General features: G+C 60.3%; 99 protein-coding genes, 1 rRNA gene and 1 pseudogene (1 of these 101 running past the window's edge). 63 read left to right on the forward strand and 38 right to left on the reverse strand.

Annotated elements, in window-relative coordinates:
• The 3 genes from AC1RL4_RS21760 to aptA form a co-directional block, all read right to left on the reverse strand.
• A 16S ribosomal RNA gene (locus AC1RL4_RS21760) occupies positions 1-1031 on the reverse strand; the annotation flags it as partial.
• A 636-nt stretch (positions 1032-1667) separates the two neighbouring features.
• A complete protein-coding gene (locus AC1RL4_RS21765; protein WP_230175466.1) occupies positions 1668-3161 on the reverse strand; it encodes a CoA-acylating methylmalonate-semialdehyde dehydrogenase in 1494 nt (497 codons plus the stop codon).
• 63 nt (positions 3162-3224) lie between these two features.
• On the reverse strand, positions 3225-4574 hold the full coding sequence (gene aptA, locus AC1RL4_RS21770) for an omega-aminotransferase AptA (protein ID WP_018928366.1): 1350 nt from the start codon (positions 4572-4574) through the stop codon (positions 3225-3227).
• Positions 4575-4699: 125 nt separating this feature from the next.
• On the opposite strand from aptA, the gene AC1RL4_RS21775 reads away from it, so the two are divergent.
• The 3 genes from AC1RL4_RS21775 (at position 4700) to AC1RL4_RS21785 (ending at position 6971) form a co-directional block, all read left to right on the forward strand.
• A complete protein-coding gene (locus AC1RL4_RS21775) occupies positions 4700-5620 on the forward strand; it encodes a LysR family transcriptional regulator (protein WP_007940170.1) in 921 nt (306 codons plus the stop codon).
• A gap of 111 nt (positions 5621-5731) precedes the next feature.
• A complete protein-coding gene (locus AC1RL4_RS21780) occupies positions 5732-6382 on the forward strand; it encodes a TetR/AcrR family transcriptional regulator (protein WP_230175465.1) in 651 nt (216 codons plus the stop codon).
• A 7-nt stretch (positions 6383-6389) separates the two neighbouring features.
• Positions 6390-6971 carry an IMPACT family protein gene (locus AC1RL4_RS21785; protein ID WP_230175464.1) on the forward strand — a complete coding sequence of 194 codons (582 nt, stop codon included), beginning with the start codon at positions 6390-6392 and terminating at the stop codon, positions 6969-6971.
• Between the two features lie 372 nt (positions 6972-7343).
• Here AC1RL4_RS21785 and AC1RL4_RS21790 read toward each other — a convergent pair whose 3' ends face one another.
• A complete protein-coding gene (locus tag AC1RL4_RS21790; RefSeq protein WP_156523279.1) occupies positions 7344-7520 on the reverse strand; it encodes a hypothetical protein in 177 nt (58 codons plus the stop codon).
• Between the two features lie 30 nt (positions 7521-7550).
• On the opposite strand from AC1RL4_RS21790, the gene AC1RL4_RS21795 reads away from it, so the two are divergent.
• The 3 genes from AC1RL4_RS21795 to AC1RL4_RS21805 are packed head-to-tail and all read left to right on the forward strand — an operon-like array spanning position 7551 to position 11160.
• The gene (locus tag AC1RL4_RS21795; protein WP_230175463.1) at positions 7551-9116 is read left to right on the forward strand and encodes an ABC transporter ATP-binding protein; all 1566 of its coding nucleotides are present in this window, start codon (positions 7551-7553) and stop codon (positions 9114-9116) included.
• 11 nt (positions 9117-9127) lie between these two features.
• On the forward strand, positions 9128-10234 hold the full coding sequence (locus tag AC1RL4_RS21800; protein WP_429570989.1) for an ABC transporter permease: 1107 nt from the start codon (positions 9128-9130) through the stop codon (positions 10232-10234).
• Positions 10234-11160, forward strand: a complete 927-nt coding sequence (locus AC1RL4_RS21805; protein ID WP_018928371.1) for an ABC transporter permease — start codon at positions 10234-10236, stop codon at positions 11158-11160. The genes AC1RL4_RS21800 and AC1RL4_RS21805 overlap by 1 nt, the downstream gene beginning before the upstream one ends.
• Here the strand turns inward: AC1RL4_RS21805 and AC1RL4_RS21810 are convergent.
• A complete protein-coding gene (locus AC1RL4_RS21810) occupies positions 11157-11570 on the reverse strand; it encodes a hypothetical protein (protein WP_230175461.1) in 414 nt (137 codons plus the stop codon). The genes AC1RL4_RS21805 and AC1RL4_RS21810 overlap by 4 nt on opposite strands.
• A 92-nt stretch (positions 11571-11662) precedes the next feature.
• On the opposite strand from AC1RL4_RS21810, the gene AC1RL4_RS21815 reads away from it, so the two are divergent.
• The 5 genes from AC1RL4_RS21815 to AC1RL4_RS21835 all read left to right on the forward strand — a co-directional run bounded on the left by AC1RL4_RS21815 (position 11663) and on the right by AC1RL4_RS21835 (position 17347).
• On the forward strand, positions 11663-12349 hold the full coding sequence (locus AC1RL4_RS21815; RefSeq protein WP_018928373.1) for an SDR family oxidoreductase: 687 nt from the start codon (positions 11663-11665) through the stop codon (positions 12347-12349).
• A gap of 199 nt (positions 12350-12548) precedes the next feature.
• On the forward strand, positions 12549-13907 hold the full coding sequence (locus AC1RL4_RS21820; RefSeq protein WP_230175460.1) for an 8-oxoguanine deaminase: 1359 nt from the start codon (positions 12549-12551) through the stop codon (positions 13905-13907).
• Positions 13908-14184: 277 nt separating this feature from the next.
• Positions 14185-15267: a BMP family ABC transporter substrate-binding protein gene (locus tag AC1RL4_RS21825; RefSeq protein WP_028940367.1), complete on the forward strand. Its 1083-nt coding sequence runs from the start codon at positions 14185-14187 to the stop codon at positions 15265-15267.
• 79 nt (positions 15268-15346) lie between these two features.
• Positions 15347-16312: a 2-oxoglutarate and iron-dependent oxygenase domain-containing protein gene (locus AC1RL4_RS21830; protein WP_230175459.1), complete on the forward strand. Its 966-nt coding sequence runs from the start codon at positions 15347-15349 to the stop codon at positions 16310-16312.
• An 81-nt stretch (positions 16313-16393) separates the two neighbouring features.
• On the forward strand, positions 16394-17347 hold the full coding sequence (locus AC1RL4_RS21835; RefSeq protein WP_018928377.1) for an adenosine deaminase: 954 nt from the start codon (positions 16394-16396) through the stop codon (positions 17345-17347).
• 55 nt (positions 17348-17402) lie between these two features.
• Here the strand turns inward: AC1RL4_RS21835 and AC1RL4_RS21840 are convergent, their stop codons facing one another.
• The 3 genes from AC1RL4_RS21840 to vimR form a co-directional block, all read right to left on the reverse strand.
• Entirely contained in the window at positions 17403-18785 is a 1383-nt protein-coding gene (locus tag AC1RL4_RS21840; RefSeq protein ID WP_028940369.1) for an MFS transporter, read from the reverse strand.
• Between the two features lie 136 nt (positions 18786-18921).
• Positions 18922-19656, reverse strand: coding sequence for an ArsR/SmtB family transcription factor (locus AC1RL4_RS21845; protein ID WP_028940370.1), 735 nt, complete (start codon positions 19654-19656; stop codon positions 18922-18924).
• 316 nt (positions 19657-19972) lie between these two features.
• On the reverse strand, positions 19973-20902 hold the full coding sequence (gene vimR / locus AC1RL4_RS21850; RefSeq protein ID WP_019582304.1) for a transcription regulator VimR: 930 nt from the start codon (positions 20900-20902) through the stop codon (positions 19973-19975).
• A 119-nt stretch (positions 20903-21021) separates the two neighbouring features.
• On the opposite strand from vimR, the gene AC1RL4_RS21855 reads away from it, so the two are divergent.
• Both AC1RL4_RS21855 and AC1RL4_RS21860 read left to right on the forward strand, forming a co-directional pair.
• On the forward strand, positions 21022-22035 hold the full coding sequence (locus tag AC1RL4_RS21855; protein ID WP_019582303.1) for a zinc-binding alcohol dehydrogenase family protein: 1014 nt from the start codon (positions 21022-21024) through the stop codon (positions 22033-22035).
• Between the two features lie 163 nt (positions 22036-22198).
• On the forward strand, positions 22199-22369 hold the full coding sequence (locus AC1RL4_RS21860; protein ID WP_018928382.1) for a hypothetical protein: 171 nt from the start codon (positions 22199-22201) through the stop codon (positions 22367-22369).
• 8 nt (positions 22370-22377) lie between these two features.
• Here AC1RL4_RS21860 and AC1RL4_RS21865 read toward each other — a convergent pair whose 3' ends face one another.
• A complete protein-coding gene (locus tag AC1RL4_RS21865) occupies positions 22378-23574 on the reverse strand; it encodes a multidrug effflux MFS transporter (protein WP_019582302.1) in 1197 nt (398 codons plus the stop codon).
• Between the two features lie 125 nt (positions 23575-23699).
• Positions 23700-23897, reverse strand: a complete 198-nt coding sequence (locus tag AC1RL4_RS21870) for a heavy-metal-associated domain-containing protein (RefSeq protein ID WP_019651866.1) — start codon at positions 23895-23897, stop codon at positions 23700-23702.
• 161 nt (positions 23898-24058) lie between these two features.
• On the opposite strand from AC1RL4_RS21870, the gene AC1RL4_RS21875 reads away from it, so the two are divergent.
• From AC1RL4_RS21875 to cueR, 3 genes are all read left to right on the forward strand, one after another.
• Positions 24059-24442 (forward strand): hypothetical protein, encoded by a 384-nt coding sequence (locus AC1RL4_RS21875; protein ID WP_019582301.1) that lies wholly within the window; start codon positions 24059-24061, stop codon positions 24440-24442.
• Between the two features lie 94 nt (positions 24443-24536).
• Positions 24537-26930 carry a heavy metal translocating P-type ATPase gene (locus AC1RL4_RS21880; RefSeq protein ID WP_028940373.1) on the forward strand — a complete coding sequence of 798 codons (2394 nt, stop codon included), beginning with the start codon at positions 24537-24539 and terminating at the stop codon, positions 26928-26930.
• Positions 26927-27340 (forward strand): Cu(I)-responsive transcriptional regulator, encoded by a 414-nt coding sequence (gene cueR, locus AC1RL4_RS21885; protein ID WP_007940146.1) that lies wholly within the window; start codon positions 26927-26929, stop codon positions 27338-27340. The genes AC1RL4_RS21880 and cueR overlap by 4 nt, the downstream gene beginning before the upstream one ends.
• Here the strand turns inward: cueR and AC1RL4_RS21890 are convergent.
• Both AC1RL4_RS21890 and AC1RL4_RS21895 read right to left on the reverse strand, forming a co-directional pair.
• A complete protein-coding gene (locus tag AC1RL4_RS21890; RefSeq protein ID WP_489078606.1) occupies positions 27294-28511 on the reverse strand; it encodes an MFS transporter in 1218 nt (405 codons plus the stop codon). The genes cueR and AC1RL4_RS21890 overlap by 47 nt on opposite strands.
• A 72-nt stretch (positions 28512-28583) precedes the next feature.
• Positions 28584-29477, reverse strand: coding sequence for a PA4780 family RIO1-like protein kinase (locus tag AC1RL4_RS21895; protein ID WP_018928388.1), 894 nt, complete (start codon positions 29475-29477; stop codon positions 28584-28586).
• A 600-nt stretch (positions 29478-30077) separates the two neighbouring features.
• Between AC1RL4_RS21895 and AC1RL4_RS21900 the strand changes: the two are divergent.
• Both AC1RL4_RS21900 and AC1RL4_RS21905 read left to right on the forward strand, forming a co-directional pair.
• Positions 30078-31010 (forward strand): annotated as a pseudogene (locus AC1RL4_RS21900) (cache domain-containing protein); the annotation flags it as partial.
• A 129-nt stretch (positions 31011-31139) separates the two neighbouring features.
• The gene (locus AC1RL4_RS21905) at positions 31140-31868 is read left to right on the forward strand and encodes a methyl-accepting chemotaxis protein (protein ID WP_370694720.1); all 729 of its coding nucleotides are present in this window, start codon (positions 31140-31142) and stop codon (positions 31866-31868) included.
• Between the two features lie 63 nt (positions 31869-31931).
• On the opposite strand, the gene AC1RL4_RS21910 is transcribed toward AC1RL4_RS21905, so the two are convergent.
• Complete coding sequence (locus AC1RL4_RS21910; RefSeq protein WP_018928390.1) at positions 31932-32723, reverse strand: AraC family transcriptional regulator; 792 nt, start codon at positions 32721-32723, stop codon at positions 31932-31934.
• Positions 32724-32807: 84 nt separating this feature from the next.
• Here AC1RL4_RS21910 and AC1RL4_RS21915 point away from each other — a divergent pair, with 84 nt between their 5' ends.
• Positions 32808-33836: a bile acid:sodium symporter family protein gene (locus tag AC1RL4_RS21915; RefSeq protein ID WP_096481222.1), complete on the forward strand. Its 1029-nt coding sequence runs from the start codon at positions 32808-32810 to the stop codon at positions 33834-33836.
• On the opposite strand, the gene AC1RL4_RS21920 is transcribed toward AC1RL4_RS21915, so the two are convergent.
• Positions 33837-35114 (reverse strand): acetyl-CoA C-acetyltransferase, encoded by a 1278-nt coding sequence (locus AC1RL4_RS21920; protein WP_230175457.1) that lies wholly within the window; start codon positions 35112-35114, stop codon positions 33837-33839.
• A 192-nt stretch (positions 35115-35306) separates the two neighbouring features.
• Between AC1RL4_RS21920 and AC1RL4_RS21925 the strand changes: the two genes are divergently transcribed.
• Positions 35307-36659, forward strand: a complete 1353-nt coding sequence (locus AC1RL4_RS21925; RefSeq protein WP_230175455.1) for a 3-oxoacyl-ACP reductase — start codon at positions 35307-35309, stop codon at positions 36657-36659.
• A 2-nt stretch (positions 36660-36661) separates the two neighbouring features.
• The gene (locus AC1RL4_RS21930) at positions 36662-37516 is read left to right on the forward strand and encodes a MaoC family dehydratase (RefSeq protein WP_230175453.1); all 855 of its coding nucleotides are present in this window, start codon (positions 36662-36664) and stop codon (positions 37514-37516) included.
• Positions 37517-37557: 41 nt separating this feature from the next.
• Here the strand turns inward: AC1RL4_RS21930 and AC1RL4_RS21935 are convergent, their stop codons facing one another.
• Positions 37558-37968, reverse strand: coding sequence for a response regulator (locus AC1RL4_RS21935; RefSeq protein WP_019582293.1), 411 nt, complete (start codon positions 37966-37968; stop codon positions 37558-37560).
• Positions 37969-38053: 85 nt separating this feature from the next.
• On the reverse strand, positions 38054-38251 hold the full coding sequence (locus AC1RL4_RS21940; protein ID WP_230175451.1) for a Flp family type IVb pilin: 198 nt from the start codon (positions 38249-38251) through the stop codon (positions 38054-38056).
• Between the two features lie 326 nt (positions 38252-38577).
• Between AC1RL4_RS21940 and cpaB the strand changes: the two genes are divergently transcribed.
• The 5 genes from cpaB to AC1RL4_RS21965 all read left to right on the forward strand — a co-directional run bounded on the left by cpaB (position 38578) and on the right by AC1RL4_RS21965 (position 43861).
• Positions 38578-39510: a Flp pilus assembly protein CpaB gene (gene cpaB / locus AC1RL4_RS21945; RefSeq protein WP_019582291.1), complete on the forward strand. Its 933-nt coding sequence runs from the start codon at positions 38578-38580 to the stop codon at positions 39508-39510.
• 86 nt (positions 39511-39596) lie between these two features.
• The gene (locus AC1RL4_RS21950; RefSeq protein WP_230175441.1) at positions 39597-40802 is read left to right on the forward strand and encodes a CpaE/TadZ family protein; all 1206 of its coding nucleotides are present in this window, start codon (positions 39597-39599) and stop codon (positions 40800-40802) included.
• On the forward strand, positions 40799-42079 hold the full coding sequence (locus AC1RL4_RS21955; protein WP_204123873.1) for a TadA family conjugal transfer-associated ATPase: 1281 nt from the start codon (positions 40799-40801) through the stop codon (positions 42077-42079). The genes AC1RL4_RS21950 and AC1RL4_RS21955 overlap by 4 nt, the downstream gene beginning before the upstream one ends.
• Positions 42080-42089: 10 nt before the next feature.
• Entirely contained in the window at positions 42090-42974 is an 885-nt protein-coding gene (locus tag AC1RL4_RS21960) for a type II secretion system F family protein (protein ID WP_230175439.1), read from the forward strand.
• A complete protein-coding gene (locus tag AC1RL4_RS21965; RefSeq protein WP_204123875.1) occupies positions 42971-43861 on the forward strand; it encodes a type II secretion system F family protein in 891 nt (296 codons plus the stop codon). Before AC1RL4_RS21960 ends, AC1RL4_RS21965 begins: the two co-directional genes overlap by 4 nt.
• Before the next feature lie 160 nt (positions 43862-44021).
• On the opposite strand, the gene AC1RL4_RS21970 is transcribed toward AC1RL4_RS21965, so the two are convergent.
• The 3 genes from AC1RL4_RS21970 to AC1RL4_RS21980 form a co-directional block, all read right to left on the reverse strand.
• Positions 44022-44396, reverse strand: a complete 375-nt coding sequence (locus AC1RL4_RS21970; RefSeq protein WP_019582286.1) for a DUF6124 family protein — start codon at positions 44394-44396, stop codon at positions 44022-44024.
• Positions 44397-45245: 849 nt separating this feature from the next.
• A complete protein-coding gene (locus AC1RL4_RS21975) occupies positions 45246-46037 on the reverse strand; it encodes a response regulator transcription factor (RefSeq protein WP_275406296.1) in 792 nt (263 codons plus the stop codon).
• Positions 46038-46158: 121 nt separating this feature from the next.
• Entirely contained in the window at positions 46159-46629 is a 471-nt protein-coding gene (locus AC1RL4_RS21980) for a prepilin peptidase (RefSeq protein WP_028940117.1), read from the reverse strand.
• Positions 46630-46704: 75 nt separating this feature from the next.
• Between AC1RL4_RS21980 and AC1RL4_RS21985 the strand changes: the two genes are divergently transcribed.
• Positions 46705-47145: a TadE/TadG family type IV pilus assembly protein gene (locus tag AC1RL4_RS21985; protein ID WP_096481240.1), complete on the forward strand. Its 441-nt coding sequence runs from the start codon at positions 46705-46707 to the stop codon at positions 47143-47145.
• Entirely contained in the window at positions 47142-49910 is a 2769-nt protein-coding gene (locus tag AC1RL4_RS21990; protein WP_230175437.1) for a PAS domain-containing sensor histidine kinase, read from the forward strand. Before AC1RL4_RS21985 ends, AC1RL4_RS21990 begins: the two co-directional genes overlap by 4 nt.
• Here AC1RL4_RS21990 and AC1RL4_RS21995 read toward each other — a convergent pair.
• The 5 genes from AC1RL4_RS21995 to AC1RL4_RS22015 form a co-directional block, all read right to left on the reverse strand.
• Positions 49880-51862 (reverse strand): pilus assembly protein TadG-related protein, encoded by a 1983-nt coding sequence (locus AC1RL4_RS21995; protein ID WP_230175434.1) that lies wholly within the window; start codon positions 51860-51862, stop codon positions 49880-49882. The genes AC1RL4_RS21990 and AC1RL4_RS21995 overlap by 31 nt on opposite strands.
• A gap of 317 nt (positions 51863-52179) precedes the next feature.
• A complete protein-coding gene (locus tag AC1RL4_RS22000) occupies positions 52180-52737 on the reverse strand; it encodes a DUF4136 domain-containing protein (protein WP_111455263.1) in 558 nt (185 codons plus the stop codon).
• Positions 52738-52790: 53 nt separating this feature from the next.
• Positions 52791-53420, reverse strand: coding sequence for a DUF4136 domain-containing protein (locus tag AC1RL4_RS22005; protein ID WP_028940121.1), 630 nt, complete (start codon positions 53418-53420; stop codon positions 52791-52793).
• Between the two features lie 12 nt (positions 53421-53432).
• The gene (locus tag AC1RL4_RS22010) at positions 53433-54182 is read right to left on the reverse strand and encodes a methyltransferase domain-containing protein (protein ID WP_019582282.1); all 750 of its coding nucleotides are present in this window, start codon (positions 54180-54182) and stop codon (positions 53433-53435) included.
• Positions 54182-54484, reverse strand: coding sequence for a MazG-like family protein (locus AC1RL4_RS22015; protein WP_007937232.1), 303 nt, complete (start codon positions 54482-54484; stop codon positions 54182-54184). Before AC1RL4_RS22015 ends, AC1RL4_RS22010 begins: the two co-directional genes overlap by 1 nt.
• 191 nt (positions 54485-54675) lie before the next feature.
• On the opposite strand from AC1RL4_RS22015, the gene AC1RL4_RS22020 reads away from it, so the two are divergent.
• Positions 54676-54969 (forward strand): hypothetical protein, encoded by a 294-nt coding sequence (locus tag AC1RL4_RS22020; protein WP_019582281.1) that lies wholly within the window; start codon positions 54676-54678, stop codon positions 54967-54969.
• An 85-nt stretch (positions 54970-55054) separates the two neighbouring features.
• Positions 55055-56395: an MATE family efflux transporter gene (locus AC1RL4_RS22025; RefSeq protein ID WP_019582280.1), complete on the forward strand. Its 1341-nt coding sequence runs from the start codon at positions 55055-55057 to the stop codon at positions 56393-56395.
• Positions 56396-56418: 23 nt separating this feature from the next.
• On the opposite strand, the gene AC1RL4_RS22030 is transcribed toward AC1RL4_RS22025, so the two are convergent.
• From AC1RL4_RS22030 to AC1RL4_RS22055, 6 genes are all read right to left on the reverse strand, one after another.
• Positions 56419-57216, reverse strand: coding sequence for a DUF4123 domain-containing protein (locus tag AC1RL4_RS22030; protein ID WP_204123881.1), 798 nt, complete (start codon positions 57214-57216; stop codon positions 56419-56421).
• A complete protein-coding gene (locus tag AC1RL4_RS22035; RefSeq protein WP_230175432.1) occupies positions 57213-58535 on the reverse strand; it encodes a contractile injection system protein, VgrG/Pvc8 family in 1323 nt (440 codons plus the stop codon). The genes AC1RL4_RS22030 and AC1RL4_RS22035 overlap by 4 nt, the downstream gene beginning before the upstream one ends.
• A gap of 233 nt (positions 58536-58768) precedes the next feature.
• On the reverse strand, positions 58769-60682 hold the full coding sequence (speA, locus tag AC1RL4_RS22040; RefSeq protein ID WP_018928415.1) for an arginine decarboxylase: 1914 nt from the start codon (positions 60680-60682) through the stop codon (positions 58769-58771).
• Positions 60683-60902: 220 nt separating this feature from the next.
• Positions 60903-61274 carry a translation initiation factor Sui1 gene (locus AC1RL4_RS22045; RefSeq protein WP_007914613.1) on the reverse strand — a complete coding sequence of 124 codons (372 nt, stop codon included), beginning with the start codon at positions 61272-61274 and terminating at the stop codon, positions 60903-60905.
• A gap of 175 nt (positions 61275-61449) precedes the next feature.
• Positions 61450-62007, reverse strand: a complete 558-nt coding sequence (locus AC1RL4_RS22050; protein WP_019582277.1) for an NUDIX hydrolase — start codon at positions 62005-62007, stop codon at positions 61450-61452.
• A 3-nt stretch (positions 62008-62010) separates the two neighbouring features.
• Positions 62011-63078, reverse strand: coding sequence for a DUF2333 family protein (locus tag AC1RL4_RS22055; protein WP_019582276.1), 1068 nt, complete (start codon positions 63076-63078; stop codon positions 62011-62013).
• 290 nt (positions 63079-63368) lie between these two features.
• On the opposite strand from AC1RL4_RS22055, the gene gcbA reads away from it, so the two are divergent.
• The 14 genes from gcbA (at position 63369) to AC1RL4_RS22125 (ending at position 82149) form a co-directional block, all read left to right on the forward strand.
• The gene (gene gcbA, locus AC1RL4_RS22060) at positions 63369-65039 is read left to right on the forward strand and encodes a diguanylate cyclase GcbA (RefSeq protein WP_493120158.1); all 1671 of its coding nucleotides are present in this window, start codon (positions 63369-63371) and stop codon (positions 65037-65039) included.
• 51 nt (positions 65040-65090) lie between these two features.
• Positions 65091-67037: a methyl-accepting chemotaxis protein gene (locus AC1RL4_RS22065; RefSeq protein WP_230175428.1), complete on the forward strand. Its 1947-nt coding sequence runs from the start codon at positions 65091-65093 to the stop codon at positions 67035-67037.
• Positions 67038-67316: 279 nt separating this feature from the next.
• Positions 67317-67685: a hypothetical protein gene (locus AC1RL4_RS22070; RefSeq protein WP_230175426.1), complete on the forward strand. Its 369-nt coding sequence runs from the start codon at positions 67317-67319 to the stop codon at positions 67683-67685.
• A 200-nt stretch (positions 67686-67885) separates the two neighbouring features.
• Positions 67886-69628 (forward strand): protein-disulfide reductase DsbD, encoded by a 1743-nt coding sequence (locus tag AC1RL4_RS22075; RefSeq protein ID WP_096481252.1) that lies wholly within the window; start codon positions 67886-67888, stop codon positions 69626-69628.
• 132 nt (positions 69629-69760) lie between these two features.
• A complete protein-coding gene (gene aroQ / locus AC1RL4_RS22080) occupies positions 69761-70213 on the forward strand; it encodes a type II 3-dehydroquinate dehydratase (RefSeq protein WP_007937215.1) in 453 nt (150 codons plus the stop codon).
• A gap of 48 nt (positions 70214-70261) precedes the next feature.
• Positions 70262-70726 (forward strand): acetyl-CoA carboxylase biotin carboxyl carrier protein, encoded by a 465-nt coding sequence (gene accB / locus AC1RL4_RS22085; protein WP_019582271.1) that lies wholly within the window; start codon positions 70262-70264, stop codon positions 70724-70726.
• Between the two features lie 17 nt (positions 70727-70743).
• Positions 70744-72102, forward strand: coding sequence for an acetyl-CoA carboxylase biotin carboxylase subunit (gene accC / locus AC1RL4_RS22090; protein WP_230175424.1), 1359 nt, complete (start codon positions 70744-70746; stop codon positions 72100-72102).
• 335 nt (positions 72103-72437) lie between these two features.
• A complete protein-coding gene (prmA, locus tag AC1RL4_RS22095; RefSeq protein ID WP_019582270.1) occupies positions 72438-73316 on the forward strand; it encodes a 50S ribosomal protein L11 methyltransferase in 879 nt (292 codons plus the stop codon).
• A gap of 30 nt (positions 73317-73346) precedes the next feature.
• Positions 73347-74585, forward strand: coding sequence for a DUF3426 domain-containing protein (locus AC1RL4_RS22100; protein ID WP_019582269.1), 1239 nt, complete (start codon positions 73347-73349; stop codon positions 74583-74585).
• 185 nt (positions 74586-74770) lie between these two features.
• On the forward strand, positions 74771-75781 hold the full coding sequence (dusB, locus tag AC1RL4_RS22105; RefSeq protein WP_018928425.1) for a tRNA dihydrouridine synthase DusB: 1011 nt from the start codon (positions 74771-74773) through the stop codon (positions 75779-75781).
• The gene (gene fis, locus AC1RL4_RS22110) at positions 75778-76098 is read left to right on the forward strand and encodes a DNA-binding transcriptional regulator Fis (protein ID WP_007907419.1); all 321 of its coding nucleotides are present in this window, start codon (positions 75778-75780) and stop codon (positions 76096-76098) included. Before dusB ends, fis begins: the two co-directional genes overlap by 4 nt.
• 81 nt (positions 76099-76179) lie before the next feature.
• A complete protein-coding gene (gene purH / locus AC1RL4_RS22115) occupies positions 76180-77787 on the forward strand; it encodes a bifunctional phosphoribosylaminoimidazolecarboxamide formyltransferase/IMP cyclohydrolase (RefSeq protein WP_028940128.1) in 1608 nt (535 codons plus the stop codon).
• A 189-nt stretch (positions 77788-77976) separates the two neighbouring features.
• Positions 77977-79272, forward strand: a complete 1296-nt coding sequence (gene purD, locus AC1RL4_RS22120) for a phosphoribosylamine--glycine ligase (RefSeq protein WP_019582268.1) — start codon at positions 77977-77979, stop codon at positions 79270-79272.
• 99 nt (positions 79273-79371) lie between these two features.
• Positions 79372-82149: a hybrid sensor histidine kinase/response regulator gene (locus AC1RL4_RS22125; protein WP_019582267.1), complete on the forward strand. Its 2778-nt coding sequence runs from the start codon at positions 79372-79374 to the stop codon at positions 82147-82149.
• A 24-nt stretch (positions 82150-82173) separates the two neighbouring features.
• Here the strand turns inward: AC1RL4_RS22125 and AC1RL4_RS22130 are convergent, their stop codons facing one another.
• The 3 genes from AC1RL4_RS22130 to AC1RL4_RS22140 form a co-directional block, all read right to left on the reverse strand.
• Positions 82174-82869: a hypothetical protein gene (locus tag AC1RL4_RS22130; protein ID WP_026331932.1), complete on the reverse strand. Its 696-nt coding sequence runs from the start codon at positions 82867-82869 to the stop codon at positions 82174-82176.
• A 55-nt stretch (positions 82870-82924) separates the two neighbouring features.
• Positions 82925-83731 (reverse strand): hypothetical protein, encoded by an 807-nt coding sequence (locus AC1RL4_RS22135; RefSeq protein ID WP_019582265.1) that lies wholly within the window; start codon positions 83729-83731, stop codon positions 82925-82927.
• 154 nt (positions 83732-83885) lie between these two features.
• Positions 83886-84557, reverse strand: a complete 672-nt coding sequence (locus AC1RL4_RS22140; RefSeq protein ID WP_019582264.1) for a hypothetical protein — start codon at positions 84555-84557, stop codon at positions 83886-83888.
• 206 nt (positions 84558-84763) lie between these two features.
• On the opposite strand from AC1RL4_RS22140, the gene AC1RL4_RS22145 reads away from it, so the two are divergent.
• Complete coding sequence (locus AC1RL4_RS22145; RefSeq protein ID WP_019582263.1) at positions 84764-85360, forward strand: MarC family protein; 597 nt, start codon at positions 84764-84766, stop codon at positions 85358-85360.
• Between the two features lie 14 nt (positions 85361-85374).
• Here the strand turns inward: AC1RL4_RS22145 and AC1RL4_RS22150 are convergent, their stop codons facing one another.
• The 5 genes from AC1RL4_RS22150 to cobG form a co-directional block, all read right to left on the reverse strand.
• Entirely contained in the window at positions 85375-92298 is a 6924-nt protein-coding gene (locus AC1RL4_RS22150) for a TcdA/TcdB pore-forming domain-containing protein (RefSeq protein WP_230175467.1), read from the reverse strand.
• Between the two features lie 494 nt (positions 92299-92792).
• Positions 92793-94493 (reverse strand): precorrin-3B C(17)-methyltransferase, encoded by a 1701-nt coding sequence (gene cobJ / locus AC1RL4_RS22155; RefSeq protein WP_230175422.1) that lies wholly within the window; start codon positions 94491-94493, stop codon positions 92793-92795.
• Complete coding sequence (locus AC1RL4_RS22160) at positions 94493-95224, reverse strand: precorrin-2 C(20)-methyltransferase (RefSeq protein ID WP_018928431.1); 732 nt, start codon at positions 95222-95224, stop codon at positions 94493-94495. Before AC1RL4_RS22160 ends, cobJ begins: the two co-directional genes overlap by 1 nt.
• A complete protein-coding gene (locus AC1RL4_RS22165) occupies positions 95224-95850 on the reverse strand; it encodes a precorrin-8X methylmutase (RefSeq protein WP_007937188.1) in 627 nt (208 codons plus the stop codon). Before AC1RL4_RS22165 ends, AC1RL4_RS22160 begins: the two co-directional genes overlap by 1 nt.
• Positions 95843-97144, reverse strand: a complete 1302-nt coding sequence (gene cobG, locus AC1RL4_RS22170) for a precorrin-3B synthase (protein WP_290371303.1) — start codon at positions 97142-97144, stop codon at positions 95843-95845. Before cobG ends, AC1RL4_RS22165 begins: the two co-directional genes overlap by 8 nt.
• 143 nt (positions 97145-97287) lie before the next feature.
• On the opposite strand from cobG, the gene AC1RL4_RS22175 reads away from it, so the two are divergent.
• The 18 genes from AC1RL4_RS22175 to urtE form a co-directional block, all read left to right on the forward strand.
• Entirely contained in the window at positions 97288-98499 is a 1212-nt protein-coding gene (locus tag AC1RL4_RS22175; RefSeq protein ID WP_028940134.1) for a bifunctional cobalt-precorrin-7 (C(5))-methyltransferase/cobalt-precorrin-6B (C(15))-methyltransferase, read from the forward strand.
• The gene (locus AC1RL4_RS22180) at positions 98492-99589 is read left to right on the forward strand and encodes a cobalt-precorrin-5B (C(1))-methyltransferase (RefSeq protein ID WP_096481264.1); all 1098 of its coding nucleotides are present in this window, start codon (positions 98492-98494) and stop codon (positions 99587-99589) included. Before AC1RL4_RS22175 ends, AC1RL4_RS22180 begins: the two co-directional genes overlap by 8 nt.
• The gene (locus AC1RL4_RS22185) at positions 99586-100308 is read left to right on the forward strand and encodes a cobalt-precorrin-6A reductase (protein ID WP_096481266.1); all 723 of its coding nucleotides are present in this window, start codon (positions 99586-99588) and stop codon (positions 100306-100308) included. Before AC1RL4_RS22180 ends, AC1RL4_RS22185 begins: the two co-directional genes overlap by 4 nt.
• Positions 100309-100561: 253 nt before the next feature.
• The gene (locus tag AC1RL4_RS22190) at positions 100562-100873 is read left to right on the forward strand and encodes a hypothetical protein (RefSeq protein ID WP_096481268.1); all 312 of its coding nucleotides are present in this window, start codon (positions 100562-100564) and stop codon (positions 100871-100873) included.
• Positions 100874-100922: 49 nt separating this feature from the next.
• Entirely contained in the window at positions 100923-101321 is a 399-nt protein-coding gene (locus tag AC1RL4_RS22195) for a DUF2946 domain-containing protein (protein ID WP_096481270.1), read from the forward strand.
• A 48-nt stretch (positions 101322-101369) separates the two neighbouring features.
• A complete protein-coding gene (locus AC1RL4_RS22200) occupies positions 101370-101849 on the forward strand; it encodes a copper chaperone PCu(A)C (RefSeq protein ID WP_019582255.1) in 480 nt (159 codons plus the stop codon).
• Between the two features lie 21 nt (positions 101850-101870).
• On the forward strand, positions 101871-102338 hold the full coding sequence (locus tag AC1RL4_RS22205) for a DUF2946 domain-containing protein (protein ID WP_433784989.1): 468 nt from the start codon (positions 101871-101873) through the stop codon (positions 102336-102338).
• Between the two features lie 84 nt (positions 102339-102422).
• Entirely contained in the window at positions 102423-104540 is a 2118-nt protein-coding gene (locus AC1RL4_RS22210; protein ID WP_096481276.1) for a TonB-dependent copper receptor, read from the forward strand.
• A 153-nt stretch (positions 104541-104693) separates the two neighbouring features.
• On the forward strand, positions 104694-106073 hold the full coding sequence (locus AC1RL4_RS22215) for a PepSY-associated TM helix domain-containing protein (RefSeq protein WP_230174520.1): 1380 nt from the start codon (positions 104694-104696) through the stop codon (positions 106071-106073).
• A 231-nt stretch (positions 106074-106304) separates the two neighbouring features.
• Positions 106305-107093 (forward strand): ABC transporter ATP-binding protein, encoded by a 789-nt coding sequence (locus tag AC1RL4_RS22220; RefSeq protein WP_019582251.1) that lies wholly within the window; start codon positions 106305-106307, stop codon positions 107091-107093.
• Positions 107090-108037 (forward strand): ABC transporter substrate-binding protein, encoded by a 948-nt coding sequence (locus AC1RL4_RS22225; protein WP_028940143.1) that lies wholly within the window; start codon positions 107090-107092, stop codon positions 108035-108037. The genes AC1RL4_RS22220 and AC1RL4_RS22225 overlap by 4 nt, the downstream gene beginning before the upstream one ends.
• Entirely contained in the window at positions 108034-109044 is a 1011-nt protein-coding gene (locus tag AC1RL4_RS22230; protein WP_028940144.1) for a FecCD family ABC transporter permease, read from the forward strand. Before AC1RL4_RS22225 ends, AC1RL4_RS22230 begins: the two co-directional genes overlap by 4 nt.
• A 404-nt stretch (positions 109045-109448) precedes the next feature.
• Positions 109449-109811: a DUF6124 family protein gene (locus tag AC1RL4_RS22235; protein ID WP_096481278.1), complete on the forward strand. Its 363-nt coding sequence runs from the start codon at positions 109449-109451 to the stop codon at positions 109809-109811.
• Positions 109812-110219: 408 nt separating this feature from the next.
• On the forward strand, positions 110220-111485 hold the full coding sequence (gene urtA, locus AC1RL4_RS22240; protein ID WP_007937152.1) for an urea ABC transporter substrate-binding protein: 1266 nt from the start codon (positions 110220-110222) through the stop codon (positions 111483-111485).
• Positions 111486-111675: 190 nt separating this feature from the next.
• On the forward strand, positions 111676-113178 hold the full coding sequence (gene urtB / locus AC1RL4_RS22245; RefSeq protein ID WP_230174522.1) for an urea ABC transporter permease subunit UrtB: 1503 nt from the start codon (positions 111676-111678) through the stop codon (positions 113176-113178).
• Positions 113178-114257, forward strand: coding sequence for an urea ABC transporter permease subunit UrtC (gene urtC / locus AC1RL4_RS22250; RefSeq protein ID WP_019582245.1), 1080 nt, complete (start codon positions 113178-113180; stop codon positions 114255-114257). Before urtB ends, urtC begins: the two co-directional genes overlap by 1 nt.
• A complete protein-coding gene (gene urtD / locus AC1RL4_RS22255) occupies positions 114254-115123 on the forward strand; it encodes an urea ABC transporter ATP-binding protein UrtD (protein WP_028940146.1) in 870 nt (289 codons plus the stop codon). Before urtC ends, urtD begins: the two co-directional genes overlap by 4 nt.
• A gap of 57 nt (positions 115124-115180) precedes the next feature.
• Positions 115181-115343 carry the beginning of an urea ABC transporter ATP-binding subunit UrtE gene (gene urtE, locus AC1RL4_RS22260; protein WP_019582243.1) on the forward strand. Its footprint extends 536 nt past the window's final position, so 163 of the gene's 699 nt are visible here — the first part of the coding sequence; it begins with the start codon at positions 115181-115183; its stop codon lies off the right edge, out of view.

Here is a 115343-nt window from a genome sequence, read left to right on the forward strand (position 1 = left end):
TCCCGAAGGCACCAATCCATCTCTGGAAAGTTCATTGGATGTCAAGGCCTGGTAAGGTTCTTCGCGTTGCTTCGAATTAAACCACATGCTCCACCGCTTGTGCGGGCCCCCGTCAATTCATTTGAGTTTTAACCTTGCGGCCGTACTCCCCAGGCGGTCAACTTAATGCGTTAGCTGCGCCACTAAGAGCTCAAGGCTCCCAACGGCTAGTTGACATCGTTTACGGCGTGGACTACCAGGGTATCTAATCCTGTTTGCTCCCCACGCTTTCGCACCTCAGTGTCAGTATCAGTCCAGGTGGTCGCCTTCGCCACTGGTGTTCCTTCCTATATCTACGCATTTCACCGCTACACAGGAAATTCCACCACCCTCTACCATACTCTAGCTCGACAGTTTTGAATGCAGTTCCCAGGTTGAGCCCGGGGATTTCACATCCAACTTAACGAACCACCTACGCGCGCTTTACGCCCAGTAATTCCGATTAACGCTTGCACCCTCTGTATTACCGCGGCTGCTGGCACAGAGTTAGCCGGTGCTTATTCTGTCGGTAACGTCAAAACAATTACGTATTAGGTAACTGCCCTTCCTCCCAACTTAAAGTGCTTTACAATCCGAAGACCTTCTTCACACACGCGGCATGGCTGGATCAGGCTTTCGCCCATTGTCCAATATTCCCCACTGCTGCCTCCCGTAGGAGTCTGGACCGTGTCTCAGTTCCAGTGTGACTGATCATCCTCTCAGACCAGTTACGGATCGTCGCCTTGGTGAGCCATTACCTCACCAACTAGCTAATCCGACCTAGGCTCATCTGATAGCGCAAGGCCCGAAGGTCCCCTGCTTTCTCCCGTAGGACGTATGCGGTATTAGCGTTCGTTTCCGAACGTTATCCCCCACTACCAGGCAGATTCCTAGGCATTACTCACCCGTCCGCCGCTCGCCACCAGGTACAAGTACCCGTGCTGCCGCTCGACTTGCATGTGTTAGGCCTGCCGCCAGCGTTCAATCTGAGCCATGATCAAACTCTTCAGTTCAAACATCTTTGGGTTTTTAAGAAACCCTAAACTTGGCTCAGCAATCGTTGGTTACATCTTTGATTTCTCGCGGAGTAACTTGTGATGCTGATAATCTTGTTGACTATCAGTCTGACTCCACAAGCACCCACACGAATTGCTTGATTCAGTTGTTAAAGAGCGGTTGGTTAAGATCTTTCGTCTCAACCGAGGCGCGCATTCTACAGCAGCCTCTGTTGCTGTCAAGCGGTTATTTTCAGAAGTTTTCAAAGTTTCCCGTAAGAAACATCAGCAACTTCAACCACTTGCGCTTCCGATCTCTCGTTAGCGGGAGGCGAATTCTACAGCGTTAGTCGCTGCTGTCAACACCTCTTTTTCTCCGCTTTCGACCGAGAAGATCGAACCGTCAATAAGGCGACAATACCCTGCCCTACCAACTCCTTCTGGCCTCGATGAACTGAAGCGTAACCGCTGTCGAAAACTGCGTAACTCGTTGTTTACCAAGGAGTTTTCCGTTTCGACTGCGCCGGAAGTGGGGCGAATTATAGACGTCCAGGATCTGCCGTCAACCTCTAATTTCACATTTCTGTCATATCGGTCAAAACAGCCCGAAAACACAAAGGCCGACCTCAAGAGGTCGGCCTTCTGCCCTTCTACTTACAAGCTAGGGAATGCGAATTGCGAAGCTTCATGGCTTGCCCGTTGCGGCCAGCGCTGGGTAATAGCCTTGCGACGGGTATAGAACCGCACGCCATCCGGACCATAAGCATGCAGATCGCCGAACAGCGAACGCTTCCAGCCGCCAAAGCTGTGATACGCCACTGGCACCGGCAACGGTACGTTGACGCCGACCATACCCACTTCGATCTCATCGCAGAACAACCGCGCCGCTTCCCCATCACGGGTAAAGATGCAGGTGCCATTGCCATACTCGTGATCATTGATCAGTTGCATCGCCTCTTCCAGGCTGTTGACCCGGACGACGCACAGCACCGGCCCGAAGATCTCTTCTTTATAGATGCGCATCTCTGGCGTGACGTTATCGAACAGGCAGCCACCCAGGAAGAAGCCGTCCTCATGACCGGCCACGCTCAGACCACGACCGTCCACCACCAGCTTCGCACCGGCGGCTACGCCGTCTTCAACATAACCGCTGACCTTGTCCCGCGCCTGACCGGTGACCAGAGGCCCCATGTCCAGGCCACAAGTTGTACCAGCGCCGATTTTCAGTGCCTTGATCTGCGGTGTCAGTTTGGCCACCAACGCATCCGCCACCTGGTCACCGACACACACGGCCACCGAAATCGCCATGCAGCGCTCACCGCACGAACCGTAAGCGGCGCCCATCAACGCGCTGACCGCGTTATCCAGATCTGCATCCGGCATCAATACAGCATGGTTCTTCGCCCCGCCCAGCGCCTGGACGCGTTTGCCGCGCTTGGTGCCTTCGGCGTAGATGTATTCGGCAATCGGCGTCGAACCGACGAAGCTCAACGCTTTGACTTCCGGTGCTTCAATCAGCGCGTCCACTGCGGCCTTGTCGCCATGCACCACACTCAGCACGCCTTTCGGCAGGCCGGCTTCCAGTAACAATTGGGCGATCAGCAGCGTGGAGCTTGGATCGCGCTCGGACGGCTTGAGGATAAAGCAGTTGCCACAGACGATCGCCAACGGATACATCCACAGCGGCACCATGGCCGGGAAGTTGAACGGGGTAATGCCGGCCACCACGCCCAATGGCTGGAAATCCGACCAGGCATCGATGTTCGGCCCGACATTACGGCTGTACTCACCCTTGAGGATTTCTGGTGCCGCGCACGCGAACTCGACGTTCTCGATCCCGCGCTTCAATTCACCGGCAGCATCTTCCAGGGTCTTGCCGTGTTCTTCGCTGATCAGTTGTGCGATGCGGGATTCGTTCTGTTCCAGCAGTTGCTTGAAACGGAACATCACCTGAGCGCGCTTGGCCGCTGGCGTATTGCGCCAAGCCGGGAACGCAGCCTTGGCAGAGTCGATGGCTTTCTGAATGGTTTCGCAGCTGGCCAACGACAGCTTGTGGATAACCTGGCCGGTGGACGGGTTGAACACATCGGCCGTGCGACCGTCTTCGGTCACCAGTTCGCCATTGATTAAATGCGGGATGAGGCTCATGCGGGGCTCCTGAAATTGTCCACAGGCGTCCTTTGAAAGGACGCCTTTATATAGAAGAGGGAATCAGTCGATCTTGTTCAGCACTTCGCCGACCGCATCGAACAGACGATCAAGGTCCTGTGGCTTGCTGTTGAAGGTTGGGCCGAACTGCAGGGTGTCGCCGCCGAAGCGCACGTAGAACCCGGCTTTCCACAGCGCCATGCCAGCTTCGAACGGACGCACGATGGCATCGCCGTCGCGAGGTGCAATCTGGATCGCACCGGCCAACCCGTAGTTGCGAATGTCGATGACGTTTTTGCTGCCCTTCACACCGTGCAGTGCGTTTTCGAAATGCGGTGCGACTTCGGCCACGCTCTGCACCAGGTTTTCCTTTTGCAGCAGGTCGAGTGCCGCCAGGCCTGCGGCGCAAGCCACCGGGTGGGCGGAATAGGTGTAGCCGTGCGGGAATTCCACCGCGTACTCAGGCGTCGCCTGGTTCATGAAGGTCTGGTAGATCTCGGAGCTGGCAATCACCGCGCCCATCGGGATCGCGCCGTTGGTAACTTGTTTGGCAATGCACATCAGGTCCGGAGTGACACCAAAGCTGTCGGCACCGAACATCGAACCGGTACGACCGAAACCGGTGATCACTTCGTCGAACACCAGCAGGATGTTGTGCTGATCGCAGATCTCGCGCAGACGTTTGAGGTAACCCTGCGGCGGAACCAGCACGCCAGCGGAGCCGGCCAATGGCTCGACGAATACCGCTGCGATGTTCGAGGCATCGTGCAGTTCGATCAACTTGAGCAATTCATCCGCCAGCGCGATACCACCCTGCTCCGGCATGCCACGAGTGAAAGCATTGCTCGCCAACAAGGTGTGCGGCAGATGATCGACATCCATCATCGCCTGACCGAACAGTTTGCGGTTGCCGTTCACGCCGCCGAGGCTGGTGCCGGCGATGTTCACGCCGTGATAACCACGAGCGCGGCCGATCATCTTGGTCTTGGTCGCCTGGCCTTTCAGGCGCCAGTAGGCACGCACCATTTTCACCGCGGTATCTGCACATTCGGAACCCGAATCGGTGAAGAACACGTGATTCAGATTGCCCGGGGTCAGGTCGGTGATTTTCTCCGCCAGTTGGAACGACAGCGGGTGACCGTACTGGAAGCCCGGCGAGTAATCGAGAGTGCCCAATTGCTTGGCCACCGCCTCCTGGATTTCCTTGCGGGTGTGCCCGGCGCCGCAGGTCCACAGACCCGAGAGCGAATCGTAGACCTTGCGGCCCTTGTCGTCTGTCAGCCAACTGCCCTCGGCCGCCACGATCAGGCGCGGGTCACGCTGGAAATTGCGGTTCGCGGTGTAGGGCATCCAGTGAGCGTCAAGCTTGAGCTGGCTGGCCAGGGAAGTCGGGGCGTTTTCAGGCACGTTCATGGGCAAAACCTCGCAGAGCAAATAAGCGGCGTGGAGATCAAAAGCGTTCTTGCAGCTAAATTGCCACGGGGATAAAGTCGGTGAAATCCAACTTTTCTAACCTTCAGTCAGGCCCGGACTAAACTATGAGTACCCGTCGCCCCGATCCGCTGGCGCAAGTCAGTGACTTTGATATCCGCCTGCTGCGGATTTTTCGCAGCGTGGTGGAGTGTGGCGGCTTCTCCGCGGCGGAATCGGTGCTGGGTATCGGTCGCTCGGCCATCAGCCAGCAAATGAGCGATCTGGAGCAACGCCTGGGGCTGCGCCTGTGCCAGCGAGGTCGCGCGGGGTTTTCCCTGACCGAAGAAGGCCGTGAGGTCTACCAATCTGCGTTGCAGCTATTAAGTGCGCTGGAAAGTTTCCGCACCGAGGTCAACGGCCTGCACCAACACTTGCGCGGCGAATTAACCATCGGCCTGACCGACAACCTGGTCACCCTGCCCCACATGCGCATCACCCACGCCTTGGCCCAACTGAAGGAACGCGGCCCCGACGTGCAGATCCAGATCCGCATGATCGCGCCCAATGAAGTCGAACAAGGCGTGCTCGACGGTCGCTTGCATGTCGGCGTGGTGCCGCAAGCCAGCGCGTTGTCGGGGCTGGAGTATCAGCCGCTCTACAGCGAACGCTCGCTGCTGTATTGCGCGGTCGGCCATCCGCTGTTCTATGTCGACGACAAACAACTGGACGATGAGCGCCTCAACAGCCAGGACGCCATCGCCCCGACCTTCCGCTTGCCCGCCGAGATTCAGGCTCATTACCAGGCGCTCAATTGCACCGCCAGTGCGTCGGATCGCGAGGGCATGGCCTTTCTGATCCTGACCGGGCGCTACATTGGTTACCTGCCGGATCACTACGCCAGCCTCTGGGTACAGCAAGGCCGTTTGCGTGCACTGAAACCCAAGGCACGTTTTTATGACCTGAGCCTGGCATCGGTTACACGCAAGGGCCGTCGACCGCATCTGGTTCTGGAGAGCTTTCTGGAGAGTCTGGCGGCGACTCGCTGAAAACTTGTGGGAGCGGTGCCCAAGGTTTTATCGCCAATAGGACTTGTCTGAGGTCCGCCGGTGCGCTATCAACGCATTTGGTTGCACCCATCTACCTGTTCGGAAGTGCCTATGACCTTTGAAGTCCCAGCCCACGGCGGCAAACCCGCCGGCCGCATTCGTCAGAAAAACGAAGAGACCATCATCAAAGCCGCCGAAGACGAGTTCGCCCGTCACGGGTTCAAAGGCACCAGCATGAACACCATCGCGCAGAAAGCCAGGTTGCCCAAAGCGAATCTGCATTACTACTTCACCAACAAACTCGGTTTGTACGTGGCGGTGCTGAGTAACATCCTTGAGTTGTGGGACAGCACCTTCAATACCCTGACCGTCGAGGACGATCCGGCTGAAGCGTTGACGCGATACATTCGCGCAAAGATGGAATTCTCCCGGCGCCAGCCGCAGGCTTCGCGGGTCTTCGCCATGGAGGTCATCAGCGGCGGTGAATGCCTGACCGAGCATTTCAACCAAGACTACCGCACCTGGTTTCAAGGTCGGGCCGCGGTGTTTCAGGCGTGGATCGATGCCGGCAAAATGGACCCGATCGACCCGGTGCACCTGATTTTCCTGCTGTGGGGCAGCACCCAGCATTACGCCGACTTTGCCACGCAGATCTGCCGTGTCACCGGGCGCACCAAGTTGACCAAGCAAGACATGGAAGACGCCGGCAGCAACCTGATTCGCATCATTCTCAAAGGCTGCGGCCTGACGCCGGCTATTTAAGACACCCATGCCTTTTACCCTCAGCGGTTTTTGCGAATACCGCGAAGAGATTCGCAAAAGCCGCTTCATCGCCCTCTCCGCGCCGATCACCAGCGCAGCCGATGCCCAGGCGTTCATCGAGCAACACAGTGATTTGAACGCCTCGCACAATTGCTGGGCATGGAAGCTCGGCGATCAATACCGCAGCACTGACGATGGCGAGCCCGGTGGCACCGCTGGCCGGCCGATCCTTGCGGCGATTGAAGCGCAGGATTGCGATCAGGTCGCGGTCGTAGTGATCCGCTGGTATGGCGGCATCCAGTTGGGCACCGGCGGCCTCGCCCGAGCGTATGGCGGCAGTGCCAACAAATGCCTGCAAGGGGCGCCGAAAGTCGAGTTGATCAGTCGGGTGCCGGTCCGTTGTGCCTGTGCATTTGGCGAGTTGGCGCTAGTGAAACTTCGGGTGGCGGAGCTGGGTGGTTTGGTGGTGGAGGAAACCTTCACGGCCAATGGTGTGGAACTGCAATTGGCGATTGGCGACGGGCAGATAAGTACGCTGCAAACGCAGTTGGCGGATTTGAGTCGCGGGCGCATTTTGTTGCAGCGTTGAAAATCAGAAGATCGCAACCTTCAGCAGCGCCTACGCGCCTGTGTGCATTGCGATCTTTTGGGGCACCCCGATTTTCTTTGCTCTCGACACTTGCCCACATCTGCTGTGCACCCGGCTGTGGATAACCTGAGCACATTCTGCTGTAACCCTTCTGTCATGCGGCTTTGCGGGCTTTGCTCATTTTTCGTCCAACTCGCCATCCGCGACGTTTATTCCACGTAAAAACAATCAGTTAGAGTGGTTTATCGCCATTAGAAGAAAGCCCCTCGGTGCTTATGCCCACACGGTCGGCTTGCGCACAGATACTGTGGAACAAGCTGTGGATAACCCGTTCATGGCTGGCGCAGCCCCATGCCTGACAATGCCTGCAGCTTATTGCTCGTTTTTTGACCAATTGATCACGCGCAAAACCGGAGCCTGATCAAAAGGCTTGCCCTCAAGTGGTGCCTCTCCAGGAATTGGAATAGGTCGAGGCAGCGTCCGCAACGCCTGTGCCAGCAGGCTTTTGTCGATTTCCTGACTCAATGGCCAGGAAATTGCTTTATCCACAGGCATATTCTTTTGCGACCCGAGCCTGTCATGTCCAACCCTGCACCTCCCCCCGATCAAACACCCCGCCTGCAATTGCGCAGAATCAGCAAACGTTACCCCGGTTGCCTGGCCAACGATGCCATCGACTTGAGCATTGCGCCCGGTGAAATCCACGCCCTGCTCGGCGAAAACGGTGCGGGCAAAAGTACCCTGATGAAGATCATCTACGGCGTCACACACGCCGACTCAGGGGAGATGATCTGGCAGGGCCAGCGCGTGACCATGCGCAATCCGGCCCAGGCCCGCAGCCTCGGGATCGGCATGGTGTTCCAGCATTTCTCGCTGTTCGAAACCCTGAGCGTGGCGCAGAACATCGCCTTGGCGATGGGCGCTGCGGCCGGTACGCCGAAGCAGCTTGAACCGAAAATCCGCGAGGTGTCCCAACGCTATGGCATGGCGCTGGAACCGGAGCGACTGGTCCACAGCCTGTCCATCGGCGAGCGTCAGCGGGTGGAAATCATTCGCTGCCTGATGCAGGACATCCGCCTGCTGATTCTCGATGAACCGACGTCGGTACTGACCCCGCAAGAGGCCGACGAATTGTTCATCACGTTGCGCCGACTGGCCGCCGAGGGCTGCAGCATTCTGTTCATCAGCCACAAGCTCGGCGAAGTGCGTGCGTTGTGCCACAGCGCCACGGTGTTGCGCGGCGGACGAGTGGCCGGGCATTGCGTGCCGGCCGAGTGTTCGGACCAGCAACTGGCGCAGTTGATGGTCGGTGAAGCCGCTGAGCTGATTACGGACTATCCGAAGGTCAGGGGGGCTGATGCGTTTCTGAACGTGACCGGATTGTCCTGGCACAACCCGGACCCGTTCGGCTGCTCGCTCAAGGGCATTGATCTCGAGGTGCGCAGCGGCGAAATCGTCGGTGTCGCCGGGGTGGCCGGCAATGGCCAGGATGAGTTGCTGGCCTTGCTTAGCGGTGAAGAACGGCTGCCGGGAAATGACGGGGCGAAAATCAGTTTCGGCGGGCAACCGGTGGCGCACCTGCGGCCGGATGCACGACGCAAACTCGGCCTGGCCTTCGTCCCCGCCGAGCGTCTGGGGCATGGCGCGGTACCGGAACTGAGCCTGGCGGATAACGCCCTGCTCACCGCATTTCAACAAGGGCTGGTCAGCAATGGATTGATCCAGCGCAGCAAAGTCGAGGCACTGGCCGAAGACATCATCCGCCGCTTCGGGGTCAAGACACCCGATGCCCAGGCAGCGGCTCGCAGCCTGTCTGGTGGCAACTTGCAGAAATTCATCCTCGGCCGGGAAATCCTTCAGCAACCCAGGTTGTTGGTGGCCGCGCACCCGACCTGGGGCGTGGACGTCGGCGCCGCCGCAACCATTCACCGAGCACTGATTGCCTTGCGCGACGCTGGCGCGGCGATCCTGGTGATCTCCGAAGACCTCGACGAACTGTTCCAGATCAGCGATCGCCTCGGCGCCCTGTGTGGCGGTCGACTGTCGACACTGCAGCCCACCGTCGACACCCGCCTGATCGATGTCGGTGGCTGGATGGCCGGCCAGTTCGACACCCCTCAATCACCTGCACCCGTAACGCTTTAACGGAGTTTCACATGCTGCTTTCTCTCGAACCCCGTGGCCAGCAATCGCGCCTGATGTTGTGGTGCTCGCCGTTGCTGGCGGCTGTGTTGACCCTGGGCTGTGGCTCATTGTTGTTTATTGCGCTGGGCCACGACCCATTGCTGACCTTGCACACCCTGTTGATTGCACCGATCAGCGACCTGTATGGCGTCTCCGAACTGTTGGTCAAAGCGTTGCCGATCCTGCTCTGTGCATTGGGCCTGGCGGTGGCGTATCAGGCACGGATCTGGAACATCGGCGCCGAAGGTCAGTTGCTGCTCGGCGCCTTGGCCGGCAGTGCATTGGCGGTGAACATCATCGACCTGCAAAGCCGTTGGGCGCTGGTGTTGATCCTGCTCACCGGCACCCTGGCCGGTGCCGCATGGGCCGGGCTGACGGCATGGTTGCGCACACGCTTCAACGCCAATGAAATCCTCACCAGCATCATGCTCAATTACATCGCTTTGAACCTGCTGCTGTTCTGCGTCCACGGGCCGCTGAAGGACCCGGCCGGGTTCAACTTTCCGGAGTCGGCGATGTTTGGCGATGCCAGTCGTTTGCCGTTGTTGATGGAGGACGGTCGGGTCCATGCGGGCGTGTATTTCGCCTTGCTCGCGCTGGTTGCGGTGTGGGTGTTGTTGCAGAAGAGCTTTGTCGGTTTCCAGATCAAAGTGCTCGGGCTGGACAAGCGCGCGGCGGGTTTTGTCGGCTTTCGCGAGAAGCGGCTGATCTGGCTGGCGCTGTTGATCAGCGGTGGCCTGGCGGGGCTGGCCGGGGTTTGCGAAGTCACCGGGCCCATCGGCCAACTGGTGCCGCAGGTTTCGCCGGGTTATGGCTATACGGCGATCACCGTGGCGTTTCTCGGACGGCTGAATCCCATCGGCATTCTGTTTTCCAGCCTGTTGATGGCGCTGCTGTACATCGGTGGCGAAAACGCGCAGATGAGCATGAACCTGCCGCAAGCCATCACTCAATTGTTTCAGGGGATGATGCTGTTTTTCCTGCTGGCCAGTGACGTGCTGATTCTCTACCGACCACGTTTGAACCTGCGCTGGGTACGGCGCACCTCGACCACCGCCGTACAAGCTGGAGCCTTGTGATGGATATCGATCTGCTGAGCAATATTTTCTATGCCATGGTTCGCTGTGGCACACCGCTGTTGTTGGTGGCGTTGGGCGAGTTGATCTGCGAGAAGAGCGGCGTCCTCAATCTTGGGCAGGAAGGCATGATGCTGTTTGGGGCGGTGATCGGTTTTATCGTCGCCCTGAACAGCGGCAATCTCTGGCTCGGCGTGTTGCTGGCGATGTTCGCCGGGATGTTGCTGTCGTCGCTGTTCGCCCTGGTAGCGCTGGTGTTCAACGCCAACCAGGTGGCGACAGGGTTGGCATTGACGATCTTCGGCGTGGGCCTGTCGACCTTCGTTGGCGCTGCGTGGGTCGGCAAACCGTTGGCGGGTTTCGAGCCGCTGGCGATTCCTTATCTGAGTGAAATTCCGCTGATCGGGCGGATGCTGTTTGCCCAGGACCTGCTGGTGTATCTGTCGTTTGCCCTGTTTGCGCTGGTGGCCTGGGTGATTGTGAGAAGTCGCGTCGGGTTGATTATTCAGGCGGTCGGCGAAAGCCCGGACGCCGCCAGTGCAATGGGCTTGCCGGTGTTGCGCGTGCGTACGCTGGCGGTGCTGTTTGGCGGGGCGATGGCGGGGTTGGCTGGGGCATATTTGTCCCTGGCCTATACGCCGATGTGGGCGGAGAACATGAGCGCCGGTCGCGGCTGGATTGCCCTGGCGCTGGTGGTGTTTGCCAGTTGGCGAGTGTGGCGGTTGCTGCTTGGAGCTTATCTGTTCGGTCTCGCCAGCATCCTGCATTTGGTGGCGCAGGGCTTGGGGCTGGCGATTGCGTCGAGTCTGCTGGCAATGCTGCCGTATGTCGCGACCATAGTGGTGTTAGTGCTGCTGTCCCGGGATGCCGTGCGCACACGATTGTATGCGCCGGTGTCGTTAGGGCAGCCGTGGCGGGCGGGGCATTAAATGGTGGCCCGTGAAGGCGTCCGAACCGGCAACACCTGAGCCACACCCCACATCAGTTCAAAGAACAGGAAAATCACCAATAGCGAACTCGCCCCATGGGCCAGCGCATAAGCCTGCCAGGCCGAAAACAGAAACCTCCCCACCGCGTCATATCGCCCAAACATCTGCTGCGGATCGCGAATCCGCAGCACGGCCCATACGCACACAATCGAGCCCAACAGATTCGCCATCAACATGTGCACCGGCTCGAACGGCGGTAGCTCGCCGGGCAGATTGAAAGTCTGACTCAGGTTTAACAGCACGCCATGCAACGCCGCAAAACTCCACGGCGTGGCAAATGCCGCCGTGACGATCAGGTCGTACCACGCGCTGCCACGCACCAGTTGACGATATTGCGTTGAAGTCCACATTGGCATTGCTCCATACATTCAGGGAGCAACAAGGCTAAAGCCTGGAGTATGCTCCAAGGTCAAGCCCTCTCGAGACATCAAGGAAGCCATTCATGTCCACGGCAAAAACCGCACTCATCATCGGCGCCTCCCGGGGATTGGGCCTCGGTCTGGTGAAAACCCTGCTGGCCGGCGGCTGGCAAGTCACCGCCACCGTGCGCAACCCGCAGGGTGCCGAAGCCTTGCAGGCGTTGGGCAAGGTACGGATCGAAAAACTCGACATGGACGACCAGCAAGCGGTCATCGCCCTCAGCCAACAGCTCAAGGGCGAGGTGTTCGACCTGTTGTTCGTGAATGCCGGGGTCAAGGGGCCGGAAGTCCAGACGCCGGGTGGCGCGACCCTGGCCGAGGTCGGTCAATTGTTCTTCACCAACGCCGTGGCGCCGATCAACCTGGCCCAGCGCTTCGTCGCGCAGATTCGTGAAGGCAGTGGCGTGCTGGCGTTCATGAGTTCGGTGCTGGGCAGCGTGACCATGCCCGACGCGCCGGAGCTGGCGCTGTACAAGGCCAGCAAAGCGGCGCTGAACTCGATGACCAACAGCTTCGTCACGCAACTGGGCGAACAGAAACTCACCGTGCTGTCGCTGCATCCGGGCTGGGTGAAGACCGACATGGGTGGCGAAGGTGCCGACATCGATGTGGAAACCAGCACCCGCGGGTTGATCGATCAGGTGAATGCGTATGCCGGCAAGGGCGGGCATCATTTTGTGAACTACCGGGGTGAAACCATTCCCTGGTAATCGGGTGTTGGATTTGACGCCTTCGCGGGCAAGCCTCGCTCCTACAGGTCCGACGCATGACTCCGTAGGAGCGAGGCTTGCCCGCGAAGCTTTTTTGATTGAAACTCCGCACCTCGCCCCCCGCGGCGACCCTGGATCAGCAGACAGGGCAACACTGAGCTGGCAACCCTGAACCCCACTTTCAGAGGAGCCGGCCACTATGCCTGCGACCCGTACCTGGTTAAAAAAACCCCTCGCCATTTTCACGGCCAACGCGCTCGATGCCCGTGGCGGTCTGGTGCTGCAAGACGGTTTGATCGTCGAAGTGCTCGGCGTCGGCCAGCAGCCGTCAGCCCCCTGTGGACAAGTCTTCGATGCCCGCGAACACGTGATCCTGCCGGGGCTGATCAACACCCATCACCACTTCTATCAAACCCTGACCCGCGCCTGGGCGCCGGTGGTCAATCAGCCGTTGTTCCCGTGGCTGAAAACCCTCTATCCGGTCTGGGCTCGACTCACGCCGGAAAAACTCGCCCTCGCTACGAAAGTCGCGTTGGCCGAGTTGCTGTTGTCCGGCTGCACCACTGCGGCCGATCACCATTACCTGTTTCCTGAAGGCCTGGAAAATGCGATCGACGTGCAGGTCGAGAGCGTTCGCGAACTGGGCATGCGCGCCATGCTCACTCGCGGTTCGATGAGCCTCGGTGAAAAAGACGGGGGGCTGCCGCCGCAGCAAACTGTCCAGGAAGGCGAAGTGATTCTCGCCGACAGCCAGCGCTTGATTGCCGAGTACCACGAACGTGGTGACGGCGCGCAAATCCAGATCGCTTTGGCGCCCTGCTCGCCATTTTCAGTAACCCCGGAAATCATGTCCGCCAGCGCCGAACTGGCGAACACCCTCGACGTGCGCCTGCACACTCACCTGGCCGAAACCCTCGATGAAGAAGACTTCTGCCTGCAACGCTTCGGCCTGCGCACCGTGGATTATCTGGACAGCGTCGGCTGGCTCGGCCCACGCACCTGGCTGGCCCACGGCATTCATTTCAACCCCGACGAAATCGCCCGCCTCGGCGCGGCCGGCACCGGTATTTGCCATTGCCCGAGTTCGAACATGCGCCTGGCTTCAGGGATTTGCCCAACCATCGAGTTGACCGACGCTGGCGCGTTGCTGGGCCTGGGCGTGGACGGTTCGGCGTCCAACGACGCCTCGAACATGATGCTCGAAACCCGACAGGCGCTGTACATCCAGCGTCTGCGTTATGGCGCGCAGAAGATCACCCCGGAACGCGTATTGGGCTGGGCCACCAAGGGTTCGGCGCAGTTGCTCGGGCGCAGCGACATCGGCGAACTGGCGGTGGGCAAGCAAGCGGATCTGGCGCTGTTCAAACTGGATGAACTGCGCTTCTCCGGCAGCCATGATCCGGTGTCGGCGCTGCTGCTGTGCGGCGCGGACCGGGCGGACCGGGTGATGATCGGCGGCAAGTGGCGGGTGATCGATGGGCAAGTCGAGGGGCTGGATCTGAAAGGGTTGATCGCCGATCACAGCCAGGCGGCTCGGCAGTTGATCGCCGGCGTCTAAGTCGACGCAGACCTATTGCGGGAGACACTCGCACCAGCGGATGGCGTGAATTCGCGAAGGTGCACCGGGATGGTTCTGTGGTGGTCGTTAGGGCCCCTTCGCGGGCAAGCCTCGCTCCTACAGGAATTGTGCCTATCGCGGGATTGGGTGCAACGCAAAACCTGTAGGAGCGAGGCTTGCCTGCGAATGCCGTTATGCGGCCCCGGATTTTGTTGTCCTGTTGGTCAGCAATTTGCATTGACCCGATACACCTCACAACAAAATGGAGTTCCAGTTCATGCACAAACGTCCGTTGAAGCAGCTGCTTTGCGCTGTCGCCGCAGCCATCGGTCTGAGCGCCAGTCTGACCGCCAGTGCTGCCGCCCCGCTGAAAGTCGGCTTCGTCTATATCGGCCCGATCGGTGATCACGGCTGGACGTATCAGCATGAACAGGGGCGCAAGGCGCTGGCGGAGAAGTTCGGTGACCAGATCACCACCAACTACGTGGAGAACGTCGCCGAAGGCGCCGATGCCGAGCGGGTGATCCGCAACATGGCCAAGGACCAGTACGACCTGATCTTCACCACGTCTTTCGGCTACATGAACCCGACCCTGAAAGTTGCCAAGCAATTTCCCAAGGTGACCTTCGAACACGCCACCGGCTACAAGCAGGACAAGAACCTCGGCACTTACCTGGCACGCACTTACGAGGGCCGCTACGTCGGCGGTTTCCTCGCGGCAAAAATGACAAAGACCAAGAAAATCGGCTACGTCGCTTCCTTCCCGATCCCGGAAGTGATCCGCGACATCAACGCCATCCAGCTGGCCCTGAACAAGTACAACCCGGGCACCGAGATCAAAGTGGTGTGGGTCAATTCCTGGTTCGATCCGGGCAAGGAAGCCGACGCCGCCAATGCGCTGATCGATCAGGGCGTGGACGTGGTGTTCCAGCACACCGACAGCCCGGCGCCGATCCAGGCCGCCGAACGGCGTGGCGTGTATGCCGTCGGCTATGCATCGGACATGGCGCACTTCGGGCCGAAAGCGGTGTTGACGTCTATCGTCAACGACTGGGGCCCGCACTACATTCAGGCGACCCAAAGTGTGCTCGACCATGCATGGAAATCCCAGGATTACTGGGGCGGTTTGCAGGAAGGCACGGTTGAGCTGCCAATCAGCGACCTGGTGCCGGCCGCGGTGAAAACCGAAGCCGAGCGGATCATTGCCGACATCAAGAGCGGTGCGCTGCATCCATTCACCGGGCCGATCAAGGATCAGGCTGGCGTGGAGAAAATCCCGGCGGGCGTGAGCGCGACCAATGCGCAACTGGCGTCGATGAACTACTACGTGGAAGGCATGAAGGCCGAGATGCCGAAGTAATTCCGGTCAGGAACACAAAACCCTGTGGGAGCGGGCTCGCTCCCACATAACAGCTCATCTGCTGGATGCAGGACTTCGCATGAACCAACTCCCGATCATCGACATCGCCCCGCTCTACAGCGATGACGCTCAAGCCTGGCAATCGGTCGCCACAGGCATCGACCGCGCCTGCCGCGAATGGGGCTTTTTCTATATCAAGGGCCACCCGATCGCCCCGTCGCGCATCGAGGCGGTGCTCGAACATGCCCAACGCTTCTTCGCCCTGCCCGCCGCCGAAAAACTCAAGATCGACATCACCCGGACCCGCCACCACCGCGGCTATGGCGCCATCGCCACCGAACAACTCGACCCGAGCAAACCCAGCGATCTGAAAGAAACCTTCGACATGGGCCTGCACCTGCCCGCCGATCATCCCGAGGTGCTGGTGGACAAACCCTTGCGCGGACCCAACCGTCATCCGTCGATGCCCGGTTGGGAATCGCTGATGGAGCAGCACTACGTCGACATGCAAGCACTCGCGCAAACCCTGCTGCGAGCCATGACCCTGGCATTGGGCATCGAGCGTGACTTCTTCGATAGCCGTTTCAAAGAACCGGTCAGCGTGCTGCGGATGATCCATTACCCGCCGCGCCACACTGCCAGCTCCATCGATCAGCAAGGTGCCGGCGCTCACACCGATTACGGTTGCATCACCCTGCTCTATCAGGATGCCGCTGGCGGACTGCAAGTGCGCAACGTGCGGGGCGAATGGATCGATGCGCCACCGATGGAAGGCACGTTCGTGGTCAACCTCGGCGACATGATGGCGCGCTGGAGCAACGACCGTTACCTGTCGACGCCACATCGGGTGATCAGCCCGCTGGGAGTGGATCGGTACTCGATGCCGTTCTTTGCCGAGCCACATCCCGACACCCCCATCGAGTGCCTGCCCGGTTGCCAGGACGAACAGCATCCGGCGAAGTATCCGGCCACCACTTGCGCCGAATTCTTGCTCTCGCGCTTTGCCGACACCTACGCTTATCGACGGGAACAGGAAGCCGTGTAATGAACCGGCTGGTCAGGTTTTACTCATTGTTTCGGCGGGCATCTGTAGAATGCCCTCATTGCACTTGATGAGATTTCAAAAATGTACGACTGGCTGAACGCTCTGCCCAAGGCAGAATTGCACTTGCATCTGGAAGGTTCGCTGGAGCCTGAGCTGCTGTTCGCCCTGGCCGAACGCAACAAGATCGCCCTGCCGTGGAACGACGTCGACACCCTGCGCAAGGCCTACGCCTTCAACAACCTGCAAGAGTTTCTCGACCTGTATTACCAGGGCGCCGATGTGCTGCGCACCTCCCAGGATTTCTACGACCTGACCTGGGCCTACCTGTTGCGCTGCAAGGAACAGAACGTGATTCACACCGAACCGTTCTTCGACCCGCAAACCCACACCGACCGTGGCATCCCGTTCGAAGTGGTGCTCAACGGCATCGCCGCCGCATTGAAAGATGGCGAGCAGCAACTGGGGATCACCAGCGGTTTGATCCTCAGCTTCCTGCGCCACTTGAGCGAAGACGAAGCGCAGAAAACCCTCGACCAAGCGCTGCCGTTCCGTGATGCGTTCGTAGCCGTGGGCCTGGACAGTTCGGAGATGGGCCACCCGCCGAGCAAGTTCCAGCGCGTATTTGACCGTGCCCGCCACGAAGGCTTCCTGACCGTGGCCCACGCCGGTGAAGAAGGCCCGCCCGAGTACATCTGGGAAGCCCTCGACCTGCTGAAAATCCAGCGCATCGACCACGGCGTGCGCGCCATCGAAGACGAGCGCTTGATGCAGCGGATCATCGACGAGCAGATCCCGCTGACGGTGTGCCCGTTGTCGAACACCAAGCTTTGCGTGTTCGATCACATGTCCCAGCACAACATCCTCGACATGCTCGAACGCGGCGTGAAGGTCACGGTGAACTCCGATGACCCGGCGTACTTCGGTGGCTATGTCACCGAGAACTTCCACGCGCTGTACACCGATCTGGGCATGACCCAGGATCAGGCCAAGCGTCTGGCGCAGAACAGCCTGGATGCGCGGTTGGTGAAACCTTAAAGGTCAGCCGATAAACCTGTGGGAGCGGGCCAGCCCGCTCCCACAGGTTCGGTGATTAATTGATGATCACCGGCTCGCTCAATTCTTCCAATGTCTTGCCCCGGGTTTCCATCCCGAAGATCCACACCACTGCCGCCGCAATCGCAAAGCACATCGCCCCCAGCGCAAACACCCCGCCCTGCCCCGTCATCGGGAACACCAGCCCGGTCACCATTGGCCCGAGCAGCGAACCCACGCGGCCGATGGCCGAAGCGAACCCCGAGCCCGTGGCCCGTGCCGACGTCGGGTACAACTCAGGGGTGTAGGTGTAGAGCACCGCCCACATGCCGAACAGGAAGAACTGCATCAGCAGTCCCGAGGTGATCAACAGGCTGACGTTGCCGCCGAACACCGCGCTCTGACCATAAAGAAACGCCATCACGCCGCCGCCGAGCAAGGTCACGACGCACACCGGTTTGCGCCCCCAACGCTCCACCAGCCAGGCGGCCATGAGGAACCCGGGAATCCCGCCGAGGGAAATCAGCACCGTGTAATACACCGACTGGGTCACAGCGAAACCCGACTGTTGCAGCAGCGCACTGAGCCAGGACGTCAGGCCATAGAAACCCAGCAAGGCGAAGAACCACACGCTCCAGATCATCATCGTGCGCCGGCGATACTGCACCGACCAGATTTCCCGCAGCGCGGAGAAGAAGTTGCCCGGTTGACTCGCCACCCGTGGCAGGCGAATCGGCTCAGGCAGATCCGAACGGCCCAATGAAGCCCGAACCCGTTCTTCGATGCGGTGTAAAACCGTGTCCGCTGCATCATGATGCCCGGCCTGTTCCAGCCATCGCGGTGACTCGGGTATGAAAAAACGAATCGCCAGGACGAACACCGCCGGCACCGCCAACACCAGAAAGATGTCGCGCCAGCCAATCACCGGCAACAGGAAGTACGACAGCACCCCGGCCGCGACGAAACCGAGCGGCCAAAAGCCGTCCATCAATGCGATGTAACGCCCACGCCGCTTGGCCGGAATCAGCTCCGACAGCATCGACTGCGCAATTGGAAACTCCATGCCCATGCCGATCCCCAAGAGGATTCGGAACAACGTCAGCATTTCGACGTTCTGCGCCGTCGAACACAGGTAGCTGGCAATGCCCCACAACACAATGCTCCACTGGAACACCGGTTTGCGCCCGAAGCGGTCGGCCAGCATGCCGGACAGCGAGGCGCCCACCACCATGCCGAAGAAACTCGAACTGGCCAGCAACCCGGCCTGCGCCGTACTCAGGCCGAACTCGGTTTTGATCGAGCCGAGCAGGAAGGTCATCATCGCCAGGTCCATGGAGTCGAAGAAAAACGCCAAGGCAATGATGATGAAAATGATGCGGTGATAACCACTGATGGGTAGCCGTTCCAGTCGTTCCGCCGCGCTGAAGCTTCGTGTTTCCATGCCACATTCCCCCAATCCGAAAGTCCCCGGATCGAGTGTGCGCGATAGCGACTGGGGGTTATTGCTGGATACGACCTGCCCACAGCTCTGAACGACGCCTGAAGCCAAGAATCCCGGACATCGCCCCCCAATGGCTCTAAAGCGCCATTTCCAGCTCGGTTTCCTTGGCGAAACGATGGATTTCACGTTGCCCCGTGGCCGTGATCTGCAAGGCTCGAGAATCACTGGGCAGGCTCAACCAGCCGGACTGCATGAACAGTTGCAACAAGGCCGCCCCCAAGGAACCACCCATGTGCGGGCGTCTTTCGCTCCAGTCCGGGCATGCGCAGGCGACTCTGCCGTTGCGATGGGCCAGCGCCTGGATGAACACACCGCGTGCTGCCAATTGCGTGGAACCCTTGTGAGTGATCATGACCCGCTGATCGAGTTGCTCGATCCAGCCGGCATCCAGCAGACGCTGGTAAAGATCGGCGGCCAGGGTGCCGCCCAGATGGTCGTCACAAAGCCTGGCCCGTAGCAGTGACGAAGGCGCCGCCTGAGGTTTGGCGATAGGACTCGTGCGTTTGAACACCTCTGGAATATCCCGAGGCGCACTGGCCAGGGTAGCGCTGGCCAAGGCTTCTATCGCGGCGCCGACTTCGGGCGCGGCAAGCCGGAAAAACCGTTTGCGCCCACGGGTTTCGACTTTCAACAGACCGCCGGTGGACAAGCGCCCCAGATGCGCACTGGCCGAAGACGGCGACAGGCCCGCCAGCAACGCCAGCTCCTCAGTGTGCCGTGCCGTGCCGTCCATCAAGGCCCACATCATTGCGCTGCGCTTTGGGTCAGCCAGCAACGTGGCAATCTGGCTGATGCAAGGTGCATGTTCCATGTATTCACTCCCTGTTGAATCGTTTCGTCTACTGCTCAGAGACATCTTGACCAGTAATGTGTCTTCGGCCAAGACGCGAAAACCGCCATAAGCCGGGCAAAGCCACCCACTCACCCAGGCCATTGCTTCGCGGGTGCAGCGAAGGTCCGGTGACGACCGTAGGGTCTGACCGACTCGAACGTGGACTCGCCATTGCGAGATCGACGGCGCGTACATGAGGCGGGCGCTAGTATAAGCGGGTTAACCGCCGGTTCCTGCCCTCGGGAATCCATTGGTGGTGATAGTTCCTGACAGAAATTTCGCTATTTGCCTGCGACTAATGATCGACACCCGATATCGTCGGAAATTGACTGCTTATCCGAGCGCATCGGCTGGCAAGCATTTCCCGCAAAAGGTTCACCGGCTTACTCAATTGTGCGCGATGGGCGCACAGTAAATTCAGCGGTGCGCGCTCACACAGCAATTCAGGCATCAGCACTTTCAAGCGACCGGCGAGCACATCGGTGGCGACATCGAGCCAGGACTTATACGCAATCCCCGCTCCCGCCACGGCCCACAGCCGCACCACATCGGCATCGTCACTGAAGCGATCGCCGCTGACGGTCAGGCTCACCTCGCGTTTGCCGTCATGAAAACTCCAGTGATCGTGGACCCGGCTACCGAGCATAAACAGCAGGCAATTGTGCTGCGCCAATTGCTCCAGCTGCCGTGGTTCGCCATGTCGGGCCAGATAACTCGGCGCAGCACACAGCACGCGACGGTTCTGCGGCGCGATGGGCAACGCCACCAGGCTCGAGTCTTCCGGCTCGCCGTAACGCAGGGCGATGTCCACCGGTTGGCGGAACAGGTCGGCGATGCGGTCGCCCAGCAGCAACCGTACAGTGAGTTTCGGATGCTCGCGCTGAAACTCGTCGAGCCATGGCAACAGCAGGTTGCGCCCGAAATCCGAAGGCGCCGACAGCTGCAAAATCCCACTGACCTGATCCTGCCCACTGGCCAGCAAACGGCGGCCCTCATCGAGATTGCTCAAGGCGGCCCGGGCGTACTCCAGAAAGCCCTCGCCTTCGGCCGTCAGGCGCAGGCTACGGGTAGAACGGGTGAGCAAGCGTGCGCCAAGTTGTTGTTCGATGCGCTTCAACGCCGCGCTGGCCACCGCCGCCGACATATCCATCACCCGTGCCGCCGCCGACAGACTGCCCAGGTCCGCCGCCCGAACGAACAACTGCAAGTCATCGAAACGCAACATCTTCAGCCCCAATTATCAAAAAAATATTGAAAGAGACTGCTCTTTTAGCGGGTTTTATCTTGCAGAGAAATAACCAATCATCTGTGCCATCGAAATCCTCTCTCTCCCAGGACCCCACTATGAAAGCCATTGCCTACTACGCCTCCCTGCCGATCAGCGACGAAAAATCCCTGCAAGATATCGAACTGCCAGAACCGGTCGCCGGCCCGCGCGACCTGTTGGTGGAGGTCAAAGCCATTTCGGTCAACCCGGTGGACACCAAGATTCGCCAGAACGTACAGCCTGAAGGTGGCGCGGCCAAAGTGCTGGGCTGGGACGTGGCGGGTGTGGTCAAGGCTGTTGGCAGCGAAGTGACCTTGTTCAAGGCCGGCGACAAGGTGTTCTACGCCGGCTCCATCGTCCGTGCCGGCGGCAACAGCGAGCTTCATGTGGTGGATGAGCGCATCGTCGGCCATATGCCGAAGACCCTTGGTTTCGCCGAAGCCGCCGCCCTGCCGCTGACCGCCATCACCGCGTGGGAACTGTTGTTCGAACGCCTGCAAATACGCGAAGGCAAAACCGATGAGGGTCAGAGCCTGCTGATCGTCGGTGCCGCCGGGGGCGTTGGTTCAATCCTCACGCAATTGGCCAGCCAGCTCACCGGGTTGAAAGTCATCGGCACCGCGTCCCGTGCCCAAACCCAGAGTTGGGTGCGTGACCTGGGTGCCAATCAGGTGATAGATCACAGTCAGCCGCTGAGTGAAGCACTCAAACGTGCCGGGTTCGAGCATGTGACCCACGTTGCCAGCCTGACCCAGACTGACCAACACCTGGATCAATTGGTGGAGGCATTGGCACCACAAGGCAAACTGGCGCTGATTGATGATCCGAAGGCACTGGACGTGACCAAGCTCAAACGCAAGAGCCTGTCGCTGCACTGGGAGTTCATGTACACCCGCTCGCTGTTCGAAACCGCCGACATGATCGAGCAACACAAACTGCTCAACCGCGTCGCCGGGCTGATCGATGCCGGCACACTGAAAACCACGGTCGGTGAGCACTTCGGAACCATCAACGCCGCCAACCTGCGTCGCGCCCATGAACGGCTGGAAAGCGGCAAGTCCAAGGGCAAGATTGTGCTTGAAGGGTTCTGACCCGAAGATCAAAAGATCGCTGCGCCAGCGATCTTTTGCCGTCAGTCAGAGAGTTGATCGTTGTCACAATTGCGATCGTATTCAGGTCTACAATCGAAAACTCTGCGAACAATCTTTTACGTGATGTCTTTTGCGAGACGTCTTTCACAAGAGGAACTCAGCAATGAAGATCCTGATAAAAGAATTGGCAACATCCCGCTGGCAGGTTCGCCTGGATCAACACGCTGTGACGTTCCGTAGTGAAGCCGAAGCCCTGGCCTTCACTAAAACGCTTGAAGCGCGCTTGCTCGCGCCCCATCAGATTCCCGGCCGTCAGCAGCGCACTGCTGGCTGAGTCCGTCCTCAGGCCTGGGCTTGTTCCAACGCCCGGGCATTCTGCAAACGCCGGGTGAGCATCGCCACGCTCACCACCACAATTGCGCACAGGCTGATGACCATGGCCATCGGCATGGCACTGCCATCGTGCAAAACACCCACCAGCGCCGCGGCCCCGGCGGCGACGCTGAATTGCAGGCAACCGAGCATCGCCGAGGCACTGCCCGCCCGTGCACCCTGGCCGCTCATCGCGCAGGCCGAGGCGTTGGGCACGATACAACCCAGGCTGGCGATGCAGACAAAAAGCGGAATCAGCAACGGCCACAAGTGCGCAGGGTGCAGCGAGCTGACCGCCAACAGGGCCAGGCCACCCGCCAGGTAGAGCCAGACAGTGCGCGCCAGCAAGAAGGCTGGACCGCGTCTCGCCAGCAACCGGGCATTGACCTGGGCCACCAGGATGAACCCCGCCGCGTTGATCCCGAACAGCCAGCCGAAATGCTCGGCCGGCACACCATAGAGTTTGATGAAGACGAACGGCGAGCCCGCGATGTAGGCAAACATCCCGGCGATGGCGACACCACCGGTCAGGGCATGACCGAGGAATATCGGGTCCGCCAGCAACCGACCGTACTGGCGTAGCGCGCCCGACAACGGTTGGCGCGGCACATGGGCCGGTAGACTTTCCGGTAGCCCGAGGGCTACCGCCAACCCGGCCAGCGCACTGAAACCGGTCAGCACGAGAAAGATCGACTGCCAACCCGTCGTGTTGACCAACAACCCGCCCAGCATCGGCGCAAGAATCGGCGCCAGGCCCATCACCAGCATCAACTGCGAAAAGACCTTCGCCGACCCCACCGCATCGCATTTATCGCTGACCACTGCCCGGGCGATCACCATGCCCGCGCAACCACCCAGCGCCTGGACAAAGCGGGCGCCGATCAGCCACTCAAGACTCGGCGCGTAAGCACAGGCCAATGAGGCCACGGTGAATAAACCGACACCGGTCAGCAAGGGAAGCCGTCGCCCAAAGCGATCCGCCACCGGGCCGTACGCCAGTTGGCCGATGGACAGCCCTAGGAAATAGGCTGCCAGGGTCAGTTGAACGTGTTTTTCGTCGGTGCCGAAAGCGAGCGCCATCGCCGGGAAGGCCGGCAGGTAGAAATCGATCGCCAGCGGGCCGAAAGCGCTCAAGGCGCCGAGAATCAGGATTGTGCGCAGGTTCATCAGGCGTCCAGGTTGGGGCAGACAGGTTAGCCATGGATCGGCAGGCTGACAGTCTAGCCGGGCGTGGACGCCTTGAACATTCCGTTAGGTCGCTAACTATTAAAAATAGCTCTATTAAAAATAGCTCAGACCAGTTTTACCCCGTAACCCTCTTCAGTGATGGCGGCGATTACCTGATCGACTGTTAGCGCACTTTCTACGCCGACTTCTTTTGCCGCCAGATCGATGCGCACGCTGGCTGCCGGATCCTTGGCTTGCAGCGCCTCAGTAATAGCCTTGACGCAGTGACCGCAGGACATGCCTTCAACATTGAACACTTGCATGGGACGTCTCCTTTAATGAAGCCCTTACATGAGGGTTGCGCGCAGTCTCGAGCTTGCCACCATGGCAAGGTCAAGTTCTGAAACAAGCTGCCGGGCTGGCAATCGGCGTCGCGCTCGGCCAAGCTGCGCCCATCAATGACTCGACATCAGGAGATTCAGCCATGCGCTGGTCAGCTCTCAGCCTGTTTGGCTTCCTCAGCCTCTTTGCCGCGACACCTTCGGTTCAAGCCGCCGGGGAGGACTACGGTGTGCTGATCATTTCCCGCGAGCGCCTGGAAGTGTCGACTTCCTGCGAGATCGGCGTGTACATCCAGGATCAGTTGGCCGGGCGGCTGTTCCAGGAACAGAGCACCTCGTTCAACCTGCCGCCGGGCAATGTGTCCCTGCGCCTCAAACTGCTGCCGGGCCAAGCGCCGGGCTGCAACCCGGGCATGCTCGCGCCGGGGTCGCAGGACATCAAACTCAAGGCTGGGGATGTGTTGAAGTTCCGGATTGCGATGACGCAGGAAGGGATGTACCTCAAGCCTGCGACTTTGGAATACTGAGTCGGCTGCGATCTTTTGATCTGAGACATGGCACTTGACCTTGCCAGCATGGCAAGGTTGATCCTGTAGGCAATTTCTACAGGGAGCGTGACCGATGTCCGAATCCACCACTTTCGATCTGCCGATTGCCGGCATGACCTGCGCCAGTTGCGCCGGGCGTGTCGAGCGTGCCTTGAGCAAAGTCATCGGCGCCACGGCCGTCAGCGTCAACCTGGCCACCGAACAGGCCCGGGTGCAAGCGCCCAGTGACAGCCTGCCAGCCTTGATGGACGCCGTGCAGCGGGCTGGTTACAGCGTGCCGCAGCAGACCCTCGAATTGAGCATCGACGGCATGACCTGTGCGTCTTGCGTCGGCCGCGTCGAACGGGCGCTGGCCAAGGTGCCGGGGGTGAAAAGTGTCAGCGTCAACCTGGCCAACGAACGGGCGCACCTTGAGCTGCTCGGCCAGGTCGATCCGCAAACCTTGATCGGCGCCGTGACCAAGGCCGGTTATTCCGCCCGCGTCTGGGAAGTCGAACACCCGCAAACCGATAATCAACAACAACGCCTGCAGCGCGAACGCTGGGCCTTGCTGGCGGCCATCGCCCTCGCCTTGCCGCTGGTGCTGCCGATGCTGCTGCAACCTTTCGGTGTGCACTGGATGCTCCCGGCGTGGGTGCAGTTCGCGCTGGCAACGCCGGTGCAATTCGTCTTCGGCGCCCGCTTCTATGTCGCTGCGTGGAAAGCCGTGCGCGCCGGTGCCGGCAACATGGATTTGCTGGTGGCTCTGGGCACCAGCGCTGGCTACGGCTTGAGCGTTTACGAGTGGACCACCGCTGCCGGTCGCATGCCGCACCTGTATTTCGAAGCCTCGGCGGTAGTGATTGCCTTGGTGTTGCTGGGCAAATACCTGGAAAGCCGCGCCAAGCGCCAGACCGCCAGCGCCATCCGCGCCCTCGAAGCCTTGCGTCCAGAGCGAGCCATCCAAGTGATCGACGGCCGCGAGCAGGAGGTTGCGATCAGTGCCTTGCGCCTCAACGATCTGGTCATGGTCAAACCCGGCGAGCGCTTCCCAGTGGATGGCGAAGTGGTGGAAGGCCAGAGCCACGCCGATGAAGCGTTGATCAGCGGCGAAAGCCTGCCGGTGCCAAAACAACCGGGCGACAAGGTCACCGGCGGTGCGATCAACGGTGAAGGTCGGCTGCTGGTGCGGACCTTGGCGCTCGGCGCAGAAACCGTGCTGGCGCGGATCATCCGCCTGGTCGAAGACGCGCAGGCGGCGAAAGCGCCGATCCAGAAACTGGTGGATAAAGTCAGCCAGGTGTTCGTGCCCGTGGTGCTGCTGATTGCACTGGCGACCCTGGTTGGTTGGTGGCTGTATGGCGCTCCGCTGGAAACCGCATTGATCAACGCCGTCGCGGTGTTGGTGATCGCCTGTCCTTGTGCGCTCGGGTTGGCCACACCGACCGCAATCATGGCAGGCACCGGCGTGGCGGCGCACCACGGAATTCTGATCAAGGATGCCGAAGCCCTGGAGCGCGCCCACGAAGTCAGCGCCGTGGTGTTCGACAAGACCGGCACACTGACCTCGGGCACGCCGCGCATCGCGCATTTGAGTGCCATCGAGGGTGACGAAGCCGCCTTGCTGCAAATGGCCGGCGCGCTGCAACGCGGCAGTGAGCACCCGCTGGCCAAGGCGGTGCTGGATGCCTGCGCCGAACGCGGCTTGACCGTGGCCGATGTCAGCGACAGTCAATCGCTGACCGGGCGCGGCATTGCCGGCAGCCTCGATGGTCGGCGATTGGCCCTGGGCAACCGGCGCTTGCTGGAAGAAAGTGGCTTGAATGCCGGGCCATTGGCCGACTCCGCAAGCGCTTGGGAAACCGAAGGCCGGACGCTGTCCTGGTTGATCGAGCAAAGCCCCGAACCTCGGGTGCTGGGCCTGTTCGCCTTCGGTGACACGCTCAAGCCCGGCGCCCTGCAAGCGGTGCAACGCCTAAGCGCCCGCAATATCAGCAGCCACCTGCTGACCGGCGATAACCGCGGCAGCGCCAAAGTCGTCGCCCAAGCGCTGGGCATCAAGGATGTTCACGCCGAAGTACTCCCGGCGGACAAAGCCGCCACCGTCGCCGCCCTGAAAAAAACCGGCGTGGTGGCGATGGTCGGCGACGGCATCAACGACGCCCCGGCCCTGGCTGCTGCTGACATCGGCATTGCCATGGGCGGCGGCACGGATGTCGCCATGCACGCTGCCGGCATCACTCTGATGCGCGGTGACCCACGGCTGGTGCCGGCGGCGCTGGAGATCAGTCGCAAGACCTACGCGAAAATTCGCCAGAACCTGTTCTGGGCCTTCGTCTATAACCTGATCGGCCTGCCACTGGCGGCATTCGGCTTCCTCAACCCGGTGCTGGCCGGCGCGGCCATGGCGCTGTCGAGCGTCAGTGTGGTCAGCAATGCGTTACTGTTGAAAACCTGGAAACCCAAAGACCCGGAGGACGATCGATGAACATTGGCCAAGCGGCCCGCCAGAGCGGTCTGAGCGCGAAGATGATCCGTTATTACGAATCCATCGGCCTGCTCAAGGCGGCCCATCGCACCGACAGTGGCTACCGCGTCTATGGCGACGACGACCTGCACACCCTGGCGTTCATCAAGCGCTCTCGGGACTTGGGTTTTTCACTGGAAGAAGTCGGCAAACTACTGACCCTCTGGCAGGATCGCCAGCGCGCCAGTGCCGATGTGAAGGCCTTGGCCCGTCAGCACATCGACGAGCTGAACCAGAAGATTCGCGAACTTGGTCAGTTGCGCGACACCCTGCAAGACCTCGTAGAACATTGCCACGGCGACCACCGCCCGGACTGCCCGATTCTCAAGGAGCTGGCCTCGGGTTGTTGCGTCGAACCCGCTCACTCTTGAGCGCCAACCCCTTCACCACCAGCAACAGGGTGAGGGGAATGCCGTGGAACAACAGCACCACCGCGCCGGGTGTCCACCAGGAATAGAACGGCGCGGCGATCAACATGCCGACACCGAACCCGGTCATTTGCAGCAGCGTCAGAAAACTGAAAATCGGCAGGCGCAGGCTGTCCGGTTCACGTTGCAGGCGCGACATCAGGCCGACCTCCGAAAAACCGTCGCCTATCCCGGCGGGCAACGAAAACAGCAGCAAACCGTACAGGGTCTGCTGCTGAAACGTCAGGATGAAGCCGCAGGACATCAGCAACACGCCAAAGAAAAATCGCCGCTCAAGGTGCGCGTTGTCCGTGCCTTTCAGGCGACTGGCGATTCGCGCACCGATGAACTTGCCGCAGGCCCACACCGCCAGCATCAGGCCCAGGGTGGTGCTGGCCGACTCGGGTGTGAGCAGTTTTGAAATGATCGGAAGACCGACGTTGTGCGCGGCGCTGCCCAAGGTGTCGGCCATGGCGACGGCCAGCATCGCCGCCAGTACCGGCGCCGTGCGCAAACCCTGGCGCAAGGCCTGCCATTCGCCCTGTTTGTGAAGAGGTTCATCACAGCTGGGGGCCGGTCCGCAAAACCGCAGTGGCACAATCAACAGCGCCGCCAGCAGGTACGTGACCACGTTCAACGCAAATACCGTTTCAAAGCCAAATCCCGCCACCAACAACCCAGCCACCAGACTCCCGCTGACCATCGCCGCAGAGGACGCCGAAGTTATCCAGGCGTTGGTCTTGAGTAATTGCGCCTCTTCGATCAGGTGCGGCAATTGGCTGTTGAGGCCGATGGCGAACATCGAATTACCAAACCCCAGGCCAAACGCGATCAGCGGCAATAGCAACGCTTGTTGGCTGACCGGCAGCACCAGCAGCAGCCCCAGCAAACCGGCACGCAGCAGATCGAAGGCAATCAGCGGCAGGCGCCCGGCCCAGCGGCGATAGAACCGGGTACCGATCAGGCTGGCCAGGATCCCCCCGGCGACACGGCTGGCGAGGAAGATGCCGACGCTCATGGCCCTATTGCTGAGCAGGTAGACGTAGGTAGCCAGGGCGACCATGTTGAGGAAAGCGCCGAAGTCCGAAATCAGCCGGGCGGCGACGATCAACTGAGCATTGCGGATGGAGTTCACATTCAGTCCTTGAGTGTGCGGGGTATTGCTGGTGTAAAAAACCCGGCCAAAGCCGGGTTTTGGGTCAACCGATCACTGCATCCACGGCGGAGGCGGTTCTTCGGCTTTGCTTGGTGGCGCATCGTCCGCCGCCCGAATCGCTTGGCGACGCTCTTCGTCGAGACGGGCCGCCTCGATCTCGCGCATGATCCCGCCGACGTCCGCCAGTTCTTCCGGCTCGTCGAACTCGCCGGTCAACACGCTGGCCGGGTGCAAGGTGCCGGCTTCGTACAACGCCCACATTTCCTTGGCATACTTGGTGCGTTTCAACTCCGGTGCAAAACGACCGAAGTACGACGCCATGTTGCCCACGTCCCGCTCCAGCATGCTGAACGCGTGGTTGTTGCCCGCCGCATCCACTGCTTGCGGCAGGTCGATGATGACCGGGCCGGTCGGCGTCAGCAGCACGTTGAACTCGGACAGGTCACCGTGCACCAGACCGGTACACAACATCAGCACGATTTGCGAAATCAGGTAAGCGTGATACTCGCGTGCCTGGTCCGGCTCCAGCACCACATCGTTCAGGCGAGGCGCGGCATCGCCGTACTCGTCAGCCACCAGTTCCATCAGCAGCACGCCTTCGAGGAAGTCATACGGCTTGGGCACCCGCACCCCGGCACTGGCCAGGCGGAACAGCGCCGCCACTTCGGCGTTCTGCCAGGCGTCTTCGGTTTCCTTGCGGCCAAACTTGGAGCCCTTGGCCATTGCGCGAGCCTGCCGGCTGTTGCGCACCTTGCGACCTTCCTGATACTCGGCCGCCTGACGAAAACTGCGTTTGTTCGCCTCCTTGTAGACCTTGGCACAACGCAGCTCGTTGCCGCAGCGCACCACATAAACAGCTGCTTCTTTACCACTCATGAGTGGGCGCAGCACCTCGTCGACCAGACCGTCCTCGATCAGGGGTTCAATGCGTTTTGGAGTCTTCATCAGCTTTTATTGTGGGTCCTTTATTACCAAACACGCGAAAGTCATTCGTTATACGGCAATCCTCTCATTCGGGGGAGGGGTTGCGGACCTATGAACGTTCCCATGAACATCAAGATGCACACAATGTGCCGGATTAATCAGGCAAAACTCATCGACCGCCCGGGATCATAGCTGAGCGAGAACCACTTGTTGACGACGGAGTGCCAAGGTATTTGCGACAGAATCTAACCTCGATCCCTGGCGTTCGCAGGATTTTTCTCAAAAGACCTCAATTTCCCCGCGCTTCAGCCGAAGTCATTAGAGAGAAAAGGAATTGTCTGACAATCGCCTCAACAACAATCAAGAAGGCGCGCTCAAGGATCGGGACATATCAAACGTTTTCGGCTGCCAATAATCCGCGAGTCATCAGCACTGCGTGGGCCTACAAGAAAAACTGGAGCGCGGATGAACATCAAACAGAAGTTGACCTGGGCGTTTGCAATCATCGCCTGCTTGCCCGTGGTGCTGGTCGCCACCCTCGTCGTGCTGAACTTGCGCAGCGACGCCAAGGACAATTTTGTCGACGGCAGTGGCCGCGAGATTCGTCAGGTCAGCAATGCCATGCAACTGTTCTTTGATGACATCAGCCAGAACGTTGAGTACCTGGCGACCCAACCGCTGATCAAGAACTCCGACGACAGCCTCAAAACCTACATGAGCGCCAACGCCGAGAGCATTCCCCAAGGCGAAATGGACAAGAAGGTCTTCGCCCTCCTCCAGGATCTGGGCAACAGCCATCCGGCCTACGCCTATGCGATTCTCGGGACGGCGGCGGGCGGTTACGTGTCCTGGCCGGACGATGCGAAGCTGAGCAATTACGACCCGCGCCAGCGCCCTTGGTACAAGGCGGCCCAGGCCAAGCCGGGCAAGCCGCTTCGCACCGAGGCCTATTACTGGGCTCAGGATGACGCGACCTACGTCAGCACCGTGCGCACCATCGATAACAAACTGGGCAGCAATGGCGGCGTGGTCAGCATCGACGTGACGCTCAAGCAGCTCACTGAAATCGTCAAACAGATCAAACTCGGTGAAACCGGCTACCTGATGCTGGTGGAAAACACCGGCACCATACTGGTCGATCCCAAGCAGCCGGAACACAACTTCAAAGCCCTGAGCAGCCTCGGCGACGGCTACGCGCAACTCGGCAAGGCTGGCAAAGGGCTGGTTGAGGTTGAGCTCAATGGCGAGCGCTACATGGCCAACGTCTGGCCGTCGGAGCAACTGGGCTGGACCTTTATCGGCCTGATCAAGCAGACCGACGTGATGAGCTCGGCCACTCAACTGACCTGGCTGATCGCGATCATCGCAGCAGTACTGGCGGTGTTCTTCGCCATCGTCGGCGCCAGTTTCGCCAGCCTGATCGTGCGGCCGATCCGCAGCGTGGCCAGCGGTCTGGAAGGCATCGCCCAGGGCGAAGGCGACCTGACCAAGAACCTGCACATCCGTGGCAGCGATGAAACCGCGCAACTGGCCAACTGGTTCAACCAGTTTCTGGCGGCGATCCGCAACCTGATTCAAAGCATCGGCGGCGCCGCGACCAAGATCCTCGCCACCTCCAAGAGTTCGACCCAAGTGTCCAGCGACATGGCCGAAGCCGCCGGGCGTCAGCGTGAAGCGGTGGACATGGTGTCCACGGCGTTCCACGAAATGGTCGCCACCGCCAACGAAGTCGCGCGCTCTTGCAGCCAGGCCGCCGAGTCGGCCGACAGCGGTCAGCGCCAGGCCCGTGAAGGCCAGCAGCAGATCGATGCCGCGGTGAGCAGTGTCGATCGCTTGAGCCAGGAAATCGAACAGTCGGCGCAATCGATGCAACAGCTTGAGCGCGACAGCAACGACATTCAGTCGATCCTCGGGACCATCCGTTCCATCGCCGAACAGACCAACCTGCTGGCCCTGAACGCTGCCATCGAAGCAGCCCGGGCCGGTGAACAGGGTCGTGGCTTTGCGGTGGTGGCGGATGAAGTTCGCGCCCTGGCCAAACGAACTGCCGATTCCACGGCGGAAATCGACGGCCTGCTGGGCAACCTGGCCAAGCGCACCAGTCAGGTGACACAGCAGATGCATGCGAGCCTGGAGGTGTCTCAGCAATCGGTGACCCGCATCGGTGAAGCGCGCAGCAGCTTCGGGCAGATCCGTGAGTCGGTGGATGTGATTCGCGACATGAATACTCAAATCGCTACGGCGGCTGAGGAACAGCATCAGGTGGCCGAGGACATCAATCGGCATATCAGCCAGATTCATGGCGATGCGCAGTTGGTGGCGGAATTGGCAAACTCGGCGCGGCTGGATTCTCAGAGCCTGGCAGGGTTGTCGAATGAGCTGGACGGGTTGGTTCGCCGCTTCAGGACTTGAAGTCACTGATCCAACTGGTCGAAACCGATACCTGTGGCGAGGGAGCTTGCTCCCTCGCCACAATTACTGTTTGAACAACTCACCAGGGGTAAACCCGAACAACCCCTTGAACGCCGCAATAAACGCCGACGTCGAGTCATACCCGCAAGACAGCGCGGCATTGGTCACGCTGTCCCCCTCCTCCAGCAAACTCAACGACGACAGCAGCCGCATGCGCTGCCGCCAACTGCGGAAGCTCAACCCGGTCTCGCGCTGAAACAGCCGCATCAGGGTTTTCTCCGACATGCCCAAACGCTCGGCCCATTCCTGCAAGGTCACCGTGCACTCAGGACTTTCGATCAGTTCGTTGCACAAACCCAGCAGTCGCTCATGCCGGGGCAGCGGCAAGGAAAACCCCACCTCCGGCAGACTCGCCAACTGATCGAGCAGCACGCCCACCAATCGCGCCTCCTGACTGTCGCCCTGTGGATACTCCACCGGCAACTGGCAAAAGCGCTTGATCAGCTCCCGGGCCAATGGCGTAACTTCCAGCACCCGGCAACGCCCGTCCGCCCATTGGCAGTCCTCGCGGCGCACGTACAGGCTGCGCATTTCGGCACGCATCGAGGTCACGACCTGATGCTCGAGATCCGCCGGAATCCAGATGCCCCACTGCGGCGGCGCAAAGAAACTGCCTTCGGCGGTGTGCACGCCGAGAACGCCGCTGATGGCGTAGGAAAACTGCACCCAATCATGACGATGAGGCGGCGTCCACGAACCGGCGTTCAGGCTTTCCGCCCGCGCATACAACGGACGCGGCAACACCGTCAGCGCCGGGATGGTCCGCTCGAGGGTAAGTTGTCCGTTAGTCGGCATTGATTGGCCTTATGTCGCAAGACGGCTGATAGGGCCGACGTTAGGCTAAGTCATCAATTCTTACAAATGGATTCGGTGCCGGTTATGCATGCCTTCAAACACCTCAAACGCGTGGTCACCGACTGGTTCTTGTGCGGCATGCTGATCGCCACGCTGCTGGCGTATTTCTTCCCGACCTTCGGCGCCACCGGCGGCGGGATGCATGCCGAGTGGGTGATCAACATCGGCGTGTTCCTGGTGTTCTTCCTGCACGGGGTCAACCTCTCCAGCGAGCAGATCCGCCACGGGCTGAAAAACTGGAAGCTGCACGTGATGGTCCAAGCCTTCACCTTTGCGGTGTTTCCGTTGATCTGGCTGCTGAGCGACACACTGCTGGGCTCACACATTCCATCGTTGCTGATGCTCGGTTTCCTCTACCTCTGCGCCCTGCCCTCGACCATCTCTTCGTCCGTGGCCCTGACCGGCAGCGCGGGCGGCAACGTACCGGCGGCGATTCTCAACGCGAGCCTGTCCAGTGTGCTGGGGATTTTCCTGACACCGTTGCTGGTGAGTTTCGTGGTCGGCAGCGGCGCTGGCGGCATCGACCTGGGTTCAACCCTGCTCGATCTGTGCGCGATGCTGTTGTTGCCGCTGGTGCTTGGGCAATTATTGCGGCCGTTGCTGGGAAAAATTTTCGCCCGGTACAAGCGCTACACCAACATCGCCGACAAACTGGTGATCCTGCTGCTGGTGTACTCGGCGTTCTGCAACTCGATGGTCTCGGGGATGTGGCAGCAACAGGGCAACAGCGTGATTCTCATGGCGTTGATCGGCAGTGCGATTCTGCTGGCGATCATTCTGTGGATGACCACCCGCACCGCCCACGCGCTGAAGTTCAGCCCCGCCGATGAGATCGCCGCGGTGTTCTGCGCCAGCAAAAAATCCCTGGCGGCCGGAGCGCCGATGGCGGCGCTGATCTTCGGCACCAACCCCGGCCTTGGGTTGATCCTGCTGCCAATCATGATCTACCACCCGTTGCAGCTGATCGTGTGCTCGGTGATGGCAGAGGGTTACGCCAACCGCAACCGGCAACTGGCCGCGCAGCAAAACGCGGCAGTGCTTAGCCCTCAATAATCAGCGCTCGATAATCGCCGTCACGCCCTGACCGCCGGCGGCGCAGATCGAGATCAACCCTCGGCCCTTGCCCGCCGCGTCCAGCAGCTTCGCCAGGTTGGCGACGATGCGCGCACCGGTGGCGGCAAACGGATGCCCGACGGCCAGTGAACTGCCTTTGACGTTGAGGCGACTGCGGTCGATGGAACCCAGCGGCGCGTCGAGGCCGAGACGGGTTTTGCAGTACTCCGGATCTTCCCATGCCTTCAACGTGCACAGCACCTGCGCGGCAAACGCTTCGTGGATTTCGTAGTAATCGAAATCCTGCAAGGTCAGGCCGTTGCGCGCCAGCAATCGCGGCACCGCATACACCGGCGCCATCAGCAGCCCTTCGGCACCGTTGACGAAATCCACCGCCGCCGCCTCGCCATCGCGCCAATAGGCAAGCACCGGCAAACCGCGCTCCTTCGCCCATTCCTCACTGCCCAGCAGCACCACCGACGCGCCATCGGTGAGTGGCGTGGAGTTGCCCGCGGTCAGGGTGCCCTTGGCACTTTTCTCGAAGGCCGGTTTCAGTGAGGCGAGTTTTTCCAGGGTCAGCTCCGGGCGCAGGTTGTTGTCCCGGGTCAGGCCGAGGAACGGCGTCATCAGATCGTTGTGCCAGCCTTCGGCGTAGGACGCCGCCAGTTTCTGATGGCTTTCGAGGGTCAGCCGATCCTGCTCGTCACGCGGGATGCCCCAGGTCTGGGCCATCAATTCACAGTGTTCGCCCATCGACCGGCCGGTGCGCGGCTCGCCGATACTTGGAAAGTCCGGGATCAGGTGTCGGGGACGCAATTGCAGGAAGGTCTTCAGTTTGTCAGCGGTGCTTTTGGCACGGTTGGCTTGCAAGAGAATCTTGCGCAAGTCTTCGTTGACGCCGATCGGTACGTCCGAGGCCGTGTCGACACCGCCGGCAATGCCGCATTCAATCTGCCCCAGGGCGATTTTGTTCGCCACCAACAACGTCGCCTCCAGCCCCGTACCGCAGGCCTGCTGGATGTCGTAGGCCGGCGTCGTCGGCGACAACCGCGAGCCCAATACGCATTCGCGGGTCAGGCCGTAGTCGCGCAAATACTTGAGCAAGGCCCCGGCGGCCACTTCGCCCATGCGCACACCGTGCAGGTTATAGCGCTCGATCAGGCCTTCCAGCGCTGCGGTGAACATCGCCTGGTTACTGGCAGTGGCGTACGGCCCGTTGGAACGGGCAAAAGGAATACGGTTACCACCGATAATCGCGACGCGACGCAGCTGAGTCATGAAAAAAGCTCCTTCTGATAGTCAATGGTGAACACACATCCCTGTGGGAGCGGGCTGCAATTCCTGAAAGACCTGCTAAACCCAAGCTCAAACCAACCTGCAATGTTCAAGCGTAGGCCTTATCTCGTGGATCGAACGACTAATTGCCATTCCTGGTCCACACTTTTAACCCCGGCTTCTGGAGCGTGATTCATGTCTGACCGCTATATCGACTTCGCCAATTCGTCAATCGGCCATCGTGTGGTCGGTGCCCTGGGTCTGCCGTCGCCGGTACGGCTGGAACGCTGGCAAGCAGGCCGATTGCGGCCTGTCGAGGGGGCGCTGTTGATAGGCGGTGGCCCGCTGACGGAAAAAATCAGCACCCTCGCCAACCGCTTGACCGACACGATTTACAGCTACGTCACCGACCCGACCCTGGCCACCGCGTGGATTCCCGGCCACGGCCAGAAACTCAAAGCCGTGGTGTTCGACGCCAGTGACCTGGTGCAGGTCGATCAGCTGAAACAGCTGCGCGAGTTCTTCCAGCCACTGATGAAAAACCTCGATCACCATGCGCACCTGGTGATTCTTGGTCGCGCGCCGGAGACCTTGAGCGACCCGTTCGCCGCCAGCACCCAGCGTGCCCTGGAAGGCTTCAGCCGCTCGCTGGCCAAGGAACTGCGCAACGGCGGCACCTTGCAGCTGATCTATGTCGGCGAAGGGGCCGAAGATCAACTCGAAGGCCCGTTGCGGTTTTTCCTCTCGCCCAAAAGTGCGTTCATTTCCGGACAAGTCATACGTTTGAAGGCGTGTGCGACGCAGGTGATGGACTGGACACGCCCCTTGTCAGGGCGCAAGGCACTGGTAACCGGGGCAGCCCGGGGGATTGGCGCCTCGATCGCCGAAACCCTGGCCCGGGACGGTGCCGAAGTGATCCTGCTCGACGTGGCGCCGGCCAAAACCGACCTCGACGCCCTGGCCGCGCGCCTCGGCGGGCGCAGCATCACCCTGGACATCTGCGCCGAAAACGCCGCCACGCAACTGATCGAACACTTGCCCGACGGCGTCGACATCGTGGTGCACAACGCGGGCATCACCCGGGATAAAACCCTGGCCAACATGACCCCGGAATTCTGGGACGCGGTGCTGGCGGTCAACCTCAACGCGCCGCAAGTGCTGACCAAGGCGCTGCTCGACAGCGGCACCCTGCGCGACGACGGCCGAGTGATCCTGTTGGCGTCCATCAGCGGCATCGCCGGCAATCGCGGGCAAACCAATTACGCCGCGAGCAAGGCCGGGCTGATTGGCCTGGCCCAGGCCTGGGCGCCACTGCTGGCAGGGCGCGGCATCAGCATCAACGCGGTGGCACCAGGGTTTATCGAAACCCAGATGACCGCGCATCTGCCCTTCGGCGTACGCGAAGCCGGGCGGCGCTTGAGTTCGTTGGGCCAAGGCGGCCTGCCGCAAGACGTCGCCGAAGCCGTGGCCTGGATGGCACAACCAGGCACCGGAGCGTTTACCGGGCAAGCACTGCGCGTGTGCGGGCAAAGCGTGTTGGGAGCCTGACCATGACCACCGACTGGCACACACTCAATAGCGAACCGGGCCTGCAGACGCTGTATTTGAGAGCGGCGACGCGACGCAAAATCACTGGCACCGCACTGCCTGAGCTGGGTTATCACTGTTGGGTCAACGTCGATCCGAAACGCCTGGAGGCTTATCGCAAAGTGTGTGGTTTCGCCGACAACGGGCTGCTGCCACCGACGTATCCACACATCCTGGCGTTTGCCTTGCAGATGCAGCTGCTCACCGCCAAGGCGTTTCCCTTCCCGCTGCTGGGGCTGATTCACTTGAGCAATCGCATTCGAGTCATGCGCCCCATGGGCGGCGTGAGTCGCGTGCGGGTCAGCGTGAAGGTGCAGAACCTGCAACCCCATGCCAAGGGCGCGACGTTCGAGTTGCTGACGACGCTCGACGACCAATTGGGGCTGCTGTGGGAAGCTGAAAGCCAGATGCTCTGTCGTGGGGTCAAACTGGCAGGCGAGCCTGTCGAGCAAGCGTTTGCATCAACGTTGTCGCTGACCGAAGTAGCCCACTGGAAAGCACCGGCGGACATTGGTCGCCGATACGCCAAAGTGTCTGGAGACTACAACCCGATTCACCTGAGCGCGATCAGCGCCAGACTCTTCGGTTTCCCCAGCGCCATCGCCCATGGCCTGTGGAACAAGGCGCGCACCCTGGCAGCCCTGAGCGATCATTTGCCGACGGCCAACGTCGAGATTGCGGTGCAGTTCAGAAAACCGGTGCGTTTGCCCAGCGAGGTGACGCTGATGTCCAGCGCGGCGGGGTCCAGTGGAGATTTCCAGTTGATGGGGGCCGGGGAGATCGAGCATATGGTGGGGCAGTGGCGGCCGGTTGCCTGATGGATTGTGGTGAGGGGGCTTGCCCCCTCGCCACAGTACACTCAGGAACTCATCAAACCCCGAGGCTGCGGAAACAAATTGTTCAACGTCTCCAACAACCGCACGTGATAGATCGGCTTGCGAAACAGATCCAGCACCTGCAAGCGCAACATGTCACTCACATCCTCCATATCCGCATGCCCCGACGTCACAATCACCGGCAAATGCTGACGAGCCGTGTGCTCACGCAGACGCTTGATCAACGAGATGCCGCTTTCCTCCGGCATCCGCAGATCAGTAATCACCAGCGCAATATCAGGATGGCGAGTCAAATGATGCAGGGCGAGCTTGACCGACGTTGCCGTAAAACACGTAAAGCCCTCGCCCTCCAGCAACTCCGCCAGTTCCAGTAACGCATCCTCCTCATCATCGACCAGAAGAAGCTGTTGCCGAGGGAGGGCTGGAGCGTTCATGGGGTAACACCTGCAATGGACTGAGCCTTGACGTTAGAGGCCCTTTACGGGATTGGCAAATGACTGCCCATTGCCAGCCTTCAAATCAAAGCGCGTTTTGAAGCGTGAGAAACATTGCGGAGACCCTCGTGGAGATGGGTGTCACAAACGCCGCAAGCGCGAGTGCCACCATGCCTGCAATGATCGCGTACTCGATGCCCGAAGCGCCTTCGGTGTCTTCGGCAAGGTCTTTGTAAAAAGCGATGTGGGATTTGATCTTCTGAACCGTCTTAGTGAAGAACATGACATGTCTCCTGAATGACAGCGGATGTTGCACGACCGCAACATGATGCCCCTATGCCAGCATCAGCATTGTCGGCAAACCCATGCCCAACAACTGTAAGAACGCATTAATACTTAAGCAGTAACCGGTTGATTAACGTCACAAAACAGTACTTTGGGCATCAGCCCGTTACTTTTGTCAGATATTTATCGCCCTGTGATGGCATTTTGCTTTACCTGCGCTACCGTCAAATAGCGAAACAGTCCCACGCTCATGACTGCCTGATTGCGAAGTCATCTCGTTAGAGTTCTTGGGGGCGTTACGCGCAGGAAAGGGAGAAAGCCTTCATGAACAGCCGCGTCACCCTTGGCCTGGCCGGGCTGTTCCTGGCAGGCGCCATCATTGCCGGTTACTGGGGGCTGGCGCTGAGTCGCCAACCGGCCCCCGAGCCTGTCGCGCAAATCGGCACATCAACGCCCTCGATACAGGTCTCGGTGGATGACCCGACCCGCCAACCGGTGGTGGTGCTGCTGCGTGATATCGCACCGTTCGAGCAGATCACCGCCGCCGACGTGACCCTGGAAAAACTGCGTACTGCCCCCGTCGGCAGCCTGACCCGTCTCGATCAAGCCATTGGCCGTACACCCTGGCACGCGCTCACCGCCGGCAGCTGGCTCAATGATCAGAGTTTCGAAGCCGGCGGTACGCTGGCGCGGATGATCCGCGCCGATGAACGCGCCCTCGCCGTGGCGGCGGATGATGTGATCAATGTCGGCGGCCAATTGAGCCCCGGCGACTATGTCGACGTCCTGCTGTTTCTGCGCATGGACACCAACAACCTCCAGCAGTCGGCCCAGGTCGTGGTCCCGGCGTTGCGCGTACTCGGGGTCGGCGAGCAGTTGGGGCTGACGAACGATGGCAAGCCTGCCAACCCGGCACTCAGCCATGAAGAGAAACTCAAGCAGGAACAACTGCGTTCCAGCGCCCGCACCGTGTTGCTTGCCGTCCCTGAATCCCTCTTGAGCCGCCTGATGCTCGCGGCACAGGTCGGGGTTTTGCGTCTGGCTGTGCGCAGCGCCGAGGAACAACGCCTGAGCCAATACTGGGCCGGCCGTGGTGACTCATCGGCGAGCCTGGCCAACGCCAACCGCGAGCTGGTGCAGTTCAGTCAACTGGCCCTGGCCGGCACTCCACAATCCCCCACCCCCAGAGGCGCAGCACCGCGCAAGCCGAGCGTGGAAGTCATTCGCGGCAATGCCGTCACCCAACAAACGCCCTGAATCGAGCGAGGACTCTCCATGCGCAGATGTTTCACGCCGCACTTCCGCGAAAACGGCCACGTCGATAAACACGACGGATTATCGCAATGAGCCAAAGCCAGAACCTGAGCCAGACCTTCCTCGCGATCACACGCAACAGCACCGACTTGGAGTGGCTGCAAGGGGCGCTCGCCCCTTTGGGCCGGGTGATCAGCGCCGGTGGCGGCAACCTCGACGAGCTCCTGACGCTGGTGGACGTGACCTTCGCCAGCCTGGTGTTCGTGGGCCTGGACCATGAGCATGTGGTGGCCCAGAGCGCGTTGATCGAGGGAGCCCTGGAAGCCAAACCGATGCTGGCGATCGTGGCCCTGGGCGATGGCATGGACAACCAACTGGTGCTCAATGCCATGCGCGCCGGAGCGCGGGATTTTGTCTCTTACGGCTCGCGGTCCAGTGAAGTCGCCGGCCTGGTGCGACGCCTGAGTAAACGCCTGCCGACCGTGGCGCCGAACACACAACAGGTTTCACAAGGTGGCCTGACCGTACTTTACGGCGCGCAGAGCAATGGCGACGGCGCGTTGCTCGCCAGCCACCTGGCGCACGTGGTGCAAAAGAGCGGCCAGCAAACACTGTTGCTGGATCTGGGATTGCCCCGTGGCGACAGCCTGGCCTTGCTGGGCCTGGAGAGTTCGTTTCATTTCGGCGATGCATTGCGTCACCTCAGGCGCCTCGACGCAACGCTGATCGACAGCGCCTTCACCACCTGCGACGTCGGGCTGCGAATCCTCGCCTACGCCAGCAACGATGAACCGCTCGAACAGACCAGCGCCGCCGAGCTGTACATGCTGCTCAGTGCCTTGCGCCAACATTTCCAGCACATCGTGGTGAACCTCACCGGCCAGTCGGACAGTGAAGCATTGCGCACCTTCATCAGCCATTGCGACAAGTTGCTGTGGTACACCGATCAAAACGTGCTCGACTGCCGACGCAACCTTGAGGTGCTCAGCCGCTGGCGCGAAAAAGGCCTGAAGCTCGACCACGCCAGACTGCTGGTGGACCGCTACCTGCGCAGCGTCGCGCCGGACTCCGACACCTTGGGCAAAACTTTCGGCATGGAGGTGATCGCGGTGTTTGCCTACAGCCCGGAAGTGCGGCTCAACGCCAAGAATCAGGGGCTAAGCCTGTTCGAACTGGCCCCGCGCGAGGGCCTGACGCAAAGCCTGCGTGCCCTCGGCGAATGGCTGGCCAAACGCTCCGAAAGCCTGGATAAACCCAAGGCCGGCTGGTTCAACCGGTTGAGGGGCGTGCAATGAGCGGGGAAAAACTCTTCGGCGCGCCCTCGCACGGGCCGACCGGCAATACCGACCACGAAGGCCTGAAGCTGGTGCTGCACCGCTACATCATCGACGCCATCGAAGAGTCCGGGAAAAACCTGCTGGAAGGGTCGCGGCCCATGCTGTCGCAGTTCGTCACCGACAAAGTCGCCGAGTACATCGCCCGTCTGCACCTGGCGATTTCCCGCTACGAGATGGAACGGCTGGCGGAAGAAATCGTCGACGAACTCACCGGTTTCGGTCCGCTGGAAGTGCTGCTGCGCGACTCGGCGGTGACCGAGATATTGGTCAACGGCCCGCACCGGGTGTTCGTCGAACGTGAGGGAGTGTTGCACCTCAGTGACCTGCGGTTCATCGACGACCACCACGTCGAGCGGGTCATGCAACGAATTCTCGCGCCCCTCGGCCGACGGCTCGATGAGTCTTCGCCGATGGTCGATGCGCGCCTGCCCGATGGCAGTCGGGTCAACGCGATCATTCCACCGATCGCCCTCGACGGCCCATGCCTGTCGATTCGGAAGTTCCGCAAGGACATGCTCAAAAGCACCGACCTGATGGCGATGCAAACCATCGACCAGGCGATCTTCGAGTTCATTCAGGAGGCCGTGGGCAAGCGTTGCAACATCCTGGTCAGCGGCGGTACCGGCACCGGCAAGACCACACTGCTGAACATTCTCAGCCAATTGATCGCCCCTCACGAACGGCTGGTCACCATCGAAGACGTCGCCGAACTGCAACTCGGCCATCCTCACGTGGTACGCCTGGAAACCCGACCGCCGAATGCCGAAGGCCACGGCGAAGTGAAGGCCAGCGACCTGATTCGCAACGCGCTGCGGATGCGCCCGGACCGGATCATCCTCGGCGAGATTCGCGGCGTCGAAGTGGTCGACGTGCTCACCGCCATGAACACCGGGCACGACGGCTCCATGAGCACCGTGCACGCCAACAACGCCCAGGATGCGCTGTTGCGCCTGGAGACGCTGGTGGGCCTGACCGGGCGGCTCATCGCCGAACGCACCCTGCGGCAAATGATTTGCGCGGCGCTGGACGTAGTGATCCAACTGACGCGCCTGCCCGATGGCCGCCGCTGCATCAGCGAAGTGGTGGAGGTCGTCGGTATTCGTGACGACGTCTACGTGACCAACACCCTGTTCCGCTTCGACCGACACACCGGCCGCGGTTTTCTGCGCGAGGCAGCCAACCCCGCCGGCGACAAACTGCGTCGCGAGTCGGCGCTCTCTCCCTTGGCATATTGAGGGTCACGGCATGCTCAAACCGGCGCTGCTCATCCTGCTTTGTCTGACGCTGTTGGGGGTGTCGATCCGTTTGTTCTACAACAGTCTGCGCCAGGCCGGCATCGACCGAACCCTCGGCCGCCTGACCCAGGGGCAACCGCAACTGACGGTGGCGAAATCATCCTGGTCTGGCCTGGAACGAGCCTTTCTACGCGCCGGCCTCGGCCGTCCCACCGAACGTATCGGGTCGTGGCTGCTGCTCTGGGCCTTGGGCGTCCTGCTGGGGTTTGCCCTCGCGGGCTGGATCGGTTTGTTGATGTTGCTGCTGGTGCCGCCCCTCGCTCTGCGGCTGTACATCAGTTGGCGTTATCAGCGCCGACTCAAGCGCATGATCGAACAACTGCCGACGCTGCTCGACCACACCGTGCGCAGCCTGAAGTCCGGACGCACCCTGGCCGATGCAGTGCTGGGCGCCATCAACGCCGCCGAAGCGCCACTCAAAGACGCCATGGGTCGGGTTCAGCGCAACGTGCACTTGGGCGTCAGCCTGCCGGACGCCGTTTCAGACCTCGCCGAGCTGTATGAGAAAGACGAATTTCGCCTGTTCGCGCTGGGCCTGAAGGTCAATCACCGCTACGGCGGCAATGCCAGTGAGCTGTTTGAAAACCTGATCAAAATGATCCGCGAACGAGACCAGGCGGCGCGCCAACTGCGCGCCATGACCGGCGAAACCCGCGTCACCGCCGTGGTCCTGGGCCTGATGCCTGTGGGGCTTGCCGGTTACTTTTTGGTGTCCAATCCGAAATACCTGCTGGCCATGTGGAACAGCGGCTCGGGACAAATGATGCTGGCGACCGCGTTCGGCTTGCAGGTCGTCGGCTGCCTGGCGCTGTGGCGCATGTTGCGAAGCGTATGAAAATCGCCCTGCTGCTGAGCGCACTGCTGTTTCTGGCGGCCACGCTGTTGCTGCTCAGCGGCCTGCTGGACCAGCACCGGCGTGCGCGCCAGGTGGCCCAACGGCTGGACGGCAAACCGCTGAGCGACCATCGCGTCAGTCACTGGCTACAACTGCTGGGCGACAGCCGCATCGGTCAGCGTTCGATCCAACTGGACAACGAAACCCAGACCCTGCTCAACCGCCTCGGCTGGCGCAGCGCCCGACAACGCTCGCTGTTCGCCGCCTTCCAGATCGGCACACCGGTGCTGGCGTTGGCCCTGTGCCTGTTGATCCAGGGCCTGTTCTTCCCGCAGGTGAACAACCACTGGATCACTCCAACCCTCGCCACCGCCCTCGGCTACCTGCTGCCCAAACGCTTACTCGCCGCCGCCGCGCAGCAGCGGCAAAAACAACTGGCGATCGAGGTATCAACCTTCATTCCACTGCTGCGCATCCTGTTCGAATCCGGCATGGCGGTGGAACAGTCCCTGCGAGTGTTGAGCATCGAAAGCAAACAACTGCTACCAGCCCTGACCCACGAATTGCGCCTGATACTGGCGCGGGTCGATTCCGGTCTGGAACTGGGCGAAGAACTGAACAAGGCCACCCAATTGCTCGCGGTGGACGAATTCACCGACACCTGCGTGATCCTTCAACAACTGATTCACCAGGGCGGCGGCGCGATGAAATCACTGCTGGGGCTCAAGCTGCTGCTCGATGACCGACGCCTGACACGCTTGCAGGAATACATCTCCAAGATGTCCGCAAAAATGTCCGTGGTGATGATGTTGTTTCTCTTCCCGGCATTGCTGATCGTGCTGGCCGGACCAAGCTTCACCGCGCTGGCGCGGGCGTTTGGTTCTTGAAAGACCGACAATCCTGTAGGAGCGAGCCTGTGGCGAGGGGGCTTGCCCCCGTTGGGCTGCGAAGCTGCCCAAAAATCTCTGGTGGTCCAAAGATCTTGTGAGTGCTACGCACTCAAACGGGGGCAAGCCCCCTCGCCACAGGCTCGCGCCTACAAGGGGGTTAGCAGTGTGGCGCGGGTTTTGGTACGTCGACGTTATCCAGCACCCGATTCACCGCCAGCTCGGCCAGCATGATCACCTGCTGAATCGCCAGGAGCGTATGCCGCTGTGGGGCGTCGACATACGCAGCAATGTCGCTGGTCATGACGCTGGCTGAGGCCAGTGACTCGCAGACATGAGCGAGCAGGCTTTCGTTGTCCATGTCCGGGGCGACCAGAAACATCCTGCTTGGTTTGCGGCCTTCGGGTTGTTTGGGTGGTGGTTTTAGGTAGTGGTCGAGCGCGCGTTCGGCGGCTTCGTTGAGTTTTTTGGAATCAGGGGATTCGTAGGGGGAAACGTCGTCAGTTTCAGGGGGATTTGGTGTGGCTTTGAACATGATTACACCTCCGGGATGAAATGGAGCCACTTCCAAATTGCCGCGACGCAATTTGGGGTGGCAGCTGTACGCGGGTTCGCGGACCGACCCCTGAGGCTTGCTCGGCATACCCGAAGGTATCCCGCGCACAGTCGCCATGACACGAAACGACAGACACCAAAAAGTGTTGTTGTTCGGTGGAGCGATTATGCCTCAAGAATCGAGCCGCGACGCCCGGTCGCTGAATTGTCAGCGACGGACAAAGGCTAGAGACGCCGCTTCCGACGGGCAACCTGAAAAACATGTGGGAAGGTTCTGACGTTTTTACCGACCAATAAACATCGTTGCCTGTAAGGTCGCCTTCGCGGGCAAGTCGGATCGCCGCACCGCTCGCTCCTACAAGTGGGTCGGCGTATGTCTGGGAGAGATAGGTCGGCTGTCAGGCCGCCAAGATCAAAAGATCGCAGCCTTCGGCAGCTCCTACAGGGGAGCGGCGTACACCCGCCAAACTACAGGCCGAGCGTTAGCTCGCCTGCCGCTTTTGATCTTGATCCACCCGCCCCTTCGGGAGGCTGAGTGGAGGTGTTCATCTGGGGATTGGCGCGCAGCGCCGTTCGACGCAGTCGAACACATCGCATGTAGGTTGAAGCGAAGCCAACCGTAGGGCGATGCCCCCAGATGGATACCGGAGCGAAGGAACGCCGAGCCTTAGCGAGGGGCCGTACGCTTGGGGCGAGACCTTTTGGGTACTTTTGGGGCGTTTGCCAAAAGTGCCTCGCCGTAAGGGCGAAACCATAAGTAGCCGTTACCGCAGCAACGGATATGTACACACCACCAACAAGAACATGGTCGGCCCAAAGGCCGCCAAGATCAGTGCGCAGAAACCCGCCGCCCCCCAGCATTCCCGGGCGACAACGCCAACGCCACCTGCGTACGATTATGCATATGCGTCAACCGCAACACCTGCGACACATAAAGCTTCACCGTGTTCTCGGTAATCCCCAACTCACAGGCAATCTGATAATTGGTCTGCCCCTTGCCCACCAACTGCGCCACCTCCAACTGCCGCGGCGACAACTGATTGAACACCGCCGGCATCCCCACCACCCGCTCCGGTTCACCGACCACACTGTCAACCGAACCTGACACAGGTTCCGGGGACGCCCCCCGACGAACCTTGTCCAGATCCTGATAAAGCTCATCGATCGATTCACAAAGATACTGCAGCTTCTGACTCAAATGCCCCAACTGCAGATTTCTCTGCCGCTCCTGCAAGGCCACCTCCTGACGCTGCAAACCTTCGAGCAACTCAGCCAGATCAATCGGCTTCTGATAGTAATCGGCGAACCCGATACGCAAAGCCTTGATCACATCCTGCTTGTTCGCATACCCGGTGAGCATGATCGCCTCGAACGCCCGGTGCTTGCCCGACAACCGCTGCAGCGCCTGGACAAGCTGGATGCCATCCATGTCAGGCATCTGCAAATCACACAACACCAAGCCGATATTCACGTCTTCGCTGAAACGCTCGATCGCCTGATGGCCAGAGACGCAAGGCACGCAGCGATAACCATTGAGCTCGATGAACTCGCAAAGCTCTTCGACAATCAACGGCTCATCATCAACCACAAGAACTTTTACTGCCGAGGTAAGCTTGTTCACGTGCCACTCCATGCCAAGTCTGGCTTGGCTGCTCCTGCACCGACACCACAGGCTGTACAACAACAGTTTTGAAAGTAGACGCACTTTCCAACTATGTACATAGAACAGGGGACGCCTGCGATTAATGCATCCAGGCCAGTGTGAGCAGCACACCCACCAGCACGAATGGCGCAAAGGGCTGCTTTTTTGACGTCCCAGGCTCCAGGTAACGAAGACGCGCCCTAAGCCCCTGCCCCATATGCAGCCAGAGTCTTGGCGCCAGCAGCAGCCAGAGCACACTGGCCACCCCAGCGCCGATGAAACCGCCGAGCAGGTGCGTACCGTCCGTCGCAAGGCCCAGCGTCGCCATCAGCTTCACGTCGCCTGCCCCCATGCGTCGCACTGCATAACCGGGCAAGGTGAAGGCCAATGCCAACAACAAAGCCCCGCCGCCCTGCACCGCCTCGGCCCCCAGCCACGTAGTCCCTGTCCACAATAGATAGATAAGCGCCAGCACACCTGCGCCAACGGTCAGGCCGTTGCCGATGTGGCGTTCTCGGGCATCCTGTGCTGCGCAAAGCGTCAGCCAGATGAGTAGGACAAGGCTCTGCATCCGGTAAAAAACGTCCGTTTTGGCTGAATGATTCTATGCTGACACTACGCAGTAATTGTCAGGGTAGACGCACTCATGAAAACAGGCCTCCCCCGCCAACAAAAAGGTGCCGTGGCGATTGAGTTCGCCTTGGTGTTCGTGATTTTTTTCGCCGTGTTTTATGGATTGGTCAGTTACAGCCTGCCGCTGTTACTGATGCAATCGTTCAATAAGTCCACGGCTGAAGCGGTGCGCCGCAGCGTGGCGCTGGACCCAAGCACCGCCAATTACGACACCGCCGTGCGAACCGTTGCCACCACCGAACTGACCCGGCAGCTGGCCTGGATTCCCGCCGCGCTGAACTTCAACGTGGCCACCGACGCCAGCGCCACCTACACCGGCGGCGTGCTGACGGTCAGCATCAACTACCCCACCAGTAAACTGAATCAAGTGCTGCCGTTTCTGGTACTGCCGGGAATCGGTTCGGTGCCCAATCTGCCGCCGACCCTCACGGCCCAATCGAGCCTGCAGTTTTGAGCTCCGGGGACAAACTCTTCGGGCGTCTGCTCAATCGCCATCCGCCACAGACCCCGAACACGCCAGACCCTGCGAGCGTGCAACGTGTCGGCTTGCAGCTGCATCTGAATGATGAAGGTCGAGTGATTCAGCTGAGCGGTCCGTTGCGGCATCTGCTGGCGCAACAGATACCCGACGCGCAGTCACCGCACCTGCTCGATTACCTCATGCCCCATAGCGCCCTGTCGGTCGAAGGCACGCCGGCCGAGTGGCAGGGACAAAATCTGGACCTGGACTTTTTTAGTCTCGCCGGGCAACCGCTGCACTTGCGCGGCTGGGTGCAGCCGTTGGGCGAAGAATGGTTGTTGCAGTTGATCGACATCGGCGATCTGTTGCTCGAACGTCGACAAGCGCGCAGTCGTGAACAGTGCCAGTTGCTCGCGGCGCAGGTCAGCGAGCAGTTGCGCCTGTGCAGCCTGACGCGCCTGCCCGAGGTACTGGCCGAACAACTGCAAGGCCTGGCCCAGCGTTTTCAGATTCCGTGCATGGCCATGGCCTTGCTCGATGAACAGGCCGAGGGTTGGTTGATTCACCAGCAGTACGCGGCCTTCGATGCACCAAGGTTGTGGGAAACCCATCAACGCCTGGGCACCGGCCTCGACAGTTTGAATGGCTCAGTCCCCCAACAGCTGACACCCAGCGAGCACCCACGCCTGCAAAGCATCTTCGGCAATACCGAAGGGTTCGCGGTGCCCTATCGCAATGCTCTGGGCGTGGTCGCGTGGTTGCTCTGTGGTTTCTACCCGGTGCAAGAACGTGCTCCCGACTTGAGCGAGCGCGACTGGTTGCAACTCACCGCCGCCCTGGCCGGCCCGCTGCTTGAGCGCTTGCGCGAGCATCAGCACCACCTGCAACTGGAGCGGCTGGAATCTCTGCAAGCCTTGCTCGGCACCGGTTGGTGGGAGCTCTTCAGCGACCATGCCGAGGTGCAATTGGCGCCGTCGCTCGCCAGTACGCTGAACCTTGCGAGCACTCGTTTTCCGCTGCACGACTGGCTCGAACAGATTCATCCCGCCGACCGTGAAGAGCTGACGATTCGCCTGCAATCCTTGCAAGACGAAGGCGCGCCGTTGCTGTTGTGCGTACGTCTGCATCGCCCCGACACGGCGCAAGCGCCGATCTGGTATCGACTGCAAGGCCAGGCGTTGGGCATCGGTAAAAACCGCCGGCTGGTGGGTTTCATGCTCGACATCAGCGACATCAAAAACCAACAGCAGAACGCCGCTGCCGCCCATGCCCGGCTGGACAACCTGATCGCCAGTTCACCGGCGGTGATCTACGTGCAGCGCTATGTCGAAGGGGCGCTGCAACCGACGTTTTTCAGCGACAGCCTGTTGCCGCTGCTCGGTTGGTCGCTCGCCGACTGCGCCGCAGGCTCGCTGGTGGAGCGGGTCCATCCTGAAGACCGCGACGGCTATTTCGAGCGTACCCGGCAACTGCTGCGCGAGGGTTCGGTGAGCGCCCGATATCGACTGCGCGACAGTCACGGCGATTACCACTGGCTGCTCGACGAAGCCAAACTGCTGCGCGATGACCTCGGGTTGCCGGTGGAGGCCGTGGGCCTGTGGCTGGATGTCACCGAGGCGACCCTGGCCACCGAGAAAGTCAAACAGAGTGAAGAGCGCTACCGGATCCTGGTGGAAGACTCCCCGGCGATGATCTGCCGCTACCGCCCCGACCTGACGCTGACCTTCGGCAACCGGCCTCTGGCGACCTATCTGGAATGCCAACCCGAGCAGCTGCCGGGGGTGAACCTGGGCAGCTGGATGTCGTCGGAGCAGCGCGAAGCGTTCCTCCAGCGCCTCAGTCGACTGAGCCCGGAGTTCCCGGTCAGCACTGCGGAGATCAACCTGCAACTGCCGGGACGGGAACACGCCTGGTGGGTCTGGTCGGATCGCGGCGTGTTCGACGACCAGGGTCGTTTGCTGGAAATTCAGGCCGTGGGCCGCGACAACACTGAGGTCAGGCGCGCCCAGCAGCAGCTTACCCAGAGCGCGAAAATGGCCACCCTCGGCGAAATGGCCACTGGGCTTGCCCATGAGATCAATCAGCCGCTGAACGTGATGCGCATGGCCATTGTCAATGTGCTCAAGCGCCTGAGCAATGGCGATGCGCAAATCGATTACCTGACTGACAAGCTCAATCGCATCGACGCACAAGTCCAGCGCGCCGCGAAGGTGGTGGATCACATGCGGGTGTTCGGCCGGCGTTCGGAGGTCGAGCAGCAGCCGTTCAATCCGGTTCAAGCCATCGAGGGCACGCTGGCGCTGCTGTCCGAAGGCCTGCGCGGCAAAGGCATTGAGCTGCGGGTCAGCGAGAGCGGTTTTGATGTGCAGGTGCGCGGTTACGTCGATCAGCTGGAACAGGTGCTGATCAACCTGATGGTCAATGCACGGGATGCGCTGCTGAGCAAACGCGAGGCCGACCCGGCGTTCAAACCGTGGATTTCGCTGTACGCCGAACGTGATGAGCATTCAGTGCGGCTGTGGGTCGAGGACAACGGCGGCGGCATCGACCCACGGTTGCTGGAGCGGATTTTCGAGCCATTCTTCACCACCAAACCGGTGGGCGTCGGTACTGGGCTCGGGTTGTCGGTGAGTTACGGCATCGTCGAGAACATGGGCGGACGGTTGAGCGTAAGAAACGCGGCCGAAGGCGCGCGATTCTGCATCGAGTTGCCGATTGTCCCGGGCGATCAGATCACCAGCGACGCGCGCCCTGAGTGACAACTGAGGTTGGCGCCGACGTCGACCTTGTTCAAGTCGACCCCAAGGCTTATCAGCACAGTGTTGATCAGACTGTCGAGCAACGGGTTGAGCACGCCGTTGATTGCGCTGACCAGCAAACTGGTCACGCTGCTCAGGATCGCCCCCAGACCGCCGACGAGACTGCCTGACGGGCCATACATATCGACGTGAAGGTTGACCGGGGTGTTGAGCAAGTTGCTGACAATGCTGCTGGTGGAAAATGAGTAGTAAAACGGCGGCTGGTTGATGTCCGGCAGGCTGTTGGCCGGTGGTGCGGAATAGACATGGGGCATGTTGGTGTTCGCCGCCACACTGGTGTCGGCAACGACATCGATGCCACCACCGACGCCTGGCACACGCGGATCGCAGGTGATGGGCACGAACAAAAACCTGCGACAGGTTTTGATCCCGATATCGATCAGTTTCAACGGCAGCACCGTGACCGTCGGTGGTGCGGTGTTGCTGCCGAACATACTGGCGGCATCGATCCGGCCGATTTTCAGGTTCACCAGCGATGCGCTGGTGTTGGTGGTCAGGGTTTTGTTGGTGTTGCTGATGCAGCTGTAAGCCGTGACGTAACTATCGGCACTGGCGACGTCCAGCGCCACGTCGAGCCGTATCGGCCCCGGTAGCACGATGACGTCGGGCGTCTGACAGGGCACGCCGATGGCACAGGTCAGTGAATTGAGCACCGCCACCAGGTCGAGATTGAGCAAGGCGTTGAGGGTGTTGGTCAGCGGTCCTGCCAGATCCGCCGCGGCATTGACCAGCGCCGCGATGGCGTCCAGCGCCGGCAAGTCGATCGACAACAACGTGCGAAGCTGTGCGGTTCTCACGTAGATCCGATTGGGCCCCAGCGGATCCAGCGCGGCGTTTTTCGGATTGCCGATCGCGGAGAGTTGCGGCGGCTCCAGTACCTGCACCCGAGCGGTGATTTGCGCCAGGCCCACCAGATTGATCGGCACCGTTGCCACCACACCGTTTTTCTTGTTGGCCAGTTGCACGACGCCTTCGATCAGGTTGAACACACTCACAGTCGTCGCGAACGTTGAGACGTCGCTGCCGTTCTCGACGTGCAGCAGATTGCCCAACACCACAGTCGTGGAGCCAGCGGCCACCTTGAGGGCTTGTAGACCGACAATGGTCGCCGTCGCACCGAGGGTGCCGCCGGGGTCCAGCACATTGACGGCGGTCTGGATCAATTGGCTGACGGCCACCGAAGCGCCCAATACCTGGTTATACCCGGCGGCGTTGAGGCCGAGGTCGACCTTCAGTCGATCAAGGTAACCCAACAGGCTGATGTTGGTGTTCACCAACCCATCCCACCCTGCCACGGACACGTTCAGACTGCCGCCGAGCAAACCGCCGAACAGCGCATTGAGGGTAGCCGACTTGCTGCTATCGATGCTCAGCGCTGTGGTGCGCAGGGTCAGCGATGCCAGCGGTGGCGGCAGCGCCGCAACGGCGGTCGCCGTCAGGTTGAGGGTGGCCCCGGCCGGCGCACCGCCGAACAGGGCGCCAACGCCACCGGCGAAACTCTGCGGCACTGAATGACTGACGATCACCCGAATGGCTTCGCTGCTGCTTGGGTTAGCCACAAAAACCCGAAGACTGTTGGCGTCCAGGCTCAAGGTGCCACAGGCTACCGCCAGGCTGCGCGTGGGGTCAGGAAGGGTGAAGCCGTTGCGGTTTACGCTGGCGGTGGCATAGGCGGTAGCGCTGGCACCCACGGCGCAATCACCGTTGCGCGTGGCAGCCTCCAGTGCGGCCATGTCGGCTATCCGCTGCAAGCTGCGTTTCTCCAGGTACAAGCGGCCACTGTCGACCACGATCAGCAGGAACACCAGGGCCATGCCGAGGGTCAGCACTGCCATCAAACCGATCGCTCCCCGTTGCCGGGCCGGGCTACGAAACTGCAAGCAGGGAGACATGGCGCACTCCTTTGCCGGCACACCGCCGAGGGCTACCTCCATTGATGAACAGCAGTGTAGACAAGGGTTTGCCGGATTGCTGGCAACTAGCCACTCCACCAACAAAAACTCCATGTGGGAATGGGCTTATTGTGGGGCGTGTGTGGCGAGGGGGCTTGCCCCCGTTGGGGCGCGAAGCCCCCCCTAAAACCAGCAACCACAATCTTGAACTTAGAAAGTGGTGACTGGTTTTACGACTGCTTCGCAGCCGAACGGGGGCAAGCCCCCTCGCCACAGGCTCGCCCTACAGGGGGCTGTGGTGTTGGTTAGTTCAGGGTTCAGCGCGGTGGATAGTTAGCCAATATGCGCCCAACCGTCTGGCGTATCGTATTGCTGCGGTCCTCTGGCTTGGGTGTGCGGCTGAGGGTCTGCTCGTCGCTGCCGCGCCACACCAGTTTGCCGTCCTTGCCATCGAGCAGGTCGATCTGGATGGTCGCCACCTTGTAGCTGACGTTGCGGGTTTCGTTGTACATCGGCCCGCCCCAGTAGCCGTTCCATGGGCCACCATAACCGCCGCCATAGGAGGTGGTCACTTGTTGCTGGCGATCTTCAACGATCAGGTAGGTCTGCACCTTAAGGTCTGCCTTGGCGCCGGCGGCGGCCGGACGCAAGCCACGCTGATCCAGTTGATCGGCAACGGCCTGGCGGATGCGTTGCTCGGTCAGGTCACTCTTGATCCTTGGGTCGTCGGGACGGTATTGCACGGCGGGCTCTTTCCAGCTCCAGCTGCGATAGGCGGCAAAGTCGCGGCTGGCATCGAAGTCATGATTGACCTCGTTGGCGGCGCAGGCAGTGAGCAGCGCGGCGATGGCCAGTAAAACGAGACGGCGGAACATGATTTTTCTCCGATTGAAGACATGCACCTGCGGGGCGCTCCCTTAATAGGGAGCTAACTAGGAGGATACGCCGACATGGCCTTTTCGACAGCTTCGCGCAGGGCATCGGCACGTTCGCTCTGGTTGCCCTGACTGCTGGTTTCGGCACTGGCACTCCACACCGGTTGACCGGTGCTCGCGTCGAACAGATCGACCCGCACCACCACAACCTGTACCTGATAAGTACGGACGACCGGCACGCTGTTGTACATGCCGTAACCCGTGCCGTAGCGGTTGTAACCACCGCCGTAATACCCGCCGCCATAGCCGCCACCGTAACCAGAGCCGTCCTGCACCTGACGCAAGCGGGTTTCCAGATGCAGGTCGGCGCTGACCAACAGGTCCGCCGGGCGGTTGTCGTGCAGTGGGCGCAAGCCGCGCTGGTCTAGGGCATTGCTGACGACTTCGGCCACCTGCTCCGAATCGGCCCAGGCCGTGCCCGCAGGCAGGCGCCCGTTGAGCCAGGCCCAGCTGCGGTAGCGACCGTAATCCCGTGGCGCCGCCGGGTAGGCGCTGCGGTCGAAAGTGCCGGCGGCCTGGGGCGGTGCCGGTGGCAGGGGATTGGACGTCGCGATGTAAGGGTTGTCGCCCTGACAGGCCGCCAACCCCAGACAGATCACCAGTAACCCTGAACGACTTTTCATTGCGCACTCCGGTCAGATCGGCCGACAGATCCAGTGCAAGTAGCGCCCAAGCCCGGCGAAGCTTGGGTGACGGCGGTGAGCCAATTCCATTTCCAACAAGTCGAGCAGTTCGGCGCGGGCCTGGAATTCCACCGGCATGTAGTCGTGAAAAACCCGCACTCCACTCTGGGTTTCGACCCGCCACAGACCCTCAAGTTGCGCTGCCAGCTCCCGTGGATCAAGCGGCTGTTGCGGCGTCAGGCTCTGCTTCTCGCCAGCCATGTCGTTCTTGCGCATCTTGCGGAAGTGGCCCTTGAGCAGGTTGCGGTAGATCAGCGCATCGCGGTTATAGAACGCCAGGGACAGCCAGCCATCCGGCTTCGTCAGCTGATGCAACACCGGCAAAATCGCATGGGGTTCGGCCAGCCATTCCAGCACGGCATGGCACAGCACCAGGTCGTAGGGTTCGGTGAGCTGACCAAGCAACTCCTGCCACGGCGCCTGAATGAATGTCGCGGTCTGCCCGGCTTCGGCAAAACGCTGGCGAGCGCCTTCAAGCATCGGCTCGGCGGGTTCGGCCAGGGTCACCTGGTGACCGCGCTGGGCCAGCCACAACGACATGTGGCCCAGGCCGGCACCGATGTCCAGTACGCGCAACGGGCGGTCCGGCAGGGTTTCGGCCAGGTCGGCCTGCAGCACCGCGAGGCGGATCGCCCCTTTGGCGCCACCGTAGATTTTTTCAGCGAAGCGGGTCGCCAACTGATCGAAATGACGGTCGCTCATCAGCTGAACCGCCGTTCGCTGTCCGCGAGCTTGTTGCGTACCACTTCATTCATGTCCAGTCCCAACTCGCTGCACAGCAGCAGTAAATACAGCACGATGTCGCCGATTTCCTGCCCGGCATGGGCCAGTTTGTCCGCCGGCAACTGGCGCGACTGGTCTTCGGTCAGCCACTGGAAGATTTCCACCAGCTCGGACATTTCCACGCTCGCGGCCATGGCCAGGTTTTTCGGGCTGTGAAATTGCCGCCAGTCATTGCGGTCACGAATGGCGTGCAGGCGTTCGGTCAGTTCAACAAGGTTCATCGGGCTCTCCTGAAGGCGTATAGCTTCAGGGGGATGACGGGTGAAGGCAAGTGGCAGCGTTGTACCTGCGTACTTGCGCCATACTCAAAAAAATCGCAGCCTTCGGCAGCTTCCACGGGAACCCGGGAGCACGATCAATAGCCCAAGGCTCGGATCCGGCAACCACGCCACCACTCCATCAGGACGTACACATGCAGGTAGACAGCTTTTTCGAATGGCTCGGCCAGGCAATCGGTTCGGTCATCCGTTTTATCATCGATACCCTCAGTGGCCTGTTCAACCTGTTGAGCAACGCCAGCAGCAATTTTGTCGATGGGCTAGCCCAGGCATTGGGCATGGACACTTCGATCATCAGCATCATCACCTTGATCCTCGGGCTGATGCTGCTGTGGGCGGCGATCCGCGCCTTCATGAACGCGTCGATCATCATGGGGATTATCTGGTTGCTGCTGGGGTTGTGGTTGCTGAGCTGGATCATTCACTAAGGCTGCCACACAGGCTCGCTTCCACAATGGATCGGTGCGAATTCCGAGTTCGTCGCTACAATGCAGGCGCCCCCAAGGAGCCTGCATGTCCAACCTGATTGCCGACTGGCGCGACCGTCCGACCCATCGCCGCGTCTGGGCGCTCGCCGCCCCGATGATTCTCTCGAACATTTCCGTACCGCTGGTGGCACTGGTCGACAGTACCGTCATCGGTCACCTGCCCTATGCTCATCAGCTCGGCGCCGTCGCGGTGGGCGCCAGTCTGTATACCTTTCTCGCCTGGGCCATGGGCTTTCTGCGCATGGGCTCCACCGGGTTCGCCGCCCAGGCTGCCGGGCGCGGGGATGGCGCTGCGTTGCGGCAGATTTTGCTGCAAGGTCTATTGTTGGCCATGGGCCTGGCCATTCTATTGGGGGCGTTGGGTGTGCCGTTGAGCGGGGTCGCGTTGCACTTCATGCAACCGTCGGCAGAGCTGGATCAACTGACCCGCGAGTTCTTCCACACACGGCTGTTCGGCCTGCCGGCGGCGCTGGCCAGCTATGCGCTGGTCGGCTGGTTTCTCGGCACCCAGAATGCACGGGCTCCGCTGGCGATTCTGCTGAGCACCAACCTGGTCAACATCGCACTCAACCTGTGGTTTGTGCTCGGCTTGGAGTGGGGCGTGGTCGGCGCGGCACGGGCCTCGGTGATCGCCGAGTGGACCGGCGCGTTGATCGGCCTGTTCATGACCCGCAAAGCCCTGCGCGCTTATCCCGGCCATATCGCCTGGGCCGCATTGGCGTTGTGGCAGAGCTGGCGCCCATTGTTGGCGGTCAACCGCGACATTTTCATCCGCAGCCTGGCGTTGCAGTCGGTGTTCTTCCTGATCACCGTGCAGGGTGCACGACTGGGCGATGCCACGGTCGCCGCCAATGCGCTGCTGCTCAACGGCCTGCTGCTGACCGCTCATGCGCTGGACGGTCTGGCCCACGCCGTGGAAGCCCTGTGCGGACACGCCATCGGTGCTCGCGACCGTGATGCCCTGCGCCGCTCACTGGTGGTGGCGTGCGGCTGGTCGTTGCTGGCAAGCCTGGGGTTTGCCCTGCTGTTTCTGTTCGCCGGGCACCTGTTCATCCAGATGCAGACCAACATCCAGAGCGTGCGCGACACCGCCTTCATCTATCTGCCGTACCTCGCCGCGCTGCCGCTGATTGCGGTCTGGAGTTACCTGCTCGACGGCCTGTTCATCGGCGCCACCCGCGCCCGGGAAATGCGCAACGGCATGCTGTTGACCGTGATCCTGCTGCTGCCCTTCGCCTGGATGCTGCAAGGCTTGGGCAACCATGGACTGTGGATAACCTTCCTGTTGTTCATGATGCTGCGCAGCCTGACCCTTGGCACATTCGCCTGGTACTTGCACAAGAACGACGGCTGGTTAAAAGGATGACGAGCGACACATCTACAACTCATTCAGGGTTGATCGTTCTGCCACAGATTGCGCAGGCTATCGAGACGCTCCTGCTGGGTGGTTCCCGATAACGACTGCCCCGGCACGGCGTCAGGGTGCTGCAAGCGCAGCCATAACCAGCCATCGAGCACCGGGCGCTCACTGAAACCCAGCGCCAGCCCTTCCTGCAGGTGAGCCCACAAGCTGTTGTAGTCGGTGCCGGCGGATCGGCTCCAGCGCCAGGCATGCTGCTCCAGCAGGCAGGTCTGCAAGGTGTCTCGCTGACGCGAACTGAGGTTTTCTTCGATGGCCAGCGGCCTGACGGCAAGCCGTGGATTGAACAACTGCTGCCAGCCCAGACAGCCAATGGCCCGATCGGCCCAGGTGCCGCCGAACCAGCGTAACTGATCGATCGGACCGAGCCAGCGACTCAGCTCCTGCGCATCGCAGGCATCGAAAAAGTAACTCGCCGTTTGAGGGTTGTAGTAACTCAACAAGGCCCGGTGATGCAGGCTGAAGGTGACGGTGAGCATGCGGCGCAAATGCTCCAGCAGCTGTGATGAAGAGGCGTCACTGACCAGCAGCAACCCGCCCCATATGTGTGGCTCACTTGAGTACAGCTCGGCGAGTGCCGGGCATTCGCGAAGGTCGACCAACACTGGCCCGTGCTCACGCAACGGATGAAACTCGCTGCCTTCGAACAGCCAGAACCATCGGACATGAGCAAACTGTTGCCGCAACATCGCACCGGCCTGAGGCACGCCCGGTACATCGAGCAACAGCCATTGCGGGGTCGAGTCGGGCGCCTGAACGGCAATCATGCCGCACCGCTCTGACCAGGCTGCGTCGCTGCCCGGCAAGTGCATAAGGATTGCGCGCAATGATTGAAACTGCCCCCACCTGGCAGCAGACACAGAAGTACCAAGGGTTCACTGGATTGCAGTAAACCCGATAAGCCATCAACCGCGCGGCTGGCTTCAGTGGTCGAGGCGGATAGCAGGTCGGCCATGGCTGACTCTGCGCTGAACGGTGGTCCGGGAAGAAATCCGCTGATCAAGGGTTGATCAGGATCACCTTCGATAAAGCTCACCAGCACTTGCGTGCCCTCACTCAAGGGCATGACACCCGCGCTTTCCAGCTCGCCGGATAACGGCAACCAACAGTGGCTGGGGGCTGCGCCTTCGCCCTGATAAAGCCAGTCAAACTGCACGGCAACTGATCTGCCGGGATCGGGGCGAGATTCACCGACGTCGACTACCCATCCCCTTTGCAGGCTGTGCATCCTGGGTTTCACAACGGGATGAGCCGCAATGAAAGGCACCTCCTGCGCAACGACGCGCAGCTGGTTGCGATACAAAAAATCTGGCTGTTGTCCTCCCTGATGCTCGACATGGGTCACTAGCCAGAGACGATTCCAGTCCGCATACGGATGACCAGACAACGGCATCAGTTGACCACTGCGCAGCGTTGCCAGGTTCGTCTTCCCTTCGGCAATCTGCCCGCAGCCATGAAGCTTGAACTGATGTACTCCCGGTCGTTCGCTCTCATCCTCGAAGACCCTCTCTTCGCCACGGCGAAACTGCCCCGGACCGTCGCCCAAGACCAGACAATGCCCGCGCGCACGGTGCTCGAAGTAGTAATGAAGCCGTTCCTGGGCGCATAGACGCTGGAAAAACTGCAGGTCCGACTCCCGGTACTGCGTGCAGAAATCACGGGACGGGTAATCACCGCTGAGGTCGAAACGACGATCCTTGCCGGCAATCCCATGCTCCTTGAGCACCTGAGCGAGAATGTCCGGCACCGAGCGATCGCTGAAAATTCGCTGAATGAAGCGCTGGGCCAGGCAAGCAAGCCTGGGGCCCAGACGCACACGACAAAGCCTGGGCTCATTGCCATGGCCGAGTTGAACGAGGCCAAGCAACTGCCCGTGAATACCCTCCCCTTGCGGCCCGAAGTGCAAAAAGGCCGAGCGGTACAGCAGGCTTGCAAGGTCCAGCGTCGGGTCATCGTTCAGCAGATCCACGTCGAACGCAAAAGGCTCGCTGATCGCTTCACTACCGGTAAAGGCCAAGACCTCAAAGGGGTCGGGAAGACCCGCTATATCCAGACGAAATGACGGCTCGTTGACTGAATCGAACATCGGCAATTCTCTACAGGAGGGGCGGCCGGGGATTCTCGCTGAGAGACATGGCCGAGTAGAGTGCCGAAGTACAACTTAGGAAATGACCTACGTGAAAAGAAGACCACATCGCTTGGATTGCTCGGTATGTGGGCTATTTCGCGTGACAAAAGAGAAGCCCCGCACCAGGTCATCTGAAATTTCCGCAACCTACGGAGAAATTTCAGACAACCTGATGGGCGCGGTGCCTTACCTCAAGAAGACAGGTAAGACGAACGGGTCAGGCCCAGACGCAAGGCATCGAGGAACTGGGTGCGCTCGCTGGCGCTGATGCGGGCACTGGCGCACTTGTCGCGGTAGTGGGTCATCAGCTCTTCCGGCGACAAGTGCACATAACGCAGCATGTCTTCGATGGTGTCGTGGGTTTCGATACCGGCGTGGTAAACGCTGCCGTCAGCATTCTGATAGATGTTCACCGAGTCGGTGTCACCGAACAGGTTGTGCATATCGCCAAGAATTTCCTGGTAGGCACCGACCAGGAAAATCCCCAACAGGTAGTCTTCACCCTCGTTCAGACCGTGCACCGGCAGGCTGGTCTCGATGCTCTGCTCGTCGACGTACTGCTTGATCTTGCCGTCGGAGTCGCAGGTCAGGTCTTGCAGCACCGCACGGCGCAACGGCTCTTCGTCGAGACGGTGCAGCGGCAGGATCGGCAGGACCTGGCCGATGGCCCAGGTGTCCGGCAGGCTCTGGAAGACCGAGAAGTTGCAGATGTACTTGTCGGCCAGCTTGTCGTTGAGTTCGTCGAGCACCTGACGGTGGGAACGCTGACGGGCCTTCAACGAGTTGTGCAGGCGGCGGCAAACGGCGAAGTAGCATTGCTCGGCCAGGGCTTTTTGCGCCAGGGTCAGCTTGCCATCGGCGTATTGGGTGGCGACGTCACTCATGTAGTGCGTGGCGCGCCAGTAGGTCTCGGTGACCATTTCGATGTCGGTCGGGCCGAGCAGGTCAACCAGCCACTGCACGGTTTCCGGCAGTTCTTCCTTGTTGTCGATCTTCGGCACGTCGTCGTTGTGTTTCTCGACGTCGGTCACCTGCACCACCAGCATCGCGTGGTGGGCGGTCAGGGAGCGGCCGCTTTCAGAGAAGATGTTCGGGTGCGGCAGGCTCTGCGCGTCGCAGAATTCCTTGAGCATCCCGACCACGACACCCGCGTAATCGTCCATGTCGTAGTTGATCGAACTGGCGTTACGCGAGTGAGTACCGTCGTAGTCCACGCCCAAACCGCCGCCGACGTCGATGTGATCGACCGGCAGGCCAAGGTTGCGCAGTTCGCCGTAGTAACGAATCGCTTCCTTGAAGCCGTGCTGGTAGTCCGCCAGGTTGGCGATCTGCGAACCCATGTGGAAGTGCAGCAGGCGAATGCCCTGGTCCAGGCCAGCGGCACGGAAACGCTCGACCACCGACAGCAGTTGCGCCGCCGACAGGCCGAACTTGGATTTTTCGCCACCGGTGTCTGCCCACTTGCTCGACGCCAGGGACGACAGACGCACACGCAGGCCGACCTGAGGCTTGACCTTGAGCGACGCCGCTTCTTCGATCACCAGACCGACTTCGGATTCTTTCTCGATCACGATGAACACGTTGTGGCCCAGCTTCTGGCCCATCAGCGCCAGACGGATGAACTCGCGGTCCTTGTAACCGTTGCAGACAATGGTGCCGCCCTTCGGCGCCAGTGCCAATACCGCCAGCAGCTCAGGCTTGGAGCCAGCTTCCAGACCGATGGAAACGTTCTGGGTGGCGATGATGTTTTCGATCACCGCTTCCTGCTGGTTAACCTTGATCGGGTACAGCGCGGTGTACTTGCTCTGGTATTCCAGGCGCTCGATGTTGGCATCGAACGCGCCGGTCAGCTGACGCACGCGGTCTTGCAGGATGTCTGGGAAACGCACCAGCAGCGGCAAGGACAAACCGCTTTTGCGCAGTTGGTCGACTTGCTCGAACAGATCGATAGGCGAACTGGTCGGGCCGTTCGGACGAACTTCGACGCGACCGGCGTCATTGATCGCGAAATACCCGGCCCCCCAATGGCGAATCCCGTAAACACTGCGGCTGTCCGCAACTGTCCATTGGCTGCCATCGTCTTTGCGTGTGCGTCTTACGGACATCGAAGTCCCCTATAAAGAAGTCATAGAGCGTCGCCTTGAGTTCAGGCCGGCGCAGTCTAAAGAATGAAAATGACGTTTCGTCAACGAGGGGGTAGACCTCGCTGACCGCAGTGAGTTTAGAAACCGGTCTTGAACAGGCTCTGTGAAAACCATGGAGACGACGCCAGACCAGAATGAAATCAGGACTGGATCAAGCCGCGGGTGGTTTTCACAGAGGCTGCTAGCCGCCGGACTTCTTCGCTTTGAAACCGTGTTTGATCAGCTCAGCCAAGAGTAGCTCGACATGATCGCCCTGGATTTCGATGATCCCGTCTTTCAACGCCCCACCGGTCCCGCAACGTTTCTTCAACGTGGTGGCCAGTTCCTTGAGCGCGTCTTCGGCCAACGGCACGCCGGTGATGGTCGTCACCGTCTTGCCGCCACGGCCCTTGCTTTCGCGACGCACGCGAGCGATGCCGTCGCCGGCCGGGATAACGGTTTGTTTGCAGATGCAGGCATCCACCGGTTTACTGCATTCCGGGCAATGACGACCTGCGTCGGTGGAAAATACCAGGCCACCAAGGGCGGCGAAGGATGCGGCTTTTTTGGCCACCGGCAATCCTCTTGGGAGGACAAAGACTGATCGCAACCTTGGGCAAGGTTATCGACCGCGAAGCCCCACTCAGGCAGGGGCAGCGCTACTGAGCCGGGCACTGCCGGTTCAGTTTGAAAAGGTCGCGCAGTGTAACGGCAAAAAGCCGACTTGCTAAGAGCCAATCGGCGCCAATTTACAGCTCTTTTGCGACGTCATCCCCTTGGGCGCGAAGATAGCGCTTCAGGGCTGCCAAAGAGTCCGGGCAGTACGGCTTTTGCTGGATTTCCAGCAGGACCTGATCAATCGGGATAAAGCGCGCTTCCAGCACCTCTTCCGGCTGCAGGATCAATGGGCCGTCCCACACCGCCGAAAACGCCGAACACCAGAGCCGGTTGCCGGTGTCCTCGAAGAAAAAGTGATCATGAGCGGTCAGTTCCACACCGCTCACCCCCAGCTCTTCTTCCAGCTCACGGGCGGCCGATTCGGCGTAGGTCTCGGTGGCCAGCACCATGCCGCCGGCCGCCACGTCCCAATAACCGGGATAAATCGCTTTGCTCAGGGTGCGCCGGTGAACGCACAGCTCGCCAGCAGAATTGAACAGCATGATGTAGGTGCCGCGCCCGATCAGCCCACGCTCACGCAGGTCGGAGCGCACCAGGGCGCCGAGCAGGTTGTCCTGCTCGTCGACCCAGGCGATCTGTTCGGCATCGGAGGCCGCGCGGTGGGCGGCCTCTTTAGCGCTATCTACCATGACTCAGCCCTGATTGAGCAGTTGACGCAAGTCGATCACCGCGGCGTTGGCCCGGGAGATGTAATTGGCCATGACCAGCGAGTGGTTGGCCAGCACACCGAAGCCGCTGCCGTTGAGGATCATCGGGCTCCAGACCGGCTCTTGCGAAGCCTCCAGCTCACGGATGATCTGGCGCACGCTGACCGTAGCGTTTTTCTTCGCCAGCACATCGGCGAAGTCGACTTCGATGGCGCGCAGCAGATGGGACAATGCCCAGGCCTGACCACGGGCTTCGTAGAACACGTTATCGATCTGCATCCACGGGGTTTCAACAACTTCTTCGTCAACCTGCGGCACCTGGCCGAGCGCCGGGACTTCGGTTTTCAGCGCAGTGTTGAGCTTGACCCGGCCAACGCTGGCCGACAGCCGTTGCGACAGCGAGCCCAGACGAGTCCCTACATCACCCAGCCAGTTGTTCAGGTTGTCGGCACGGGCGTAGAACAGCGCGCTCTTCTGGTCAGGCCCCGACAGACGTGCCTGATAGCGGCTCAGGGAGTTGATGCCCTCCTGATACTCGGACTCACTGGATGGCAGCACCCAGCTCTTGTTGTCGAAGTTGAAGCGCGGCTCGGCCTTGGCCAGGTCGGCGTCTTCGGCGGACTGCGACTGGGAACGGGCGAAGTCTTTACGCAGCGCACGGCTCAGGTCGCGGACCTGGACCAGCACGCCATATTCCCAGCTCGGCATGTTGTCCATCCACAGGCCCGGCGGGAAACGGTCGTTGGAAATATAGCCACCCGGTTTGGTCAGCAAGGTACCGGCGACAGTCTTGAGGGTTTCCACCGTGGTGTACCCGACCACCATCTGCTTGCCTTCTTTCTCGGCTGCCACCTGGGCATTTTGCTGAACCGGAAAGAGCGCGGGCTCCTGGCTCCAGTACCAGCCCAGCGCGATAGCCACCAACAGGTAAAGGCAAATCAGAGTGGCCAGCGCCCGACTGAACAACAGGCCACCAAAATAACTGCGGGTGGCCGATTTCGGTTCAGCGGCACGCTCAGGCGCGCTGCCCGTGCGGTTCTTCCAGTCCAGCATGGCGATATCCTTTCAATCACTTGAGTTCATCGGTTCGACTACAACCCTACGCCATCGTGCCTTATTTGCCGCGCATTAAATCCTGCGGGACACAGCGAGCCATACAATGACTGCAATCGAAGCCGTCACTATAAATGAAGCACAGCGTTGAGCCTATGCGACCAGTCGGTCGGGAACTGAATGATGTCGCTTTGCAGATTATTGACGCAGGACACTCATGCAATTGAAAAGAGGTGCTAGCATAGAGCCACCAGTCGATCTCAGCATGCACCCTAACTAGTAGTCAGGATATGACCGAGCCAGAAGACCCCAGCCGTGAGCGCCTCAAGCACCACTTTGCCCAGCGGGTAATTCATCAGGCACGTCAGATTCTTGAGATATGGCAACGCCTGCAACGCAACGAATGGTCCATCACCGACCTGTCGGAGCTGAGCGAGGCCAATCTGCGCCTACTGCGCTTTGCCGAACGTTTCGAACAACCGGAACACACCCTGCTGGCCCGTCATATCGGCCAGTCGCTGGAGGCCGTCGACGCCAATCGCGGACGCCTGAGCAGCGGATTGATCACTGACCTCAACCGCCTGATGCAGCGCTTGTCCCGTACCGGCCTGCGCCATGGCGATCAGCTCGAACAGACCTTTCTGCCACCGCTGCGCAAGCCGATCTACGTGATGCTGCAGGATCACGACCGGGCCGAACGGCTGGCCAAGCAACTTGAATTCTTCGGGCTCAGCGCCCAATCCCTGGGCAGTGTCGCCGCGTTCCGCGCCTCGATGGTCGAGCGGTTGCCGGCGGCGATTGTCATGGACGTCGACTTCAGTGGCCCCGGCATCGGCCTGAAACTGGCGGCCGAAGCCCAGCAAGGCCTTGAGCAGCCCTTGCCGCTGTTGTTTTTCAGCCTGCACGAAACCGATACCCCGACCCGCCTCGCCGCCGTGCGCGCCGGTGGCCAGGAGTTTCTCACCGGCACCCTCGAAGCCTCGAGCCTGCTGGAAAAGATCGAAGTGCTGACCTGCGTCGCCCAGTACGAACCTTATAAAGTGCTGATCATCGACGACTCCCGCGCACAGGCCTTGCACACCGAACGCCTGCTCAACAGCGCCGGGATCGTCACACGGACCTTGATCGAACCGATCCAGGCCATGGCCGAACTGGCGGATTTCCAGCCTGACCTGATCATCCTCGACATGTACATGCCGGCCTGCACCGGTACGGAACTGGCCAAGGTGATCCGCCATAACGACCGCTATGTCAGCGTGCCGATCATTTATCTGTCGGCCGAAGACGATCTGGACAAGCAGCTCGACGCCATGAGTGAGGGCGGCGACGACTTCCTGACCAAACCGATCAAGCCGCGACACCTGATCACCACCGTGCGCAACCGCGCGGCGCGGGCGCGCAATCTGAAAGCGCGGATGGTGCGCGACAGCCTGACCGGTTTGTACAACCACACCCATATTCTGCAGCTGCTCGAAGACTGTTCATTCCGTGCCCGTCGCGAAAACAAGCCGCTGAGCTTTGCGATGCTCGACATCGACCACTTCAAACGGGTCAACGACAGCCATGGCCACCCCATGGGCGACCGGGTGATCAAGAGTCTGGCGCTGTTCCTCAAGCAACGGTTGCGCAAGACCGACTTCATCGGCCGTTACGGCGGTGAAGAGTTCGCCATCGTCATGCCGGACACCGATATTGAATCGGCCTACAAGGTGCTCGATGAAATCCGTCAGCGCTTTGCCGAAATTCACTACCCCGCGCAACCCCAGGACCTCTGGTGCACCTTCAGTGCCGGTGTCGTCGAACTGCACGAAGGCTCCGACAGCCTGATGATGGCCACACAGGCAGACGAGGCGCTGTACCGCGCCAAGGACGCCGGACGCAACCGAGTGCAAGCCGCGCGGGAGTCAAAGCAAAGTGCCACTTTTTCATCGGAATCGACCGATTCGGTCATAACGCTGTAACAGAAACGCAATAACTTCAGGCACTTACCATTCTGCCGTTGGTAGTCCGCAATGCGCCTGAAGCTGTTGACCAATCTCAATACCCTCCTTCTGGTCGCCGTGTGCGTGGCCCTCGGCGCTACCCTCTGGTGGTCGCAAAAAGCCCTGGAGCGCCCCTATCTGTTGATGGAGCGTTACCTGGGCCTGTCCCAGCAGTTTCAAAATGAAGTGGCGCGCAACGTCGAGGATTACCTGGCCAGCGGCGATGCCCTGCGCCTGAGCAGCGCCAGCCAGGCCATCGACAGCCTGCAAAAAGAGCTCGGCGAATTACCTCCGACCCTGGCCGACACCTTGCGCCCCAGCCTGTCGAACCTGGAAGAGTTCAGCAAGACGGACTTGCTGGCTGCCGGCAAACTCGCCGGCGATCCACAAGCCCTGCTGCTGCAAGCCGAGCGCGAGCTCGGTGCCAGCCTCGATCAGCTCAGCCAGTACGCCAACGGCAACGCGGCGTACCTGACGCCTTTGCTCGCAGCTTCCCAGCATCTGGGCAAGTTGTCTTTGGCCCGGGACAAACTGGTCAGCAGCGGGCGCAGCGAACTGGCCGCCGATGTCGAGCGCGAAGTCGCCAGCATCCGCGTTCAGGCTGAACAATTGAACAGCTTGCCGCTGCTGGGGGTGACTGCCAGCAGTGAATCGAACACCGATGACTTCTCCGCCATGATGGGCCTGGAGAACACCGAGAAAGCCGTCGCCGAAGACGCCGGCGTCAGCCTCAAGCGTGAACTCAATAGCCTGCTCACCCGCTACCCGGCTGAACTGGCACGCACGCGCGAGCAGATCCAGAAACGCGCCGACCTCAGCGCCGCGACTCACTTGAAAATCACCGCCGTGCAGCAGGCCATCGCCGGGCTGGAACCGGTAGTGCGCGCCCAGCACGGGCAAATCCAGGGCGAAGTGCGGCTGATGCAGGGCGTGATGATCGGGCTGATTCTGCTGATCGCCTTGCTCATCGATACCTTGCAGCGACGCCTGGCCCGAACCCTGACCAATCTGGCACCAGCCCTTTCGATCTGGGCCGAGGGCGACTTCAGTCGCGACATTCAACTGGGTGCGACGAACCGCGAACTGCATGACATTCAAGCCTCGCTCAATCGCTTGCGTGCCTATCTGGTTGATCTGGTGGGGACCATTCGCCTCAATGCCGAGCAAGTCGCCGGCAGCAGCCGGACGCTGGCCGAATTGAGCAATGACCTGCACAGCGGCGCCGAGCATCAGGCCGGCGACACTGCGTTGATCCGCGACTCTCTCGGTGAACTCGAGGCGACGATTCAACAAGTCGCCGGTGATGCCAGCCAGGCCGCGGACGCCAGTCGTCATGCAGGGTTGGCGGTGGAACATGGTCAGAAGGTCATCGGCCTGAGCCTCACCGGGCTGCATGCGCTGGTGGGTGAAGTGCAAGGCAACGCGCAGATGATCGAACATCTGGCCGAAGAGTCGGCGACCATCGGCGGCGTGCTGACGGTGATTCGCTCGATTGCCGACCAGACCAACCTGCTGGCGCTGAATGCCGCCATCGAGGCGGCCCGCGCCGGGGAGATGGGCCGGGGATTTGCGGTGGTGGCCGAAGAGGTTCGTTCACTGGCGCAACGCACCGCTGGTGCCACGGCCGAGATTCAGACACTGATCGCTGGCCTGCAAACCGCCGCGCGGCAATCGGTCGAAGGCATGCGCGCCCAGGTCGAACACGCCGAAGCCACGGCCAACCAGGCCCAGGCCGCCGACGGTGCATTGGATAAAATCGTCGGAGCGATCCAGACCATTTCCGACACCGCCGTGCGCATCGCCGATGTCACTGCCCAGCAGAGCGGCGCCGTCAGCGAAATCCGCGATCACAGTGAGCGGATTCATCAATTGGGTGGGGATAACTTGCTGAGGATTGGTGAAGGGCGCAGCCAAGGCGAACATTTACTGACATTGGGTGGGCAGTTGCATACAGCGGTGCAGGCATTTCGGGTTTAAGGGCTCGGGCCTGAACGCTACCAACGAGCAAGATTATCGACACCTGAGTTTTTGTATGAAAACTCCTGTTTATCTATACGGTGCTTTTAGTCATCGTTTTGATGCTAGAGTTTAGCGCTTCAATCAATCGAGCGTGCACAGGAGTGCCCCGTGATAGTTCCAACGTCGCCCCCTGGTGTATCAACGCCCGATACAGGAACTACTCAAAAAACTGCATACACAATCGTCGCCTCCTCCCTGCTAGTTGTATGCTTGGCTTACATCGGCTGGACATGGCTCATGTCTTCCGGCAACCCGGTGCTGACCGATGTAGTACTTAAACTACCCCTTGGCGAAAACGGCTTCATCTACGGCGTCAAAGATGATCGAGGCGGAGCAACAGTACCGTTCAGCTATCGATACTATGTCTATCGCGAACTGACATCCAACGAGCAAATAGCGTCTGAACTCAAGACCGCTGGTCCGTTTTTAGTCACCCGAGATCCAGCCATAAAGGTCGATATCCAAGGTTCAACTATCAATGTATCGACCAACCAGGAAGTCTATGAGTATCACAGCAGCACGCTGTTTCGACATACCAACAGTAACCACTACACCCCTGTAACAATCAACTTGTGTAAACACTCCAGCGATCAACCAACAAAGTAAGCCCGAAGCCTGACTGAAACACCTCCCTGCAGGAGCTGCCGAAGGCTGCGATCATTTGATGTTGATCCTGGCGGCGGATCGAGCGTTGAAGATCAAAGTCAAAATATCGCAGCCTTTGGCAGCGCCTACGGGAGATCGGCGTAGTCGCATACATTGCACACTCAGCTATCATGCCCGCACCTCCAATACGCGAGATTGTCATGCGCCGTTTGCTCTGCCTGCTGTTTTTAGTGCTCGCCCTCCCGGCCTCCGCCGCCGGGTTGCTGGACAGTCGCCCCAGTTCCACCCTGGGTTCGATCAACAACAGCGCCGACTTTCTGCCGGTGCGCGAAGCCTTTCAGTTGAGCCTGGTAGAAAGTACGCCGCAATCGATCAAGCTGCGTTTCGTCGCCACCGAGGGTTACTACCTCTACCGCCATCGCTTCCAGTTTCGCGCCGATCCGGCCGACGTTGGCCTCGGCGCGGCTCAACTGCCCAAGGGCGAACAAAAGCACGATGAATACTTCGGCGATGTCGAGGTTTACCACGGCATTCTCGATGTAGAGCTGCCACGCACCGATTCCCGCGCCTTTACGCTGGCCGTGACCTATCAGGGCTGTGCCGACAAAGGCCTGTGCTACCCGCCCGAGACCGAGCGCCTGAGTATTGATGGCAGCGGTGCCACGACCACAGCCTGGGGCTGGCGCGAACTGGCGCTGTTCTTCCTCGCAGGCCTCGGCCTGACCTTCACCCCCTGTGTGCTGCCGATGCTGCCGATCCTCTCCGGGGTAGTCCTGCGCGGGCAGATTGGCGGTTTACGTGGCTTCAACCTGTCGCTGGCTTATGTGCTGCCGATGGCCATCTGCTTCGCCCTGTTGGGTGCATTGATGGGCATGTTCGGCGCACAGCTTAATCTTCAGGCGCGCTTGCAATCGGCTTGGGTGCTGGTGCCGTTCGCGATGTTTTTCGCAGTGTTTGCCTTGGCGATGTTCGGGGTGTTCGAACTGAAACTTCCCTACGCCATCAGCAGCCGCCTGGACCGGATCGCCGGGCGCACCGAAGGTGGCTCACTGTGGGGCGCGGCGGTGCTGGGCGTGGTGTCGAGCCTGCTGGTTTCGCCCTGCGTCTCGGCTCCCCTGGCCGGTGCGCTGCTGTACATCAGCGCCAGCGGCGATGCCTTGGGCGGCGGATTGAAACTGTTCATGCTTGGCCTGGGCATGGGCGCGCCGCTATTGCTGGTAGCGACTGGCGGCGCGGCCTGGTTGCCGAAAAGCGGGCCGTGGCTGATCTACGTGAAAAACGCGATTGGTGTGCTCTTGCTGGGGCTCGCGATCGGTTTGCTCAGCCGAGTATTGCCGGGCCAGATCACCTTACTGTTGATCGGCTTGCTCGCCGGTGGCGTCGGTTTGTTCATGGGCGCGCTGGAGTTTGTCTACAAGCCGCCGAGAAAACGCCTGGGGCAATTGCTGGGGATGTTTCTGCTGTTTTATGCACTGGCCTGTTGGTACGGCGCGTTCAGCGGTCAGTCCGATCCGTTCAACCCCATTGGCCAGCCGCGCATCGTCGCCAGCAACGAGCAGCAACCGCAAATCGCCAGCACCTGGCAAACCATCACCACTCCAGCCGAACTGGATCGCGCCCTCGCCGACGCCAAATCCTCCGGCACGCCGCTGCTGCTCGACTGGTACGCCGACTGGTGTATCAGTTGCAAAGTCATCGAACACCAAGTGCTCAACGATGCCAACGTCGTCGAACGTCTCAAAGGCTATCGACTAATCCGCTTCGACATCACCGCCAGTAACACCGAACAGCGCGCCCTGCTCGACCGCTACAAGCTGTTCGGCCCTCCGGCGCTGATGTTTTTCGGCAGGGACGGCGTCGAACGCACCGATGTGCGAGTGATCGGCGAGATAAACGCCACGGACTTCGCCGAACGTGTTGCGAAAGCAAATGACCGGATTTAATCACCCGGTCACATATTTCGCGCAAACATCGGCCATCGTGCTGCCTATTGCATAGAACTGGACAGTCACAAAGGCTTTGCGGCATAGTCGCCGGGTTCTGACAATTGCACACAGATAACAAAGGAGCAGCAGATGGCGACCCTATTGGTTTTGCACGGCCCTAACCTGAACCTGCTCGGTACCCGGGAACCGGGCGTCTACGGTGCAACCACCCTGGCACAAATCAACCAGGACCTGGAACAGCGGGCGCGCAATGCCGGCCACCATTTGCTTTACCTGCAAAGCAACGCCGAGTACGAATTGATTGACCGCATCCACGCTGCTCGCGGCGAAGGTGTGGACTTCATTCTGATCAATCCAGCAGCTTTTACGCATACAAGTGTCGCGTTACGTGACGCGCTGCTGGCGGTGAGCATCCCATTCATCGAAGTGCATTTGTCTAACGTGCATAAACGCGAACCTTTCCGCCATCACTCTTACTTCTCCGATGTAGCGGTGGGAGTGATCTGCGGCCTTGGCGCCAGCGGTTATCGACTGGCCCTGGAGGCCGCACTAGAGCAGCTTGAAAGACAGGCAACGGCTTGAACAACAAGCGTTAAACGCCCCTGACCGACCCTTGGGAGTTGATGATTCATGGATATCCGTAAAGTTAAGAAACTGATCGAATTGCTGGAAGAGTCCGGCATCGACGAGCTTGAGATCAAGGAAGGCGAAGAGTCCGTACGCATCAGCCGTCACAGCAAGACGCCGGCTCAGCAGTACTACGCACCGGCTCCGATGCATGCACCGGCTCCGGCACCAGTTGCTGCCGCCGCTCCGGTTGCTGCCGCTGCGCCTGCGGCGCCAGCTGCACCTACGCTGAACGGCTCCGTTGCCCGTTCGCCGATGGTCGGTACTTTCTATCGCAAATCTTCGCCGTCCTCGCCGTCCTTCGTTGAAGTTGGCCAGACCGTGAAGAAAGGCGACACCCTGTGCATCGTCGAAGCCATGAAGATGATGAACCACATCGAAGCTGAAGCCAGCGGTGTGATCGAATCCATCCTCGTCGAAGACGGCCAGCCGGTTGAGTACGACCAACCGCTGTTCACCATCGTTTGAATCGCGGAGAGCCTTTGATGACTGCGAAGTTGGAAAAAGTTCTGATCGCCAACCGCGGTGAGATCGCCCTGCGGATTCTGCGTGCCTGCAAGGAAATGGGCATCAAGACCGTCGCCGTTTACTCCAAGGCCGACAAAGAGCTGATGCACCTGGGCCTGGCAGACGAATCCGTCTGCATCGGTCCGGCCTCCGCCGCTCACTCCTACCTGCACATTCCGGCCATCATCGCCGCCGCTGAAGTGACCGGCGCAACCGCCATTCACCCAGGCTACGGTTTCCTTGCGGAAAACGCCGACTTTGCCGAACAGGTCGAGAACTCCGGTTTCGCGTTCATTGGCCCGAAAGCCGATACCATCCGCCTGATGGGCGACAAGGTATCGGCCAAGCACGCCATGATCGCCGCTGGCGTTCCAACCGTCCCGGGCTCCGACGGCCCACTGCCTGAAGACGAAGAAACCGCTCTGCGCATTGGTCGCGAAGTCGGTTATCCGGTGATCATCAAAGCCGCTGGCGGCGGTGGTGGTCGTGGCATGCGCGTGGTGCACAAAGAAGAAGACCTGATCTCCTCGGCGAAACTGACCCGCTCCGAAGCGGGCGCAGCGTTCGGCAACCCGATGGTCTATCTGGAAAAATTCCTGACCAACCCACGTCACGTGGAAGTTCAGGTGCTTTCCGACGGTCAGGGCCACGCCATCCATCTGGGCGACCGCGACTGCTCGCTGCAACGTCGTCACCAGAAGGTTCTCGAAGAAGCGCCGGCACCGGGCATCGACGAGAACGCGCGCGAGGAAGTCCTCGCCCGCTGCGTCAAGGCTTGCATCGACATCGGCTACCGTGGCGCCGGCACTTTCGAGTTCCTGTACGAGAATGGCCGCTTCTACTTCATCGAGATGAACACTCGTGTCCAGGTAGAGCACCCGGTATCGGAAATGGTCACCGGCATCGACATCGTCAAGGAGATGCTCAGCATCGCCGCCGGCAACAAGCTGTCGTTCACCCAGGATGACGTGGTCATCCGCGGTCACGCGCTGGAATGCCGGATCAACGCCGAAGACCCGAAAACGTTCATGCCGAGCCCAGGCACGGTCAAGCATTTCCACGCACCAGGCGGCAACGGCGTTCGCGTCGATTCGCACCTGTACAGTGGCTATGCCGTTCCGCCGAACTACGACTCGTTGATCGGCAAGCTGATCACCTACGGCGCAACCCGTGACGAAGCCATGGCGCGCATGCGTAATGCGCTGGACGAAATCGTTGTCGACGGGATCAAGACCAACATCCCGCTGCACCGTGATCTGACCCGTGACGAAGGCTTCTGCAAAGGGGGGGTGAACATTCACTACCTCGAGCACAAGCTGGGCGGCGACAAGCACTAAGCTTCAGCCGGAACACGACAAGGCCGCCTTCGGGCGGCTTTGTTGTTTCTGGGGATTGTTGATTGATCGATAAATACAAAATCCTGTGGTGAGGGGGCTTGCCCCCGTTGGGCTGCGAAGCAGTCCCTATCAATGCGCCACAGGCTTTCCTGACGAAACGCATTCAACAGATTTGCGGCTGCTGCGCAACCGAACGGGGGCAAGCCCCCTCGCCACAGTAATCCGCTCACTCCAGAGCATCGCAACCCGGTCGTCTTCTGCCGCGCGCTCGCGTAAACTTGCGCGCTTCTCGCAGCCCGCTAGGCTGCAATCTATATTTTTCAAAGGTGCCCGCCATGCCTTGGCTGCAAGTCCGTCTCGCCATCAGCCCAGAACAAGCCGAAACCTACGAAGACGCTTTCCTTGAAGTGGGCGCCGTGTCGGTGACCTTCATGGACGCCGAAGATCAGCCGATCTTCGAGCCGGAACTCAACACCACCCCGCTGTGGTCGCACACACACCTGCTGGCCTTGTTCGAAGGCGGCACTGACGCCGCCAGCGTGCTGGCACACCTGGAGTTGCTGACCGGTAGCCCGCTGCCCGAGCATCACAGCGAAGTGATCGAAGACCAGGACTGGGAACGCAGCTGGATGGATGGCTTCCAGCCGATGCGCTTCGGCCAGCGCCTGTGGATTGTCCCGAGCTGGCACGCCGCCCCTGAGCCTGACGCGGTGAACCTGCTGCTGGACCCAGGCCTGGCGTTCGGCACCGGCACTCACCCGACCACCGCGCTGTGCCTGGAATGGCTCGATGGCCAGGACCTGAAAGACTGCAACGTGCTGGATTTCGGCTGCGGCTCGGGGATTCTGGCGATTGCCGCCCTGTTGCTGGGCGCCAAACAAGCCGTCGGCACCGATATCGATGTGCAGGCCCTGGAGGCCTCCCGCGACAATGCCGGACGCAACAACATTGCCGACGAGCTGTTCCCGCTCTATCTGCCGGAAGATTTGCCGCAGGTTCAAGCCGACGTGCTGGTGGCCAACATTCTTGCCGGCCCGCTGGTGTCCCTGGCGCCGCAACTGTCCAGCCTGGTCAAGCCCGGCGGTCGCCTGGCGCTGTCGGGCATCCTCGCCGAACAGGGCGAAGAGGTCGCCGCCGCTTATGCCCGGGACTTCGATCTGGATCCGATCGCCAATCGCGACGGCTGGGTACGCATCACTGGCCGTCGGCGCTAGAATGAGCGCCTGCATAAACCGGATTGCCGCATGACCGATAGCTTCGTCACCCAGTGCCCGCATTGCCAAACCAGCTTCCGCGTCAGCCATGCTCAGTTGAGCGTGGCCCGTGGGGTGGTTCGTTGCGGCTCATGCTTGCAGGTATTCAACGCCGCCAAGCAGTTGCTTGAGCAACGGGCCGGCAAGGAAGCGGTAAAACCGGCTGCATCGGCGCCCGTAGAACCGCCCGTGCAGCGGGCCATCAGCCAAAAGCAATGGACCGCGGCCGAAATGGACCTGGACAGCCTGGACCTGGACGAAGAACTCGCCCGGCTCGAACAGCGGGAAATCCAGCCGACGACGGAGTTCGGTCGCCCTCGCGAAGACAGCCTCAGCGCTCGTCGCGACAGCACCGGACACGACGAAGCCCCTTGGCCCGACAGTCTCTTCAGTGAGTCGGCCGCCGATCGTGCGCAAGCCGCCGACACGCAGACGCCAGCACCGATGGTCGAACCGACGATCGAGCCAGGCAAACACTCGCGCACCGAGCCTTCGCTGTCCATGGAGCCCGTGCCACTGGACGATGAGCCCGAGATACAGCAACTGCGCCTGCACGACCCGCTCGACGCCCCGATCCCTTTTGGCAGCCTGTCGGCGAAAGCCGATGACGATGAGATCGACGATGACCTGCCCACCGTCGAGCCTCTGCGCAAGCGACGCGAACGCAGCGAACCGGCCATGCGCGCTGAAGCGCTACAGGACCTGACCGACGACCCGTTGCAACTGGATTGGCAAAAACGCCGCTCCCCCTGGGGTCGGCGCTTTTTCTGGCTGCTGCTGATCCTGCTCGGCGCTGCCGGCCTCGTCGGCCAATACGTCGCCTACCACTTCGACGAACTGGCGCGCCAGGACCAATATCGTCCGTGGTTCCAGCAACTGTGCCCGCACATCGGCTGCACAGTGCCGTCCAAGGTCGACATCGCAAAAGTCAAAAGCAGCAATCTGGTGGTCCGCAGCCACCCGGACTTCAATGGGGCGCTGGTGGTCGATGCCATCATTTATAACCGTGCGCCCTTCTCCCAGCCGTTCCCGCTGCTGGAGCTGCGTTTTGCCGACCTCAACGGCCACCTGATCGCCAGCCGCCGCTTCAAGCCCGGCGAGTACCTCAACGGCGATCTCGAAGGCCTGGCCGAAATGCCGCCGCAAACGCCGATCCACATCGCGCTGGACATTCTCGACCCAGGCCCCAAAGCGGTGAACTACAGCCTGAGCTTCCATTCGCCCGAGTGAAACACTCAAGCGTTGCAGGCTTGACGGCGGTTTCCTGACTTTGACCGTTCAAACCAAACCGCTGGCGATAACGAATTAGTTGTTCAGATTTTGTTCAATTCAGCCTTTATCCAGTCATCGAGAGCGGGTATCATGCCAACCCTTTTTCGAACTCTCATGATCCGGCCCCACAACAGGGAAGTCCTATGTCGGCGGTACGCATCGGTCCATATACATTGCACAACGGTTTGATCCTCGCCCCCATGGCGGGCGTCACCGACCAGCCCTTTCGTCAGCTGTGCAAACGATTGGGCGCAGGACTTGTAGTCTCGGAAATGGTCACCAGCGACATGAGCTTGTGGAACACCCGCAAATCGCGGATGCGCATGATCCACGAAGGCGATCCCGAGCCCCGCTCGGTACAGATCGCCGGCGGAGATGCGCAGATGCTGGCGGATGCGGCCCGGGCCAACGTCGAACTGGGTGCACAGATTATTGACATCAACATGGGCTGTCCGGCGAAGAAGGTCTGCAACAAGGCTGCCGGCTCCGCACTGTTGAAAGATGAAGCATTGGTGACCGAGATCCTGCAGGCCGTGGTGGCTGCGGTCGATGTGCCGGTCACCCTGAAGATCCGCACCGGCTGGGACCGGGCGAACAAGAACGGTCTGACGGTGGCGAAGATCGCCGAACAGGCAGGCATCACGGCGTTGGCCGTACATGGCCGCACGCGTGCCGACCTGTACACCGGGGAAGCCGAGTACGACACCATCGCCGCGATCAAGCAGGCGGTGTCGATTCCGGTCTTCGCCAATGGCGATATCGATTCGCCCGAGAAAGCCCGGTACGTGCTCGACGCGACCGGTGCCGATGGCCTGTTGGTGGGCCGGGCTGCCCAGGGGCAGCCATGGATTTTTCGTGAGATCGACCATTATCTGCGTACCGGCGAAAAACTCCCGGCACCGGAACTGATCGAGGTGGAATGTATTCTGCTTGAGCATCTGGCCGCGCTGCATGCCTTCTATGGCGACGTCATGGGCGTGCGCATAGCTCGCAAGCATGTGGGCTGGTATCTCGCAACCTTGCCGGGCGCCAGGGAGTTTCGCGCCCACTTCAATCGTTTGGAAGATACGGAAGCACAATGCGCCTACGTTCGAGGCTTCTTCGCCGAACGTTACAAGAGCCTGACAGGGGACGGAGAAGGGGTGGCCGCATGACGATGATGACCGAGACTTTAGTGAGTGGAACAACACCCGTGAGCGACAACGTGAATTTGAAACAGCACCTCAATACACCGAGCGAAGAAGGTCAGACCCTTCGCGGGAGTGTCGAGAAGGCGCTGCACAATTATTTCGCCCACCTTGAGGGCGCTGCCGTCACGGATGTGTACAACCTGGTGCTCTCCGAAGTCGAGGCTCCCCTGCTCGAATGCGTGATGAACTACGTCAAGGGCAACCAGACCAAGGCCAGTGAGCTGCTCGGGCTGAACCGGGGCACCCTGCGCAAGAAACTCAAGCAGTACGATTTGCTGTAAGCATTCAATCAAACCAGAAAGGCGCCCGCGTAAAACCGGTCGCCTTTTTTGCTGACTCCTTTGCTTTTGATGGAAATTGAGATGACCGACCAGACTACCCGCCTGCCGATCCGCCGCGCCTTGATCAGCGTTTCCGACAAGACCGGGATCCTTGAATTCGCCAAAGAGCTCGAAGCCCTGGGCGTCGAGATCCTCTCCACCGGCGGGACGTTCAAGCTGCTGCGCGACAACGGCGTTGCCGCAGTAGAAGTCGCGGATTACACCGGTTTCGCAGAAATGATGGACGGTCGGGTAAAAACCCTGCACCCGAAAATCCACGGCGGGATCCTCGGTCGTCGCGGTATCGACGACGCCATCATGAGCGAGCACGGCATCAAGCCGATCGATCTGGTAGCGGTCAACCTGTACCCGTTCGAAGCCACCATCAACAAGCCAGGCTGCGACCTGCCGACCGCCATCGAGAACATCGATATCGGCGGCCCGACCATGGTTCGTTCGGCGGCAAAAAACCACAAAGACGTGGCCATCGTGGTGAATGCCAGCGATTACGCCAACGTTCTGGAAAGCCTCAAGGCCGGCGGCCTGACCTACGCTCAGCGTTTCGATCTGATGCTCAAGGCCTTCGAACACACCGCCGCCTACGACGGCATGATCGCCAACTACATGGGCACCGTGAACCAGGCGGCTGAAACCCTCAGCACAGAAGGCCGCAGCGAATTCCCGCGCACCTTCAACAGCCAGTTCATCAAGGCTCAGGAAATGCGCTACGGCGAGAACCCGCACCAGAGCGCGGCGTTCTACGTTGAAGCCAAGCCTGCCGAAGTCGGCATCGCCACGGCGACCCAACTGCAAGGCAAAGAGCTGTCGTACAACAACGTGGCCGACACCGACGCCGCACTGGAATGCGTGAAGAGCTTCGTCAAGCCGGCCTGCGTGATCGTCAAGCACGCCAACCCGTGCGGCGTGGCCGTGAGCCCGGACGCCGAAGGCGGCATCCGTCAAGCCTACGAACTGGCCTACGCCACCGACACCGAGTCGGCGTTCGGCGGCATCATCGCGTTCAACCGCGAGCTGGATGCTGAAACCGCCAAGGCCATCGTCGAGCGTCAGTTCGTCGAAGTGATCATCGCCCCGTCCGTCAGCGCAGAAGCCCGCGCCATCGTGGCAGCCAAGGCCAACGTACGCCTGCTGGCCTGCGGCGAGTGGTCGGCTGACCGCGTTCCGGCCTGGGACTACAAACGCGTCAACGGCGGTTTGCTGGTACAGAGCCGCGACATCGGCATGATCGGCAGCGAAGACCTGAAAGTGGTGACCAAGCGCGCGCCAACCGAGCAGGAAATCAACGACCTGATCTTCGCCTGGAAGGTCGCCAAGTACGTCAAGTCCAACGCCATCGTCTACGCCAAGAACCGTCAGACCATCGGTGTCGGCGCCGGCCAGATGAGCCGCGTGAACTCCGCGCGTATCGCCGCGATCAAGGCTGAACACGCAGGCCTGCAGGTGCAGGGCGCGGTCATGGCATCGGATGCGTTCTTCCCGTTCCGCGACGGCATCGACAACGCGGCCAAGGTCGGTATCACTGCGGTGATCCAGCCAGGTGGCTCGATGCGTGATAACGAAGTGATTGCCGCAGCTGATGAAGCCGGCATCGCCATGGTCTTCACCGGCATGCGCCACTTCCGTCACTAATAAGACAACGGCCGCACTGAACCCGGTATCTGCTGCGTTGGAGCCGACCTCGATGATGCTCATTGCCAAAAGGCAGCTCCGCTCATCAAGGTCGACTCCGCCTTGTATCTACCGGCTTCATTGCGACCTCCTACGGCGTGAAGCGCTTTAGGTTCCAAAACAGAATTAGCGTCATCCGAGGTTTTTGAAATGAATGTTTTGATCATTGGCAGCGGTGGCCGTGAACACGCCCTGGCCTGGAAAGTGGCTCAGGATCCGCGCGTGCAGAAAGTGTTCGTTGCCCCGGGCAACGCTGGCACCGCCATTGAAGCCAAGTGCGAGAACGTCGCCATCGACGTGCTCGCCCTCGAGCAGCTTGCAGATTTCGCGGAGAAAAACGTTTCCCTCACCATCGTCGGCCCGGAAGTGCCGCTGGTTGCAGGCGTTGTCGATCTGTTCCGCTCCCGTGGCCTGGATTGCTTCGGCCCGACCGCGGGTGCCGCGCAACTGGAAGGTTCGAAAGCCTTTACCAAGGATTTCCTGGCGCGTCACAAGATCCCGACCGCCGACTACCAGAACTTCACCGAGATCGAGCCGGCCCTGGCTTATCTGCGTGAAAAAGGCGCACCGATCGTGATCAAGGCCGACGGCCTGGCTGCCGGCAAAGGCGTGATCGTGGCCATGACATTGGCTGAAGCTGAAGACGCGGTGCGCGACATGCTCGCTGGCAACGCGTTTGGCGATGCCGGCTCCCGGGTGGTCATCGAAGAGTTCCTGGACGGCGAAGAAGCCAGCTTCATCGTCATGGTCGACGGCAAGAACGTGCTGCCGATGGCCACCAGCCAGGACCACAAACGCGTCGGCGACGGCGACACCGGTCCGAACACCGGCGGCATGGGCGCTTACTCCCCGGCTCCGGTCGTCACGGCCGAAGTCCATCAACGGGTCATGGACCTGGTGATCTGGCCAACCGTGCGCGGCATGGCCGAGGAAGGCAACGTCTACACCGGTTTCCTCTATGCCGGCTTGATGATCGACAAGGCTGGTAACCCAAAAGTTATCGAGTTCAACTGCCGTTTCGGCGATCCTGAGACCCAACCGGTGATGCTGCGTTTGCAGTCGAGCCTGGTGTTGCTGGTCGAAGCGGCCCTGGCGCAAGCGCTGGACAAGGTCGAAGCACAGTGGGATCCACGTCCGAGCGTCGGCGTCGTATTGGCCGCTGGCGGTTACCCGGGTGACTACGCCAAAGGCGTTGCCATCAACGGTCTGGATGCAGCCGCGGCACTGGAAGGCAAAGTCTTCCACGCCGGCACTGCACTCAAGGACGGTCAGGTGGTGACGGCCGGTGGTCGGGTACTGTGCGCAACCGCCATGGGCACCAGCGTCGACGCAGCCCAGCAGCAGGCTTACAAACTGGCGGCTAAAATCGACTGGGAAGGCTGCTTCTATCGTAAGGACATTGGCTACCGCGCCATTGCCCGCGAGCGTGGCGAAAATCAGGAATAAGCCATCCACTCGGCCAGGCAAGGGCTTGCAGCCCTTGCCGGACTATTCCGGCGCCGCGCATAGTTATATTCTGGCATCAACCTACGAAGGGATTTCGCCGTGCGCTGGCTCAGGATTGCCATAGGCTTCACCGTCACTCTGCTGACCTTGCTCTGCATGCTCCCGGCCCAGGCCACGCAAGGCAGTGGCTGGGCGGTATTGCTCGACGAACAGGGCGATCTACAGCTGAGCGACATCCGCTCCGGCCGCTACACCAATCAATTCAGCCCCGTCGAACTCGACCGCCTTACCGCAGCCGGGCCCGAGGGTGCGCTGTGGCTGCGTTTCAGGCTGGCACCCGGCAAACACGAACAGTTGCTGAGGGTGTTCGCCCCCGACCTGTCGCACCTCAATCTGTATGTGCTCGACGGCGACCAACTGATCGATCAATTGAATACCGGCACCGGGCAGCCTCAGGCTGAGCGCCCCCTGCCCAGTAACGACTTCATGTTGCCGCTGCCACAAAGCGACAAAACCCTCGACATCTATATGCGACTGGTCTCCGAACACCAGTTTCGGCCTTACATCACCCTGCAATCGGCGGTCATGAGCGCAGCCACTCAGAACCAGACGTTGATCTACGGTCTGCTCTTTGGCTGTCTCGGAATGCTGATCCTGCATAACCTGACCCGCTACACCTACACCCGCTCGCGTAGCAGCCTCTGGCTGGCAGCGTGCGAAGGGTTGCTGCTGCTCAGCCTGGTGCTGCTGCTGAACCTGGCCCGACCATGGTTACCGAACTGGTCCGTCGTACAAACACCCGGTGCCTATCTTGCCTTGCTGCTGACCGCACCTTGCGGCCTGATGTTCGCCTACCGCTTCTTCGCCCCGCTCGGCCCACACCCGCTGAACAAGCTGCTGCTGGGGGACATCCTGTTCATCGTGGCCTGCGGCCTGCTGCTGTTGTTCGTCAACACCCTGCCGCTGAACCTGATCACGTACGCACTGGTTGCCCTGGCCGGCCTGAGCATGTTGTTCGTCAGTGCCCATCACTGGCAAAAAGGTTATCGCCCGGCTCGCCTGTTCGTGGCGGCCATGGTGGTGTTCAACCTTGGCACGTTGATTATCCTGCCGGCGCTGCAGGGGCTGACCCTTGTCGCCCCGCAAGGCCTGATCATCACCCTGCTGGTGTTTATCTGTATCAGTGGCCTGTTGATGAGTGTGGCCCTGGGCGAGCGACAGCGTAGCATCACCGAAGACCGTTTCAGCGTCAGTCGCGACCTGGCTGCCAGCAATGCCGAAATAAACGCCAAGGCTGAATTCCTGGCGAAAATCAGCCACGAAATCCGCACCCCGATGAATGGTGTGCTGGGCATGACCGAACTGCTGCTGGGCACCCCGCTGTCGGTCAAGCAGCGCGACTATGTGCAAACCATCCATAGCGCCGGCAACGAACTGCTGACGCTGATCAACGAAATTCTCGACATCTCCAAGCTCGAGTCAGGACAGATCGAGCTGGACGATGTGCAGTTCGACCTCAATGCCCTGATCGAAGACTGCCTGAGCATCTTCCGCGCCAAGGCCGAACAACAAAACATCGAGCTGATCAGTTTTATCCAGCCACAGGTACCGCGCGTCATCAGCGGTGATCCGACGCGCCTGCGCCAGACCCTGCTGAGCCTGCTGGAAAACGCCCTGAAGAAAACCGATGAAGGCGAGATTCTGATCGTTGTCGCCCTGGATGAACGCAGCGCCAAACCACGGCTGCGCATCGCCGTGCAGGACAGCGGCCAGCCGATGGAGGCTGAAGAGCGCGACGCACTGATGCACGCCGAGCTGCACAGCAAGCATTTCCTCTCGGCCACCAGCCTGGGGGGCAATCTGGGGCTGGTGATTGCCCGTCAGCTGATCCGTTTGATGCAGGGCGAATTCGGCATCAAGAGCGGCGCCAACCAGGGCAGCACATTGTGGCTGACCCTGCCACTGGACCCGGACCGTCTCGAGCATCCGACCTCGGACCTGGACAGCCCGTTGCAAGGCGCACGCGTACTGGTCGTGGACGACAACGACACCTGTCGCAAGGTGCTGGTGCAGCAGTGCAGCGCCTGGGGCCTGAACGTCAGCGCCGTACCGTCCGGCAAGGAGGCCCTGGCGCTGCTGCGCACCAAGGCCCACCTGCGCGATTATTTCGACGTGGTCCTGCTGGACCAGAACATGCCTGGTATGACCGGCATGCAACTGGCCGCCAAGATCAAGGAAGACCCGAGCCTGAACCACGACATTCTGCTGATCATGCTCACCGGCATCAGCAACGCGCCGAGCAAGATCATCGCGCGCAACTCCGGGATCAAGCGCATCCTCGCCAAGCCAGTGGCCGGCTACACCCTCAAGACCACCCTGGCGGAAGAACTGAACCAGCGCAACAACGGCCCGACTACCTCGCAGCACCTGCCCACCGGCCCTACCCTTCCGGTCAAGGTGCCCAGCGACTTCCGCATCCTGGTGGCCGAAGACAACAGCATCTCGACCAAGGTCATCCGCGGCATGCTGGGCAAGCTCAACCTGCAACCGGATACCGCCAGCAATGGCGAGGAAGCCTTGGTGGCAATGAAGGCCCAGCGTTACGATCTGGTGCTGATGGACTGCGAAATGCCGATCCTTGACGGTTTCTCCGCCACCCAGCAATTGCGTGCCTGGGAAGTCGGCAACCAGCGGATTCGCACCCCCGTGGTGGCGTTGACCGCGCACATCCTCGCCGAACACAAAGAGCGCGCGCGTCAGGCCGGCATGGATGGGCACATGGCCAAACCGGTCGAGCTGTCGCAGTTGCGAGATTTGATCGAGCATTGGGTTGCCCAGCGCGATCAGCAGCATCGTGCCACGACTCAACCATCGTGAATCGACAGACTTAAAAGCGACTGGCTACTTATTGGGCGTTGGCGAACGCACCGTCTTTATCAGGTCCTCACGAGTAGCGGCAACGGCTATTGCAATTCTCTTGCGCCACGGCTCAAAGGCCATCGGATCCAGCACTGAAATACAGCCGTTGAACTCGACATCCCCAACGATATCGTTAGTTCGAAAGATGTGCTCGATGATTGAATTCGGGAGCGTTTCACGGGTTGTGATACTGCCAGTCAAATAGATTAACCGCGTCCCCTCCAGGGCAATACCGACCTGCAATCGGACTCTCGTCAGGCTCGACGCCTGATCCTCAGCAACCGAATACTGGCGAAGTAAAGCGCGTGCCGCACTGTGTGGTGGCAGTCTGGACAGCTCGATAAGTGCACGGTCGATGGCTTCAATATAGGTGTTGGAAAGATAACGACTGACTTTGGATGCCAGCATTTTACTTATCGTCAGGCACGGCAGTTCTGAATCAGGTTCGAACGAACCACCGAAGTCTTGAAGACGAGTCCAGCCAAACTGATTAAATTGTGAGCGGTACAGTTCCCACCACTGTTCATACTCGCCCAATGAAGGCCGCGTGGCCGTCGCCGCAAGCTGCATATATAAAGTCGAGTCCAGCACATCATCACGCGCCCCCTGACTCAGCTCATGCGACAGTAACAAAATGCTCCCGACATCAATACATATGTCGTAATTTGAATTCAACATAAGCGTTACTTCTTGGCAATCAAAAAAACCGGAGGCAAACGCCTCCGACTCCATGTTATTTACCGGCTAAAATGGCCTGAAACGCTCGCTCATCCAGTTTATCCAGGTAGGTATTTACCTCTTCCTCCCTTTTCGCAGGGTAATCCCCCTCATGGATAACCATGTGCGCAGTGTCCTGGTAAATATTGACTTCAGAGCTTTTCCACTCAAAGAACAGCACACCACCGTCATTACCAGGTTCCTTGGAATAATTGACCGCCGCGACAGCCATGTTTACGTAACCTTCATTGTCCTGTACGCAAGAGGCCATTCCAAAGCGGCGCCCCTTATCCTTTTCTACAGAGCGATTGAAAAGGTTAAGCGCTTTTTCATCCTGCTTGAGAGAGCCAAGGGTATCGGAAACCAGAGAGGGGATACCGATGCCTCCGACAGCGCCTTTGACGATACCGCCAACAATATCGACCACTACATTTTCCATGGTCAGACTTTGCGTTTTCTTTTCATACTCCTTGGATACCTGGACGATTTTGGTCCATTTCAACGAGGTAAGAACTTGTAGCAAAAACTGAAATCGTTCCTCCATCTGGTTTTTTCCAGGGTATCGGTTGCTGGCCATGATCTCGGCAAACCGATAAGTATTGAGCGCAACTTTTTTGTTGCGCCGAGTCATGCCTTCCAGCATACCGACGACGTTAGGCCCATCGACCACCGCTCGAATATTGTCCAAGTCGATCAGGCTCGCCCCCGACCTCGCCGAAAAACCCGCAATACGCACCTTTGCCTGAGAAGCGGGATAACACTTGATCAGGCCAGTAATTAATTCTGCTTGTTCCACTTCAGTTAAAGCATCAACCTTATTCATTTTTCAACATTCCATTGTTATTAATACGAGCCAACTCAGCTCAGCGACAACACTACCAAAACCAGCTTAAAGACATCAAACAACGAATACATACAAATAATTGCCACACACAAACAAATAACTAAACTGCCCAAAACACAGTCTTTCAAAAGGATCAGTTATGCGACATCAGATCAATAAAGTCCTGCTCCTCCAACTCATCCAGTGCACCCTGTAATATCTGGCGATTTTTTTCGATACCTCGTTGCCGAATAGTAAATTCACGCACCCTGATATCCAGCTGCGCCATCGAATGTCCCACGCCCCAAAAGCCAGTAGACCAGTCTAGTTTAAGCAGTCGTACATGACTCAGGAATATTCCCAACGTGCCATCCGGATTAAGCTCGGCGGGCAAAATCTCAAGCTCGCCGGACTCTCTCACTCTTGCGGCGAAGGAACCTTGCAACACATCGTCGTTCCCTAGCATATTTAAAGCATTTACAAGGGTCTCAGCCTTATTGCGCCCGACCTTCCTGGACATAACATCCAGATACGCCGCTGTGACACTTCCGGAAAATTTCCGATCCACTACTTCCACGAGCGGCTGATCAAGCCCCCAGCCGACAGACCAGAGTACACCTGAGTAATACTCGAACCAGTCAGCAGCCTGCTTGACACTATTGTATTTTTTGTTCGCTCGATTTTTTGCATATCGAATACTGTTCTTTACAAATTGTTTGTCCTGACTAGAAAGCTTGGCACCGAAGCCCAACAAACTGTTGTGTAACACCGAAGCGCCGGTTTGCAGTGCAATCGCTTGGGCGTTTCCTTTCAACTCAAACTCCATTTTTAATTCCTGCCTACTTGGCATCTGTTGACATCTTGATATGCAGATTTGTCTGCGAAAAACTTCTTGATCCAACACCCTAACAAGAAGAAATTCACTCACTCAATTCATGAAGAACAACATTTGATGTCCGCCCATGTTGACGGCAAAATGGCCCCGCACCTGATAGACTCCCCCCGGACCTTCCTCGCCAGTGAGCTTGCACCATGCTCCATGTGTTATTCAGCGTTTACCTGAAGATGCTGGTGCTCTACAGCCCGTTCTTCGTATTGTCCTGCTTCATCAGCCTGACCCGCGGTTATTCGCGCAAGGAACAACGTCGCCTGGCCTGGAAGGTGGCGATTGCCACACTGGTTTCCAGCGTCTTGCTGTACCTGTTCGGGAGGGTGATATTTGACGTGTTCGGCATTACCGTGGATGCATTTCGCATCGGCGCCGGCAGCGTGCTATTCATTTCGGCGCTGGGCATGGCTCAGGGCAAGTCGGTGGTGCAGACCGACAATGTGCAGCAGGACGTGACCATCGTCCCGCTGACCATCCCCCTGACCGTCGGCCCGGGCACCATCGGTGCACTGTTGGTAATGGGCGTGAGCCAGCCGCATTGGGACGACAAACTCACGGCCATTCTCAGTATTGCCCTCGCCAGCTTCACTGTTGGCGTGGTGCTGTATTTATCGAACCGAATCGAACGGATTCTGGGTGACCAGGGGTTGCAGATTGTCAGCCGGTTGATGGGATTGTTCGTGTGCGCTCTGGCGGCACAGATAATCTTCACCGGGGTGAAAGGTTATCTGGTGCCTTAATCGGCAAAGGAGCTCTAAAAAGCCGGTTCTGCAAGCGCCTCGATCTGATGATTCAACATCAGTTCCGTTAGCATTGCGCTGCCCGAAATGCCCTTTTGCCTCAGCAACTCGGTCACTATTTCCGAAACCGCACGCGATCGATAACCACTGAGCGCAAGGAACACGTCCCCCCGCAACGTCACATCCGATGAGTAAGCACCGCGAAAGATCAGACTGTGCCCGCTGTCCAGGCCGTTCATTACCAGGTGCTCATCGACCAGGCTGACCCATAACTGATCCATGATTGAAGCGTCCAGAATCAGCTTTCCCGGAATCAAGGGTGGGAGCTCAAGCGGGTAACGACAATCGACGATAACCGATTCAAGTTTCAACCACGCCGCTCGGGTCAGCCGGCTAGTCGTTGTCCCTTGACCCATTTTGAGCACCAGGATGCTGACATCATCGGCAATCAACGGGAGAAGGTCATCGGCCGTCTTCAGCCCCTCGACCACCAGTACTTCGGCATTTCGCTGAATATACTCAAGCGGCCCAACCGTAGTTTTTTGCGGATAGGTGTGCAACAAACCATCCCCGATTTGGTGCAGCATCACATTGGTTTGATGCCGGGTACCCACCAGCGTGTATTGCGCAGGAAAGGTGGCTTTCGGAATCCGGATCAATCGTCCGGTCCGGACCACATACCATTGAAGGTAGTCAGGATTTTTGACGGACAGAAAATCGGCGCATCGATGTTGGCTCGCCAGCGCTGCCAGGCGCTCACTCAATGGACCGTCCAGTGCAGCGACCCAGAGGCTGTCCACGCCCGTAACCCGTACCGGTTCGTTGTGCTGTAAATCCACCTCCACGCCTTCGAGAGTCGTCGCCCTCAGACCCGCGCCCTCTGCCGTCACGTCGGTAAAGGTCCAGGGTGCCCACACCTGCATCGGGGCCGGCAATGCCTCAACTTGCAAAAGCCTGGTGCCTTGGGCAAATGCCGTACTCAAATGTTTCATATCAATAAAGCGCTGGCTGAAAACCTTCCCCGTTGAAAGATCGAACAACCAGGCGGCCTGATTATCTGGAGCAATACTCAGTAACCGTACTTCTTTTCCATGGCCAGGATCCGAGAGCAACAGCCGATCGTCCAGATACCAGGCGCATAAGTCGGCATCCCCCGTAAAGTTGGTCAACCCAAGGAGGGCGAAACTCGACACCGGATAGCGCGTCGACACTTCCGGCAGTGCGGACCACCATAGGGCTCGATCCTTGAACCAGGTGTCGGTGAGGCCGCCCAATCGAAGCGTGCCATCAGGCATTACATTGAAGAACAGACCGGATTCGGTCAGAGCCAGGTAGCCCTGCTCAACGGCAACAACATTATTCAGGTCCAAGGGCGCAATTTCTGTGGAAGACCATTGCACGCGGCCATCCTCTATCGACCTTTGCTGCCGCACGAGGCGTCGGTCAGGCTGGTCGTAGGTCACAAATACTTCGCCCTCTGCACCGGCAGGAACAATCAGTCGAAGATCATTCAGAATCGAATCTTTCCATCCTCGCGCATGACGACGTCGGGTCGGCGCACGGATGATCAACCCGTCAACCTCTCGGACCCAGACCAGATCGTGCCACTTGTCTTCGAACTGCCAACAAATCGAAACCAGCGCACCGGGGCGCCAATTCACGGTATCGATGGACTCTGCCGGCAACACATAGTTGTCCAGCACCTGCTTCCAGTCCGTGAGCGTGTTGACCTGCAAAACGCCTAGCAATGCAGGATCCAGACCTCGGTTGATTGAGCCGAGCAGTACTGCCCCGTCATGGATCATGTAGGTCAGCTCATCGTGCTGACCGCTCTTATGAGTGAATCGCTGAACGATCTGAATGCCGCCCTTGGCCACCGCCTCACAACGGACAATCGCCTGATCATCGCCTATCAACAAACGGTATCGCTGAACCAGCGTTCCCGTCGTTGCATCTACCTGCCAGATATAAAAGCTCTCGGGATGATAGAAGTATGCCGAGCCCTCGATCACTGCCCCCAACACGACGGCATCGGACAGCAACACTTTCGGGTCGCGTACATACAGGAAACGATCCTCAGCCGAATCGTAGTACGCGGCCACTTTTCTGGGTTCATCCTGTTTTTCGTAGGGAACGATAAAATCATGAACGGGAAGATAAGGGATCGCCAGGCGATGCTCACGAGCCAGTGACTTGAAGTGATCCAGCAACGCTTGCTCTCCGAGCGCCGGATCGGCCGCTTCTTCGACCACCTCCAATTGCAGGGCAACAAGATCAACGCGCACGATCTTGTTACCCGCCAGTTTGAGCAACACATCGTGAACGCCGCTTCCTGTTAACTTCACAGCCAGAGCGCCCAACATCAGGCTACCCGCGGGTTCTATCCGGATATCTGTCTCCGCCAGCCAGGTAGCCAGCAACACCCAGTGCATGGCCGTGTGACCCGGCGCGTCGAGTTCAAGGCTCACCCCCTGATTGAGCAGCACGGAACATTGAGCGCCGGCACCGGCTATCCGATAGGAGACCAGGCCGTGCCATGCCTTGGGTAGCACAGGCACCACCAGCGAGCGCTCAACGTTATCGAGACGAACGTTGAAAACTGTTGGTTGGCAGACAGGGCTCAGTCGGTGGACGACGTACTCACCCGGGAACGAATAAAAGGAAAACAGGAACTGCCATTTCCCCTGTTCGTTCTTTTTCTCCAGCCGACGTGCCGTATCAAATCCATCAGCATGACGAAACGTGACAAACGGCAGCAACTTGTACTCATAGCCATACCAGGTTTTGGGTGTGCACGGCAAAACGATCGTCTGCCCAGGTTTCGGCGAGAAAAGCGCCGAGCCCGGCAACGCAAGTTCCAGGCGTATATCAATGGCGCGGTGGTAATCCTCATCGTAATCCGGAACCCCGAAATGATCCCGAAGCGGGAACAATTTAGGGCTGTCGAAATGGACCGTTGATCCGCGTAAATCCAGTTCGGTGAACACCAGCAACGGATGTGCAATCCACGCATTCGACGCCTTGTCCAAGTGAAAGCCGCCCTGAAGATGCGCCTTCTCCAGTCGTTCAAAAAAGAGGCCGACCCCTTTGGCCTCCTCGGCAATGGTGGCGAACCCTTCGGCCAGTGCAGCGACACCCACCGCCAACCCGCCCAGAATCACCCCGACACCGCCCAGCACCGCAGATACGGCACCTGCGCCGGCCAATCCCGCACCCAACCCGGCCGCCCCCAACACGGCGCTCGCGGAGTCGAACGCCAATTGCGTCCCGAACTGCGCCTTTTCAATGTCATTGCCGGCATGGCTCAACTGGTAAATATCAAACCCGACATTCACCATTCCCAACACCGTGCCAACGCCTTCATTCGCCACATGCCCCAACGCCTTTTGTACCAATGGCGCACTGGTACGAGCGATCAGCTTTTCATCCTCCAGGGCCTGTCGCACCAGTGTCACAACACCAATCACATCCACCACATTGCCATGGACCAATTGGGCGTAGTTGACGTAGGCATGCAGGCGAATGGCGGTGGTCAGTGACTTGTCGCTACCGCTGGCCGCGCCTTCGTGATGACGCAGCGAGTTCATCAAGGCCTGTACGGTGAAACCGGCATTGAGCGTATGAACGCTACCGGCGTCCACAGGATCAGGCGAGTTGGCCGGCGCACGCGGTTGAGCCGCCAAGGAATGGAAGGTTTGCGAGAGGAAATTTTTAATCCTGAGGAGTCGATGATCATCGGTGGTGACACGCACAATGGTCTGCGCAGGATCGTTACTGACCAGACTGATTTTGTAAGCGCCTGTCGGGGTTATCTCCAATGTCTCAAACAACGCAATGGCACCCGACGATAGCCCGTGTTTCTCCTGTAGCTGCCATGTCGCCTGCGCGATTTGCCCGCCCCACCAGTGAGCGTCCAGCTCCAGCAACGAACTGCCCAATACCCCATTGTTGACCAACGACCGTCCTCTTGCGCTGGCCAGCCGCTGCCTTGCCCGGGGCGTCTGTTCAGGCAGGCTGCCTGACTCGGAAAGACTGGACACCCGGACACCCGACGGCAGTATCCGTTCATTGAGTCGGTTAGCGTCGAGCTCAATCAAATCGAACGTCGGACGCGTTGGCTCTCCATAAGCTGCGTAAGGTTTGGCCATCTCTTGCCGAACGAAAAAATGTGTCAACGCGCTGCTGAGTGCTTCAGCGGTATCAAACTCGAAAACACTAAAATTCGGATCGTAGAAATGGTAAGTGCTGCGGCCTCCACTGAATGTTTTGGCTACCAGCATCGAGTGGTTGTCAGAGTTGAGCATCAAGGTGCTGTTGCCGGTTTTACCTTCGAGCGTCGCAATGACGCGTGCCAGATCGGAGCGCACCACCGCTCCACCCAAGTCATGGACGTCAACATCGCGCAGCTCCTCGATGATGCTCACAAACGCTTTCGAAGCGACGGTGTCAGGCTCAATGACCGCCAGGTAAAACCGCTCACGCAAGGTGTTGGCAGCTTCGTCACCCTTGCTGATCGCCGCCGCCATGGCCAATGCCAGTGGGTAGCAACGCCCCGCGATCCGGTCACCGGCCCCTTGAAGCAACAAATCCTGCGGCACCAGTTTGAAGCTGCCGTGATCGAAACTTTCCAGCACATCGGCCATGCGCTCGGCAATCCGGTCACGGAACTCGAGTTTTGCTACCTGCTGAATACGGGAGACCTGACGCCCCCATTGCAGCAAGGTCAGTGACCGCTCCAGCGCCTGCTTCTTCAGCTCAATGCTGGTCTCGGACAATGTTAAGGAAGGTATCGAAGCGCTGGCCAAACCGGCAACGAATGCAGGGTGATTTTCTTTGAACAGCTCCCGTTCAATCGCCCCATAACGGTGTGACACGCCCAACTCAGACACGTTGTTGGCGAGGTTTTCCAGCCGTGCGTTGACGTGTCCAAAGTTGCGTTGATCCATGGCCCGCGCGCCCAGTAACGAACCGATCAACAACCGCTGCAAGGGGTTAAGCTGTTCAACCTGCAAAGTGCCCCGGCCAATTCGATGAAGCAATTCATCAAGCGGCAGATCCAAGGTTGCCGGCTCCCCGACCAACGATGGCGGTAGCGTGATCTCCTGTGTGAGGATGGACTGGCGCTCGTCAAAACTCAGCTGCACTTGCTTGTCGAAAGTCACTTCACCAGAGACCCGTTGGCTCATCGCTCGCAAAAAGGGTTCACCAAGGTGCTGCGCCAAGGACTGCAACAATTCGGTCGACATCACATGTCGACCTTCGATTATTGGCCAGCCATGGTCGAAATGGATTGTCTGACTCTTTAGTAATTGATCCACCTTGCCGACGTAACGCGCCTTGAATTGCCCGGCCTCCCAACGTTGTTTTTCCTTGCGCAGCCACTCGACGGTGTCGTTTTCGTTTTCTTTCCAGGAATGGTCCAGCTCCTCCTCGGTAGCCCGATTCACCATGGCGGCGGCGACAATAGCCACATCCTCTCGCCACGCGCCCGCTGCACGAGGTGTGAAGTGGATTTTTGCGTAATCCGCGAGTGCATCGCGCATCGCAGCGGGCCCGGTCAGATAGATGGTCACTTCGCTCTGCGGGCGAATGCCGTCGCTGTAGTAAATCGCCGCGGCTTCCATCAAAAAAGTGAGGGCGAGTTCTTCTTCGGGCGGGAGCGCATCCATCGGACCAAATTTTTTCTCGACCACCTCCCGCGCAAAACCGCTCATGGCCTCGCTATCAATCAAGGCGACCTGGTTCTCCATAGCCAAGCGGATCGTGGCATCAACAATCTCATAGTTGAGTTTGAAACGGTCGATGACAGCGCTCAACATTGCCGACCCGGCATGAGCCATGAGAAACGCATTACTCAGGCTGGCCTGCTCGGCCACCGCCCGCATTCCGTTCGGACGTACGAGACGTTCGACGGGGGCGCGGAAAACGCTGTTCAAGTCCGGGCGATTTTTCGCGAAACGTTCCAGTGCCGGACGATGCTCTGCAGGGATGACGTCGAAATAGTTTGTATATTTACCTCTTAACGCCTCTCGACCGGGCATCCATCCAGGATTTTGATCGAGCAACAACTGCAACACCCCCAAGCGCGCATCGTTGCTGAATTGATTGATTTCCACATCGCCCAACTTTTCCACAAGAGGTGGCAAGTTATCGACATCTGCGTAACACCCGCCTTCTGCCATCAAGGCTTCAATGCGCACCACATCGGAGGCGGCGGCAAAATTGCCTCGCAAACTTATTTCCCGCTCATAAATGGTCTGCAAGTGCAGCGGTGTTGCACTCTCCGCCAAGTCGCGAAGCTCTACTCCCGCCTCGATCAATGCCAACAGGCTCTGACTATTCTTTTCCCGCAAAATTTCCAGGGCTTTTTTATCCTGGCCATACCCACGAACCAGAAGATCAATTCGGGCGTCATCCGCTTTAACACCGCGCTCTACCGCTGTGTTGATATGTGCGAACATTTGCTGCTTAAGAACGATGGCTCGCTCTTCATACTTGTCACCCAGCTCAAGAAACGTTCCCGTGCCATGTCCACCATTAATCATCGCATCGGCCTTCGCGGCCTCGACAATGATCCGGTTGGTTTCATAGGCCAATAACGCGTCGCTGTCATACCAGAGTTTCACGGCATAATCGTGCTCGGCCAACACCTTGCACCAAACATTAATGTAATCGCGCTGAATATTTCCAAGCCCCCCTCCAAGCCAAACGAAGTGCAGATTTTTCGGCACTTCGGTTGCGGCGGCAGACAGCTCTGCAATGCTATTGGACAGGCGCGTGTGGAAGCCTTCGACCCTGTCGCGGATTTCGGTCAAACCCAGAGCAGCAGCGCCCTCCGGCGCAGCTTTCGGCTCCATCTCCACAGCACGTCGATGCCGGCTCTTGGAATCAACAAAAGCCCCCAGGGCTTCGCGCAGCAAACCCAGCGGTGGAAGCATTCTCGGAAAATCGAGCAGGCCGATACAAGAAAAGTAATATCGAAATACCGCGTCGTATTTTTCTGTACCGCTATATTCCTGTAACGCCTTTTCAAGATCAGACAGTTTAAATAAATCAATAAAATTGACGTAGCCGCTCACATGACGAGCCGTTTGCTCACCCATAAATATACTTCCCTGTAAAAATAAAAATTCCTCACCCGTCAAAATGGATGAGTACACCCGACGCTCAATCAACACTAACTGAACAACACTTCAGCCCGAAAGCAAAAAACAAACAACTGATGACCAACCGAACACCCAGAAACATTAAATCCATCAAACACAACAAAAAACAGACAAGCCAAAAGGCAACCATCAACAAACGCGACAGTTTCTTTTGCACTAGAGAAAGACAAACTTACATCAAGACATCTAACCGCCTGCCGCTAAAACTTCCTGTTTATCAACGCCAGGCCATTTTGAAACGCGGCCTCCAGCGAGGCCGCCGACACTCATGATGTTGGCTTGTCGCCATACCAACGAGGCGTATACACCCACTTGCCCCCCTCGGCACGAGGGAACACGCAGGTGGTGGAGGAGCCGATCAGCACCATGGTGCGCATGTCGACCTGATCGGGGGTCAGTGCGCCGAGCGTCGTGACCCGGAGCGTCTGGCCAGGGCGACCGATGTCGCGGCCCAGCACCACCACCGTTTCCGGCGTTCGATGCCGGCCGACGATGTCCAGTGCCTGGCCCAGTTGCCATGGCCGTGCGCGGGAGATCGGGTTGTAGAACGCCAGCGCCAGATCGGCCTCGGCCGCCAGGTCCAGACGCTTTTCGATGATCGCCCATGGCTTGAGGTTGTCCGACAGCGACATCACGCAGAAGTCATGTCCCAGCGGCGCACCGGCCTGCGCAGCAGTGGCCAGAGAAGCAGAAACGCCTGGAAGGATCTCCAGATCAACGCTGTGCCATGCAGGCTCACTCGACTCGTGCAACGCCTCAAGCACCGCCGCCGCCATGGCGAACACGCCCGGGTCCCCGGATGAAACCACCACCACCGACCGCCCTTGGGCCGCCAGCTCAAAGGCGTGGCGAGCGCGCTGCATTTCCTCGCGATTGTCGGTGCAATGCAGTACCTGATCGTCGCGAAATGGCCCGGCCATGCGTACGTAGGTTTCATAACCGAGCACGTCATTGGCGCGCGCCAGTTCGGCCTTGACCGCCGGCACCATCAATTCGGCAGCGCCAGGGCCCAGGCCGATCACAGCCAAACGACCGCGCGCACGACCGATCTGCGCAAGCTCCAGTGGCTGACTGGCCACCGCGATGGCGATTCCGCTATCCGCCGTCACGACGGTAGCGTGCGGTACGGTGTGGCGGGCCAACTCGCTGACGCCGCTGGCCGATGCAAACCGCAGTGGCACGCCCAGCTCAAGCGCTGCTTCGCGCAACGCAGGGTTGGCCATGTCCAGGTCGCTGGCCAACAGGCACGCCAGCGATTGCACGGCGATTTTCGCCTGATGCAAAGCCATTCGAACTGCGTTCGGCAGGTCCGCCACCTCGGCGCCCACCGCCACCAGCACGCTGCGCGGGTAGATCATCAATTCATTGGCCGCAGGCGTGCGCTCGGCACTGCCGACATGAATCGACAACCGAGCCTGGGGATCTTCCGGTAACTGTGCCTGATCAAGCCACGGCGCAGCCCCTTCAATGCGCACGCTTTGGCCCGCGAGCAAATCCGAGACGAAGCGCTTGCCCAGTTCCAGATCACCCAGGGCGTAACCGCTCGGTGGATTGAGCAGGCAAGTGCCGAAACGCAGCTCACCGCTGGTGGTGATCGCCGCCGCGACGTCAAGGCCAGCGGCAATCGCGCGCGCCATGACATTCACCCCGCCAAGCCCCCCGAGCAGCGGCACCACCGCGCTGCCGTCCTCAGCCACGGCCAGCACCGGCGGCTCGGCGCCCTTCTCCAGCAACAATGGCGCCAGGGTGCGGATCACGATCCCTGCCGCGCACAGGGCGATGATCGGCGTGTCCTGTTGATAAAGCTCACGCAGGGTCGCGCCGAACTCGCGATAGCTGCGATCCGCGCCTTCGACCCGATCAGCCAACCCATGGATCAAAGCCCCCGAGTAAAGCTGTTGGATTTTGCGTGCGGTCGCAAGGCTGCCATTGCCGAGAATGACAATCGCCGGAGCAGAATGGGCCATCAGCCTTGCCACCTTTCACCAGGAACGATGATCAGCGAGAAATACGGCGAGGACATCGGCTCGACCTGATCCAGCGGCACGATTTTCTGGTTGGCCATGGTCGCGCGCTCCACATACAGCGCACGCTCTGCCAGACCGAGTTCTTCCAGCACCTGACGGACCTTGGGAAAGTTACGCCCCAGTTTCATGATCACTGCCGCATCGGCATCGGCCAGGCGACGCTTGAGGTCTTCGTGGGGCAGCACGCCGGACAACACCGACAGGCTCTGATTGCGATACACCAACGGCGCACCGAGTACCGAGGCACCGCCGAGCATCGAGCAGACACCCGGCACGACTTCGGCTTCATAGCGCTCGGCCAAACGATCGTGCAGGTACATGTAGGAGCCGTAGAAGAACGGATCGCCTTCGCAGATCACCGCCACATCACGGCCGGCGTCCAGATGCGCGGCGAGTTGTTCAGCGGCCGTATCGTAGAAATCGCTGATCACTTGTTCATACGACAACGGCGCCGGCAGCGCTTCGGTGGTCACCGGATAAACCAGCGGCAGCAGGGTTTGTGGATCTTGCAGATGCGCTTCGATGATGCCGAACGCATTACCCTTCTTGCCCTTGGCGACGAAGTACGCCACCACCGGCGATTCGCGCAGCAGGCGCAAGGCTTTGACGGTAATCAGTTCCGGATCACCGGGGCCGACGCCCAGGCCAATCAAACGTCCAGGTTGCTGCATCATTCGATCTCCGTGGCGAGGGCATTAACGGCGGCGGCGGCCATGGCGCTACCGCCCAGCCGGCCTTGCATGATGACGAAAGGCACACCACGGCTGTCCGCCGCGAGCATCGCCTTGGATTCGGCGGCGCCGACGAAGCCCACCGGGAACCCGAGGATCAGCGCCGGCTTCGGCGCGCCGGCATCGAGCATTTCCAACAGATAAAACAGTGCGGTCGGTGCGTTGCCGATCACCACCACGCTGCCTTCCAGATGCGGGCGCCACAGTTCCAGCGCGGCGGCGGAACGGGTATTGCCCAACTCGCGGGCAAGCTCCGGCACGCTGTCGTCGCGCAGGGTGCAGATCACCGGGTTGTTGGCCGGCAAACGCGCACGGGTCACGCCTTCGCTGACCATCCGCGCGTCGCACAGAATCGGCGCACCGGCCGCCAGCGCATCGCGCCCGGCCTTGCCGGCGCCTTCGGAAAATTGCAGACCATCGATGGCCTCGACCATGCCGCAGGCGTGGATCACCCGCACGGCGAGTTTCTCCAGATCGGCCGGAATACGCGCAAGGTTGGCCTCGGCGCGAATGATCGCGAAGGAGTTGCGATAGATCTCCTGACCGTCGCGGATGTAATCAAGCATCAAGGGAACTCCGTGAGCGGGCGTCGAGCAAGGCTGCGACCGCTTCAATAGTGAGGTTGTGTGCGTGCAGGGCGCCGAAACCCGGATGCCCTGCATCGCGAAAATAGAGGTCGTAGTGACCGGGGGCGACAGCCAGCAGCGTGACCGGTGCCACATGGGCCGCGGCGCAGGAACGCTGGCAGCCGGACAAATGCACTGCTTGATCGTGACGTTGCAACAGCGCGGCCAACTGCATGGCGTCGCTCTTGGTATCGGCCAGGCCCTTGCCACAGCCAGCGGAACCGGTGCAGGCGATCAACCGTGACACAGGCTGATCAGCGTCACATAGCAGGCCCAGTTGCTCCAGACGCCTAATCACTTCAGGCGCCCGCTCTTTTCGAACGTTGGGCAGCAACAGACTTTGCCATGGAGTGAAACGCAGACTCGCGTCGCCGAATTCGCACGCCAGTTGCGCCACGCCCCTGAGCATGACGGGATCGAGCCGCCCCAAAGGGGGGACGGCGCCGATATAGACGTGTTCGGCTTCACGTTGCGGATGAGCGCCGATGTGCAGAGTGTCCAGGTTCAGTGAACGCTGCCAATCGGCAATCGACTTCAAGGGCACACGCTCGGCCAGGCGAGCGAGAAACTCTGCGAGTGGATACTCGGCCAGCAAATGACGCATTCGTGTTTGATCCGGACGCGCCAGGTCGAGAAACAACTCCAGCACCGCTACCACCAGTGCGTGCCCCTGCTCGAGTGACACCGCGCCTGCGGGCCTGTCCGTAGGGCAACCCGCCAGACCGAACGCCAGCAACAGCTCGCCGTTTCGCTCAGCAGCAGACAACCACAGATCATGCGGGTGTTCGAGCATCGCCAACGCCTCGCCGCCATCGAGTTGCACCGCAAACTTGGCGCTGAGTTCATGGAAACGTTCGTGGCTTTGCAGCGTCGTGAGGATCTGCTCCGCCAGCGCATGCGTGTCGAAGAGCATGCGCCGGTCAACCCCGGCAGACGGGCTGAGCATCAGATTGCGCACATCGTCGCCCGCCGCGGTACGCGGCCCCAACCCTGCGGCGAGCAGACTGTCGATCAAAGCCGTCTGCTGACTGCCAATTCCGCGAATCTGCAGGTTGGCCCGGTTGGTCGCCTCGATCACGCCCCCGGCAAACCGTTCGGCCGCGCTGGCCACCGCTTCAGCCTGGGCCGCGCTGATCGAGCCGCCGTTCAATTTGATCCGGCAGATACCGCCATCCAGCGCCGGGACGATACGCAGCAACCCCGGGCAAGCCGAGGGGCGTAAGGCGGAAGACATCGGGCGTTCGTTCAAAGGGGCGACCGGCTGTGTGGGAAAGGCGCTTCGCGGGCGAAGGCGCGGTATTATGCCTGCTTTGTCCGACGGCATGAAAAGCCTGCCCGTCGGAACACCCCGTTTGAGGCATTTTTTGAGGACTGCAGATGTCGCCCTGGCTGACAGTAGTAGGTATCGGTGAAGACGGCTTCAAGGGGCTGGGCAAGAACGCCCGTCGCGCCCTGCTGGGCGCTTCGCGGATATTCGGCGGCCAACGGCAACTGGATTTGTTGCCCGTGTGCATTCGCGGCGAGCGCCAGCTCTGGCCCAGTCCATTCTCCCTTGAACCCCTATTGGCGCTGCGGGGCGAGCCGGTTTGCGTGCTGGCCAGCGGCGACCCGATGTTCTTTGGCGTCGGTGCCAGTCTGGCGCGGCAACTGCCCGGCGCAGAAATGCTGATCCTGCCCGCCCCATCTTCCGTGTCACTGGCGGCCGCTCGCCTGGGCTGGCCGTTGCAGGATGTGGTGACGCTGTCGGTGGTCGCCCGTCCCGTCGCCGCGCTCAACGCTCATTTGTTCAGTGGTGTGCGTTTGCTGGTGCTGAGCAACGACGGCCAGAGTCCAGCGGCCATTGCGGCGCTGCTGCGTGAGCGCGGTTTCGGGCCGAGTCGCCTGACCGTGCTGGAACATCTGGGTGGCGAAGCCGAACGGCGCATCGAGGGCGCTGCCAACGACTGGAGCGACCCGGCGATCGCCGATCTGAACCTGATCGCCATCGAATGCATCGCTGAACCCAACACACCGCGCCTGTCGCGCCTGGCCGGCCTGCCAGACTCGGCCTTCCAGCACGACGGCCAACTGACCAAACGCGACGTGCGCGCCATCACCCTTGCGCGCCTCGCCCCGATCCCCGGCGAACTGCTGTGGGACGTCGGCGCCGGCAGCGGCTCGATCGGCATCGAATGGATGCGCGCTCACCCGAGTTGCCGGGCGCTGGCCATCGAAGCGGATGAGGGACGGCAGGCGTTGATTGAACACAACCGCGATGCCTTGGGCGTTCCCGGCCTGCAATTGATTCGCGGCAGTGCGCCGCAAGCCCTGAGCGGACTCGAACGCCCGGACGCGATTTTCATCGGCGGTGGCGTCACTCGTGAAGGCGTGCTCGATACCTGCTGGGCGCAACTCAAACCCGGCGGCCGGTTGATCGCCAACGCTGTGACACTGCAAAGCGAAGTGACCTTGATGGCCTGGCGTGAACGGCATGGTGGTGAGCTGACCCGCATTCACGTCGCCCAGGCGCAACCGTTGGGCGAGTTCGATACCTGGCGTCAGGCGCTGCCGATTACCTTGCTGGACGTGACGAAACCCCTCGATGCGTGACGAAACCGCCGAACAACCCGCCCCGCTGCGCAGCGGCTTGACCACCGGCAGCTGCGCCACCGCCACCAGCCTCGCAGCCGCCCGCTTGCTGCTCGGCGGCGTGGAAGCGGACGCCGTCGAGATCATTCTGCCCAAAGGCAAACGGGTGCAAATGCGCCTGGAATTCTGTCGACTGACGGACGACGGCGCCGAAGCCGGAACGATCAAGGACGCTGGCGACGACCCCGACGTGACCCACGGCGCCCTGCTGTTTTCCCAGGTGCGCTTGCACAGCGAATCGGGTATCCGCTTCAGCGCCGGCCGTGGCGTCGGCACCGTCACCCGGCCCGGGCTGGTGCTGAACGTCGGTGAGCCGGCGATCAACCCGGTGCCGCGCAAGATGATCACTGATCACCTGACGTTGCTCGCCGAGGAACTGAATTACCAGGGCGGCTTCGAGGTCACGGTAAACGTCGAGGACGGCGAAGCCCTGGCGCTGAAGACCATGAACCCGCGGCTGGGCATTCTCGGCGGCTTGTCGATCCTCGGCACCAGCGGCATCGTCCGGCCATTCTCCTGCGCCGCCTACATCGCCTCGATCCACCAGGGCATCGACGTCGCCAAAACCAATGGCTACCTGCACATCGCCGCGTGCACTGGCAACGCCAGCGAAGACACCATGCGCCGGGTTTACGACTTGCCGGAAATCGCCCTGATCGAAATGGGCGACTTCGTCGGCGCGGTGCTCAAGCACCTGCGCAAAGTGCCTGTGGATAAACTCAGCCTGTGCGGCGGCTTCGGCAAGATCAGCAAACTGGCGGCCGGGCACATGGATTTGCACAGTCGGCATTCAAGTATCGACCTGCCGCAACTGGCCGAATGGGCCGCGGCGGTCGGTGCCGATGCGGCGTTGCAACAGGCGATCCGCGATGCCAATACCAGTCAACAAGCCTTGGCCATGGCCAGCGCCGCCGGGATCGCCCTCGGCGACGCGGTGTGCCAACACGCTCTCGACTTTGCCCGCAGCGTGGTGCCGGCGCAGGTTCAGGTCGAAGTGTTCGCCATCGATCGCCAGGGCGGGATTGTCGGCCATGCGGGAGTTTTTCAATGAAGCGTGTGTTGTTGCTCGGCGGCGTCACTGAGGCCCTGGCTATCGCCCGAACCCTGGGGCCGGAGCACATCTATAGCCTGGCCGGTGTCGGTCGTGTGCCGACCGATCTGAACTGCCAGGTCCGCGTTGGCGGCTATGGCGGCGCCGAAGGTCTGGCGCAGTTCATCCGCGATGAAGGCATTGACCTGCTGCTGGATGCGACCCACCCCTACGCGGCCCGCATCAGCCACAACGCCGCCACCGCCGCGAAGTTGAGCGGCATTGCCTGCTGGGCCTTGCGCCGTCCGGCCTGGCAGCCACAAGCCGCAGATGACTGGCGCGATGTCAGCGACTGGGGCGAGCTGATCGAAGCGCTGAAACCCTTTCGCCGACCGCTGTTCACCCTCGGTCGCGAGCCATTGCAGCACCTGCACGAAATCCCGCCGGAGCAATTCTGGACGTTGCGTGCACTGGACGTTTATCCGGGCAACGCGCGCTGCGAAGTGATCGGTGCCCGTGGGCCGTTTCTGATCGAGGATGAACGCGCGTTGTTCGAGCGGCGGCAGATCGACGTGCTGATCAGCAAGAACAGCGGCAGCACCGCCACCGAGCCGAAGCTGGAAGTGGCGCGGGAACGTGGAGTGCCGGTGCTGGTGTTGAAGCGGCCGGTATTGCCGGGGGTTGAGCGGGAGTTTGGGGCGGTGACTGAGGTTTTAACGGCCCTCACACAAAACTGGTAGCAGCTGGCGAAGCCTGCGTTCGGCTGCGCAGCAGTCGTAAAATCAAACACCACGGTCTGCCAGGTTGACTGCGGCGCATGGGATCACGACCGCTACGCAGCCGAACGCAGCCTTCGGCAGCTGCTACAGAAAATGCGCAATCCCCTACATATCCATCGGACCTAACGCACAACATCATCCAAATCGACTGACTTGTGGGCTCACAACCCAACCCCCATATTTCAAGCCCCACCCATGTAACGGGAAATGGCGGATGACTGAAAAATTCACTCGCTTCGATATCACTGAGTTTCTTCTGACGTCTGCCGATATGTGGCACTACATCAAGGCCTGCGAAGAGGAAGACCCGGGCGATGGGAGCTTCAATCGTGTAGCGCTCAGAGATGTCAAACACACAATCCGGGCAAGAATCCAAATCGACCCTCAATTCGCTCAGGCATTAAGAATCGAAGTCGCTACACTCTTTCAAAACGGCGAGGCTGAGCTTGCACGTCGGCTGCTCGACATGTTGACTGACGCACTGCGACACCAAACCGCACGCGGCCTTTTTACTTATCGCCCCTGATCAGGCTAAATAGCCGCGCCTGATTGCTCACTCAACCGGATCTGCCCTCATGTCCCGACAACGGCTTGCATTTGCCTGGATCGCCTGCTTTGCAGTGCTGTTCAACATGCTCGCCATGCCGATGTCCGGTGCGATGGCCCAAACGGCGAAATCGCCGACCGAACAGTTGCTGTGGGGTAGCTTCTGCTCTTCCAGCGGCACGAAGCTGGTGGCGATTTCCCTGGGCGACATCGAGCAGAAAGTCCCGCAGAACGACGATCATTCCAACATGCAGCATTGCTGGTGTTGCTCGGGCTCCGCGCCGTTGGTGGCGTTGCCGGGGCATGCGCCGCAGTTGTATTACGCGCGATTCGAGGCCAATCGAAGCGTGCCGCCGGCCACGCTCGACACACCGACACCGCGCCAGCAATGGCCCAGCCTCAACCCCCGCGCGTCCCCTCTGGTGTGATTCCTTCTCGCAATTGACCTGCGTTTTGAATCGTTCTGGAGAACTGCCATGTTGAACAAACTCATCGTCCTGGCTGTGTTGCTGCTGCCTGCCTGTTTTGCCAATGCCCACGAATACAAGGTTGGCGAACTTGAGATCGCCCATCCGTGGTCGCAGGAGTTGCCGCCCAACGCGCCCACCGTCGCGGCATATTTCGTGATTCACAACAGCGGCAAAACCGCTGATCGGCTGCTCAGCGTCGGCTCGCCGATATCCGGCAAGGCCGAATTGCACGAACATGTGATGCAAAACGATCTGATGAAAATGCAGCAAGTGCCCGACGTCGAAATCCCGGCTGGCGGCGAAGTCACCTTCGCGCCGATGGCGTACCACGTGATGCTGCTGGAGCTCAGAGACCGCAACCTGTTGAGCGACGGCAAACGCTTCCCGCTGACCCTGCACTTCGAGAAGTCCGGTGATGTAACGGTCGAGGTCTCGGTGCAGAAAAAGGCGCCAGACAGCATGCAAGCGCACATGCACGCCCAGTAATCGCCCCCGTTGAAAACGCCTATGCGCCCGCATAGCGCCAGCCCATCCGTGCGCCGCCGTCAGTCAATGAGCCTGACCCGCGGCAGCTGGATCAGCCTGTTCGCCATGCTGATGATCTTTATCGGCCCGCTGATTTCTCAGTCGATGCCGATGGATTCGCGCGCGGCTGCTTCGAGCATGGCGATAGGCATGTCCATGAACATGTCGATGGACATGGGCTCGGACATGTCGGCGATGGAGCACGCCGACCACGACGCACAACCGGCTGCCGAACACTGCCAGCCGACAGCCGAGCATCACGCGCTGTGGGAAAAATGCGGCTATTGCAGCCTGCTGTTCAATTGCCCGGCGCTCACCGGTGGCGCTTCATTCACCGCGTTCGACACCCCGCCCGCCACCACCTTCACCACACCCGCCACCCGCCTGGGCCACGCCCGGCAAACCTTCTTCCCCGGCGCCCGCACCCGCGCCCCGCCCATCGTCGCGTAAACACCCACCTCTGATCTCACACGGTTTAGAAGACAGCCGCAGGCTGCCGGCCGTGTCGTTTACGACTGTTCGATGGAAATTGTCATGTCCAGGTTTTCTGCTGACACACGTTTGGGCGCTGCCCAGGCTTTTTTTGCCCTGAACCAATCTCGCGTTCGTTTCAGACAGGCCACCGCCGCCCTTTGCGGCTTGTTGCTGACGCCAATGGTGCTGGCCGACGAACACGCCGGCCACACCGAAGAACTGAGCCCGACGGTAATCACCGCCATCGCGCCGAGCTCGCCGCTGACCGTCGTCACCAACCCCAAGGACCCGCGCCAACCGGTGCCGGCCAGCGATGGTGGTGATTATCTGAAGACCATCCCCGGCTTCGCGCTGGTGCGCAACGGCGGCACCAATGGCGACCCGGTGCTGCGCGGCATGTTCGGCTCGCGCCTGAATATCCTCACCAACGGCAGCATGATGCTCGGCGCCTGCCCCGGCCGGATGGACGCGCCGACCTCGTACATCTCACCGGAAACCTACGACAAACTCACCGTGATCAAAGGCCCGCAAACCGTGCTCTGGGGGCCCGGCGCATCGGCCGGCACCATCCTGTTCGACCGGGAGCCGGAAAGCTTCGGCGAACTCGGCACCCGGGTGAATGCCAGCGTATTGGCCGGCTCCAACGGCCGCTTCGACAAAGTGCTGGACGCCGCCGCTGGCGGGCCGCTGGGTTACGTGCGCGTGATCGGCAACACCGCGCATTCCGATGACTACAAGGACGGCAACAACGACACCGTGCCCTCGCGCTACGACAAATGGAACGGTGATGTAGCGCTGGGCTGGACGCCGAACGCCGACACCCTGCTGGAATTGACTGCCGGCAAGGGCGACGGCGAAGCCCGTTACGCCGGGCGCGGCATGGACGGTTCACAGTTCTTGCGCGAAAGCCTGGGCCTGCGCTTCGAGCAGTCGAACATCGGTGAGGTGCTGGATAAGGTCGAGGCGCAGGTCTACTACAACTACGCCGACCATGTGATGGACAACTACACCCTGCGCACGCCGTCCGGCACCGGGATGATGGCCGGCCCGATGGCTTCCAACGTCGACCGCCGAACCCTCGGCGCGCGGATCAAAGCCACCTGGCGCTGGGCCGATGTGCAATTGATCAGTGGCCTGGATGCGCAGACCAACGAGCACCGCCAACGCAGCGCCATGGGCATCGACACCTACAAGGATGTGCCCCGCAACAAGGACGCCGACTTCCACAACTACGGCGTGTTCAGCGAACTGACCTGGTACGCCGCCGACCGTGATCGACTGATCACCGGCGCACGACTGGACCGTGCTTCGGCCAAGGATTATCGGCAGACCATCGGCTCCGGGATGATGGCCCGCCCCAACCCGACCGCCGATGACACCCGCGCCGATACCCTGCCCAGCGGTTTCGTGCGTTACGAGCATGATCTGGCCGACAGCCCGACCACGCTGTATGCGGGCCTCGGTCATGCCCAGCGTTTCCCGGATTACTGGGAGCTGTTTTCACCCAAGTCCGGCCCTGCCGGTTCGGTGAATGCGTTCGACGCGATCAAGCCGGAGAAAACCACCCAGCTCGACTTCGGCCTGCAATACAAGACCGCCGACCTCGAAGCCTGGGCCTCGGGTTATGTCGGGCAGGTGCGTGACTACATCCTGTTCAACTACACGCCGGGGATGATGGGCATGACTTCCCAAGCCGAGAACATCGACGCGCGAATCATGGGCGGCGAACTCGGCGCGGCCTACAAACTGACGACCAACTGGAAAGCCGATGCGACCCTGGCCTACGCCTGGGGCAAGAACAGCAGCGACGGCAGCGCCCTGCCGCAAATGCCACCGCTGGATGCACGTTTCGGCCTGACCTACAGCGAAGACAACTGGAGCGCCGGCGCCTTGTGGCGGGTGGTCGCGGCGCAAAACCGCATCGACCAGAACAAGGGCAACGTGGTCGGCAAAGACTTCGACAAAAGCTCGGGGTTCGGCGTGTTCTCGCTCAACGGCGCGTACCGGATCAACAAGAACTGGAAGGTCAGCAGCGGCGTCGACAACTTGTTCGGCAAGGCCTACGCCGAACACCTGAACCTGGCCGGCAACGCCGGTTTCGGCTTCCCGGCCAATGATCCGCAAGCCATCAACGAACCGGGGCGCACGCTCTGGACCAAGGTCGACATGAGCTTCTAAGAGCATCGCGGGCGAGCCTCGCTCCTACAGGGTTTGTGTCGGATGTGGTTATTGCGAACAACCTGAACCTGTAGGAGCGAGGCTTGCCCGCGAACGACTGCGCAGCAGTCACCAGACAATGACAAAAGATCCAAGCCTAGCGGAGCACTTGAAGTGAAACAGCCCAAACCGAATTTCTACAACCTGGCCTGGCGTTGGCATTTCTACGCCGGCCTGTTCGTCGCGCCGTTCATGGTGATGCTGGCCCTGACCGGCATCGTCTACCTGTTCAAACCGCAACTCGATCCATTGATGTACGGCAGCCTGATGAACATCCCGGCCGGTCATCACACCGTGGCCGCCGACGACCTGCTCAAACGGGTGAAAGAGGCGTATCCACAAGCCCGGATCAAACAATACCTGCCGCCGGTCAACGCTGAACGCAGCGCGCAATTTGTGGTGATCAATGAAGGTCATGAACTGAACGTGTTCATCGATCCGTACCACGGCGACATCCTCGGCGAGCAGGATGCGAAGAACAATCTGCAGGCGCTCGCACGCTCGATTCACGGCGAGTTGATGATCGGCACCGTCGGTGATCGGCTGGTGGAGCTGGCCGCCGGTTGGGGTGTGGTGTTGGTGGTCTCCGGGGTATTTTTGTGGTGGCCGCGTGGCCAGCGCGCCGGCATTCTCTGGCCGCGCTTGAACAGTCGCGGCCGCGTGCTGTGGCGTGATCTGCACGCAGTGACTGGCTTCTGGGGCGCGGCGTTTTTGCTGGTGATGCTGCTCAGCGGCATGACCTGGACCGGCTTCTGGGGCAAGCAATACGCCGACCTCTGGGACCGCTTTCCGGTCGCCATGTGGAATGACGTGCCCAAATCCGACGTCGAGGCCCGTAGCCTCAACAGCGCCACACGCCAGACCGTGCCGTGGGCCATGGAGAACACGCCGATGCCAATGTCCGGCGACCACGCCGAACACATGGCTCACGCCAGCACGCAAGCCGGCCCGGCGGCGCCGACCATCAGCCTGCAAGACGTGCAAAACATTGCCGTGCAGCGCAAGGTCGAGCCCGGCTACAGCATCACCTTCCCGACCACCGCCACCGGTGTGTTCACCATCGCGGTGTTCGCCGATGACCCGCGCAACGATGCCACCCTGCACGTCGACCAGTACACCGGCGACGTCCTCGCCGACGTGCGCTGGCAGCATTACAGCAACGTCGCCCGCGCCACGGAAGTCGGCGTGATGCTGCACGAAGGCAAGATGTTCGGCCCGTTCAATCAGATCATCGTGCTGCTGATCTGCCTGATGATTTTGCTCAGCGCCGTCAGCGGCGTGGTGATCTGGTGGAAGCGTCGGCCACAGGGCAAGTTCGGTGTGCCACCGTTGCGTCACGACCTGCCGAAATGGAAAACCGCAATGGTCATCATGTTCGCCCTGGCGGTGATGTTTCCGTTGGTGGGGGCTTCGCTGGTTGTCGTGTGGCTATTGGATTGGGGGCTGCTGTCACGCCTGGGCCGGCAAATTGAATCCACCTCACCTTCATCATGAAACAGGCGAGATACGCGTACGCGTAAAGCCAATACAATGCGGGCCAGCATTGAATCCTTGGCGTGGCGAGGGGGCTTGCCCCCGTTCGGCTGCGCAGCAGTCGTAAAACCCGACAACGCAGTAAACCCGGAGAAACTGCGGTGTCAGGTTTGGGGTCGCTGCGCAACCCAACGGGGGCAAGCCCCCTCGCCACAGTTCTGTGTGCTGGCTTGAACGATCATCAGGAATGAAATGACCTCGCTGAACCTCACCAACCTCGCCTGGACACCCCTGGGCCACGGCCACTGCCATCACCAGTTCCAGCTGCGTGACGCCTCCTTGCACGTGGCTGCCGGTGAGTTCGTCGGGTTGATCGGCCCTAACGGCAGCGGCAAGACCAGCCTGCTGCGGTGCGCCTATCGCTTCAGCAAACCCGAGAGTGGCGAGGTCAAGCTCGACCATCACAACGTCTGGAAGCAATCCTCACGCTGGTGCGCGCAACGCATCGCGGTGGTGTTGCAGGAATTTCCCGACGCCTTCGGTCTGACCGTCGATGAAGTGGTCGCCATGGGCCGCACACCGCACAAAGGTCTGTTCGATGGCGACACTCTCGAAGACCGGAAGCTCGCAACCCAAGCCCTCGAATCGGTCGGCCTCAAGGGCTTCGAAGACCACGCCTTCGCCACCCTGTCCGGCGGTGAAAAGCAGCGCGTGATCCTCGCCCGCGCCCTGGCCCAGCAACCGCAATTGCTGATCCTCGATGAGCCGACCAACCACCTCGACCCGCGCTATCAACTGGAACTGCTGCAGCTGGTCAAACGCCTGCAGATCGGCACGCTGGCGAGCATCCACGACCTCAATCTGGCGGCGGCCTTCTGCGATCGGCTCTACGTGATCCATCACGGTCGCATCGTCGCCAGTGGCACCCCCAAAGAAGTCCTGACCACACACCTTTTGCACAACGTGTTCGGCGTCGACGCTCTGATCGATGACCATCCCTTGCACGGCTACCCACGAATCACCTGGATAACCCAACCATGACATTGCGTTCCCTGCTTTGCGTCGCGTTGTTGCTGGGCAGTGCCCATGCCTTCGCCGAGGCCACGAAATACCCGCTGACTGTCCAGAGTTGCAACCGCGAAGTGACCTTCAAGCAAGCGCCGAAACACGCGGTCAGCCACGACATCAACATGACCCAGATGATGCTCGCCCTCGGTCTCAAACCCAGGATGGCCGGCTACAGCGGCGTGACCGGATGGAAATCGGTGACGCCCCAAATGCAGACCATCCTCGACGGTTTACCGGAACTGGCGGCCAAGTACCCGTCGGTGGAAACCCTGCTCAACGCCAACGTCGATTTCTTCTTCGCCGGTTGGGATTACGGCATGCGCGTCGGTGGTGACCTCACGCCGCAAACCCTGCAACCGCTGGGGATCAACGTCTACGAACTCACCGAGTCCTGCGCGTTCGTGATGAAGCGCCCACCCGCGAGCCTGGAAGACACCTACAACGACCTGCGCAACCTCGGCAAAATCTTCGACGTGCAAGACCGCGCCAACGCTGTGATCGCCCAGATGCAGGCGCAAGTCGCCGAGGTGCGCCAGGATCTGCCAGCGGACAAGCCTCGGGTATTTCTCTACGACAGCGGTGAAGACCGGGCCATGACCTCCGGACGCCTGGGCATGCCGCAGGCGCTGATTGACGCGGCCGGCGGGCGCAACATTCTCGACGACGTCGAGGCGAGCTGGACCCGGGTCAACTGGGAGAACGTGGTCGAGCGCAATCCGCAGGTGATCGTGATCGTCGACTACGGCGAAGTCACCGCTGAACAGAAGGAGCAGTTTTTACTGAACAACCAGGCCCTGCAATCGGTGGACGCGATCAAGAACCAGCGCTTCATCGTCATTCCTTACGTGCAGGCCACGCCGGGGATCGACAACGTGCTGGCGGTCGAAACCCTGGCCAAGGGTTTCCACGGCGAATGATCGACCGTCGCTATGCCTTGTTGCTGATCGGCCTCGGCGTGCTGTTGCTGATGTCGTGTGTGGTATCGCTGGGCTTCGGCCCGGCGCGGGTACCGGTGGAGGTGGTGTGGCAAATTCTGCTGCACAAGGCCTTCGGTCTTGGCGAGCAGAGCTGGACGGCCGGGCAGGAACACATCGTCTGGCTGATCCGCGTGCCGCGCATGTTGCTCGGCGCGCTGGTGGGCGCCGGCCTGGCGTTGATCGGCGCGGTGCTGCAAGCGGTGACGCGCAATCCATTGGCTGATCCGCACTTGTTGGGCGTGACCTCCGGCGCGACCCTCGGCGCGGTGATTGTGGTGCTGCATGTCGGTGAGATCGTCGGCCTGCTGAGCTTGCCCATCGCGGCGTTTATCGGCGCGCTGCTGAGCATGTTGGTCGTGCTGGTGATCGCCAACCGTCATGGGCGGCTGGACAGTGATCGGCTGCTGCTGTGCGGTGTCGCGGTGTCGTTCGTGATGATGGCGATTGCCAACCTGCTGCTGTTTCTCGGTGACCATCGCGCCAGTTCGGCGGTGATGTTCTGGATGCTCGGTGGCCTCGGGCTGGCGCGTTGGGAATTGCTCGCCGTGCCCGCCGCGAGTGTGTTGCTCGGGTTGGTGTTGTTGCTGGGCATGGCCCGGCCGTTGAATGCGTTGATGGCCGGTGAACAGACCGCCGTGACCCTGGGCCTCAATGCCCGCACCGTGCGGCTGCGGGTGTTTTTGATTGCCTCATTGATGACCGGGGTGTTGGTGTCCATCAGCGGCTCGATTGGTTTTGTCGGGTTGATGGTGCCGCACATTGCACGACGGTTGGTGGGTGCCGAGCATCGTCGGTTGTTGCCGGTGTGCGTGTTGTTGGGCAGCCTGTTCCTGGTCTGGGTCGACGTGGCCGCACGAACCTTGATCGCCCCGGAAGACTTGCCCATCGGCGTCGCCACCGCCGCGATTGGCGGGCTGTTCTTCATCGGCCTGATGCGCCGGCGCTGACTCACCGCTCCCACAGGGTGATCATTCCCACGCTCCGCGTGGGAATGCCGCCAGGGACGCTCCGCGTTCCGCTTTTGAATGTTTAACGGATGTATCAGAACGCAGACCTTTCCCACGCATCTTTCAGGTTGTCCGTCGGAAGCGGGCTCTCTAGTCTTTGGCTGTCGCTGACAACTCAGCGATCGGGTGTGAGAAGCCCGGCAACTTATGGTCATCCAGTGTCTGTACACGCATAATCGCCGCCAGCTTATTAGCTGCCTGCAAATGCGTTATGGCGGCTGTGTGCGGGCGGACTTCGGTCCGGCCGGGTGTCCATAACCGGTCTTCTCACCTCGCACATAGCTGCCACCTCTTCCCGTGTGAGAAGCGGCAAGTGGAGGCTCCAACGCTGGAGAAATTTTTCAATGGACAAATTAATTCCTGACCCACCCTTCAACACCACCAACGCCGAAGCCTCGCGCAACGAAGAATTACTCAAGGATCGCGAAGCCATCAAACGCGCCCTCGACTATTACCTCGATCCCCCGGCGCCCTACACCGAAAAACCCCGCCGCCCCAGCACCATGTTCATCGTCGCCCCGAATATGGATACCGAAAGCCTGCTGGCCCACGCCTACGAATCGTTAGCCACGGCGAGTGTCCTGGCCAGCGATTTCGCTAACTCCCTGACCGGCCCACAGCGCTACACGGTGCTGGCGATTCAACAGAGCATCATGCTGGCGGAGCTGGCGGTTAACCGGGCGCTGGATAACGTCGACCCGGCATAGCCCCCCCACTCTTTGGGAACGAGCCTTTGTGGCGAGGGGGCTTGCCCCCGTTCGGCTGCGAAGCAGTCGTAAAACCATTGCACGCGGTGCACCCGATACACCGCAGTTGCAGGTTTTGGGGCCGCTTCGCGACCCAACGGGGGCAAGCCCCCTCGCCACAGGTTTTGTATTCACAGCGCCTTTACCTTAACTGACCGGCATTGGGGCAATTCTTCGCCCCAATGTGGCGCATCTTCTCGCACCAACGCGCCAGCCCCGTCCCTTCATGGTGCGCCACCCACTCCCCGTAACCGCTCTAATACGACATTTCCTTGCCCGTCCCCGACCGGGCACAGCCCTTGCAAAACAGCCTTCAGTCGTCCGCATCTGCCAACCATAAAAAACTTTAACGTTCATGGAGATCGCACAATGAAGCGTCGCAGTTTGATCAAGGCTTTCACACTCACGGCAAGCATTGCCGCGATGGGCATGACCTGGACTGTCCAGGCCGCCGAGACCATCAAGGTCGGTATTCTGCATTCGTTGTCCGGGACCATGGCGATCTCCGAAACCTCGCTCAAAGACATGGCGTTGATGACCATCGACGAAATCAACGCCAAGGGTGGCGTGAACGGCAAGATGCTGGAACCAGTGGTCGTGGACCCGGCATCGAACTGGCCGCTGTTCGCCGAAAAGGGCCGGCAGTTGCTGACCCAGGACAAAGTGGCGGTGGTGTTCGGTTGCTGGACCTCGGTGTCGCGTAAATCGGTGCTGCCGGTGTTCGAAGAGCTCAACGGCCTGCTGTTCTACCCGGTGCAATACGAAGGCGAAGAGATGTCGCCGAACGTGTTCTACACCGGCGCCGCGCCCAACCAACAGGCGATTCCGGCAGTGGAATACCTGATGAGCGAAGAAGGTGGCAGCGCCAAGCGCTACTTCCTGCTCGGCACCGACTACGTTTACCCGCGCACCACCAACAAGATCCTGCGCTCGTTCCTGCACTCCAAAGGTGTGGCGGACAAAGACATCGAAGAGGTCTACACCCCATTCGGCCACAGCGATTACCAGACCATCGTGGCCAGCATCAAAAAATTCTCTGCCGGTGGCAAGACGGCGGTCATCTCCACCGTCAACGGCGACTCCAACGTGCCGTTCTATAAAGAGCTGGCCAACCAGGGCCTGAAAGCCACCGACGTACCGGTCGTGGCGTTCTCCGTGGGTGAAGAAGAACTGCGCGGCATCGACACCAAACCGCTGGTGGGCAACCTCGCGGCGTGGAACTACTTTGAGTCGGTGGAAAACCCGGTGAACAAGAAGTTCGTCGATGACTGGAAAGCCTACGCCAAGAAACACAACCTGCCGGGCGCCGACAAAGCGGTGACCAACGATCCGATGGAAGCCACTTACGTTGGCATCCATATGTGGGCGCAAGCGGCCGAGAAAGCCAAGTCCACCGACGTCGACAAAGTCCGCGAAGCCCTGGCCGGCCAGACCTTTGCTGCACCGTCCGGCTACACCCTGACCATGGACAAGACCAACCATCACCTGCACAAGCCAGTGATGATCGGCGAGATTCAGGCCGACGGTCAGTTCAACGTGGTGTGGCAGACCGAAGGGCCGATCCGCGCCCAACCGTGGAGCCCGTTCATTCCGGGTAACGACAAGAAGCCGGAGTATGCGGTGAAGAGCAACTGAGCCACTGGGGCCTGAGCATGGAGCTCAGGCCCGACACAATTCCTGTGTGAGCGGGCTTTGTGGTGAGGGGGCTTGCCCCCGTTGGGCTGCGAAGCGGCCCCAAAAAAAGGGACTACTGCGTAGTCCAGCGGGAGCAAGCTCCCTCGCCACACAGTTTGCTCCCACACTTAGTCCGCGCAAGGACACTGACATGCCCACTGCCTTTTACCGCTTGATCCTTGCCATCGCACTGTTACTGCCGATGGTCACCCACGCCGGCGACGCCGAAGACTTCGTCGCGGCCAATCCCGTGCAGCAAGCCAAGCTTCTGGAAACCTGGGCCGCGCAGCCCGATCCGGCCCGTATCGAACTGATCAACGCCCTGCAACAAGGCGAGCTGACCATCGATGGCCAACCGAAAACCCTGCGCCTGAACAATCGCCTGCGGGGTCTGATCGACACCGCTTTGGCCAGCCACCAATTGCTCGCCGCCGACGCCAAAACCCGTCTGGCCGCCGCGCAGCAATTGCAGAAAAGCGCCAAACCGGCGCAGCTGAAATTCCTCGACCAGCAACTGGCTAACGAACAAGACGAAACTGTTCACGCCGCCCTGAGCCTGGCCTTGGCCAATCTGCAACTGGTCGACAGTGACCCCGCCGTGCGCCTCGCCGCCGTGCGTTTGCTCGGCGAAACCGGCGACCCACTGGCCCGCACCCGCCTCGAAGGCTTGCTCGAACCCGGCGTCGAAGCCGACGCCAGTGTGCACACCGCCGCCGAAACCAGCCTGGCCCAGGTCAAACGCAAACTGCTGATCGGTGAGATGCTCGGTCAGGCCTTCAGTGGCATGTCCCTGGGTTCGATTCTGCTGCTCGCGGCATTGGGCTTGGCGATCACCTTCGGCCTGCTCGGGGTGATCAACATGGCCCACGGCGAGATGCTGATGCTCGGCGCGTACTCGACGTACGTGGTGCAGCTGATGTTCCAGCGCTTCGCCCCACAAGCCATCGAGTTCTATCCGCTGATTGCGCTGCCGGTGGCGTTTTTCGTTACCGCCGCCATCGGCATGGCGCTGGAGCGCACGGTGATTCGCCACCTCTACGGCCGCCCGCTGGAAACCCTGCTCGCCACGTGGGGCATCAGCCTGATGCTGATCCAGTTGGTGCGTCTGGTGTTCGGTGCGCAGAACGTTGAAGTGGCCAACCCGGCGTGGTTGTCGGGCGGAATTCAGGTGCTGCCCAATCTTGTGCTGCCGTACAACCGCATCGTGATCATCGCGTTTGCCTTGTTTGTGGTGGTGCTGACCTGGCTGCTGTTGAACAAGACGCGCCTTGGCTTGAACGTGCGCGCCGTCACCCAAAACCGCAACATGGCCGCCTGTTGCGGCGTACCCACCGGGCGCGTGGACATGCTCGCCTTCGGCTTAGGCTCGGGCATCGCCGGGCTCGGTGGCGTGGCGCTCAGCCAGATCGGCAACGTCGGCCCGGACCTCGGCCAGAGCTACATCATCGACTCATTCCTGGTGGTGGTGCTCGGCGGTGTCGGTCAATTGGCCGGTAGCGTGTTGGCCGCATTCGGCCTGGGCATCGCCAACAAGATTCTCGAACCGCAGATCGGTGCGGTACTCGGCAAGATCCTGATCCTCGCGCTGATCATTCTGTTCATCCAGAAACGTCCGCAAGGCCTCTTCGCACTGAAAGGACGGGTGATCGACTGATGAACCAGCCTCTGCTCGTTACCGCGACAAAAAAAGCCGGCCCCAAAGTCACCATCACTGTTGGCGCGGTGATTCTCGTTTTGCTACTGGCGCTGCCATTGCTGTCGTTGTTGTCGCCGGACAGTGCGTTTCATGTCTCGGCCTACACGCTGACACTGGTGGGCAAGATTCTTTGCTACGCCATCGTCGCCCTCGCCCTCGATCTGGTCTGGGGCTACGCCGGCCTCCTGTCCCTCGGTCACGGTCTGTTCTTCGCCCTCGGCGGTTATGCGATGGGCATGTACCTGATGCGCCAAGCCTCGGGTGACGGCTTGCCGGCGTTCATGACGTTCCTGTCGTGGACCGAATTGCCGTGGTACTGGACCGGCACCAGCAGCTTCCTCTGGGCCATGTGCCTGGTGGTGTTGGCGCCGGGATTGCTGGCGCTGGTGTTCGGTTTCTTCGCCTTCCGCTCGCGGATCAAGGGCGTGTATTTCTCGATCATGACCCAGGCCCTGACCTTCGCCGGGATGCTGCTGTTTTTCCGCAACGAAACCGGGTTTGGCGGCAACAACGGCTTCACCAACTTCCGCAGCATTCTCGGGTTTGGCATCACGGAACCGGGGACTCGCGCAGTGTTGTTTTTCGCCACGGTACTGCTGCTGGTGGCGAGCCTGTTCATCGGCTGGCGGCTGGCGCAAAGCAAGTTCGGCCGGGTGTTGACCGCGTTGCGCGATGCCGAGAACCGCCTGATGTTTTGCGGCTACGACCCGCGCGGCTTCAAGCTGTTTGTCTGGGTGTTGAGTGCGGTGTTGTGTGGCCTGGCGGGGGCGTTGTATGTGCCGCAAGTCGGGATCATCAACCCGAGCGAAATGTCGCCGACCAACTCGATCGAAGCGGCGGTCTGGGTTGCCTTGGGGGGGCGCGGCACGCTGATCGGTCCGCTGCTGGGTGCCGGTGTGGTCAACGGGATGAAGAGCTGGTTCACCGTGGCGTTTCCGGAATACTGGCTGTTCTTCCTCGGCGCGCTGTTCATCGTCGTAACGTTGTATCTGCCTAAGGGTGTGATCGGTCTGCTGAAGAAAAGGGGTGAATCATGAGAATCACAGCGACTGCGGAATTCATGCTCGAACCGGCCTTTTTTCCACCGCAGCCCAACAAGGATGCCGGCAGCAGCCGCGATGCCATTGGCCTCGGCCAACGCGTCGGCCCCGGCCTGAATACGCGCCACGGCACCATCCTGACCCTGGAAGACATCAGCGTCAGCTTCGATGGTTTCAAGGCACTCAACAATCTGAACCTGTACATCGGCGTTGGCGAATTGCGCTGCATCATCGGCCCCAACGGCGCGGGCAAGACCACGCTGATGGACGTGATCACCGGCAAGACCCGCCCCAGTCACGGCAAGGCCTGGTTCGGTGAAACCCTGGACCTGACGCAGATGAGCGAAGTGCAAATCGCCCAGGCCGGTATCGGTCGCAAGTTCCAGAAGCCAACCGTGTTCGAAGCCCTGAGCGTGTTCGAAAACCTGGAGCTGGCGCAGAAAACCGACAAGTCGGTGTGGGCCAGCTTGCGGGCTCGCCTGAGCGGCGAACAAAGGGATCGCATCAGCGAGGTGCTGGAAACCATTCGCCTGACCAGTTCGGTCAATCGCCCGGCAGGATTGTTGTCCCATGGGCAGAAGCAGTTTCTGGAAATCGGCATGCTGCTGATGCAAGACCCGCAACTGCTGTTGCTCGACGAGCCGGTGGCGGGCATGACCGACGCCGAAACCGAATTCACCGCCGAGCTGTTCAAGCGCCTGGCCGGCAAGCATTCGCTGATGGTGGTGGAACACGACATGGGCTTCGTCGGCTCGATCGCCGACCACGTCACCGTGTTGCACCAGGGCAGCGTGCTGGCCGAAGGGTCGCTGGAGCAGGTGCAGGACAATGAGCGGGTGATCGAGGTCTACCTCGGCCGCTGATGAGCAATTGATCGATTCCGCGCTCTGCGTGGGAACGATCACAGGGGAATTTTGAAGATGCTGCAAGTCGACAAGCTGCACCAGTACTACGGCGGTAGCCACATCCTGCGGGGCCTGACGTTTGAGGTGAAGGTCGGCGAAGTCACCTGCCTGCTCGGGCGCAACGGCGTGGGCAAGACCACCTTGCTCAAATGCCTGATGGGTTTGCTGCCGGCCAAGG

The sequence above is a fragment of the Pseudomonas sp. GW822-FHT07A10 genome (assembly GCF_058798795.1).

Bases quoted from the DNA above. Each gene is read 5' to 3' on its own strand.
- AC1RL4_RS21765 (WP_230175466.1), bottom strand. From the start codon at position 3,161: ATGAGCCTCATCCCGCATTTAATCAATGGCGAACTGGTGACCGAAGAC.
- aptA (WP_018928366.1), bottom strand. From the start codon at position 4,574: ATGAACGTGCCTGAAAACGCCCCGACTTCCCTGGCCAGCCAGCTCAAG.
- AC1RL4_RS21775 (WP_007940170.1), top strand. From the start codon at position 4,700: ATGAGTACCCGTCGCCCCGATCCGCTGGCGCAAGTCAGTGACTTTGAT.
- AC1RL4_RS21780 (WP_230175465.1), top strand. From the start codon at position 5,732: ATGACCTTTGAAGTCCCAGCCCACGGCGGCAAACCCGCCGGCCGCATT.
- AC1RL4_RS21785 (WP_230175464.1), top strand. From the start codon at position 6,390: ATGCCTTTTACCCTCAGCGGTTTTTGCGAATACCGCGAAGAGATTCGC.
- AC1RL4_RS21795 (WP_230175463.1), top strand. From the start codon at position 7,551: ATGTCCAACCCTGCACCTCCCCCCGATCAAACACCCCGCCTGCAATTG.
- AC1RL4_RS21800 (WP_429570989.1), top strand. From the start codon at position 9,128: ATGCTGCTTTCTCTCGAACCCCGTGGCCAGCAATCGCGCCTGATGTTG.
- AC1RL4_RS21805 (WP_018928371.1), top strand. From the start codon at position 10,234: ATGGATATCGATCTGCTGAGCAATATTTTCTATGCCATGGTTCGCTGT.
- AC1RL4_RS21810 (WP_230175461.1), bottom strand. From the start codon at position 11,570: ATGTGGACTTCAACGCAATATCGTCAACTGGTGCGTGGCAGCGCGTGG.
- AC1RL4_RS21815 (WP_018928373.1), top strand. From the start codon at position 11,663: ATGTCCACGGCAAAAACCGCACTCATCATCGGCGCCTCCCGGGGATTG.
- AC1RL4_RS21820 (WP_230175460.1), top strand. From the start codon at position 12,549: ATGCCTGCGACCCGTACCTGGTTAAAAAAACCCCTCGCCATTTTCACG.
- AC1RL4_RS21825 (WP_028940367.1), top strand. From the start codon at position 14,185: ATGCACAAACGTCCGTTGAAGCAGCTGCTTTGCGCTGTCGCCGCAGCC.
- AC1RL4_RS21830 (WP_230175459.1), top strand. From the start codon at position 15,347: ATGAACCAACTCCCGATCATCGACATCGCCCCGCTCTACAGCGATGAC.
- AC1RL4_RS21835 (WP_018928377.1), top strand. From the start codon at position 16,394: ATGTACGACTGGCTGAACGCTCTGCCCAAGGCAGAATTGCACTTGCAT.
- AC1RL4_RS21840 (WP_028940369.1), bottom strand. From the start codon at position 18,785: ATGGAAACACGAAGCTTCAGCGCGGCGGAACGACTGGAACGGCTACCC.
- AC1RL4_RS21845 (WP_028940370.1), bottom strand. From the start codon at position 19,656: ATGGAACATGCACCTTGCATCAGCCAGATTGCCACGTTGCTGGCTGAC.
- vimR (WP_019582304.1), bottom strand. From the start codon at position 20,902: ATGTTGCGTTTCGATGACTTGCAGTTGTTCGTTCGGGCGGCGGACCTG.
- AC1RL4_RS21855 (WP_019582303.1), top strand. From the start codon at position 21,022: ATGAAAGCCATTGCCTACTACGCCTCCCTGCCGATCAGCGACGAAAAA.
- AC1RL4_RS21860 (WP_018928382.1), top strand. From the start codon at position 22,199: ATGAAGATCCTGATAAAAGAATTGGCAACATCCCGCTGGCAGGTTCGC.
- AC1RL4_RS21865 (WP_019582302.1), bottom strand. From the start codon at position 23,574: ATGAACCTGCGCACAATCCTGATTCTCGGCGCCTTGAGCGCTTTCGGC.
- AC1RL4_RS21870 (WP_019651866.1), bottom strand. From the start codon at position 23,897: ATGCAAGTGTTCAATGTTGAAGGCATGTCCTGCGGTCACTGCGTCAAG.
- AC1RL4_RS21875 (WP_019582301.1), top strand. From the start codon at position 24,059: ATGCGCTGGTCAGCTCTCAGCCTGTTTGGCTTCCTCAGCCTCTTTGCC.
- AC1RL4_RS21880 (WP_028940373.1), top strand. From the start codon at position 24,537: ATGTCCGAATCCACCACTTTCGATCTGCCGATTGCCGGCATGACCTGC.
- cueR (WP_007940146.1), top strand. From the start codon at position 26,927: ATGAACATTGGCCAAGCGGCCCGCCAGAGCGGTCTGAGCGCGAAGATG.
- AC1RL4_RS21895 (WP_018928388.1), bottom strand. From the start codon at position 29,477: ATGAAGACTCCAAAACGCATTGAACCCCTGATCGAGGACGGTCTGGTC.
- AC1RL4_RS21905 (WP_370694720.1), top strand. From the start codon at position 31,140: ATGGTGTCCACGGCGTTCCACGAAATGGTCGCCACCGCCAACGAAGTC.
- AC1RL4_RS21910 (WP_018928390.1), bottom strand. From the start codon at position 32,723: ATGCCGACTAACGGACAACTTACCCTCGAGCGGACCATCCCGGCGCTG.
- AC1RL4_RS21915 (WP_096481222.1), top strand. From the start codon at position 32,808: ATGCATGCCTTCAAACACCTCAAACGCGTGGTCACCGACTGGTTCTTG.
- AC1RL4_RS21920 (WP_230175457.1), bottom strand. From the start codon at position 35,114: ATGACTCAGCTGCGTCGCGTCGCGATTATCGGTGGTAACCGTATTCCT.
- AC1RL4_RS21925 (WP_230175455.1), top strand. From the start codon at position 35,307: ATGTCTGACCGCTATATCGACTTCGCCAATTCGTCAATCGGCCATCGT.
- AC1RL4_RS21930 (WP_230175453.1), top strand. From the start codon at position 36,662: ATGACCACCGACTGGCACACACTCAATAGCGAACCGGGCCTGCAGACG.
- AC1RL4_RS21935 (WP_019582293.1), bottom strand. From the start codon at position 37,968: ATGAACGCTCCAGCCCTCCCTCGGCAACAGCTTCTTCTGGTCGATGAT.
- AC1RL4_RS21940 (WP_230175451.1), bottom strand. From the start codon at position 38,251: ATGTTCTTCACTAAGACGGTTCAGAAGATCAAATCCCACATCGCTTTT.
- cpaB (WP_019582291.1), top strand. From the start codon at position 38,578: ATGAACAGCCGCGTCACCCTTGGCCTGGCCGGGCTGTTCCTGGCAGGC.
- AC1RL4_RS21950 (WP_230175441.1), top strand. From the start codon at position 39,597: ATGAGCCAAAGCCAGAACCTGAGCCAGACCTTCCTCGCGATCACACGC.
- AC1RL4_RS21955 (WP_204123873.1), top strand. From the start codon at position 40,799: ATGAGCGGGGAAAAACTCTTCGGCGCGCCCTCGCACGGGCCGACCGGC.
- AC1RL4_RS21960 (WP_230175439.1), top strand. From the start codon at position 42,090: ATGCTCAAACCGGCGCTGCTCATCCTGCTTTGTCTGACGCTGTTGGGG.
- AC1RL4_RS21965 (WP_204123875.1), top strand. From the start codon at position 42,971: ATGAAAATCGCCCTGCTGCTGAGCGCACTGCTGTTTCTGGCGGCCACG.
- AC1RL4_RS21970 (WP_019582286.1), bottom strand. From the start codon at position 44,396: ATGTTCAAAGCCACACCAAATCCCCCTGAAACTGACGACGTTTCCCCC.
- AC1RL4_RS21980 (WP_028940117.1), bottom strand. From the start codon at position 46,629: ATGCAGAGCCTTGTCCTACTCATCTGGCTGACGCTTTGCGCAGCACAG.
- AC1RL4_RS21985 (WP_096481240.1), top strand. From the start codon at position 46,705: ATGAAAACAGGCCTCCCCCGCCAACAAAAAGGTGCCGTGGCGATTGAG.
- AC1RL4_RS21995 (WP_230175434.1), bottom strand. From the start codon at position 51,862: ATGTCTCCCTGCTTGCAGTTTCGTAGCCCGGCCCGGCAACGGGGAGCG.
- AC1RL4_RS22000 (WP_111455263.1), bottom strand. From the start codon at position 52,737: ATGTTCCGCCGTCTCGTTTTACTGGCCATCGCCGCGCTGCTCACTGCC.
- AC1RL4_RS22005 (WP_028940121.1), bottom strand. From the start codon at position 53,420: ATGAAAAGTCGTTCAGGGTTACTGGTGATCTGTCTGGGGTTGGCGGCC.
- AC1RL4_RS22010 (WP_019582282.1), bottom strand. From the start codon at position 54,182: ATGAGCGACCGTCATTTCGATCAGTTGGCGACCCGCTTCGCTGAAAAA.
- AC1RL4_RS22015 (WP_007937232.1), bottom strand. From the start codon at position 54,484: ATGAACCTTGTTGAACTGACCGAACGCCTGCACGCCATTCGTGACCGC.
- AC1RL4_RS22020 (WP_019582281.1), top strand. From the start codon at position 54,676: ATGCAGGTAGACAGCTTTTTCGAATGGCTCGGCCAGGCAATCGGTTCG.
- AC1RL4_RS22025 (WP_019582280.1), top strand. From the start codon at position 55,055: ATGTCCAACCTGATTGCCGACTGGCGCGACCGTCCGACCCATCGCCGC.
- AC1RL4_RS22030 (WP_204123881.1), bottom strand. From the start codon at position 57,216: ATGATTGCCGTTCAGGCGCCCGACTCGACCCCGCAATGGCTGTTGCTC.
- AC1RL4_RS22035 (WP_230175432.1), bottom strand. From the start codon at position 58,535: ATGTTCGATTCAGTCAACGAGCCGTCATTTCGTCTGGATATAGCGGGT.
- speA (WP_018928415.1), bottom strand. From the start codon at position 60,682: ATGTCCGTAAGACGCACACGCAAAGACGATGGCAGCCAATGGACAGTT.
- AC1RL4_RS22050 (WP_019582277.1), bottom strand. From the start codon at position 62,007: ATGGTAGATAGCGCTAAAGAGGCCGCCCACCGCGCGGCCTCCGATGCC.
- AC1RL4_RS22055 (WP_019582276.1), bottom strand. From the start codon at position 63,078: ATGCTGGACTGGAAGAACCGCACGGGCAGCGCGCCTGAGCGTGCCGCT.
- gcbA (WP_493120158.1), top strand. From the start codon at position 63,369: ATGACCGAGCCAGAAGACCCCAGCCGTGAGCGCCTCAAGCACCACTTT.
- AC1RL4_RS22065 (WP_230175428.1), top strand. From the start codon at position 65,091: ATGCGCCTGAAGCTGTTGACCAATCTCAATACCCTCCTTCTGGTCGCC.
- AC1RL4_RS22070 (WP_230175426.1), top strand. From the start codon at position 67,317: ATGTCTTCCGGCAACCCGGTGCTGACCGATGTAGTACTTAAACTACCC.
- AC1RL4_RS22075 (WP_096481252.1), top strand. From the start codon at position 67,886: ATGCGCCGTTTGCTCTGCCTGCTGTTTTTAGTGCTCGCCCTCCCGGCC.
- aroQ (WP_007937215.1), top strand. From the start codon at position 69,761: ATGGCGACCCTATTGGTTTTGCACGGCCCTAACCTGAACCTGCTCGGT.
- accB (WP_019582271.1), top strand. From the start codon at position 70,262: ATGGATATCCGTAAAGTTAAGAAACTGATCGAATTGCTGGAAGAGTCC.
- accC (WP_230175424.1), top strand. From the start codon at position 70,744: ATGACTGCGAAGTTGGAAAAAGTTCTGATCGCCAACCGCGGTGAGATC.
- prmA (WP_019582270.1), top strand. From the start codon at position 72,438: ATGCCTTGGCTGCAAGTCCGTCTCGCCATCAGCCCAGAACAAGCCGAA.
- AC1RL4_RS22100 (WP_019582269.1), top strand. From the start codon at position 73,347: ATGACCGATAGCTTCGTCACCCAGTGCCCGCATTGCCAAACCAGCTTC.
- dusB (WP_018928425.1), top strand. From the start codon at position 74,771: ATGTCGGCGGTACGCATCGGTCCATATACATTGCACAACGGTTTGATC.
- fis (WP_007907419.1), top strand. From the start codon at position 75,778: ATGACGATGATGACCGAGACTTTAGTGAGTGGAACAACACCCGTGAGC.
- purH (WP_028940128.1), top strand. From the start codon at position 76,180: ATGACCGACCAGACTACCCGCCTGCCGATCCGCCGCGCCTTGATCAGC.
- purD (WP_019582268.1), top strand. From the start codon at position 77,977: ATGAATGTTTTGATCATTGGCAGCGGTGGCCGTGAACACGCCCTGGCC.
- AC1RL4_RS22130 (WP_026331932.1), bottom strand. From the start codon at position 82,869: ATGTTGAATTCAAATTACGACATATGTATTGATGTCGGGAGCATTTTG.
- AC1RL4_RS22135 (WP_019582265.1), bottom strand. From the start codon at position 83,731: ATGAATAAGGTTGATGCTTTAACTGAAGTGGAACAAGCAGAATTAATT.
- AC1RL4_RS22140 (WP_019582264.1), bottom strand. From the start codon at position 84,557: ATGGAGTTTGAGTTGAAAGGAAACGCCCAAGCGATTGCACTGCAAACC.
- AC1RL4_RS22145 (WP_019582263.1), top strand. From the start codon at position 84,764: ATGCTCCATGTGTTATTCAGCGTTTACCTGAAGATGCTGGTGCTCTAC.
- AC1RL4_RS22150 (WP_230175467.1), bottom strand. From the start codon at position 92,298: ATGCTTCCACCGCTGGGTTTGCTGCGCGAAGCCCTGGGGGCTTTTGTT.
- cobJ (WP_230175422.1), bottom strand. From the start codon at position 94,493: ATGGCCCATTCTGCTCCGGCGATTGTCATTCTCGGCAATGGCAGCCTT.
- AC1RL4_RS22160 (WP_018928431.1), bottom strand. From the start codon at position 95,224: ATGCAGCAACCTGGACGTTTGATTGGCCTGGGCGTCGGCCCCGGTGAT.
- AC1RL4_RS22165 (WP_007937188.1), bottom strand. From the start codon at position 95,850: ATGCTTGATTACATCCGCGACGGTCAGGAGATCTATCGCAACTCCTTC.
- cobG (WP_290371303.1), bottom strand. From the start codon at position 97,144: ATGTCTTCCGCCTTACGCCCCTCGGCTTGCCCGGGGTTGCTGCGTATC.
- AC1RL4_RS22175 (WP_028940134.1), top strand. From the start codon at position 97,288: ATGTCGCCCTGGCTGACAGTAGTAGGTATCGGTGAAGACGGCTTCAAG.
- AC1RL4_RS22180 (WP_096481264.1), top strand. From the start codon at position 98,492: ATGCGTGACGAAACCGCCGAACAACCCGCCCCGCTGCGCAGCGGCTTG.
- AC1RL4_RS22185 (WP_096481266.1), top strand. From the start codon at position 99,586: ATGAAGCGTGTGTTGTTGCTCGGCGGCGTCACTGAGGCCCTGGCTATC.
- AC1RL4_RS22190 (WP_096481268.1), top strand. From the start codon at position 100,562: ATGACTGAAAAATTCACTCGCTTCGATATCACTGAGTTTCTTCTGACG.
- AC1RL4_RS22195 (WP_096481270.1), top strand. From the start codon at position 100,923: ATGTCCCGACAACGGCTTGCATTTGCCTGGATCGCCTGCTTTGCAGTG.
- AC1RL4_RS22200 (WP_019582255.1), top strand. From the start codon at position 101,370: ATGTTGAACAAACTCATCGTCCTGGCTGTGTTGCTGCTGCCTGCCTGT.
- AC1RL4_RS22205 (WP_433784989.1), top strand. From the start codon at position 101,871: ATGCGCCCGCATAGCGCCAGCCCATCCGTGCGCCGCCGTCAGTCAATG.
- AC1RL4_RS22210 (WP_096481276.1), top strand. From the start codon at position 102,423: ATGTCCAGGTTTTCTGCTGACACACGTTTGGGCGCTGCCCAGGCTTTT.
- AC1RL4_RS22220 (WP_019582251.1), top strand. From the start codon at position 106,305: ATGACCTCGCTGAACCTCACCAACCTCGCCTGGACACCCCTGGGCCAC.
- AC1RL4_RS22225 (WP_028940143.1), top strand. From the start codon at position 107,090: ATGACATTGCGTTCCCTGCTTTGCGTCGCGTTGTTGCTGGGCAGTGCC.
- AC1RL4_RS22230 (WP_028940144.1), top strand. From the start codon at position 108,034: ATGATCGACCGTCGCTATGCCTTGTTGCTGATCGGCCTCGGCGTGCTG.
- AC1RL4_RS22235 (WP_096481278.1), top strand. From the start codon at position 109,449: ATGGACAAATTAATTCCTGACCCACCCTTCAACACCACCAACGCCGAA.
- urtA (WP_007937152.1), top strand. From the start codon at position 110,220: ATGAAGCGTCGCAGTTTGATCAAGGCTTTCACACTCACGGCAAGCATT.
- urtB (WP_230174522.1), top strand. From the start codon at position 111,676: ATGCCCACTGCCTTTTACCGCTTGATCCTTGCCATCGCACTGTTACTG.
- urtC (WP_019582245.1), top strand. From the start codon at position 113,178: ATGAACCAGCCTCTGCTCGTTACCGCGACAAAAAAAGCCGGCCCCAAA.
- urtD (WP_028940146.1), top strand. From the start codon at position 114,254: ATGAGAATCACAGCGACTGCGGAATTCATGCTCGAACCGGCCTTTTTT.